Consider the following 115,343-nt stretch of genomic DNA (forward strand, 5'->3'; position numbering starts at 1 on the left):
GGTACCAGGCCAAGGAAAATCAGCGTCAGGCTGTAATCCAGCCAGATCAGGTAAGCCATCAGCAGAATAACGGTAACGCCTTCCTGCACCGTGGTGGTTAATGCGCGGGTTGAGGCGCCGGTCACCTGGTCGACATCAAAAATAACCCGCGAGATCAAACGGCCACTGGATTCACCATCGTAGTAATGACTCGGCAAGCGGGTCATTTTATTGAACAGCTCAGTACGCAGGCTGTGCACGACATTGCGGCCCACCACCGCAATAAAGAATTTACCCAGAAAGGTACCGATACCGCGGTAAAAAAAGATGCCCATCAGCATCAGCACCAGCAGCAGAATTTTATCCGGCTGCGGATCTGACAGGGTCTGCTCGACCACACCCATCAGATGCGCCATTGCCGGTGCTGCCGAGGCGAAAATAATGTAGCCAACAATGGCCACGGAAAAGGCCAGTTTGTGTGGCCAGACATACGAAAGCAGGCGTCCGTACAGACGCCTGATGGAGGTTTCGTTACTCATGGGGTTTATTCAGATTTCCCAGGTTGACGGGTGGTAATGCTCAGATTGACCAGACCGAGCTGGCCGGCGGCATCCATCGCCCGCACCACCGCTTCATGCGGTGTTTTGGCATCAGCAGTAATCACCACTGGTGCCGTCTGTCTGTTTGCCAACGCCTTCTGCAGACCACGCTTGAGTGTATCCAGCTGATGATTGATAAGCGTCTGATCATTAATACTGTATTCGCCGCTGGCCGAAATCAGAATTTCAATCGCCTGTGGCTGAGTTTCAGACGCTTCTGCCGTTGCCTCCGGCAGATCAATGCTGAGGTGATTTTCTTTGGTGAAGGTGGTCGACACCATAAAGAAAATCAGCAGCAGAAATACGATATCAATCAGTGGCGTCAGATTGACGTCCACCGCTTCACGATTCTGTCGTTTGAAGTTCACTTAGGCCGCCTCTGAGGAATCCGCCACTTCACGATCACCATGCAGAACATCCACCAGTTTGATGGCTTCCTGTTCCATAAAGACCACAATTTCATCCACACGGCGTTGCAGCATACGATGTGCGACCAGAGCAGGAATACCGATGATCAGACCGGCTGCGGTCGTAATCAGAGCTTCAGAAATACCACCGGCCAGCATATTCGCCTGTCCGGTACCCTGCGTCATGATTTCAGAAAACACCTGAATCATGCCGAATACGGTTCCCAGCAGACCCATCAGTGGAGCAACCGCAGCAACCGTACCCAGCGCATTAAGGTAACGCTCCATTTCATGAATTTCATGGGAGGCCACTTCTTCGATGCTTTCTTTCATGATCTGGCGACCATGACGGGAGTTAATCAGGCCAGCCGCCAACACGCGGCCCAGCGGGCTGGAAGCGCGCAATTCTTTGATACGGGCACTGTCGAGCTGATTGTTTTTCATCCAGCCCCAGACCCGCGCCAGCAGATCACGCGGTGCAATCTGCGCCGCCCGTAAGGTCCAGAACCGTTCAACGGTAATTCCCAACGCCAAAATAGAAGAAATGATGATAGGTACCATCATCCACCCACCGCTCTGGATGATTTCCAGCATTGTCAGCTACTCCTGCCAGTTATTTTGGCCCGTACTCTAGCACAAGCCCGGGCGGCAGCATAAGACCCGCAACGCCGCTGAAAGTGCCGGACCGTGAGCAGAATCATGAATAAAATCAAGGCTGTCGCCAGGGCGGCTGCCAACCGGATCGTGCCGTCGCCACCTGACCGTCCGGTGCCATCAACACCGCCCCATCGCGCGCCGTCAGATACCAGGGAATCTTCAGCGCCTCCAGCCGGGCCGTTACATCCGTATGGGGATGACCAAAACGGTTATTAAATCCCGCCGAAATCCATACCTGCGCGGGCTGCACAGCTTCGAGAAATACAGAGGACGAACTGCTGCGGCTGCCATGATGGGCCAGCACCAGCACATCCGAACGCAACTCCGTACCAAAATACTCAACCAATCGCTCTTCAATATCGCGTTCAATATCACCGGTTAATAAGAAGCGCCGCTCATGCCAGCGCACCTGTACCACACAGGACTGATTATTATCCGAAGGGTTGACCCGTGCCTGCTGCTCATCCGGCAGAAGCAGCAAGCGGTAATGCAGATGCGGTCCGACTTCCTGCCAACCGGCTGTTATAAGTTCACGACAGAGGTGAGCCTGCGGCTGTACAGGCAGATCCGGCAACAACTGTCCCAACAACAGTTGCTGCACCGGTAATCCATCCTGCAATACAGAGTTCAGGCCGCCGGCATGATCCAGATCGGAATGACTGACAAACAACGTATTAACCTGAGTCACACCAGCCTGTTTAAGCAATGGCAGTAATAATGCTGCACCGGCATCAAAATGTTCCGAGAAGCGCGCACCAGTGTCATAAACCAGCGTGTGTTGCCCACCGATAAAAGCCAGACTCTGCCCCTGCCCGACATCCAGCATCATTGCCTGCTCCCGGTACGGACCTGCAGATGACAGAGGCCAGAACAACGCCAGCAACAGCATCAGCATTGCTCCAAAGCTCAGCGCAGTGCTGACACCCAGACGCAGCATTACCAGCAGACAAGGCCAGAGCAGCAATAACGGCCAGGGCTGGTAAAAGTGTACCGCCCAGGACTGTTGCTGCAGGGCACTGAGCACTGACCAGAAGAACTCACCCACGGCCGACAGCAAGGCGTCAGGCACAGCGATAACCATCTGCGCCTGCGTATCACTGAGTACCGCGCCCGCCAGCCAACTCAGCCCGGCATCCAGCAACGCCAGTGGCAGAATCACCAGGCTCAGCAGCGGAATTACCAGCAGGTTCGCCCCCACCTGCACCAGACTGACCGGCAGCAGCCAGAACCATAACAACGGCAACATAGAGATAAATACCACCCACTGGGGCAGAAACAATGTCTGTAACCATCCCTGCCGGCGACCGCTGAAAAATGCCAGCAAAGCCAGCACCGCCACAAAAGAAAAACCAAATCCGGCCCGGGTCCAGATCAGGGGGTTAACCAGCAGCACCAGCAACAACGCCAGAGAGAGCACCGTCAGCCAGTTAAAACACCAGCCGCTGAAGAGCAACCACAGCAGTGCCATGATCATGATCCAGGCACGCTGCAGCGCAATCCCCATTCCCGCCAGCCAGACATAACCCGCCGTCAGTCCGCCAATCAGCAACAGACGCAACAAAGCCGGATGACGTAAACCGCGGCCACTGAGCAGCCCCCAAAGCTTTATACAGGCAAGCGCCAGCAACCAGCCAAGAGCGGCTACCATCCCCACATGCAGACCACTGACAACAAGAAGATGCAGCGTGCCGGTCTGCTGTGCCAGCCGCCACTGGCCAGTACTGAACGCCTGCTGTTCACCAAACACCAGCCCTGCCAGCCAGGGCCAGGCCTCCGGCGAATGACGTTGGCCTTGCGCAGCCAGCAATGCATCGCGTAACGAGGGCTCGCCGCTGGCGATTAGCCGGGCACTGCGTATATAGCCGCCGGCATCAATGCCTGAAGACAGCAAAAAAGCCTCATAATCAAAAGGCAAACCATTGGCGAAAGCACGTGGACTGCGCAACACAATCTCAGCGCTTAACTGCATACCACTGTGCAACGGCATCGCCGGCCGGTACCAGCTGAGCTGCAGGCGGCGCAATTCCGGCAAATTCCTGGCTTCAGATCCGGACCGGATGCCCGGTAAAAACTGCCCGTGAGCAACGCGGGCAATAAGGCGCAGACCCTGCCCTCGCTCTTCAACCTGCTCAACCGTGATATCCAGAGTCAGCCTGCTGCGGTCCAGTGCCGTTGGCAAACGGTGACTGAGGTTGTATTGCAGCCAGAAGCTGCCATAGAGAAGTCCGGCAATCAGCCAGAACAGAGGCTTAAGAGAAACCGGCAGGACATTAGGCCAACGGCTGTTTACTGCAGAGACAGCAGCCAGCGGGATAACCCCCGACAACACAAGGGCTAAAGCCTGTAACGGAGTCAGCAAAGTACCGCTGACGATTCCTGCAGCACAGAACAGATAAATCTGGTGCATTGCCACTCCATGGCATTATCGGCATAATCGGCGCGCATAAATCAGCTGGCGATGTTCATGCCTAAAAAGTTTTTACAGAAGTTTTTTCCATCGCCGGAACAGGTACAGAGTAATCCTTCTCTGCGTTTCCTTTCCCCGCTGTTCAGCAAACCCAATCTTTGGCACGTCAACCGCCGCTCGGTAGCGCGTGCATTCCTGGTCGGTTTATTTACTGCTTTTCTGCCGATGCCATTCCAGATGGGTATTGCTGCATTCTTTGCCTTTTACGCCAATGCCAATGTACCGATTTCGGTTGGTCTGGTCTGGGTCAGCAATCCGATCACGATTCCCCCATTGTTCTACGGTACTTATCTGTTCGGCACCTGGCTTCTGGGAACACCAAGCAACAGCTTCAGCATTGAACTTTCACTCGACTGGGTGCTGAATGAACTGGTTTCCATCTGGCAACCCTTGCTGGTGGGATCACTGACCGTTGGCATCTTTCTTGGTTTATGCGGATATTTTGCCATCCACCTTGCATGGCGACTGCATATTGCCAATAACTGGAAAAAACGCCGTATTAATCGCCTGAAGCGTGCCGCAGAAAACGAAGAAAGTAACTGACAGCCGGCGGTAATTAATACTGCCGGCCGATGTGAAAGAATCTCCCGGCGTTATCCCTGCCAGGGAGATAACGTGAGGTCGCGCAACTGCAGACAGCGGTTCATCCGGCCTGCCAGTTCGCTGTCATGAGTCACCATAATAAATGCCGTCTCAGCCTGCTCGGTCAGAGCTAACATAGCAGCCTCGACCTGTCGCGCGGTTTGCTGATCCAGATTACCGGTTGGTTCATCCAGCAACACCAGTCGTGGACGATTCACCAGAGCCCGGGCAATCGCCGTACGCTGACGCTCACCACCGGACAGCTCCGCCGGTTTATGATCAACACGATGTTCAAGCCCCAGCTGCGCCAGGCACTCACGCGCCCGGGCGGCCGCGGCCTTACGTGCAACACCGGCCAGCAACTGCGGCATCATCACATTTTCCAGCGCCGAAAATTCCGGCAATAAATGATGAAACTGATAAACGAATCCAATTTCCTGATTACGCAGGCGGGTACGCTGCGCATCACTCAATTTGGTCAATGGCTGGCCACCAATAATGACGGCACCGGCATCCACCGTGTCCAGTCCGCCAAGCGCATTCAGTAATGTGGTTTTACCGGAACCCGAGGCACCGACAATGGCGACCGACTCCCCTGCTTTGATCTTTAAATCCACATCCTGCCAGACTGTTACCGCCTGTGGTCCGGATGTGTAGGTTTTACGCAGGCCCGTGGCCTCAAGCACCCAGGACTCACTCATAGCGTAATGCCTCCGCAGGCTGAACACGCGATGCGCGATACGATGGATACAGCGTCGCCAGGAAACTCAGCAACAAGGAAGCACTGGTTACAATCACCACATCACTCCATAACAACTGTGACGGTAAATATGAAATAAAATACACGTCGGCACTTAAAATCTGGAAACCAAAAGTCTGCTCAACCCAGGCAACAATTTCGGAAATACTTAACGCTCCCAACACGCCCAGTATCGTGCCAAGGACAACGCCAACCAGACCAATAGACAAACCCTGCACCATAAAAATACCCATCACGGTCGATGGCCGTGCGCCCATGGTACGTAAAATCGCAATATCGGCTTGTTTATCGGTTACGACCATAACCAGCGTTGAAATAATGTTAAAGGCAGCCACCGCAACGATAATCAGCAACAGCAGGCCAATCATGGTTTTCTCAAGCTTAATCGCCTGAAATAAATTGCCGTGGGTACGGGTCCAGTCGCTGCCGGTGTAATAACCATCCAGCGTATTGACCATGCGCCAGATACCAGCCGGCGCATCGAATAAATTACTGAATTTAACCCGCAAAGCCTGAGCCTGAGCATTGATGCGCCCAAGCTTACGCGCATCTTCCAGATTCACGACGGCAAGATTGGCATCCAGCTCAGCCCCTACCGAAAAAATACCCACCACCGTTAAACGTTTAATGCGTGGCAATACCCCGGCCGGTGACAGAGTTGCTTCCGGCAGCATCAAAGTAATTTTATCGCCCACCACAACATTCAGATGTTGCGCCAGCAAACTGCCCAGCAGCACACCAAAACTGCCGGGCTGTAAATCGTCCAGCTGACCATCAATGACATGCTGCGGCAAAATCGAAACCCGCGCCTCTGCCGCAGGTTCAATCCCGGTAACCATCACCCCCTGAACACGACCGCCATAACCCAGCATGCCCTGCAGACGGGTTAAAGGTGCGGCAGCCACGACACCCGGCTGCTGTTCAACCTGTTCGGCCAGCACCTGCCAGTCGTTAATACCACCGCGTTCATACAACACGCCATGGGGCACCATTCCGAGAATCCGCTCGCGTAATTCGCGATCAAAGCCATTCATCACCGACAGCACCAGAATCAGGACCGCCACACCCAGTGTCATACCAACCATCGAAGATGCTGAAATAAAAGAAATAAAATGATTTCGTCGCTTAGCTGCCAGATAACGCAGGCCTATCCATAAAGGCAGAGAGGATTCTGAAATGTTCATTGTGACCTTAATCAAACAGAGAGAACAGGGTGGACAACAATCCGGACGCAATAGTGCCCGACAATGCCGGATTTAGCGACACCCGTGCACGGAAAAGCTGCGGATTGTATAGAGACGATGCCTCTTCAATCACAAAAATATGCGGCATTCCGGGCCATCAGTTCCACCACAGACGCCGCACAGAGAACCAGAGGCAAACTTGACGTAAAGAACCTTGTCCTTTTATCGCCCTGCTCTAGGATAAAGAAAAACTAACCGGACACACCGCCATGAACCGTTCCTTTCTTTCCGCGTTGCTGCCTCTGTCACTCATACTGCCGGCCAGCATACTTATCAGCGCGTCCGTTCAGGCCGAAATCACAGAAATTCCGCCCGAAGAAATGACCGAAGCCTACATTAAAGACACCACGGTCATTGTCCGCCGGCAGCCCGCCGCCCAGAAAGCGGAAAACGGTCAGGGGGACGCCTCCCTACGGGTGTCACCACTGGATAAGCCCTACAGCGAAAGTGATCCGTTAAATGGCGGAACAGAAGTCCCCTCCCAAATTGCTGATCAATATTTGTCAGAGCAGCGGGACAACGCTCTGCTGAGTCAAAGCACCTACGATTTCCACACTCCGGCACTGGACCCACAACAGGCTCTGCGAGAGGAATACCTGCGTGATGTCCTTGGCCTCGAACCCGGTACGCCGATTGACTACGGTAACCTGCAATTCCCGACCAACATAACTCCCGATGTCACGCCACCGGCCGGCCTGGGATACAACATTGCACCGGGACAGTTTGCTATCAGCATTCCGAACAGCGACAACATCAACGCCCAGACTCACCAAACTCCGGGCGGAGAATACCGGATAGATGTAACTCCTTCAGAAATCATTTTCACGATCAATCTTCCTCAGCAATAAGTCGGACATTGCGGGCCAATATCCCTGAAACGCCTCAGGAAACGGCCCGCAAAAATACAAAAACATCAATATAATCAAACACTTACAACAACATCAGCGTTCCGTAAAGAAAACATACAACTGTGGCCATTTGTCTATAAATGGGGTAGAGTCGGGAAACTATAAGAATAAAAGAGCCAATTGTGTTATGCAGTTCTCTACCTTCTCTGCCGCCGATCTACGCAACACTCCCCGCATCCAACTGCTGGATACTCCCCGCGGGCAGTACAAAGTCGAATTCCAGGCATACAGCCTTCCGGAAAACCTCCATAAAACGCCTGTCGTTTTTCTCGGTGGTGCATTCCAGAGTTTCACCTCATTCAAAAGTGAAGTGGAATTAGTCGTCAGCACACATCCGGTAATTCTGGCTGACTTCCCCTCACAGGGCAGTAACGATCAGCTTGCTCCGGAACTCAGCCTGAATGACTACGCTGACCTGATTGAGTTGTTCTGCCAGCAACAGCAGCTGGATAAAGTTCAGATGCTGGGCATCAGCTATGGCTCGGCCATGGCCACTCTGTTTGCGGCGGCCTACCCGCAACGGATTGAGCGCCTGCTGTTATCGGGCATCACCTGTTTCCGCCGCGAAAGCCTGATCACCCTGCTGGAAGACTCGCTGGAGTTGCTGGCCGCTGGTGATATGAACGCTTTCGCGACCACTGCAGTCTGCAACCTGATCAATCACAATCGTCTGCAGGCAACCGAAGTCAGCCCGACCTATCGCCGTCTTCTGTTCCGTCAGATTGCCCGACTGAACGACAATGAGCGTCAGCGCTACGCGCAGAACACCCAGCGCTTACTGGATTTTCCGGGCTTTGAACGCTTCCCTGACTGCCCGACCATGATTGCAACCGGTGAATTCGATAACTTCACCCTGCCATCAGAAAACGCTGCCGTTGCCCGTCAGTGTGCCAATGCTACTTTCGCCATCATCAAAAACGCTGATCATCTGGCCCAGTTTGAGCGCAAAGAAGCTTCAAGCACCCTGTTCCACAGCTTTATGTGTGGCGAGTCTCTGGAAGGTATCGAGGGTACCGAAATATACAATCCGGAAGCCTATGATCTTGCCGACCAGCGCCTGCAAAGCCGCCAGCGTCCGCTGGAGCAGCCTTATCGCCTGATCGATGAAGTGAATGGCAAAGAACACATTGTTCGCATCAACAATATTAACTTTGCTGGCTGCGAACTGGAGCAAACTCATGTGGATCTCAGCCTGTCTGAATCCAGCCGTGGTTTGTACCTGGAAATTCCGGAAACCGGCGCCCGCTTCCATGTGCGTATTATGGAGCGTGAGCGCAAACAGCTGCGCTGCCTGCTGATTCAGCGTGATCTGAAAGAGGCTGATCAGTTGCTCGCCTACCTTGAAGGCCATTTACTGATGATTCGCGATCAGAATGATAATGACCTCAGAGAGCAGCTGGCCTGAAAACCCCTCCTCTGGCACAAAAAAGCCCGGTAATTACCGGGCTTTTTTTTATTCGCGTATTTCTTTATTAAATCCGCTTAAAAGGCGGCAAAGAATCCAGTAACAACTTGCCATAGCGATGCGACAACAGCCGCTTATCGAGAATACTGATGCGTCCCCGATCCTCTTCGGTACGGATTAAACGCCCACAGGCCTGCACCAGACGAATAGAAGCCGCAGGCAGGGTTAATTCCATAAAAGGATTGCGTCCACGGCTTTCCATCCATTCGCTGATCGCAGCCTGAATCGGATCATCGGGCACCGCAAACGGAATTTTAACAATCACCACATGGGTGACATATTCGCCCGGTAAGTCGATCCCTTCAGCAAAACTGGCGAGACCAAAAATAATGCTGCCCTCACCGTTATCAATCCGCTCTTTATGACGGCGGACAATTTCTGCTTTCGGTAAAAAGCCCTGACACAGCAGCTGGTCATACCAGTCATGTAAAAACGTATCACGCGTGGCCTCAAGCTGGGCACGGGAACTGAATAACACCAAAGTTCCCCGGCTCAGGTCGGTATTATTTTTCAGCCAGTCTTCAATATCTGCCTGAAACTGATCGCTCTTGGGATCAGATGCCAGCGACACCGGTTGCAGCTCACCCAGCTTCTGGTAATCGAAAGGACTCATAACCCGCTGATAATTTGCCCAGTCGGGCAAACCGCTTTCCCAGCTTAATTTATTAAAGCTGTTCAGCGCCGTCAGGGTTGCCGAGGTAACCACCGCACCATAGCAGCGCCACCAGAGGTTTTTGCGTAACTGATCGGCCACCGCAATAGGCGAGGCACTCAGACGAATATCCCAGCCATCACCAAACGGGGTTTTCGACAACCAGCGCGCTACCGGCAGAGCACCCTCAGCCTCTTCGGCACAGAGCCAGGACAGGGCTTCGGATAATTGCTCCGCACGGGAAAACATAATACCCATTGGCGCCTGCCAGGCTTCTGCTACGTCGCGGGTAAAATCACCATCTTCTTTCGGATCGAGGGATTTCTGCAGCATGTCATTGAGTTTATCCAGACACAGCAACAGAGGTTGCAACGGTCCTTTTATATTAATCAGCAGCTGACGTAAGTTCTCCGGCATTTTTCCCGACTCAAAACGCAAGCGGTCCTGATCGCCGATCATATCCATCAATAATGGCCAGACCAGACTGATGCTTTGCAGAATATCGCGGATATTCTGCGGCGCCTCGGTTAACGAATGCATAATGCTGTGAGGAATGCCGCTGGCCGCAACAAACTGCTCTATGCCCTTTTCCAGCTGCTGCAACCACTGGCGCTGCGCACGCACGCCAACTTCAAGGCGGAAATGATTCAGCGCCTTATCGGCCAGATGATGACCTTCATCGAATACGTAAATAGTTTTTTCCGGCGCAGGTAAAACAGCACCACCACCCAGCGATAGATCAGCCAGCACCAGATCGTGATTGGCCACAATCACATCCGCATCTTCCATCGCATTACGGGCTTTATAAAAAGCACAATTCTGGAAATGCGGGCAGCGCCGGTTGGAGCACTCACGGTGCGTGGCGGTTAAATGCGACCACTGTTTATCTTCGATGGCATCAGTCAGACGGTCGCGATCACCGTCCCATTTACCGGAGCCATACGACTGCAGTAAAGATTCATAAAGCTCCCTGTCCTGCTCTTCCGGCGTTTGCTCAAATAAATCGACCGTGGACAGCAACCCGGACAAATGCTGCAGTGATTTATCCAGTTTTAACAAACACAGATAACGGCCACGGCCTTTGGCCAGTGCAAAATTAAATGGCAGGGAAATGGTCTTTTTTAAATTCGGCAGATCCTTATCCAGAATCTGCTCCTGCAAGGCGACGGTGGCCGTCGAGATCAGCAGTTTCTTTTCTTTTTCAATCGCCATCGGCAAAGCAGCCAGCAGATACGCCAGTGTTTTACCGGTACCTGTACCCGCTTCCACCACCGCAATGCCATTATCATTATCGCGCTGGCCTTTATCATCTTCATGGATAGCGCCCAGACTTTTGGCAATTTCAGCAATCATTACCCGCTGACCATAACGCGGTTTTAAATCCAGCGCTTTAATGCACTCACGATACAACGCCTGGATGCGTTCTTTGCTTTCACTGCTCAGCATGCTGTCTTTTCTCGCATCAGGGAATGGCCTGCCAGCCTTTGCTGCGGCCAACCTGCAATGGCCAGCCATCAACATCCAGCAGAATACCGCCCGGGGTAATTTCTTTCAGAATAATGCCGGGAGCAATAAGGTCTCCTTCATTCCACTCGCGATTATTCATACTGACCGTACGCTTCTCCGGCACCGGACTGTAAATATGACTGGTGATCATTAACTGCGGAATCCGGCGTAAAGACGCTAACGGAGGTAACGAGCGGGTTTCAACACCCGCGCGCGGCATAGTTTCCCGCTGCGCAGTCTCCCGCAGCTCAGAATCAATGGCTGTTTCCGGTGCCGGAGATGGCGTCGATACCGGCGTTTGCTGCAACGGAACCGGTGTCGCTCCGACGGCCGGCGTTACCGCAGCAACCGGCGGTGCCTGGCGTAAGGTTACGGTCTCAGGGGACCGGCTTACATCGTCAGCCGGTGCAGTTACCTGCGGTGAATTCTCCACCGGTACCGGTGCGGATTTACCACTTAACAGAGTCAGGCCATACAACAGTCCCGTGATTACCGTAACCAGTGCAACAGACAACAGGATCCGGTTAATACTTCTGAACGGTGTTTCTGCCGCCAGGGATATCGACGTACTGTCCTGCAACGACATTGCCTGGTTCATCTGCCGGGCACGCTCCTGCTCCGATTTTTTCAGGGCATCGAGGATATAAGACATATTAATTCTCCCCTCCAGCCAGACCAGGACGGGCCTCATCCTGGTCCGCCTGTTGCATAAACAGCAAGGTTTCCGGGCCAATAATTTTATCGGCACTCAACCCATGCTCCGCCTGAAACTGTGCAACCCGGTTGGCCAGCAAAGGATCATAAAACCGCGAGTCAACCTGATTATTCTGTCCTTCCGGACTGATCACCAGCCAGTCTGCCTGCCATTCCATATTCAGCTGACGGCGGATCCAGAGAATCAAATCCGATTTTTGTCCGGGACGAACCAGCTGCCCACTGTATCCGGCGGGGGGCTGCCACAGTAATAAGGCCTGTCCCGCATACGATGCCGGATTAAGATCAGCACTAAAGAGCTGCCAAACGAATCCTTCTGCCGATTTCATCTGTACCGCAACCGGCACGGATAGGCCTTGCAACCTGAGCCACGGCCAGTCCACCCACAAACACTGTTTACTGCCCTGCAGCTGCTCACAGGTAACAACCTCTGCCGCACTGTCAGACTCTCCGGCCAAACCGGCAGCCGTCAGCAGCGCCAGCGGAGATACCGGGTCTGCCGTCACAGGGGCTCGCCAGTCTGAAATCTGTTCTTTCAAAGCCGGACTGAAAACAAACAGCAGAACCAGCAGGCCAGCCATGGATGCGAAGCCTATCAATGCCGACAACCAAGTGAAGGCACTGCGCCGCGGAGTGCGACCAAGCCATCCGGCACCATGTCCAAGGATTTCTCTTTCAGCGCCTTTAACCAAAGCGACGTCGACCAGCCTGCCGCCACGGGCATAAGCGCCCAATAACGCCCGGTCGGCCAGATTATTAATCAGGCGAGGCACGCCACCACTTACCCGCCACAGCCGCCGTGCGGCGGACGGGCTGAACAACTGCCCATCCACACCAGCCAGCGCACAGCGATGGCGCAGATAAGCACGGGTTTCTGTCAGGCTGAGATTCTGCAGGTGATAGCGCGCGGTAATACGCTGACTGAGCTGACGCAGATCATGGCGGGCCAACAATTCCCGCAACTCTGGCTGACCAACAAGAATCAGCGTCAGCAGCTTTTCTTTATGGGTTTCCAGATTGGTCAACAGCCGGATTTGTTCCAGCAGCGGCGGCGGCATACTCTGCGCTTCATCAATCACGCAGATTACCCGCTGCCCGGCGGCATACCATTCCAACAGAGCCTTGTTGAGCAAAGCGTACAACTCACGTAATGATGCATCGTGGTTATAACTCAGCCCCAACTCATCACACAGACTTTGCAACAGCTCCGTCGCCGATAACTGTGGATTAAACAGATACGCCGTGCGTACTTCAGCGGGTGTCTGAGCAAGAAATACACGGCACAGCGTGGTTTTACCGGTACCTACCTCACCGGTCAGACAAATCAAGCCGCCATGCCCGGTCAGCGCATACTGCAGATGTGCCAGTGCCTCCTGATGCCCGCTCGACGGAAAGAGAAAATCCGGGTCCGGTGCAATGGTGAAAGGGAAACGCTGAAAACCGAAATGTTCAAGATACATCGGAGACTCTGCTGCTCAGGGCGGTGCTTACCGGCAACGTCACGCCGGCTAAAATCCAGCGCGCATCATAGCGGATTTTGCCGCATCCCGCAGTTGAAAGAAGACCGCAGAAATACGGACAGATAAGACAGGCAGCAGTCACAGAAAAACAGAGTCCGCCCCGCTACCAACCCAGCGTTAACCCCAAACGCAGCTGAATATCCCGCGCATAAGCGGGCCGCACATCATCGCTGACTATTTCCAGCTGGTGCCAGCCTGAACGCCAGTGCACTCCAACCTGATTCGTAGAATGAAGTGACATCCCCATATCACCTAAAGGTGTCGTCCAGTCTTTGGCAAGACTGAAACGCTGATAACGGTCATGCTGAAAGTAGCGTAACCCCAACAGCCAACTCGTGTCATAAACACCTGTATTCAATGACCAGGGAATATCGGTTACATAAGAAGATTGCCCCGAGCGGCCGGAAGCGGCCCCCGAGCTGTTGCAAACCGCCTGCCCCCCACCACTCAGATTGATGCATCCGGTAGTGAAAGCGGCATCATCGAACTGCCAGCGATTCCATAAATCACTGAAGGCAACATCCAGCTGCCAGCGTTCCTTTAGCAGGCTACTGAATGAAATATCCATACTGATGCCGGAACCATCACTGACATCCGCCGGATATTCCAGAATTTTGTCCTGATCAAAGTGATAATCGAGCACAGCTGATGCAGTCAACGGATCACCCGCAACAGAAGCCCCCCTGAGAGAACCAAACTGAAAATGACCTACATGGTAATACGCCAGCGCCGGTGTAATGCTCAGCGCCGGCAACTCAAAACGGTGAGAAAGACGTAAGCCACGCGCCTGCAGACCTTTCACTTCAAGGTCCAACTGACGATCTTTTGCTCCGGGCAGCCCCAGCTCCAACTCGCGGTAAAACTCTGAAGTATCACGATTAAAGGTCAGGTAATAATACCAGCGCGTTTCACGCTCTAACTGCCAGCTTTGATAACGCATGCCAAAACGAAACCGGGCATCGGCATAGGCATAAGTGCCTGGCTGAAAATCGCCATCCCAGCCAGTCGTCATATCGGTCAGAGAAACCGGCTGTGAACTGCCATGAATTTCCAGAAGCGAATACAGCTGCCGATCGGCCGCCTGAGATGAAAAGGAAAAACTGAATGCGGCGGTATATACCGCCGCAGAAAGGAAAGAGTGAACTTTGTTCTTCAACCGCCAAGCACCAGGAACTGACCATCACTGAAACGGACGACATAAATGCCATCACGCTCTTCACGGATAACACCTACGATGGAGTTGCGGTAGGTCAGATAACCAATGGCATTACACTGACCTGTAGCCGTCTGATCTTTTCGGTTAATAACACCGCAGGGCTGAGCATCATCGCCCAACTCATAATCCACCAGGGTCGCTATCGTCATACCAATGCTTTCGCCATCCGGATTATCCGTGAAAAGCTTCACCCCACCCCGATAAACAAGCAAGGAGCCCAATTCATATGAAAACGAATGAAATTTTTCAAGATTATCTTCATCACGCACGTTACCAGCAGTAATCAGATACGATAAATAAAGGCTTTGCGCGCGAGTACCTGTTGGCAACACATCAACCAGCCAGTCATAATCGTAACCTACCGCCATCGCAAATTCCCACAGATCCTTACTTGCCCGCGAGAGGTTCAGGTTCACAATAGCGCTGGGTAAACGCTCATCCCCCTCAACGAGCTTCAGTTCGGAACGAAGATTAAGCCCATCAATTCCCTGGGTGAACACAGCCTCCAAACGACCATCAAGAATTACTTTGGTGCCAGTGGTATCTAACTCATAGTGCCCGTCATCATCAGCATCAGGAAATAAAATCCGGTATGCTCCACGACCTGGTACAGAAAACAAACCTAAAAAATCACCATCAACTATCTTATGTATATCCAGTTCTTCGTCCGTTGTTTTAAGTTCCGTACAAAGATCAGTTTCCCGCTCATTCTGGTCATTAACAATAACTGAACACTTACGAATACCCGCCTCCCCGTCAGTGTCAGAAAATATTTCCAGACGGTTAATGCCAAAGCCGAAAATATTAACATCTATATAGTCAGCCAGCCGTTTAACGTCTCCGCTGTATCGCACACTTTCATTCAAACCAATGCGATACTCAAACATGCCAATTTCTTCACGGCCAATATCATAGCCATCACGGATACGGAAAAAATCATCAAACTCAGGCCAAAGCGAATCAGAGTAATAATTAGCAGGACTACTGGTAGTACCAGACAGAATCAGGTTCGCCAAATCTTTCAATTCAACCGTTTCACCTTCTTCGGTAATACTACCTTCTGCAACACCAAGAGCAGACAGCGCCAACGAAATCTGGGTCAGGTTATAGTGGTATGGTGAAACAGCATCAAGCGGATCCTTAACACCAATCAGCTTTGCCGCAAAGTAGAAATAAAAATCCTGTTTCAGAGAACCAACAACTGCCGGAATCTTTACTTCCGGCCAATTCACATCGAAGCCAAGTGGCTCTTTTTCCTCTGGAAGCGGAGGTAGCACACTGGCGTCCTCATAGACAACCCGAATCCGGGCCTTTTCTTTTGTTGCATTTCCTTCACTGTCGGTACCATCGATATCATTAAATGAAATAGTCAATGTTTCCGCTACATCAAATGGAACTTTCAAATCACCGATCAATGTAAAGTCAAACGCATTGAATTCCGTTGTCTGACCGTCGGTCACTGCGTAGGGCACCATTGCCAACGTCAATCCTGAACCCGTAAGAGTCTTGGTTTCTGCATTGTATCGATCGTTTCCGGCACAACCGGTATGAAGACAGCCAATTAATTCGAATGTCAGATCGCGGACCGCCTGCGTTGCCAGTTGCAAAGAAGGAGCAATGCCTTCATAAACATTCCTCAATATATTGTAATGATCAATGGCCTTAGCAGCATAAACAGGATCGATAAAACTGTTAACGCAATCACTACTGTTATTGGTAGGTGAGCAGGTATTCGGATCCTGACCTTTATAATTAATTAACCGCTCATTCAGGTCGGCAATGAATTCTTTTGCATTATTTATCCGATCCAGCCAGCCAGTCACCTGACTGACCGGAATACTGACATTTGTATACTGACTTTCCTGCAAAGCAGCCATGCGCACCTGAAGGTCAGAAATAGCCTGATTCAACTCCGCCGGAACACTGTAGTTCTGCTCAGAAAAATAAGTTCTGCTGTCAGCCAGAGTCTGCAGCGCTTCATTATACAAAGCATACAATGACGTAGTATTCCCACCTTTTTGATACAACTGACCTTGCTGAACTAAAAATCCATCAATAAAGTTCCCGACCCAGACAACAGAGCTTTGGCCTGCATCTTTTGCCAAACTTTGCCCTGCAGCCAATAAAGCCCCATATAAGATGCCTTCGTTACGCAGGGCGGAAGTCAGTCCCGGGTCTTTATAAATTTCCGATGGCGCCAGCGGACGCACAGAAATAATATCGCTGATACCGAACAGAGCACTGACCCATAAATTGGCACACTCAACCGTAAATGGCGTATAAACACCTGATTCGGAATCCGGGGTTTCCGCCCCACCTGTACTACCCGATATACAGCTTTGACTACCATCGCTTGCCACTGCATCCTGCTGGCCATCCGCATCAATATATGATGTATGGGCGAGAGAACTTGCAACATGAGTAATCCAGTTAATGTTGATACGCATATTATCCTGCGCATTACCAACAGAGGCACGCCATTCAAAGTCAGTCGGAACAGCTTTTGTTTCACGGTACGCCCAACCATCACCGCAGCCTTCAGGGAGCTCGCATCGATCCAGCGTTACACTCCCATCTTTGCCTGTAGCGAACATGGTCAGAACTCGGCCAACATCGTCATTTTTAATTTTGACCTGATAATAAGCATTATTTGTTGATGTTGCTTTCGCACCGATGTATTCCAGCTCACCATCGTCATTTTTATCTGACGTCGCCTGTCCCTGCACATTAGTAGACACTGCCTGTACCTGCGCCTGCTGCACATTGGAACTACCGACATAGCCATTCACATACTTATTGGGGGCTGAAGAACTCACGGTACTGGAACCATTACCGCTGCATGCCGCCAGCAGGCAGACACTCAGCAACAGAGATATGCGGGAAAGAGAGAACATAGTTATTTTTCTTTTGAATGCGAAAGTAAACAGATTGTAACCGCCTCATTGATCAGCAACCAGTCAGCAATACCCTTTTACCCCGCTTTTACATAAAAAAAGCCCGGAATAATCCGGGCTTTTCGTACTCACACAGCCTGAACGATCAGGCAAATGAGATTACTGAGCTGCTTTGAACTTCAGACGGTAAGCGTGCAGCAGTGGCTCAGTGTAACCACTTGGCTGCTCTTTACCTTTGAAGATCAGGTCAGACGCGGCCTGGAAGGCAATGCCATCAAAACCTGGTGCCATGTTGATGTACAGCGGGTCACCGGCGTTCTGGCCATCAACAATCGCAGCCATACGCTTCAGGCTGTCTTCAACCTGTTCGCGGGTACAAATGCCGTGCTCCAGCCAGTTGGCAACGTGCTGGGAAGAGATACGCAGAGTCGCGCGGTCTTCCATCAGGCCAACGTTGTTGATATCAGGTACTTTGGAACAACCAACGCCCTGATCGATCCAGCGCACAACGTAACCCAGGATACCCTGGCAGTTGTTATCCAGTTCTTTCTGAATCTGTTCCTGAGTCAGCGCAGCAGCTTCTTCGGCAGTCATCAGAGGGATAGTCAGGATGCCATCAACAGATGCATGCTCACGGCCTTTCAGTTCATTCTGAACAGCAAATACGTCTACTTTGTGGTAGTGCATAGCGTGCAGAGTCGCTGCAGTCGGAGACGGAACCCATGCAGTGTTGGCACCGGCTTTAGGGTGACCGATCTTCTGATCCATCATCATGCCCATCTCATCCGGGATAGGCCACATGCCTTTACCGATCTGAGCACGGCCCTGCAGACCAGTTTCCAGACCAGTGTCCACGTTCCAGTTTTCGTAGGTATTGATCCACAGCTGCTGCTTCATTACAGACTTAGGTACGAAAGCACCGGCCAGCATAGAGGTATGGATTTCGTCACCGGTACGGTCGAGGAAGCCAGTGTTGATGAATACAACACGGTCTTTCGCAGCACGGATACATTCTTTCAGGTTTACTGTAGTGCGACGCTCTTCGTCCATGATGCCCATTTTCATGGTGAAACGTGGCAGACCCAGTGCATCTTCAACGCGACCGAACAGTTCGTTAGCAAAAGCTACTTCTTCAGGACCGTGCATTTTTGGCTTAACGATATTCACGGAGTCAGCAGTAGAGTTGCGGAATGGCGCGTTGCCTTTCAGGTCGTGAATCGCGATCAGCGTAGTGATCATGCCATCCATAATACCTTCAGGGATTTCACTGCCATCAGCCAGCAGAATCGCCGGGTTAGTCATCAGGTGACCAACGTTACGGATGAACAGCATAGAACGACCTTTCAGCTTCACGGTTTCACCGTTCAGGCCAGTGTATTCGCGGTCAGCGTTCATGGTACGGGTAAAGGTCTTGCCACCTTTGGTCACTTCTTCTGCCAGGTCACCTTTCATCAGGCCCAGCCAGTTGCCGTAGGTTACGACTTTATCGGCCGCATCAACCGCAGCAACAGAGTCTTCACAGTCCATGATGGTGGTCAGTGCAGATTCCATCAGGATGTCTTTAACGCCAGCAGCGTCAGTAGAACCAACCGGAGTGGTTGCATCGATCTGAATTTCAAAGTGCAGGCCGTTATTCTTCAGCAGAATCGCAACCGGTGCAGCAGCATCACCGTTGTAACCAGCCAGCTGAGCAGCGTTTTTCAGCGTGGTGGTTGAACCGTCTTTCAGGGTAACAACCAGCTTGCCTTCTTCGATCGCGTACTTGGTGCTGTCAACGTGGTCGCCGCTCAGCAGAGGTGCCGCTTCGTTCAGGAAAGCACGGGCATAAGCAATAACCTTGTCGCCACGTACTTTGTTGTAGCCAGTGCCTTTTTCCGCACCGTTTTCTTCAGAAATAACGTTGGTGCCGTACAGCGCATCGTACAGAGAACCCCAACGGGCGTTGGCAGCGTTCAGAGCAAAACGCGCATTCATTACCGGTACAACCAGCTGAGGACCGGCCATCTGGCCAATTTCTGGCTCTACATTAGCAGTGCTTGCTTCGAAATCCGCGCCTTCAGGCAGCAGATAACCGATTTCCTGCAGGAATGCTTTGTACTCTGCAGCATTGTGAGGCTGACCTTTGCGTTCAGTATGGTAAGCATCGATTTTCGCCTGCAGATCATCACGCTTGGCCAGCAGCGCTTTGTTCTTCGGAGCCAGTTCGTTCGCCAGAACGTCGAACTCTGCCCAGAATTTCTCTGCATCGATACCAGTACCCGGAATCGCTTTTTCATTTACGAAGTCGTACAGCGCCTGAGCAACCTGCAAGCCACCCTTCTGAACGTATCCAGTCATTGTTAAGCCTCAAAAAAAATTCAATCACAACCGGCTGCTGCCGGTCATTCTGACCACTACTGAACGACTGCGGACAATCGCCAGCCACAAATTAAGACGCGGCAGTATACAGGAACGAACTGGCGACTGCTAACCCGCCTCTGTGATGACCACGCCAAAACCGCAGCAGGGATAAGTAAAATCACCATATGGATAACGGTATAAATACATCTGAACACCGGTCATCTCCGACCAAGTAACCAAAGCCGGACACCAGCAACTCTGTTATCGTCTGCGTTTTCAGCAAGAACCACGTTTATGGATCAGATAGCCACCACCATTCTCAGCTCCGGCCGCTCAGCAGTGGAGCTGGCCCTGTTTATTCTGCTGCCCATTATGATTGTGATGCTCAGCATTATGCGCTGGCTTGAAGCACGCGGCCTGCTGCAGCGGATTGTCCGCGTGGTCAGTCCGTTGTTACGCCCGTTCGGCCTGACGGGTCTTGGGGTGTTCGCCCTGATTCAGGTGTCCATGGTCAGCTTCGCCGCGCCAATCGCAACACTGGCCATCATGGCGCGCAACGGCTCTTCTCCACGCCACATCGCCGCGACTCTGGCCATGGTGCTGGCCCTCGCCCAGGCGAATGTCGTCTTTCCGATGGCCGCCGCCGGGCTGGATATCCCAACCACCCTGCTGCTGGCCATTCCTGCCGGTCTGATTGCTGCCGCCGCAACCTACTATGGTTTCGGCCGTAAGCTGAGTGTGGAAGAAAGCGCTCCGCCCTCTGCCGAACTGATGCCAGAGGCCGATCCCGAGCACGGCAAACTGTTGCAGGTTATCCGCCGCGCCGGCAGCGATGCCTGGGATATCGCCATGGGAGCACTACCCTTGCTGGTCGTTGCCCTGGTGGCAGTGAATCTGATCCGCCTGACCGGCGCCATCAGCGAACTCGAAAGCCTGCTGTCTCCTCTGCTCACGGCTATCGGTTTTCCACAGCAAACTCTGCTGCTGGCCATCACCAAATACATCGCCGGCGGCACCGCCATGATGGGTATCGCGATGGAACAGGTGCAGCTCGGATTACTCAGCGCGCAGGACATCAACCTGCTCGCCGGCCTGCTGCTATGTCCGCTCGATGTTGCCGGCGTTGCCATTCTGATTGCCGCAGGCAAGCCCGTCGCCGCGGTTGCCCGCCCGGCCATTTATGGCGCACTGATTGGTATCGCTTTACGCACCGCCGGGCATTTCTGGCTGTTTGCCTGAAGATCCGCAACCCTGCAAGCAGGCACAAAAAAAGCGACCCGGAGGTCGCTTTTTTTGTGCTTATTGAGCGCTGTGAAATTACAGCGTCTCCCAGCTGCCATCAATATAGCGGATCAGCCAGATACCATTCTCCTGACGGATACGGCCGTACACCACATCGCGGAAGTTAAGCGTGAATACCGCATCAGCAAGCACGGTGTTATCCGCCACTTCAGCTACGTTATTCAGCACGCACAAATCGTACTTACCATCACTGCCGGTGATGTACTTATATGGCAGCGGCGACAGATTGTAGTTCTGCTGCAGGTAGGCGGTCAGTTCACTGTCGATGGTGGTTTCTGTTCCATCATTTAATGTCAGGGCAACACCATCTCTGTACACCGCCAGACTGCCGGTGGTTTTAAACGATGAATCGGTATCAAAGCTCAGCACAACCCGATCCAGTGACGACCCCGTTCCCAGGTAAACGTCGCTGCTGGTGAGACCGGAGTAACTATGCGACAACGCCGCGGTCAGCTTATAGCGATCCATGGTTGGCGCATTCAGCAGTACATCCAGCAAGGTACGCGGCTGATCGTTCAGACGCACTTCACTGGTAACACGTACCGCATTCAGCCCTAACACCATAGGATCGTACAAAGTGCCGTCCATTGATGTTTCCGCCGTTGCCAGAGGTGCCAGCGTCAGACAGCCATTAGCGTCCGCTGTATTGGTTGGCCAGGTAACGAAGTAGAGGCCACGCCCCGGAATTTCAATCCGTGAAAACACGCCGGCTTCCCACAGATCGTTAATGGCCAGCTGCAGATCACGCTCTGCATACAGACGCTGCTTTGGCTTACAGGAACTGACCACCCAGCCACCACCGGAATTGCTCAGATCACAGATCTCCAGATCGTGGGTACTGACCAGCTCGGTTTTATCGTCATCTTTATCCACGTCATTAACATCTTCACGCTTCACCGTCGGGTAAAAACGGAAACGCTGCGACTCACCCAGCGGCACATAAAAATCCAGATACTGCACATTCTGACCGGCCACCGTCTGCTCACCGGTTACGTAGCTCACAAGACCATTTACCACATCGCCTGCCGCAAATGCAGGATTGGGTGTAAAGAAGCCGTTGAACGAAGCAAAACGCTGCGCCGGATAATGCTCAGAAGCGTTAGTACTGGTCGCCGCCACATACAGGGTTGAATAATCCACATCCTGCTCATTGTCGTCGCCAACTTTGTCAGATATACGACCATTCAGTACCACGGTATCAATATTAAAACGGCGCTCGCTGTTACTGTCCTGCGGGTCTTTCACTCCACGGAAGAAAATGCGATAGCTACCGGTTACTTCGGCTTCTTCAGCTCCACCGACACGACTGGTGTCGTACAGTGAAAAATCTGACCAGCGCATTTCATAACCCAGAATTTCATTCCCCGCCGGATCAGCCAGAGTACTCACTGGCGTGGTGAAATAAACGCGCACACCGGAGGCCGAAAGAATGTCGTTGGCAGCGTTATCGTCTTCATAAACGTTATCGACCACAAAGCGCAGCGTGCCCTGCTCATAGGTACCGCGAATCAGCACATCAATAGCATTCGATGACGTTGGCTTGTCATCGGCATCGGTGGTGTTCACATCCGCTACCGCCTGACTGACGATGATCGTACCGTTATTCAGTGTCATCGTCGGGTTGCTGTAAGAACAGGAAGTCACCCAGGCATAGGCCGAAGTATCCGCACAGGTATTAGCACCCGCCAGATAGGTCTGCTGATACAGCTCGGCCGTCTCACGATAAGCCGTCACGATTGTATTCAGGTTAGCGGCATGCTCATCACCGATTTTTTTCAGCAGATCAACATACTGATCCACCTTGGCTTTGTAGCTGTCTTCAAAAAAGGTATCGCTGTAATTGCGCATAACCCCGACAAAAGCCTTGGTGCGTTTAATGCCCAGCACAAAATCGTCATAGTCACTCTGACCAAACAGCGACAACAGCGTATCGGGAACTTTGGCAGTCAGGGTATCGGCGGTGAAGCCATCAATATCAGCCTGCAGTGCGGAAATAACCCCGGCAATGTAGCCCTGCAGAGTCGCATCCGTTACGTTCAGTGCCTGTAAATTGCTGATCGCATCGCTATACAGTGCCGCCAGCGTCAGCGTCTGCGTACCACCCAGCTGCATCATCTGGCCTTTATTGGCGCTGAAATCGGCAGCGACGGCATGGGTAAAATCAACACCATCGACCGCAATGTGGTTCTCAGCCAGATGCGCCCAGGCCGCCAACAAGGCACCGTAACGAATACTGTCTGCAGCTTTGGCGGCATCGGCGCCACGCCATTCATTAATTTGGGTAAGATCGGCAGGCTCTGTGGTCTGCACATTACTGATACCAAATACCCTGGAAACCTGAGAGATAGCCTGCTCGGTGGAATACGCGGAGTAATAGCCGGTTTCGACCCAGCCAACAGCCACATCCGCAACAGTGCCGGAACCGCTGACCAGACTCTCGTTATAGACATAATCGAATGCCAGTTGAGCGGCCAGATCCGTCAGGGGGGTCACACGGATGCGTTCATTTTTGCTCAGATCGTAAGCAACCGAACGCCAGCCCAGATTGGCCGTCTGTTCCATATCCGCAGCAAACGCACCAGCTGAACAACCAGCAACCCACTGACAACGCACAGTAGTTGCCGCCGTCGCCGTATCACTGTCAGCATCACGACCAACCAGCTCAAACAATTGCAGCTCACCGGTCGAAATCACAGCCTTAACCACACCGTGCTTATCGGTAACATACTCAGAACGGACCAGACGTCCTTCAGCATCCTCATTAGGCAAACCGGCTTCGGTAATCGCCACCGACCGTGCGATGGCATGATTGATATCTTCCTGCCCGGCCTGAACATAAACCGACACAGTTGAGGAAGAAGAAGAGCCGCTGTCACTGCAGCCGGACATCAGACCCGCCAGCGCAGGAAACATCAGAGAAGCGGTCAGAAGTTTATGCATAGCCATACAAAGGAATCACTCAGTTAATACAGGACACGCAGCGACTCACGCATCCTTCAGATATAAAAATGCCGCCTATCATAACAGGCTTTGTCAGCGGCGATAGCTCAGGAACGGCTTAATGCCACTCTTTATAAACACAGTGTGGTGCATAGACCCGGACAGCTGAGACAGGTTCAATCCCCTCCCGGCGTGGCGCATACCGGGTACACTGGCCGCACAGTGCTATGCCCTGATGGCCGCTTTCCGCTAGAATGCGCGGCTATTTCAGGCTTTGTCTCTCAGTCGGGCTTTGCCTCTCAGCGGAACACCAGAGGAACACCATGCAGTTATTCGTAGAGCAACTCACCAATGTCGATTTCAGCTATCTGGATGCCAAGCGCGGCCTGGTAGGTGAAACCTGGTGGGCATCCGCCGTGCTCGACGGCGCCCTCGACGAACAAGGCATGGTCTGCGACTTCGGCATCGTCAAAAAGACACTGCGTAACTGGCTGGACGACGAGCTCGATCACCGCCTGCTGGTGCCGGTTCAGTCGCCGGCCCTGACCCTGAAACACAGCGGTGACATCATCGAACTCAGCTGGCAGTACGACAACGGCGACCTGCTGGAAATGCGCGCACCACGCCAGGCCGTTGCCCTGGTCGATGCCGAACACATCGACGCCAACAGCGTTGCTCACTGGTGCCGTGAACAGCTGCGCAGCCATTTCCCGGTGAACGTCGAGCAGCTGACCCTGAGCTTCGTTGCAGAAGACATCGATGACGCGTTTTATCACTACAGTCACGGCCTGAAAAAACACAACGGCAACTGCCAGCGCATCGCCCACGGTCATCGCTCACGCATTCAGATCTGGCTTGACGATGAGCGCAGCAGTACGCTGGAACAACAATGGGCAGAGCGCTGGGCCGATATTTATCTGGGCAGCACAGAAGATCTGATCAGTAGCGACAACAACCAGCTTCTGTTCCGCTACAGCGCACAGCAAGGCGAATTCGAATTATCTCTGCCAGCCAGCCGCAACTATATGATGAACACTGATACCACCGTGGAATTTATCGCCCGCCATCTGGCCGACACCATCAAACAGCAACACCCTGACAGCCAGGTCAGAGTGCGTGCTTTTGAAGGTGTTAACAAAGGCGCCATTGCGGAGGCCTGAGTTTCCGCCAGCAACAGCCAACACAAAAAAAAAAGCGGCCGCTGCGCAATAACGCCAGAGCCGCTTTTTTTATGATACAAATTCTCCTGTCACATCCCGCTCAGGCGGCTTCCATCCGAGCCCGCAAACGCCGTTGACCGAGAATAAACACCAGCAGAGCCACCGGCAGCACAAACCACAGCCACTCGTGCAGGGTTTCGGCATATTGCTTACCCAACACGAAAGCCACGCCAAAAATCATCGCAGCCCAGATCACGATAGAAATCACATTGGCCAGGGTAAAGGTCCAGCCCGGCACCCGTGCCAATCCGCAGGCGATATAGCCGAAAGTACGCAGTCCCGGCATGCAGCGAATCAGCGCCAGCTGATGCCAGGGTGCCTGCTGCAAAGGCTTCACCTGACGCTGAATCAGATCATGGCGGAATTTGTTCGCCAGCCAGGGCCAGACATGCGCCAACCGGCCAAACAGATACAATGCCGTATCACCAATAAACATACCGGTACAGGTTGCCGCAAAGGCCACTTCCGGCGCCAGTTTACCGCTCGCGGCCAGCATCCCGGCGCCAATAATCGCCAGGTCTTCCAGCATAAAGGTCGACACAATCACCACCAGAACCAGCCACAAGGGGCTGTCGGAATAACTCAGCAATGAGTCCAGCATGAATACTTCTCAGCTAACGGCCTGTAAATTTGCGCAGCATTCTACCTGAAACTGCGTGACGGGTGAGTGACAATAACGCCCAATCCGGCGGCAAAATGCCCTTACCGGCACACCTTCACCGCCAGCAACGGGCACTCGCGACATGAAAGCGCAGTTAAATCACCGCCAGTGCTGAGATATACAAAAAAATCCGGTAGAATTGCGCGCCTTAAAATTCTTACATTCATTGTCCGTTGAGAGTCGCTATGTCCTCCCAGAACCCAATGGAGCTGTCTGCCCTGACCGCTATTTCTCCGATTGATGGTCGTTACGGCAACAAAACCGTGCAACTGCGTCCGATTTTCTCCGAATTCGGTTTGATCCGTGCCCGCGTCGAAGTAGAAATCCGCTGGTTACAGCGCCTTGCGGCCCATGAAGCCATCACCGAAGTTCCGGCCTTCTCGGCAGCTACCCAGCAACAGCTGGACGCCATCGTTGCCAACTTCAGTGAAGAAGATGCCCTGCGCATCAAAGCCATCGAAGCCACCACCAACCACGACGTGAAAGCGGTGGAATACTTCATCAAAGAAAAGTTTGCCGACAACAGCGAACTGATGGCGGTTAATGAATTCGTGCATTTCGCCTGTACTTCTGAAGACATCAACAACCTGTCCCATGCGCTGATGCTGAAAGCCGGTCGTGACGACGTTATGCTGCCGGTTATGCAGGAAGTCGCCGATGCGATCCGCGCTCTGGCCCACGAAAACGCTGCCCTGCCGATGCTGTCACGCACCCACGGCCAGACCGCCTCGCCAACCACGCTGGGTAAAGAGATGGCCAACGTTGTGGCCCGTCTTGAGCGTCAGATCAAGCAGATCAAAGCGGTTGAATTGCTGGGCAAAATCAACGGTGCCGTGGGTAACTACAACGCTCACCTGTCGGCCTACGCCGATATCGACTGGGCGGCCAACGCAGAGACCTTCGTGACTTCTCTGGGCCTGACCTTCAACCCGTACACCACCCAGATCGAGCCACACGATTACATCGCCGAACTGTTCGATGCCATCGCCCGCTTCAACACCATCCTGATCGACTTTGACCGCGACATCTGGGCTTACATCTCGAATGGTTACTTCAAACAGCGCACCATTGCTGGCGAAGTAGGCTCTTCGACCATGCCGCACAAGGTGAACCCGATCGACTTCGAAAACTCCGAAGGCAACCTCGGTATCGCCAACGCAGTGATGACTCATATGGCGCAGAAACTGCCGATCTCACGCTGGCAGCGCGACCTGACCGACTCCACCGTACTGCGTAACATGGGCGTTGGTCTGGGCTACAGCCTGCTGGCGTATCAGGCCAGCCTGAAAGGTATCAGCAAGCTGCAGGTCAATGCAGAGCGTATCGCTCAGGATCTCGACAACGCCTGGGAAGTTCTGGCTGAGCCGGTACAGACTGTGATGCGCCGCTACGGCATTGAACAGCCATACGAAAAACTGAAAGCCTTTACCCGTGGCAAAGCCATTACCCGTGACGCAATGGCTGAATTCATTGCCTCACTGGAACTGCCACAAGCTGCCAAAGACGAGCTGAATGCCATGACTCCGGCTACCTACATCGGTAATGCCGCAGATCAGGCGAAGAACGTTTAAGCCGCGTTAAAATCGGAAGCCTCCGCCAGCACCTTTCTGGCGGAGGCTTTTTTGTATCCGTATTCTGAGTAACACACTATGCATATTCTGGGTCATCTGACGGTTGAAGAATTCCTGCGCGATTACTGGCAGCAGAAACCGGTATTAATCCGCAACGCCTGGCCGGACTTCGAGCCCCTGCTCAGCTCCTCCGAGCTGGCCGGCCTGAGCCTGGAAGAAGAAATTGAATCACGCCTGGTCGAAGAAGAAGGCAAAGACGGCCCCTGGACCATCCGCACCGGCCCCTTCACAGAAGACGATTACCGCGCCCTGCCGGAAAGCAAATGGACCTTACTGATTCAGGCCGTCGATCACTGGATTCCGGAAGCCGCCGATATTCTTGAACACTTCCGCTTCCTGCCCAGCTGGCGCATCGATGATCTGATGATCAGCTATGCCGTCGACGGCGGTTCCGTTGGCCCGCATTACGACCAGTACGACGTATTCCTGCTGCAGGCCGAAGGCCAGCGCGAATGGCGCATCGGCCAGATGTGCAGCGACGACTCACCGATTCTTAAAGGGCCGAAAATCCGCGTCCTGCAACAGTTCGACGAAACCGAGCGCTGGACCCTGAACCCCGGCGACATGCTCTACCTGCCACCACAGCTGGCGCACTACGGTATCGCTCAGGGCGAGTGCATGACCTACTCCATCGGCTTCCGCGCCCCAAGCCAGGCGGAACTGGCACAGGCCGCAATGGACGATATTCTCGCCAGCGCCAGTGAAGATCAGCGCTACACCGATGCCGGCATCCGCCCAACCCAGACCCCGGGCCTGATTGATCAGGACGCGATCGGGCGCCTGCGTGCCCTGCTGACCGCTGCCCTCAACGATGACGAGCGTCTGCAGCAGGTACTGGGAAAACTGATGACCGAAGCCAAATACCCGGAACAACTGCCTGAACCACGGGATGAAGCCAGCTGGGATGAATTACACGACGAGCTGAATCATTACCAGCAATGGCGCCGCTCTGAATTTGCCCGCTTTGCTTACAGCCAACAGGATAATCAATGCTGCTTCTTCGCCCTTGGTCACAGCTGGAGCCTGCCAGCGGGTGACCTGGCGTTAGTTGCCTATCTGGCCGACAACAGCCAATATGAAACAGAGGTTCTGCAGACGCTGGCTGCCAGCACAACGGCCCAAAGCCTGCTGACCAGCCTCTGGCAACGTCATATGCTGTACAGTCCGGAGACCGAGTTTGGAGATTGAAACCGCTAACTGGAAAGAGCACCGGGATATTTTACGCGCCATCCGTGAGCGCGTATTCATTCAGGAGCAAAACGTCCCGGAAGCTATGGAATGGGATGCTGACGACGCCAACGCGGTGCACTTTATTGCCCGCGATGGCAAGCGTCCGGTCGGCTGCGCCCGGCTGCTGAGCAATGGTTATTTCGGACGTATGGCCGTACTGCCTGAATACCGTAACCAGAACTGGGGGACCCGACTGCTGCGCGCCGTAGAACATCATTACGAGAAAGAAATGCGCGGCCGCATTCTGCGCGCAACCGTTCAGACTCAGGCTTATGGCTTTTACCATCACAATGGTTTTTCACCGGAAACGGAGTTCTGCTGGGATGCCGGCATTCCCCATGTGCGCATGAGCAAAGTACTGGGACGCTCCAGCCAGGGCAGCGAACAGTTTATCCCTGGAAAAGACAACGAAGTGTATGTACTGGAACAACCTGCAGCGGCTGAAGGGATGCTGCAGATTGCCAGTCACTTTGGCCCGGCCGCCATCCATCTGAGCATTGCCGACCTCAGCCACCCATTGTGGTCGGATAAAACCACACTCTCCTGCTTTAACCGTTATTTGCGTGGAGCACGTCAGCGCAGCATCCGTATATTAATTGCCCACGAATATCCGGGCATTGCTGATCATCCGCTCTTACAGCTACAGCAACGAATGAGCAGCCGCATACAACTGCAGGTTCATTCGGCGGTGAATAACAACCAGGTTTTAATGACGCCTGCGGTTTTTATCAGCATTGAGCGCAATAAAGTAACCGCCTGCATGAACGACCGGGCAACGGTAGCCCGCCAGCTGGAAAAGTTTCAGGAATGGTGGCGCAACGGCCAGCCATGCAGGGAAGGACGCAGACTGGGGCTTTAAAACGCCCCGTCTGTTAATCACCGCTCAGTGAACGGCGATAAAAACGATAACATTCAGAATAGTTACCGCTGCCGTCAGAATATTACGCAAACGCTTATAAGACTCGGCATAAGCACGTTTAAAAATCGGATTGGTCTCAGTCCAGAGCAGCAACCAAAAACCAACCATAAACATCAGCACCGCGACATTCGTAGGCAGAAAATACGCCAGCAATCCCCAAAGGAAAGTGCCGATGGATAACTCCAGCGGGATTTCATCAATCTGCTCCGGATTCGCCTGCTCAACGCCCCAGCAGCCACCGGCCATAAATGCCAGAATCAACAACGAATATAATTTAAAAAATTCTTCGCCCCCGTCGAGACCCAACACAACCGCTGTCGCGCCGGCAATAAAAGGCAGCAGACCGGCATAACCGAGCTTCTCTGAAATAGACAATGCCATCGTGGTACTCCTTACTTCAACAACGTCTGTATTGCAGGACAATCTGAATAAATCCGGTTAGGAATCCCCAGCCACCTCATTCAGCGCCACATCTGAAAGGTGATAGCGCACAGGGCAAACACAAGGGAATTATTCAAAAGAGCCTTAAGCCTCTGTTTTCAAAGACTTACAGGCTAAAAATAGCCCAGACAGAAAGAAAAGTATCTAAAAAAATGGCTGCAGTGTCGGACACTGCAGCCATTTTTAAGCTGATAAAGCGCAAAAAAGAAAAATAACTCAGTTCAGGCCAAGTAAAAGTTCTTCAACCCGCGCCACATCATCCTGAGTATCAACGCCGTGTCCCGGTGCCTGATCGATCACCGACATATGGATTTTTACGCCGTACCAGAGTGCGCGCAGCTGCTCCAGAGATTCGGTAGCTTCCAGCGCACAGGGTTCCATACGGGTGTACTGCTGCAGAAAGGACACGCGGTAACCGTACATACCGATATGACGGTACACCGGCATTTTACCGGTCATCTGCTCTGTGCTGATTTTATAGGCATCACGATCCCAGGGAATCGAAGCACGGCTGAAGTACATGGCAAAATGCGCCCGATCCAGCACCACTTTCACTACGTTCGGATCAAATGCGTCTGCCGCATGCTTTAACGGTGTACAGACAGAACTCATCCCTGCCTGCGGATTTTCCAGCAGACTGGCAGCAGTCATCTCGATTAAAGACTGTGGGATCAGCGGCTCGTCGCCCTGCAGATTGACAATTACAGCCTCAGCATCCCAGCCTTTAATCTGCGCAACTTCAGCAATACGTTCAGTGCCGTTTTCATGATCCGGTGAGGTCATCACCACATCCGCGCCAAAAGCCAGAGCCGCATCGCGGATGCGCTCGTCATCGGTGGCAATCACAATATCCTGCACACCGGTTGCCAGCGCACGTTCATAAACATGCTGAATCATGGGCTTACCGGCCAGCATAATCAGCGGCTTACCCGGCAGACGACTGGAGCCATAGCGGGCCGGAATCACAATTTTATAATCAGCCATTTATTGCTTATACCTTATAAAAATCACGGTACCAGCGGGCAAAACGTTCAATGCCTTCTGCCAGCGGTGTGTTCGGAGCAAAATCAACATCTTCAACCAGATCATCAACATTGGCATAGGTCGCCAATACATCGCCCGGTTGCATTTCCATATAGTTTTTATTGGCTTTTTTACCCAGCACATTTTCGATGGTTTCGATAAAGGTGCCCAGCTCAACGCTGTTATGGTTGCCAATATTGTAAATTTTATAAGGCGCAGAACTGCGCGAGCAGTCACCACTTTCCGGCGTCCAGCCGCTCACACCCTGAGGAATTTTCTGGGTGATACGGGTTACACCTTCGACAATATCATCGACATAGGTAAAGTCGCGCTGCATCTTGCCATGATTAAAGACGTTAATGGTTTTGCCTTCGAGAATATCGCGGGTAAAACTGAAGTACGCCATATCCGGACGTCCCCAGGGGCCATACACGGTAAAGAAGCGCAGACCGGTTACCGGCAAACCATAAAGATGGGCATAGGTGTGCGCCATTAATTCATTGGATTTTTTCGTCGCGGCGTACAGCGATACCGGATGATCAACCCGGTCAGAGGTGCTGTACGGAATCTTAGTATTCAGACCATAGACCGAGCTGGACGAGGCATAAACCAGATGCCCTACTTCACTATGACGACAGGCTTCAAGAATATTCACAAAACCAATTAAATTACTGTCGACATAGGCATGCGGATTGGTAATGGAATAACGCACACCGGCCTGTGCCGCCAGATGCACAACACGGTCAAATTTATGCTCGGCAAACACCGCATCAACCGCAGCACGGTCAGAAAGTTCGACCTGCTTAAAGGTGAAACCGGACTGCTCAGCCAACCAACCCAGACGCCCGTGCTTTAAATTCACGTCGTAGTAGTCATTCAGGTTATCGATACCAATAACTTCGTGACCCTGCTCAACAAAGCGCTTACTGGTAAAAGCACCGATAAAACCGGCGGCACCGGTTACCAGAATTTTCATATTTTTTTATCCTCAAACTCAGGCAGCATGGCCTTGATATAAGCTTCATCCAGCGGCATACGACTGCCGAGTATAATATCGGCCACTTCGCGGGCAACGCCCCGGCCACCTTCGGCTTCAGTAATTAAATCGGAATGGTCTTTCACCATCCAGAAGGCATCTTTTGGCGCAATGCTTAAACCGACTTTTTTCATCACTTTCAGATCAATAACATCATCGCCGACATAACAGACTTCGCCAGGTTCAAACCACAGCTCATCCATTAAGGCTGATAACACAGCCCATTTATCTTTGGTACCCGGAAAGAAATGTTTGATTCCCAGATCTGCCGCACGACGTGCCAGTGGTGCAGACTCTTTGGCAGAAATAATAGCGGTCACGATGTCATAGCTATCCAGCAATTTAATACCGACGCCATCTTTAACATTAAAGTGTTTCACCTGTTCGCCATCCGCCGAATAGGTCAGCGTGCCGTCGGTCAGTACACCATCAACATCGAACACAACCATTTTAATAGCGCGGGCTTTTTCTTTAACCACATTAGGAATATGTACCATAACCGCATCCTGACAACGCCTGTACGGGAGCCTGACTGATGCATAGAGCAACAAACCAGAATTTTGCCGCTATTGTAACGCGTTTAACGAAGCAGTGTTATGGCAAAGCAGCAGAGAAGCCAGCCTGTAACAGCAAAAAAATATGAGTTATTAATACGAAGATAATGACCTGAAGCGGTCAGAAAGATGGCATCCCCAAGGGGATTCGAACCCCTGTTACCGCCGTGAAAGGGCGGTGTCCTAGGCCTCTAGACGATGGGGACACAAGGACAAACAAAAAATTGGTGGAGCCTAGCGGGATCGAACCGCTGACCTCAACACTGCCAGTGTTGCGCTCTCCCAGCTGAGCTAAGGCCCCGTATGCAGTACAACCTGAAAAGGCTGATGCAAGATGGCATCCCCAAGGGGATTCGAACCCCTGTTACCGCCGTGAAAGGGCGGTGTCCTAGGCCTCTAGACGATGGGGACACAAGGACTGCTTTGAGAATTTGGTGGAGCCTAGCGGGATCGAACCGCTGACCTCAACACTGCCAGTGTTGCGCTCTCCCAGCTGAGCTAAGGCCCCGTCTCAAAACGTGCGCGAATATTACTTACGCCCTTCTGTACTGTCAACCTATGACAGCAGAAATGAGCGAAAAAATTTTCTGAAACAATAACTTAGCCAATATTGCCGGCCGCCCTTCCCGCCCAGCAGACAGAATAAGCGGCCGTAACAAATCAGGACTCTGCCGCAGCACTCAACTCAGCGGCAATGGCCGCTGACAACTGCTGATAATCCTTCTCCATTTTCTTGGCTTTCTTCTTACCAACACCACCCAGCACATCAATAGCATGACGCAGACGTGCACGGCTCATATCCGGTCCCAGCAGCGCCATGCTGTCGAGCACAGAAATGGTGGCCGAGGTACCGGCAATAGCAATAAAGAACGGGAACAGGAAGTCGCGGACTTTAATGTCCAGCAGACGCGCCAGGGCACACAGACGCGCTTCGATGTCTTCTTTACTCCAGTGACGGATCTCTTCCAGCTGCCACAAGCCAAACTGCAGCACCGTCAGCAGACGCTCTTCGTCATAGGCCTTGTGTTCAAAGCTGGCTGGCGTCAGCGGCGTCAGACCAGACAGGAAATGCCCGGCCAGCGGCACAACGTCCGAGAAGGTTTCGATACGCGGCTGCACATGCGGAATCACCGGCAGAATATTCTGCGGACGCAACCCCCAGGCAGCAAAGCGCTGAGCGAAGGTCTCAGCATCCAGCTCACGCACCCACAGGCTATTCAGCCAGCGCAGCTTCTCCACATCAAACACCGGCCCACCAAGGGATACGCGCTTGATATCAAAGTTGGCAAACATCTGATCACGGGTGAACTTTTCACTCTCATCCGGCATCGACCAGCCCATACGACCCAGATAGTTAAGCAGCGCTTCCGGCATATAGCCCATGCGATCGTAGAACAGGATTGAGGTTGGGTTCTTACGCTTGCTCAGCTTGCTCTTGTCCGGGTTGCGCAACAGTGGCATATGGCACAGATGCGGCATATCCCAGCCAAAGTATTCGTACAGCAGCTTATGCTTAGGCGCAGAGCTGATCCACTCTTCACCACGGATAACGTGGGTGATCTTCATCAGATGATCATCCACCACGTTGGCCAGGTGGTAAGTCGGCATGCCATCGGATTTCAGCAGAATCTGCGCATCGACCTGAGCCCAGTCGAGTTCAATCGCACCGCGCAGCATATCGTCCACCACGCACACGCCCTCTTCCGGCACCTTCATACGCACCACATAAGGCTCACCTGCCGCTTCGCGACGGGCGACTTCATCGGCAGGCAGCAGCAAATCGGAAGGCTTGAGTGCAGTCAGTGAACCCTGCTCCTGACGGGCAAGACGCAGAGCATCCAGCTCTTCAGCGGTGCGGTAGCACTTAAAGGCATGACCACTGTCGAGCAGCTTCTGCACGTGCTCAAGATACACATCACGGCGCTCGCTCTGACGATAAGGGCCAAATTCACCACCAACATCCGGACCTTCATCCCATTCCAGACCCAGCCAGCGCATGCTGTCCATAATGGCCTGCTCAGATTCAGGCGTGCTGCGTGCCTGATCGGTATCTTCAATACGCAGAATAAACTGGCCGCCATGCTGGCGGGCAAAAGCCAGATTGAATAAAGCGATGTAGGCAGTACCTACGTGCGGATCGCCGGTAGGCGAAGGTGCAACACGGGTGCGGACCGTCATAAATGGTGTTCTCTGTGACATGCGGATTTAAGGCGGAGGATTATAGAGAATTCACGCACATAACGCACCGGTCTGCTGCATTGCCAAGCGCTGCACATAACAAACCTCGAACATAAAAACCGCAGAGCCTGACGACTATGCGGTTTTCAGAATGAGTGGCCGACGAGAGAAAGTGGAGGGATATCCCGACCACGCCACAGGGATGAACGCCGTCGCAGGCTCCGGCAGTTGTCGCAGTACTCGGTACGAACCCACGAGGGCTCGGCCCCCTCCTCTCACCGCTCTTTTACGCAAATACGGAGCATAAAAAAACCGCAGAGCCTGACGACTATGCGGTTTTTTAAAATTAGTGGCGGTGAGGGAGGGATTCGAACCCTCGATACCTTGCGGTATACACACTTTCCAGGCGTGCTCCTTCAGCCACTCGGACACCTCACCTAACTGAGCACTGCTCAGAGGCCGCGTACTATACGCAGCAGCGACCTGAGCGTCAACACCCATCCAGCGCTAATTGCTTGTTTTTATGACGATTTCGCCTTCCAGCGGGTAACAAAATCGTCCAGCGGCAATTCCGGAGGCTGCTTCAGGCTGCCGTTGATATGCCCGATATAGACAAAACCGACAATGACATCGCAAGCTTCCAGACCCAGAGCTTCGGTAACCTTTGGATTGGTTGCCATATCTCCGGTCCGCCAGATAGCCCCCAACCCCATTGCCCAGGCTGCATTGAGGATATTCTGCACCCCCGCACCGGTCGACAGCAGCTGCTCATCACGTGGCACCTTCGGATGTTCCTGAATACGGCTGACCGCAACAATCAGCAGCGGCGCCCGCAATGGCATATTCAGTAATTTCTGCTGTTTTTCTGCACTGAGACTCTGCCAGTCCGGCGTTGCCTGCAGGAAACACTCTCCGAGCAAGCGCCGGTCGTCGCCTTCTACCAACAGATAGCGGCTGGGACGCAACCAGGCATGATCTGGCGCCCGCAGCGCTGCACGCAGCAACACCTCCTGCTGCTGTCGCGTAATGTCCGGTCCTGTCAGTTGCGGAGAGGACACTCGTTCAGTCAACATTCGTAAAGCATCCATAGGCGCACCCAAATCAATATTTTCGTCATATGTCTATTGTAAAGTCGCGGCCCTTAATGAAAAGCCTGACTTAGCCGTCATGCACTTGCTGAGCTGTCTTATTCTGGGTATATAGATGTTCTCAATCATTGCCGCTGGTCGAACCGTGTCACCCATTATAAGAACAACAATTTTTTCGGGCCTTCACAATGTCTAACCGTCAGGACCCGTCCCATTTCGCTGAAACCACATTACCAAAGCAAGATTACATGGCCCGGATTCTGGGCTATGGGGTCGCTGCCGTCACGGTTTTAATGGGCATCCTGCAGGGTTATTTTGAAGATCAGGCCATTGTTGTGGCGGTAGTCAGTATTCTTTACCCCCACGCCGTCTATGTTCTGAGTCGCCCTTTCCGCCAAAAGCGTGCCTATTCCACCCGGCAGTTCCTGATTCATTTTGACGCGGTTCTGTGTGGGGTATTTCTCGGCTATATCCAGCTGCCAATTGAGCTGACTGTGCTGTTTCTGATCATGATCAACACCAGCTTTATTATTGTCGGCAGCATTACTGCCTGGGCCTTCTGCATTATTTCGCTGATCTCCGGTGCCGCAGCCGGCATTTTGCTGTTCGGCCACGAAGCTGCCCCACCGGTTCCGACCGAGCTGTTTTTAACGGCAGCCTTCGGTGTTGGCCTACACCTTGGCATTTCAGCCTTTAACAGCAACCGTCAGGCGCGCGATCTGATCCGCCTGAAACAAAAATTTCAGGGCCAGGTTGAACGCTTTCAGGCCCTGTCTCACCAGGTATCCAAATACGTTGCCCCTCAGGTGTGGGAATCCATTTTCTCCGGACGTCGTCAGGCCAAACTGGAAACCCAGCGTAAGAAGCTGGTTATCTTTTTCTCCGACATCGTTGGCTTCTCTTCACTTTCAGAACAGATGGAAGCAGAAGCCTTTACCGACCTGCTGAATCAATACCTCACCGATATGTCGCGCATTGCTCTCAAGTACGGCGGCACTATCGATAAATTCATCGGCGACGGCATGATGATTTTCTTTGGCGACCCGAAAAGCAAAGGCACCAAACGCGATGCCCTTGCCTGCGTGTCTATGGCCATTGAAATGCGCCGCCATATGCTCAAATTGCGCAAACAATGGGCTGAACATGGCATGACAGCTCCGCTGCAAATTCGTATGGGTATCAATACCGGCTACTGCACCGTGGGTAACTTTGGTACCGAAAGTCGTATGGATTACACCATTATCGGTAAAGAAGTGAACCTCGCCAGCCGTCTCGAAAGCGAAGCCGATGCCGGTGAGATTCTGGTGTCACACGAAACCTACGCTTTAATTAAAGATAAAATCATCTGCCGCCAGCGTGGCAGTGCCATGGTGAAAGGTTTCCGCGATCCGGTGCCGCTGTATCAGGTGATGGATTACCGCCGAGATCTGGGCTCCAACCCAAGCTTTATGAACCACGAATCAGAAGGCTTTTCGCTGTATCTGGAATCCGACAAAATCCGCGAAGAAGAACGGGAAAAAGTTGCCGATGCTCTCGAAAAAGCGGCCAATAAAATCCGCGGCAAGGTCAACACTTAAAACCGCAACGCACATAAAAAAACAGCGGCATCTGCCGCTGTTTTTTTAATTAGCCCTGCTGTTATCAATCCGTAACTACTGGCGTACCAGCCGGAAATTTTCCGCAGAGAAAACAGCCTCTGACGTACGGAAAGGATTAATATCCAGACCACCACGGCGCACATAGCGCGCATACACGGTTAACGATTCAGGCTTACACGCCAGTGAAATATCACGATAAGTACGCTCTGCACACTGCTCATGGAAATCCTGATGCTGACGCAGTGAAACGATATAAGCCAACAAGCCAGCCTCATCGATTTTCTGGCCACGATAATAAATATACAGCGTACCCCAGTCTGGCTGCCCCGTAACCGGACAGTTGGATTTCAGCAGATGACTGCACAACCAGCCCTCAAACTGACCATCCGTTGTTTTCAGCAACGAAGCATCCAGAGCATAGCTGTTCACTTCAATATCCAGATCGTCAATACAATGAGCAACTGGCGGTCGCGGGAAATCTGCATCCACCGCATGAAAGATCACCTGGACATCCCCTTGGGCTGCGGCCGATAAATCGGTCGCCATACGCAGGCGAGCCTGTTCCGCATCATCAAAGCGGGTCTGATTAAAAGAGTTCAGATAGAGTTTGAACGACTTGGATTCCACCAGAAAACGACTGGTCGCGGGGATACGGAATTCTGCCAGACAAACCACCGGCTTACCTTTGGAATTCAGCCAGGAAATTTCGTAACCATTCCAGATATCAACGCCGTAAAACGGCACCTCATGGCGATCAAGCCCCTGCGCCCGCCAGCTTTCCTCCCGCTCAATCGGAAACAGTAAGGACGCATCATATTCGTCTTTATACGCCGATACTTTGCCCAGCGGATTATGTTCACTTGTTACTGACGCCATTTTAAACTCCAATCACTGCCGCATACCGACACCACGACGCAACAGCCAGAGACTGTAGGCCGAAAGCACAACAATAAAAAACACCAGCATTCCTAATGAGAACCAGATATTCACATCTGACACCCCCAGAATGCCGTAACGGAATGTATTAACCATATAAAGAATCGGATTAAACAGGGATACGCCCTGCCAGAATTCCGGCAACAGGTTAATCGAATAAAACACCCCACCAAGATAGGTTAAAGGCGTAATTACAAAGGTCGGAATAATAGAAATATCGTCGAATTTGCTGGCGAAGATCGCGTTTATAAACCCACCCAGCGAAAACAGCATCGCCGACAATAAAATCACCAGAAACACCACTAACAGATTATGAATCTGCAGGTCGGTAAAATACAAAGACAGCAGCGTCACGATAATACCAACGCCAACACCACGGGCAATACCACCACAGACATAGCCAAGCAGAATGGTCCCGGGATGAACCGGCGCCACCATCAGCTCTTCAATACTGCGCTGAAATTTATTACTGAAAAATGAGCTTGATACATTAGCGTAAGCATTGGTGATAACGCTCATCATAATCAGCCCGGGGACGATAAAGGACATGTAATCGACGCCACCCATCTGGCCGATACGGGAACCGATCAGCTGACCGAAAATCACGAAATACAGCGTCATGGTAATGGCCGGCGGCAATAACGTCTGCTGCCAGATACGGGTAAAACGACGGATTTCTTTCGTCACTATGGTTGAAAAAGCAACCCACTGAATACGGGCAGGACTCATGCGTTTGCCCCCCGGACCAGATCGACAAACAATTCTTCCAGGCGGTTGGATTTAGTTCTCATACTACGGACTTCAATTCCCTGCTGCGTCAGCAGCGTAAAAATCTGGTTAATACTCTGACCTTTTTCCACGACGACCTCGATACAATCGTCTGCCATCCTTTTGCAATCGAATCCGGCCAGAGAAAAATCAGCCGCTACGGCGGAATTAAGATCGAAGATAAAGGTCTCGGTACCGAGTTGACTCAGCAATTTTCGCGTACTGGTTGCCTGTATAATTTCGCCATGATTAATGATGGCAATATTGCGGCACAGCTGCTCTGCCTCTTCAAGATAATGTGTCGTCAGGATGATGGTTGTACCGGCACGGTTAAGCTCCTGCATAAACGCCCACATAGAACGGCGCAGCTCGATATCAACCCCTGCCGTTGGCTCATCCAGAATCAGCACTTTAGGCTCATGCACCAGTGCACGGGCAATCATCAGCCTGCGTTTCATCCCACCAGACAACATCCGCGCCTGCTGATCACGCTTCTCCCATAAATCGAGTGCACGTAACAGCTTTTCGGCATTGGGCGCTGCCTGAGCAGCGGTCAGACCAAAATAGCCAGCCTGAGTGATGACAATGTCATACACCTTTTCAAACTGATTAAAATTAAATTCCTGCGGCACCACGCCTAGATAACGGCGCGCCGAAAACGCCTGGGTATTGACATCAAACCCCATGACTTCGGCATTGCCGGATGTTTTTTGCACCAGACCCGATAGAATACCCAGAGTGGTCGACTTGCCGGCGCCATTAGGGCCCAGCAAAGCAAAAAAATCGCCCTGTTCTACGGTCAGATCAATGCCTTTCAGCGCCTGAAAGCCGTTGTCATACACCTTGGACAAACTTCGTACCACGAGGGCAGGAACCATAATTTTTAACCTTAAGAGCGTATTAATGAGTGAACGACTGAATGATCATATCCACCTGCTGCAGCAGGTTCATGAGCGCCTGAGCAAGGCACAGAGCCAGTCAGGCGGTGTTATCAGTGACGAGATTCTACATCAGCTGACACAGGTTATTGATCAGCTCACGCAACATTCTGATTCAGGCTACACCCTGGGACAGGATTGGATCACCCATATCTTCAGCCATCACCCACAATTATCACCCGCCATAGACCGCGACCTGCTGTGGTTCTTCGGTGGCGACTGCCTGCACTTCCTGACGGATGAAGAGATCGACCTGTTCCAGCAGATCGATGAGATTGAAGCTCAGCACCATCAGGAACAAAAGCCATTTGACCGCCAGGCGACAAAAGCCCTGCTGCTGAAACCCACCCCCGGTTTCAACGCCTGAATAAGCCCGCACCCTGCCGCCTCGCGGCAGGAAGCTGAATAACGGGCATAAAAAAAGCCGCCATAAAGGCAGCTTTTTTAGAATTTGGAGCGGGAAACGAGACTCGAACTCGCGACCCCAACCTTGGCAAGGTTGTGCTCTACCAACTGAGCTATTCCCGCAATTTTTCTTGCTTATGCCATTTTAAATGGCATCCCCAAGGGGATTCGAACCCCTGTTACCGCCGTGAAAGGGCGGTGTCCTAGGCCTCTAGACGATGGGGACATCGCTAAACACGCTGCGCATTTTACTGCGCTTTTGTTGATTTGCAAGAACTTTTTTTCTTTTAAATCAACAACTTCCCGATTAAGCCGCTGAAACCTGAGTTTCATAAATTGGAGCGGGAAACGAGACTCGAACTCGCGACCCCAACCTTGGCAAGGTTGTGCTCTACCAACTGAGCTATTCCCGCACACTTTATTAAGCTGCCATATTAAATGGCATCCCCAAGGGGATTCGAACCCCTGTTACCGCCGTGAAAGGGCGGTGTCCTAGGCCTCTAGACGATGGGGACGTCTCAATCAAGGAGCGCGCATTCTATTGATGGACATTTAGGTCGTCAACCCCTGTAAATAAGATTTTTACAGCTACACTAACAAAAGGTGTGTTTAAAACCGGAAGCTCTCAAACTTCCCGGCGTTATGACAAATCCCGTTTAACATCGACTCCCGACGGAGCCAAGGAAAGGAAACAGGAAACACATGTCCACCACCAGTCTGGTTATTCTGGCGATATTCACAGCACTGGCCGCCGTCGGGGCGCTGGGCTTTATGCGCTGGCAGGAACAAAAGCGCCTTGAGCGGGCGCGTATGGCAGTTGTCCACTCTGATCAGATGGGTGAACTGAGTATGCTCGGAGAAAGCCTTCAGCCCTGGCTTTCAGCTCCGATGCTGCATTTTATGGCTCAGGAAATTCAGTATCACGGCGGCGAACTGGCCCTGCTGAAGGCCCCCAGCAACAAACGCTGCAATAAAGCAATGGAAGACGCCTTAACCTGGCTTAATGCCACTCCAAGACCACCGGCCAAGCTGCCCGGCCAGGTAAAACAGGCACAGGAAGTACGGCATTCAGTCCAGCGGCTGCAGGAACTGATCCGGGCCAGCCATCAACAGCACCACCTGGCAACGGATAAAGCCAAACAGTTATTACAGGAAGCCAAACTGCTTAACGTCAAAGTTGCCATCGCCGTGTTTGACTCCAAAGCGACCGCAGCAGCCAGCGTTAACAACCCCGCTCAGGCCATTCACTACCTGAAAAAAGCCGAAACGGCCCTGCAACAGCTCAGCAATCTGCCAGATGAGCTTAAGCCCGTTCTGGACAATATTCAGCAACGTATCACTCAGCATCAGGATGAACGACAACCCGCAGCCAGCGGCACCAGACTGGAGGAAGGCACTGACCTGCTGAATGCTGAGGATGATTCCTGGAAGAAAAAACACTTTTAAGGCCGGCCTGTGGCGTTATAACGGCCTGTGCCTGCTCCCTCATCTGAGGTAAAGTTCAGGCCGGCATACACCCGAAACAGTGCCTGCGCAAAGGACAGAATGCAGATGTTTTCTCAGGTCAAAAAGAAACTGGCTCTGCAACTGGCTCTGAACACAGCGGCCGTTACGCTGATTATTGCCGGCATAATCAGCACCATCAGTATTCACTCCAATATCAGCACACTGAAAACACGCCAGCAGCAGATTGTCTCCAGTATTATTGCCAGCACCCTCCCCTCATTTAATCTGGCCACTTTTAACTACAATATCCGCCTGAATCAGCAACTGGCTGAAGGGCTTGTCAGCCACCCTAATATTATTTCAGCCATTGTTATCGACAGCACCGGTATGCAACTGGCACAGGCAGTTGAAGCAACCGAGTGCCAGCCCTCTACCCTGGACATGATGATTTTCAGCGAACCCGGTATTCATATCGAAGCCCTGAGCTACAACAATACCCCGCTCGGAAAACTGATCATCGAACTGGATCGCTGCCAGAGCATTGCCGAGCTGAGCAGCCTGACCCGGAGCACATTATTTAATGCCCTGCTGTTCAGCCTGCTGCTGGCGACCTTTATCTATGCTGCCTTTTATCGCGCGGTTACCAGCCCACTGACCCGGCTGGTGCGCCAGATCACCGGACTGACTGCCGACAACCTCGACAAGGTGGATCTGACCCGCATGCAGTCAAGACGTCAGAATGAACTCGGCCAGCTGATGAACCAGTTTGCGGCCCTGCTCAGCCTGCTTAAAGATCACATACATCAGCAACGCAAAGCCGAAGCGACTATCAACGACTACTCAGCCAAGCTCGAAGAGCTGATCCATAAACGCACCCATGCACTGACCCATCTGAACCGGCGCCTGCAACAATCTTCTGATGATCATTCCGGCAGCACATCGTCTCTGCAGACCCGGCTGAGCACCCTGACACAACTGCTGAAAGAGCCTATGGATCAGTTGATCGGCAAACTCAGCAATACCGATCAGGCAGATGCGCGGGCCATGGCCGCTAATATCCGTGGCCTGCTGCATGACCTGCGCACCCTGCAAAACAGCAGCAGCCAACAAGAACTGAAGCTTGTCGATATCCACCGGATAGTCACGGATTGCCTGGCGGAAATTCCAGCGGATATGGCAGACATTCACTGCCACTGTGGTGAGGCTGATCTTCTGTTACTTAACCGAAGCAGCCTCAGACTGCTGATTCTGAGCCTGCTCAGCAACGCCATCATCCACTGCAGACAAGGCCCTCTGACACTCAGTGTCCGCTATGAAGCGCAGCGGCTGCTGATCAGCCTGGCCGGGCAGGATCTGTTTATTAACGACACCCTGCTGGAGCAGGATCTGATGCCTCTGTGCCCGGAAAACCTGCCCCTGCCTTCCGCTTTCGGTCTTGGCCTGAGTCGCGAGCTGGCACGCATATCTGGTGGCGACTTGCACTACGAAAGCCAACCGGATGGCGGCACGGTCCTGCTATGTCATATCCGCTGCCAGCCCCTGGCAAAACTGCTGCCGGAAATCCGCAAACATCTGCGCCAGCATCCCCTGAATATCGCCATTCAGGATAAACAATGCCGAACCCAGATATTGCACTGGGCAGAACAATGGCAACTCCCCCAGAGTGCCGAGGGTATGAACAGCAAACACACCCTGTTACTGACAGACCAACCCGAGCTGAGCAGCCGGCATGGCGAGCACAGCATCCTGTTGCAGCCACAAGGAACAGGAGAAATAACAGACGACGAATGTTACTCAGCATCCGGACTGTTAACTGCCTTACTCGAACAGACAGATCCCGACCACGCCGCGCCTCCGCGCACCCTGCGGGTCCTGCTGGTTGATGACAACACCATTAATCGCATGCTGTGTCAGCGTTATCTGAAAAATCTGAATATTGAACCGGATACTGCCGACAATGGTTTACAGGCAATAGAACACGCCCGCCACAACCGTTATGACCTGATATTGATGGATTGCCAGATGCCGGTGATGGATGGCTTTGAAGCGACACGGCAGATACGCCGCAACTCTCTCAACAGCCAGACACCCATCATTGCACTGACCGGACTGACCGGAGAAAACGAACGCCAGCAGTGCCTGACCGCCGGCATGAATGACTTTATCGGCAAGCCATTCACTCAGGATCAGATTCAGGCAACGCTGGTACAGTGGATTAACAATTATTACGGCAGCGCCAGCGACTGATCAGACTCTGCAGGCGCTCTTTCAGCGACAGAGCTTCTGCTGCATCGACGGCCGTCGCACAGAGAATGTCCTGCGGAACAGAAGCCGCCTGCTCGCGCAGCGCCCAGCCAGCAGTAGTCAGATTCACCAACACCACCCGCTCATCTTCACTGCTGCGACTGCGCAATAACAGGCCCGCGCTTTCCATGCGCTTCAATAATGGCGTCACCGTTCCGGTATCCAGCAACAGGCGTTCACACAGATATTTCACCGATACAGGTAGCTGCTCTTCTTCCTGTGCCTGCCACAACACCAGCATCACCAGATATTGCGGGTAAGTCAGCTCCAGCTTTTTCAGCAATGGCTGATAGGCCTGGGTAATCAGACGTGACAGGCTGTAGGCCGAAAAGCACAGCTGATTATCCAGATGTAACTGCGGATAAACTTTGCGTTTCACAGCCTACCCCAGCAGACGCTCAATATCGGCCTGCAGTTTTTCAGGCTTAGTGGTTGGCGCATAACGTTTGACCACCTCACCCTTACGGTTAATCAGGAACTTGGTGAAGTTCCATTTGATGCCTTTGGTGCCCAGCACGCCCGGCGCCGCGCTCTTCAGGTCCTGATACAGAGGCGCAGCATTGTCACCGTTCACCTCAATCTTGCTGAACATAGGAAAGGTTACGCCGTAGTTTTTCTGACAAAAGGCGCCGATTGTCGCACTGTCACCCTTCTCCTGCTGTCCGAACTGATTGCAAGGGAAACCCAGAATCACCAGCCCTTTGTCTTTGTATTGCTGATACAAAGACTCAAGCCCCTCGTACTGATAGGTAAAGCCACACTCACTGGCGGTATTAACCACCAGTACGACCTGCCCCTGATAAGCACTCAGATCCTGTTCCTGACCACTCAGCAGCGGCATGGTGTGAGAAAGAACGGACATAAACTTCTCCTTTTAATTTTTCGAAATAGTATTGTGCACAATATATTTATCGGTAAAAAAGGGCAAGTATCACCTGCCCTTAATAACCTTTCCGGCCAGCAACAGCCCGAGGTTTAATCGCTGTCTTTCTTCAGATCCAGCGACACCGAATTAATACAGTAACGCAATCCGGTGGGAGCCGGACCATCGGTAAACACATGGCCCAGATGCGCCCCACAGTTCTGACACAACACTTCGGTGCGCACCATAAAATGACTGGTATCCATACGCTCTTCGATAACATCATCAGAAAGCGGCTGAAAAAAACTCGGCCAGCCACAGCCCGAATCAAATTTCGTATCCGATAAAAACAGCGCTTCACCACAACACACGCAGTGATAGACACCCGGGTCTTTGCAGTCGTGATAGCGGCCGGTAAAAGGCGCTTCCGTTCCGGCTTCGCGCGTTACCCGGTAGGTTTCGGCATCCAGTTCTTTCCGCCACTGTTCGGCCGTTTTATTTACTTTGCTCATTGACGGATCTCCTGATAAGCCACTTTCGAAGCATCGATCTGAGGAGTATCATGCCAGCTTTCTTTTTCCTTTCAACAAAGGCAGTGCGACTTCCATGCAGGAAATTCTTAAATCCAACAAATTGGCTAATGTGTTTTACGATTTGCGTGGACCTGTATTGCAAGCCGCCAAACGCATGGAAGAAGAAGGCCACCGGATTCTGAAACTGAACATCGGCAACCCCAAGCCTTTCGGCCTCGACGCACCGGAAGAAATCATTCAGGACGTTATTTATAACCTGCCGGATTCCGAAGGTTACGCCGATTCCAAAGGCCTGTTTTCTGCACGTAAAGCCATCATGCAGTACGCGCAGCAGAAGAATATTCAGAACGTCGGCATTGAAGACATCATCGTCGGCAACGGTGTCAGCGAACTGATCGTTATGGCCATGCAGGGCCTGCTGAATAACGGCGACGAAGTGCTGGTACCGGCACCGGACTACCCGCTCTGGACCGGCGCCGTCAGTCTCGCTGGCGGCCGTGCCGTGCATTATATCTGTGACGAAGGTGCTGGCTGGCAGCCGGATCTTGATGATATGCGCGCCAAAATCACCGATAAAACCCGTGCGCTGGTACTGATCAACCCGAACAACCCGACCGGCGCTGTTTATCCGCAGGAAATGCTGCTGCAGATGCTGGAAATCGCCCGCCAGAATAACCTGATCGTGTTCTCCGACGAGATTTACGACAAGATTCTGTACGACGAAGTTGAACACGTATCCACCGCATCTCTGGCCGATGACCTGCTGATTGTGACCTTTAACGGTCTGTCGAAAAATTACCGCCTGGCCGGTTTCCGCTCCGGCTGGATGATTATCAGCGGCGCCAAACACAAAGCCCGCGATTACATCGAAGGTCTGGAATTACTGGCCTCTATGCGCATGTGCGCCAACGTGCCGGCGATGTACGCTATTCAGACCGCACTGGGGGGCTATCAGAGCATCGACGATCTGGTCGCACCGGGCGGACGCCTGTGCCAGCAGCGTGATATTGCCTGGGAAATGCTCAACGATATTCCCGGCATCAGCTGTGTTAAACCGCAGGGCGCGCTGTACTGCTTCCCGAAAGTCGATGCGAAAAAATTCAACGTGCGCAACGATGAACGTCTGGTGCTCGACTTACTGGAGCAGCAAAAAATCCTGATTGTGCACGGCACCGCGTTTAACTGGCCTTATCCGGATCATTTCCGCGTGGTGTTCCTACCGCGTCCGGAAGATCTGACACTGGCTCTTGGCAAAACCAAGCAGTTTTTTGAAAGCTACCGCCAGCTCTGATGCTTGACGTTCATATCGACGATTTTTACAAAGATTGCGCGACCACTCTGCTGATTGGTTTCCGCGCATTTCCGCGTCAGCAAACGCTGTTTATCGAAGATATTTCAGGCCCGGATACCGTTGACGAATTTGGCCTGCACAGCCCCCGCCACCTTGCCGCCCTTGGCGCCGTGCAGTGGCTTCGGGAAGAAGGTTTTATCCGTTTCGGTGCCATTAACCGTCAGGATTCGGTGGATGATTTTGTCCTCACCAGCAAAGCCTTCACCCGCCTTATAGCACCTGCCCTGCCGCAGTCACTGCGCGGCGACGCCGGGAGCATTGAACACTCTGGCGACAGCACGCCGGTATTTCAGGTGCTGGAATTTGCCCGACTGCAGGGAGATTCACTCTGGGTCGGAGAACTGGTGCGCGACTACCTGCTCAGCAATCAGGCCTGAGCAGACGGCAGACATAAAAAAACCGCGCAATGCGCGGTTTTTTTATGGGAGCTCTGCAGCAAATTTATTTAGTACGCACATCAAAACCCGCAGCACTTAATGCTTCATGCAGGTCATGGCACTTGGCCGGAACACCAACCCGTAAGGTCGGAATATCACGGCGCAGCGGATAATGTTTGCGCAAATGATCGAAGGTTGCCTTGAGGTTATCCGAGCGCTTCATCGCCGTACGCATTACACCGTCATCAACACGGATTTCATACGCCGCACGAATAGCGGTACGCAATGCCTGATGAACCGGCACCTGATCGGAGAAATTTACGCGTTTAACGCCCGGCTCAGGTAAAAACTGTGCCAGCTTACGCCGCACCGGCAAACCAAAGAATTCACACAACCCCTGATACACATATTCGGTGCCGCGCATTTTGCCGTCCAGCGAGTAGCCGGCAATGTGCGGTGTTGCCAGCAGACAACGGTGCATCAGGTTCAGATCCAGCTCAGGTTCGTTTTCCCAGACATCCAGAATCGCCTCAAAATCGCGGTTATTCTGCATATGTTCGAGTAATGCGGCGTTATCGACCACCGCACCACGACCAGCATTAATCAGGCTGGCATCCGGCTTCATCTGCGCCAGACGCTGTTTATCAATCAGGTGCCAGGTCGGATGTTCGCCATCACGGGTCAGCGGCGTATGCAGCGTTACCACATCGGCCTGCAGGGCTTCGTCCAGCGTAACCAGCTCACCCACTTCTTCCGGATCTTTGAACGGATCAACCGCCAGCACGGTAACGCCCATCTCTTCCAGGCGACGACGCAGCAGCAGACCCACATTTCCCACACCGACAATGCCGACACTGACATCGGTAAAGCCGATACCGCGTTCGTCCACCAACACACTGAGCGCGCTCAGCACATAATCGACCACCGCCTGCGCATTGCAGCCCGGTGCGCTTTTGAAACCGATTCCGGCTTCCTGCAAATAAACCTGATCAATATGATCGGTGCCGATGGTCGCCGTGCCGACAAATTTTACCTTGCTGCCGGCCAGCAACTGCGCATCCACCCGGGTAACAGAACGCACCAGCAGAATGTCGGCGTCTGCGACATCCGCCGCCGTCATACTGCGCCCTTCAACCAGAGTGATCTCGCCAAAATCCGCAAAGAATTCGTTTAACAGGGGAATGTTTTCGTCCGCAACTATGTGCACTGGGGTCCGCTCTTTTCAACAGGAAGGCGCCATTGTGGCAATTGCCATCAAGAATGACAATTGCCACAACTCATGGAGTACTGATCTCAGGCCACAGCCGTTAATGTAACCGCCACACCATTCAGTGCCGCGTTACCGGTCAGGCCATCCAGCAGCTGATCATCGGTCAGGTCGTTGGTGTTAACCCCGGCCACCTGCTGCGCCTGACGCAGGCGGATACCGGGCACGCCATGCCCCCAGCCATGTGGAATACTGACCACACCGGGCATCAGTTCATCACTGACCTCGGCCACCACCTCCAGCTCGGCTACCCGCGAGCTGACCCGCACACTGACACCATCGGCGATACCCAGTCGCTCCGCATCCGCCGGATTCAGCATCAGCGTACAGCGGCTTTTGCCCTTCACCAGACGCTGACTGTTATGCAGCCAGGAATTATTGGAGCGGATATGACGACGGCCAATCAGCAACAACTGATCCCCCGTCAGCAACGGCTGCTGCAGCTCAGAGGCAACCTCCGCCAGAGCCTTCAGGTACACATCAGGGGTCAGATTCAAGCGCTTATCGCGGGTAAACAGCCGCTTAGGCATCACCGGCTGCAGTGCACCAAGATCAATACCTGCGGGCTGTTTTTTCAGGGCATTCAGGTCGAGCCCGCTCTTGCCGCTTTTCAGCATCTTATTCAGCACGCCTTCAGGCTTAAGCCAGCCCATCACCGCCCAGGTCAGGCGGTTGATCAGGCGCTTTTTCAGGTCGCCGCGGTTCAGCCGTTTAGTGAGTTCGAGCAGAATCTGCCAGTCCTGCAGCCCGCCGGCTTTGGGTTTAAACAAGGCCGTCGAGTATTTGGCCACATTGCGCACTGCCAGCGCGTTGAAGATCACATCGTAATGATCACGCTCCAGCGGGCCGCACGGCGGCAGAATCAGATCGGCATGACGGCTGGTTTCATTGAGGAAATAATCCACCGACACCATAAAATCGAGAGATTCAAAGGCACGTTCAAGCTGGTGGGTGTTGGGCGTAGACAGCAACGGATTACCGGCCACCGTCAGCATCGCCCGGATCTGCCCTTTGCCCGGTGTCAGGATTTCTTCGGCCAGCACCGCCACCGGCAGCTCGCCACCAAATTCCGGCAGATTCCGTACCCGCGAGCGGTAGCGGTCAAAATGTCCGCGCCCGCCCTGCGCGGCGGTAATGCCAACAATATCCACCGCCGGTGAGGTAAACATCGCTCCGCCTTCGCGGTCAAAATTGCCACTGACAATGTTCAGCACATTGATCAGCCACTGACACAAACCACCGTACTGCTGTACCGACACCCCCATACGGCCATAACAGACCGCCGATTTTGCCTGCAGCCACTGCGCTGCCAGCGCCCGCACCTGAGCGGCGTCAATTCCGGTGCGTACAGCGGTATTTTCCGGCGCATACGCCGCACACAGTCCGGCCAGATCGGCACTGTCGATATACTCCGGCAGCGCTGGCAACTGTGCTTTCAGCTCATGGGTAAAGACATAGAGCAGCGACAGCAACAGCAGCACATCCTGCCCCGGGCGGATAAACCAGTGCTCATCAGCAACGCCAGCCGTCTCGCTGCGGCGCGGATCGATCACCAGAATTTTACCGCCGCGTTCATGGATGGCTTTCAGGCGGTTTTTAATATCCGGCGCCGTCATCAGGCTGCCGTTTGACGCCAGCGGATTACCGCCCATAACGATCAGAAAATCGGTACGGTCAATATCCGGTACCGGAATCTGCAGCTGATGGCCAAACATATGCAAACTGGCCATATGGTGCGGCAGCTGATCAACCGAGGTCGCGGAAAATTTGTTCTTCGAGCCCAGCTGCTTGAGCAGCAACGGGCCAAAAATCATATTGCCGTAATTGTGAACATTGGGATTGCCAAGATAACTGCCCACTGCATCACGTCCGTGCTCGGCCTGAATACGGCGGAAACCTTCTGCCGCTTCATTCAGCGCCTGTGACCAGGAAATTTCCTGCCAGCCGGAGGCGGTTTTTTTCAGCGGTTTACGCAAGCGGTCAGGATCGTTATGCAGATCCTGCAGTGCGGTGGCCTTCGGGCAGATATAGCCACGACTGAACGGATCAGACTTGTCTCCTTTGATGGACTCGATATCACCGGTTTTATCGTCGTAACGGATTTCGATACCGCAGGTAGCCTCACACAGGCTGCAGGTGCGTTTGTGCGTCTGAATAGTCATGCTGTTTTCCTGGCTGTTGTTCTGGCTGCTGAATAGCCGGCTGAGGCCGGGCTTATTGTTTTTCCTGACTATACCTGTTGCTCAATGGCCCGGAGCAGGCCTTTTGTGCCAAATTCCGGACAACAAAATTCAGGACAACCAGGGCTGCCACAAGGAGCGCAGCTAAGCTGTACATCCCTGCAGATACACGCCCAGAGACGGCAAAAAGAAACCACAGAAAGCCCCCGACGATCAGATCCGCCGCCGTCCGGATACACTGATAAACCGGGAAAATATCGGACCTGACACACATAACTTCTATGAATAATGCACATCAGGGGGACTAATGCGCCTGACGCCATAATTCCGGTATACTCCGCGCCATTATAGAAAGGGTAGCTCCCTGCATGGGCTGATCGTCTGTTCAGGAAACTGCCTTCTTACTTAATGGTACTTAGTCAGAACGACATACAATCCCTCGTTGCTGACTAAAGTGCCCATACGTTGCAACTGAGGCTTTGAGAGGGTCGCTAATGAGTCTGTATTCAGAATATCTGAAAGAAATTGAGGTTCGTAAGAACGAGCTGGGTTTACACCCAAAACCAATCGATAGCGCAGAACTGCTGTCTGAAATCATTGCCCAGATCAAAGATACCGGCAATGCAGAGCGTGAAGCCTCTCTGAACTTCTTCATCTACAACACTCTGCCAGGTACTACCCCTGCTGCAGGCGTTAAAGCTAAGTTCCTGAAAGACATCGTAACCGGTGCAGAAACCGTTGCTGAAATCACTCCGGAATTCGCGTTAGAACTGCTGTCACACATGAAAGGCGGCCCTTCTGTTGAAGCCCTGCTGGACATCGCTCTGTCTGACGACGCCAACAACGCCGCTGCCGGCGAAGTTCTGAAGTCTCAGGTATTCCTGTACGAAGCCGACACCAGCCGTCTGGCTGACGCTTTCAAAGCTGGCAACGCCATTGCTAAAGACATTCTGGAAAGCTACGCAAAAGCAGAATTCTTCACCAAGCTGGACGACATCCCAGAGAAAATTAAGGTTATCACCTACATCGCTGCTGAAGGCGATATCTCTACCGACCTGCTGTCTCCGGGCAACCAGTCTCACTCCCGTGCTGACCGTGAACTGCACGGCCTGTGCATGATTTCTCCTGAAGCTCAGCAAGAAATCAAAAAAATGGGCGAAGAAAACCCAGACGCTAAAATCATGCTGATCGCTGAGAAAGGCACCATGGGCGTGGGTTCTTCCCGTATGTCCGGTGTAAACAACGTGGCACTGTGGGCCGGTGAAAAAACCTCCCCTTACATCCCGTTCGTTAACAACCGTCCTGTAGTTGCCGGTACTAACGGTATCGCGCCTATCTTCCTGACTACTGTAGGCGTAACCGGCGGTATCGGTCTGGACCTGAAAAACTGGGTACAGAAGAAAGACGAAAACGGCAACATCGTACGTGACGCCAACGGCGACCCGGTACTGGAAGAAGCCTACTCTGTTAAGACCGGCACCGTTCTGACCATCGACACCAAAGCCAAGAAGCTGCTGGACAGCGAAGGCAACGTGCTGGTTGACGTATCATCCGCTTTCACCCCACAAAAAGTGGAATTCATGAAAGCCGGTGGTTCTTACGCGGTAACCTTCGGTAAGAAAATCCAGACCTTCGCCGCTGAAACTCTGGGCATCGAAGCACCGGTTGTTTACGCCTCTTCTAAAGAAATCTCTCACGAAGGTCAGGGCCTGACCGCTGTTGAAAAAATCTTCAACCGCAATGCCGTAGGCGTTAAGTCCAAGACCCCGCTGCATGCCGGTTCTGACGTTCGCGTTAAAGTGAACATCGTAGGTTCTCAGGACACTACTGGTCCTATGACCTGTCAGGAACTGGAATCCATGGCAGCTGCGACCATCTCTCCAAGCGTTGATGGTGCCTTCCAGTCTGGCTGTCACACTGCCTCTGTATGGGACAACAAAGCCAAGGCCAACACGCCTAAGCTGATGGCCTTCATGAACGCATTCGGTGTAATCACTGCACGTGACCCGAAAGGCGTTTACCACTCCATGACCGACGTAATCCACAAAGTACTGAACGACATTACTGTGGACGACCGCGCGATCATCATCGGTGGTGACTCTCACACCCGTATGTCTAAAGGTGTGGCTTTCGGTGCTGACTCCGGTACCGTTGCGATCGCACTGGCGACTGGCGAAGCTGCAATGCCAATCCCAGAGTCTGTGAAGGTAACCTTCAAAGGCCAGATGAAGCCGCACATGGACTTCCGCGACATCGTACACGCCACCCAGGCGCAGATGCTGAAGCAGTTCAACGGCGAAAACGTATTCCAGGGTCGTGTGATCGAAGTTCAGATCGGCACCCTGCTGGCTGACCAGGCCTTCACCTTCACCGACTGGACTGCAGAAATGAAAGCGAAAGCTTCTATCTGTATCTCTACCGATGAAACCCTGATCAAGTCTCTGGAACTGGCCAAGTCCCGTATCCAGATCATGATCAACAAAGGTATGGACAACGAAGCTGGCATGCTGCAGAAGCTGATCGGCCTGGCTGACAAGCGTATTGCTGAAGTTAAGTCTGGTGAAGCACCTGCTCTGGCTCCGGACGACAACGCCAAGTACTACGCCGAAGTTGTCGTAGACCTGGACGCCATCGACGAACCAATGATTGCTGACCCGGACGTTAACAACGAAGACGTATCCAAGCGTTACACCCACGACGTAATCCGTCCGGCTTCTTACTACGATGGCCGTAAAGTGGATCTGGGCTTCGTTGGTTCCTGTATGGTTCACAAAGGTGACATGCAGATCATCGCTGCCATGCTGCGTAACCTGGAAAAGAACGGCCCGATCACCTTCAAGGCACCGCTGGTTGTAGCGCCACCAACGTACAACATCGTTGACGAGCTGAAAGCCGAAGGCGACTGGGACATTCTGGCGAAATACGCTGGCTTCATTTTCGATGATGCACATCCGAAAGAAGCGGCCCGTACCAAGTACGAAAACCAACTGTACCTGGAGCGCCCTGGATGTAACCTGTGTATGGGTAACCAGGAAAAAGCAGAAGCCGGTGACACCGTTCTGGCGACCTCTACCCGTCTGTTCCAGGGCCGTGTTGTAGAAGACAGCGCTGAGAAGAAAGGTGAGTCTCTGCTGGGTTCTACCCCAATGGTTGTTCTGTCTACTATCCTGGGTCGTTTCCCGACTCTGGAAGAGTACAAAGCAGCGGTTGAAGGTATCAACCTGACTTCTTTCGCTCCACCATCAAAAGACCTGGCTCGTCCAGCCATCCCTCTGAAAGCTGTTTAATTAACAGTTTTTGAGGGAATTAGCCCACTGCCCTGACCTTCGGGTTCAGGCAGCGGGCTAAGCTCAGAACGAACGATTGGGTTTTGTTTCTCACTGAAATTTGTTCCAGACAATTCCAGTGTTTCCCACATCCATGTGGGGCAAGCACAAAAGATCAATGACGAAGAGTGGATTTAAGCGGGTTTAAAATCAGCTTATGCAGCTCACTGAACTGATCGGCTTCTGTTGAAAACAAAACGCGATCGAATAAAAAACCGGCACTCGCAAGAGGGGCCGGTTTTTTTTGTGTCGATCGTAAGAGATAATTGCATCAACACACAGCCTGATGTTTAACTATCGCCAATTCAATCAATATGGAAGTTACTAGCATGACCACTGCGCCTCCTGAACAATCAACACAAACCCAAATCAAGCCCGAGCTATCTAATTTAGTCGAAGGATTAATACAAATAGATGCTAGTGATACAGCCAGACTATTCTACGACGAATTCGAAGGAAAAGGGTTTTATTCCACCAACAAGTCAGGGGACTTAATAGCACTAATAATTAGATCAAACACCAAAAATATTCAACCACTGGAACATTGCACTAAACTGAAAGAACTATATTTAGAAAGCCCTGACTTAGAAGAAATCCCAGACTATATATTTAAACTAAAATCACTAACCCGACTGCACATTACAGGCAGTCGCATCAGCAACATACCTCAGGAAATAAAAAATCTAGCGAACCTTAAATATTTAAACTTCGAGTCCAATTCTATCAAGTGCATACCAGAGTCATTTAGTGAATTATTAAATATTGAAGTACTAACCTTATCAAACAACTCCCTATCTGAATTCCCAACCTCCATCCTTAAATCAAAAAACTCTAGAATCTTAAGACTAGACCTCGACCATAACAAAATAAAGAACATTCCCGAGGAGATAGAAAAACTAAGCCATCTTAAGTTTTTAACACTTTCACAAAACCAGATAAAAGAATTACCAGCATCACTATCTAATCTTAAAGAATTAATTGCTTTATCACTAGACCACAATGAAATATCTGAAGTTGGAAACTCCTTAAAAGGAATTCCTAGTCTTTTTCACCTAACATTAAGCAACAATAATCTAAAAAATCTTAAAGGAAAGCTACCTGACGTTAGAGCCATTCTTGAATTACATGGGAACGACCTAACAATCCCTGATCCATCCTTCCACGAACTAACACCAAGTGAAAAAATTGAGGTTCTAAATAACTTTGATGAATTCACTCTAAAACCACTAAAGCAAGCAAAAATTCTGGTTGTTGGTGATGAACGCGTTGGTAAAACATCAATAATTAATCGATTGCTAGGAAACCCTCACAATGAGAATCAAACTTCAACACAGGGTATCGACATATCGGAATTAACGTTTAATGACTACACTGCAAATATATGGGATTTTGCAGGCCAAGAACTCACCCATCAGACTCATCAGTTTTTTTTAACCGAAAGAAGTCTATATATTTACGTATTAGATGCTCAAAAAGAAGACAATCAAGCCAGAGACCTTCATTGGCTTAACACCATTAAAAGCTACAGCGCTGATTCACCCATTATAGTAGTTGCGAATCATAGCGATCAAAACTCGAACTACCAGTTCGATTTACAAAGATATCAAGGCGATTTCAATATTGTCCAAGTAATATCAACCAGCGCCTGCAATCTAAATACTTTACCTGAAGAAGTTAAAAATAAAATTGGAAATTCCATCGAAAGGCTAACATCCGAAATATCGAATCAATTACCAAAATTAAATGGCATAAATCGACTATTACCCGAAAGCTGGCACAAGGTTAAAGAATCTATCGAGCTCTACAAAAAGACGGAAAACATAATCGCAAAGGACATATACGACAGCGAATGCCAGAGACAAGGGATTGGGGCAAAACCATTACAAACTGCACTATTAAAGATACTTAATAGCATAGGCACAGTTGTTGCCTACCCCAACGACTTCAGATTAAAACTAACACAAATTCTTAAGCCAGAATGGGTAACTAATGCTGTATATAAAATCGTACGAAGTCCATCAAGCACCCCCGGAGTCTACTCTGAAGATTTAATCAGCAGCATTCTCGATGATGATTATACGCTAATTCAACAACAGTGGCTCATTGACCTACTAATCAAATTTGAGCTTGGATTTAGACTTCAACACAATAACGACTTGCTAATACCAATGAGACTTCCTTCTGTTACTCCTGAATACAACAGAAACTCTTACTCAAAGGGTCTAAACATTCGATTCAATTATCACAGAAAGGGGCTACTAAAATCCAATACACTCCCACAACTAATTGTCAGAATGCATAATTATGTTGATGAAAAAACCAGCAAATACTGGCGAAGTGGCATATTCGTATCTCACAAAGATTGCAAAGGCATCATAACCGCAGACGAGCACAATCAGAGCATTGAGGTAAACCTAACTACCAGAGATGAAAATGCCAGAAATCTCTTACAATGGATACGCTCAAATATTGAAGCCATAGAAAAAGCGCAAATCAATGCAAACAGAGATAAAGCGAAACCATACAACGAAGAAATCGCTCTCTTTGATGAAACTTATTCTCAGGTTGTCGGATATGTTAATTATGACAGAATAGAGCGGGCTTTCATAAAAGAGAAGGACTCTATTTCTCTCGAAGTAATAAATCCAGAATCAGGAGAATTCGAAGATATTGATTATAATGTTCCTACGCTTCTGGGGCAATACAAAAGAACCAACGACAGTAAACTAGGACCACATTATATATTAGTCTTTCTCACTAGAACCTTACTTCGATTTACAGAATTTCGGGCTAAAATCATCAATGAAATGGAAGACGACATTAATGATCGATTAAAGGAGTCCTTAAATTCCAACGGGATTCTTGTCTCTGACCAATCCAGAGGAGGCTTTAGTGGCTCAGGAAAAGGAAGCGGAGAGCGGGATTTAGTAATCCTCAATGAATATGGCCAACAAGAGGCCATAATCGAAGCAATGGTATTAACCAACGCGAATAAGAAAACTATTTCAAAACATTACGATAAGCTAATTAACAACTACAACACGCATGGAAATCCTGCCGACTACCTAATCACCTACGCAAAAGTCAAGAATCTGAACCATCTGTGGCGCCAATACAAAAAACACTTGGATTTAGATCGCGATATGACCAGTGATTTTGCGGATAAAACCAATATAAAAATTGGAAAATCAGTCATTAAAATTGACGACACAGAGCAGACCCGCCATATATTTCACATTATGGTTAATTTTGGAGTTCCACCTGAATCATAATAATATATGAGGGATGAGCCGATCAGTTGAGCTTAGCGGCCAATCAGCCTCAAAGGCTGCAAGCCACTGATCATCACAAACAACAAAAGCACTACCATTAGTCGATTTATCCACTTCAGGTAGCTGATCTGATATTTCAGACACCAAACTGAGGCGAGTCGAGTAAATACCTAATTCTCGGCTCAGCGCCACTGACAAGGCACAATACTGCACCCTGCCTCCCTGCCCCACGACTCTCCGCCCCCTCCTTTAAGCACATTAATCGGAGTCTGAGCCGCACAACATTGTATACAATCCGACTAAAGCGGCAGTCATAAACCTTGCTTTAGCCCTTCATGTCGCTAGAATTGCTGACAATTCAGGCTTCTGCCCCCCCTGCACTCAACAACCTGCCAGGAATCCAGCATGACATCACCTACCAATTTCGACCCTTCAAGCTCGATTAAGACTCTGCCAGGCATGTCTCATCGTTTTCACAGCCTGCCAGACACCGCAGAACGCTTCGGCATCAATCTGGATGATCTGCCGTTTTCTCTGCGCCCTATCCTTGAAGGCATTGCGCGTAATGTCGGCAAAAACGGCATCACGGTTGAGCAGCTGCAGGCGCTGGGCAACTGGCCAGCGCATCAGGGTAAAGAGCCGGTAGAAATTCCGTTCACCGCTGGCCGTGTGATCATGCACGATCTGAGTGGTACGCCCGCCATCGTCGATTTTGCCGCGATGCGTTCGGCGGTACAGCGCATGGGTCTGAACCCTGCGATCATTGAACCGCTGGTGCGTGCGGATCTGGTGATCGACCATACCGTCACCATGGACAACACTGGCAGCCCGGCGTCGCTGCGCATTAACAGCGAGCTGGAAGCGGCACGCAACAAAGAGCGTTATGCCTTCCTGAAATGGGGCGCGCAGGCGTTTAACACCATCCGCATTATTCCGCCGCAAACCGGCATCGTGCATCAGGTGAACCTCGAATATCTGGCGCAAGGTTACTTAGTACAGGGAAATGGGGAACAAGATGGCCTGATGATTCCGGACACCCTGATCGGTATGGACAGCCACACGCCCATGGCCAACGCGCTGGGTATTGTCGGCTGGGGTGTGGGCGGTATTGAAGCTGGCGCGTCTATGCTGGGCCAGCCGATGGAAATGCTGGCACCTGAGGTGATTGGTGTTGAGCTGACCGGCGCCCTACGCGAAGGCGTGACCGCAACCGATCTGGTATTAACCATCACCGAAATGCTGCGCAAATACCCGCGCGGTGTGGTGGGTAAATTCGTGGAATACGTGGGTGAAGGCAGCGCTAATCTGTCACTGCCAGACCGCGCGACCATCGCCAATATGTCGCCGGAATACGGCGCGACCATGGGCTTCTTCCCGTTTGATGAAATCGCCGCCGACTATATGAAAGCCACCGGCCGCGATGGCGACCTGCCACTGGCTTATTACCAGGCGCAGAATATGGCGTGGAAAGCGGGCCAGAAACTGCCACGCTACACCGACCTGCTGCATCTGGATCTGTCGACCGTCAAGCCTTCCGTCGCCGGACCAAAAAGACCGCAGGACCGACTGCCGCTGGGCGATATCGGCAAGGTATTCCAGCAAGCCGCGACTGCAGGCTCACGTACCCCTGAAGAAGTGACCGTTACGCCGGTTAAGGCCGACGAAGCCGGTATCTTCCAGTCACTGCCAGAACGCACCTTAAAAGACGGCGATATTGTGATCGCGGCAATTACCGCCTGTACCAACACCTCTAACCCGGGTCTGTTGATTGCCGCTGGCCTGCTGGCGAAAAAAGCCAACCAATTGGGCATGAAAGTGCCAGACGGCGTTAAGACTTCAATGGCACCTGGCTCACCGGTGGCGACCGACTTTTTAACCAAAGCCGGGTTACAGGAACACCTCGATGCCCTCGGTTTTAACACCGCAGGCTACGGCTGTACGACGTGTGTTGGTAACTCTGGCCCGCTGGCGCCAAGCATTGAAGCTGCACTGCGTGACCACGACATTATTGTGTCTTCCGTGCTGTCGGGTAACCGTAACTTTGAAGGCCGCGTACACCCGGACGTTGATACCAACTTCCTGATGTCGCCTCCTTTAGTTGTTGCCATGGCCATCGCCGGTAATGTGAATATCGACGTGATTAAAGAACCGCTGGGCAAAGACGCTCAGGGCAATGATGTATTCCTGAAAGACATCTGGCCAAGTAACGCGGAAATCACCAAAACCATGCACGAATGCATGGACCCTAAAGCCTTCCGCGAAACCTACGAAAACTCACTCGCTGGCCCGGAGAGCTGGCAGAAGCTGGAATCACCAACTGGCCCTGTGTATCAGTGGGACGAAAAGTCGAGCTACATTCAGGAAATCTCGTTCTTTGATGGCTTCGCGCTGGAAACCCCGCAGGATTCACTGAACAACATCAGCGACGCACGTATGCTGGTGATGTGTGATGACAACACCACCACCGACCATATCTCACCGGTGAGCCGTATCCGCCCGGATTCCGCACCGGGACAGTACCTGATGTCGATCGGCGTGGACGCCAACGACCTGACCTCTCTGGGCGCCCGTCGTGGTAACCACCACGTGATGCTGCGCAGTATCTTCGGCAATGTAAAAGCCCGAAACCTGATGCTGCCGGGCACCACCGGTGCGGTCACCAATTACTACAACGCCAACGGCGACGCGGAAAAGATGTCGATTTACGACGCGGCGTCACGCTATCAGCAGGAAGGCACGCCATCGGTGGTATTCGGCGGCAAGCTGTACGGCACCGGCTCATCACGTGACTGGGCGGCCAAAGGCCCGGCCCTGCTGGGTGTAAAAGCCATCATCGCTGAAAGCTTTGAGCGTATTCACAAATCCAACTTAGTCGGCATGGGCGTACTGCCACTGCAACTGCCAGAAGGCGTGACGCTGGGCTCCCTGAACCTGGATGGCTCGGAAACCTTTGATCTGGCGGGCATTGATCGCCTTGAGCCACGCGGTTCTGTGCAGCTGACTATTAAGCGTAAAGACGGATCAACTGAACAACACAAACTGCTGTCTCGTGTGGATACCTCGTCTGAGCTTGAGCAGATTCGCCACAAGGGCATTCTGCCGATGGTATTGCGCGATATTATTGCGGCTAACAGCTAACAACAGCTGAAACAGGTACCGCCGGCTTAATCAGATATTTGGGTTCGGCCAGAACTTCTGACTGAAAAGCTAAAAAACCGGCCCTCGCAAGAGGAGCCGGTTTTTTTATGCTTATGTTTTTGGTGAGCTGGCTGTATATTCTCGGCAAGATCATCACGCCTCGTCAGTTTGACTTTGGTGTCCGTTAAAACGGGGCAAGTTCATATTCTTTGTGGAACCACAGGCGTAACAAAAAATACATCGCGTTGATTGGCCTTATCATGTATTGACACGCACCGCGATTTTTTCTTCTTCATTGTACTCCCAAAATTCAACACCGGATGGAACCAAATGTGAATACGTACGAAGATAGTATTCTGCTAAGGTCTCTTTTCGTTTTTCAGAGTAATCTCGAAGAACGAACATTATTTTTCGATAGCTCAGAGGTGAAGCCAAAAAATAGTACATTGCCTCGTTCCAAACCGTCAATTTAGCACTGGGAACATTGCCACCCGCAGTCCACCGGTGAGACTTGCACTCTACAATTACTTTTTGTTTCTCACACCCCAAGTCGAATGCGTGCAGCTTTTCCTTGCCATCAACCCCCACTGATACCTTAAGATCTGGAGTTAAATCCAACCCCATATTTCTGAAGAACTCGCGGGCAGCAGCCTCGAAATACCTTCCGACATGCGCATTCGATTCCGAACCAACTCTTTGGAAAGGCTTATTCATAAGATCCTCAGAAACACATAACGCCCGCCTCAACTACCGGAGGCTAATGGCGCTTTTTTGGCCGGAATTTGACAAAAAAAGTTACAGTGGCCGGAGGTCAGGTTGCAGGCGCTTGTTATACGCTTATTCGTAAATTGCTATGATATGCTTTGGTTGAAAGACTACAGTGTCATTACATTTTATCGTAACTTCACCTACTGGATCATTATCCAGGAAACCAATATAAAAGCCTTCTTTTACATCAGTAATTTCTACCCACATACGCTCAACTGAAATATCATCTAACTTTGGCTGATCCATTCGGAATACTAACTTTACGCAATCGCCAACACTTAGATTATTTCTTACATTTATTTCAGGGATATAGAAGGTTTCTGGAGCTTCAGCATGTAGCATTTCTCCGTCATCCAATTCATACCCATTTTTCTCGAATTTCGCCAATTCCATCTATCATTCCTGCATATAACAGTTTATTAGTGTGCACGCACATTAACTCCGGCAAACTTTTCCGAAGCTTCTTTCTCAACCAGTTGATCTTACTCGTAAATACCACATGATCCTTAAAAACACTCCAGAAAAACACGCACGAGGTTAATTCGGTTTTTTTGCGTCTGTAAAGCTCTCGCCTGGTAAACCTGTCACTCCGGGACTGTGCGCAGACTGCTTGTCGCTATTAATAACAGAAAACTTATTTTTGCGGTCTAAGTATAAAGTACTGATTAGGGTTCGTATCAAGGTGTCACAGCATCGCGGGCATGGCCCGCTCCTACCAACGGCGGATGCCAATAACCTTATCGGGCATGGCCCGATCCTACGGCCAGGGAATGCTAACAACCGTGTTCGCAGGCACAGCCCGCCCCTACGAGCTGTGAATTCCAACAAGTTTGTCGCGGGCAAACCCGCTCCTAAGGCCGGTGATGAGCGGCCATTCTCAAGGCGCTGCAGACCGCTTTCTGCCTACCGTTACTCTGCGCATTATCGACGTTTGACTGTTCACATATCGACGTTTGTCTCTGGGCATTGAACCCGGCTGTACTGTTAGAATCAGAGCAAGGAGCTATCATTCACCCCGATGAATGAACGGACCGTGCAGAATCTAACTTGTTAACGATGAGGATACCGCTGTGTTAGAAGCTTATCGCGCACACGTCGCTGAACGTGCTGAATTGAATATTCCGCCCAAGCCACTGAACGCTGAGCAGACTGCTGCTCTGGTTGAGCTGCTGAAAAACCCACCGGTTGGCGAAGAAACCGTTCTGGTTGATCTGCTGGAAAACCGCATCCCACCCGGTGTTGACGAAGCCGCCTACGTAAAAGCCGCCTTCCTGACGGCCATCATCAAAGATGAAGCAACTTCTCCGCTGGTATCCAAAGAAAAGGCGATTCAGCTGCTGGGTATGATGCAGGGTGGCTACAACATCGCCACGCTGGTTGAGCTGCTGGACAACGCTCAACTGGCTCCGCTGGCCGCTAAAGAACTGAAGCACACCCTGCTGATGTTTGATGCGTTCAACGACGTTCAGGACAAAATGAACGCCGGCAATGCCGTTGCCAAAGAACTGATGGAATCCTGGGCCAACGCTGAATGGTTCACCAAGCGCAACAAGGTTGCTGAATCCATCAAAATGACGGTGTTTAAAGTCACCGGCGAAACCAACACCGACGATCTGTCTCCGGCTCCGGATGCCTGGTCCCGTCCTGATATCCCGCTGCACGCCCGCGCTGCTTATAAGATGACCCGTGACGGTCTGACACCGGAAGAGCACGGCGTAACCGGCCCGATGAAGCAGATTGCAGAAATCAGCGCCAAAGGTCTGCCGGTTGCCTTCGTGGGTGACGTTGTGGGTACCGGTTCTTCGCGTAAGTCGGCCACTAACTCGGTACTGTGGTTCTTCGGTGACGACATTCCGGGCGTGCCGAACAAGCGCGGTGGCGGTGTGTGTATCGGTTCTAAAGTGGCCCCAATCTTCTTCAACACCATGGAAGATGCCGGTGCTCTGGTATTCGAAGCCCCGGTCGACAACATGAACATGGGTGATGTGATCGATATCCGCCCATACGAAGGCAAAATCCTGAACGAAGCCGGCGACGTTATCTCCGAATTCGAATTCAAATCCGATGTCATCCTGGACGAAGTTCAGGCTGGCGGCCGTATCCCGCTGATCATCGGTCGTGGCCTGACCACTAAGGCCCGTGCTGCTCTGAACCTGGGCGCAACCGACACTTTCCGTCTGCCGGTTGACCCTGAAGCAGGCACCAAAGGCTTCACTCTGGCGCAGAAAATGGTGGGTAAGGCTTGTGGTCTGGAAGAAGGCCAGGGCGTACGTCCGGGCACTTACTGCGAACCTAAGATGACGACGGTAGGCTCTCAGGACACCACGGGGCCTATGACCCGTGACGAACTGAAAGACCTGGCGTGTCTGGGCTTTCAGGCGGATCTGGTGATGCAGTCGTTCTGTCACACGGCCGCTTATCCGAAGCCGATTGACGTCGAAATGCAGCACACCATGCCTGACTTTATCCAGACCCGCGGTGGTGTGGCTCTGCGTCCTGGCGACGGTATCATCCACTCCTGGCTGAACCGCATGCTGCTGCCTGACACGGTCGGTACCGGTGGTGACTCTCACACCCGTTTCCCTATGGGTATTTCCTTCCCGGCGGGTTCTGGTCTGGTTGCGTTCGCCGCAGCGACCGGTGTTATGCCACTGGATATGCCTGAGTCTGTTCTGGTGCGCTTCAAAGGCCAGATGCAGCCGGGTATCACCCTGCGCGATCTGGTTCACGCCATTCCGCTGTACGGTATCAAGCAAGGCATCCTGACCGTTGAGAAGAAAGGTAAGATCAACGAATTCTCCGGCCGTATTCTGGAGATCGAAGGTCTGGAAAACCTGACGGTTGAACAGGCGTTCGAACTGTCTGATGCCTCTGCTGAGCGTTCTGCCGCCGGTTGTACCATCAACCTGTCGGAAGAATCGGTGGCTGAATACCTGCGTTCCAACATCGTGATGCTGCGCTGGATGATCGCTGAAGGCTACGGCGACGCCCGTACTCTGGAACGTCGTGCGAAAGCCATGGAAGCCTGGCTGGCGAACCCAGCTCTGATGCGTGCTGACAAAGATGCGGAATACGCCCACGTGATCGAAATTGATCTGGCTGATATCAAAGAGCCTATCGTGTGCTGCCCGAACGACCCGGACGATGCCAGGTTCCTGTCCGAAGTGGCCGGCGACAAAGTGGATGAAGTCTTCATCGGTTCCTGTATGACCAACATTGGTCACTTCCGCGCCGCGGGTAAGCTGCTGTCCCAGCACAAAGGTGGTCTGAGCACCCGTATGTGGATGTCTCCGCCAACCAAGATGGACGAAGCTCAGCTGATGGAAGAAGGTTACTTCAACATCTATGGCACTTCCGGTGTACGTACCGAAATGCCAGGCTGTTCTCTGTGTATGGGTAACCAGGCACGTGTGGCTCCGAACACTACCGTACTGTCTACCTCTACCCGTAACTTCCCGAACCGTCTGGGGGATGGTGCCAACGTGTACCTGACCTCTGCGGAACTGGCTGCTGTAGGTGCGATTCTGGGTAAACTGCCAACCACCGCAGAATACATGGAATACGCCAACAAGCTGGACAGCATGTCGGCCGATATCTACAAGTACCTGAACTTCGACAAGATGGACGAGTACACCAGAAAAGCAGCGACCGCTGTTATCGTGTCAGACAAGTAATTAACCCGAGCGGTTAATCACTGAAAAACCCGGCAACCGCCGGGTTTTTTATGGCCGCCCCTCTGCGCGGCAAGCTCTGCTGGTCACTGAACCGGTGCTGAATCCCGGACACATTATTAAGCCAGAAAAGCGAACGATCATTTCTTTGCAATCCGGTGACATTTTCATTACATTCCGCGCTCCAATACCCGTTACGGACAACACTTCCAATCCAAAGGGGCACCATGTCAGCTTTATTTCCTTTAATTCCGGTAAAACTCCTTTTTGTTGGTCTGACGGTCTACATATGGACACAACTGATCAAACGCGGCACCGCTCTTAACCAGCCCCGCGTCAGCCGTCTGATGCTCGCATTCGCAATTGTCAGCGTCATTCTTGCGATTATCTCCGTTGGCAAAATCTACCCTTACGGTGCGGTTACCGACCTTTTGGTCTTCGCTATCGCAACCAGCCTGTTTATGGCTCTGCCCATGCGCACTCTTGCCGGCCGTTTTCTTGGCTTTCTGCTGATTGCCCTGCCATTGCTGGGCCCCCTTGCCTACCTGCTGCACTATCAGGTCGTGGGCGGTGCAATGAACAAAGACAGCTTTATTGCCGTATTCCAGACGACCAGTGCAGAAGCCAGTGAATATCTCGCCAGCTTCACATCCGTAATGTCAGTAATACCACTGCTGCTGGCCGTTGCCATCCTTGTCTGGATCGTTAAACACAATGTTGGCAATGATCGTAAAACCCTGCCGATAAAAACTGCCACAACCTATGTTCTGCTGGGCATACTGATGATTGCTCTGGCACCGCTGGAAAAGGGCTTATTTACCTACCCGGTGGATGTTTACGTCAGCTATCAGAAAGAAATGACCACAACCAAAGAGCGCATGGCGCAATTCAGCCAGCGCAATATCAAGAAAGACTACCGCATCAGCAAGGAAGGCCAGGGAGAGATCTATGTGGTTGTTGTCGGTGAATCCCTGAACAAACACCATATGGGTGTCTACGGCTATGAGCTGGACACCACCCCTAACCTGCAGCGCCTGAAAGATGAGGGCAACCTGTTTATTGCCGATAATTCTTTCTCTAATTATCCCGGTACGATGGCAGCCCTGTCCCACGCCCTGACCGCAGCCAATCAGAAAAATGATAAACACTACACCCAGTCACTGGGCATTGTTGAACTGATGAACGAAGCTGGCTTTGTGACTCACTGGCTGGGTAACCAGCCACTGTCCAACAGCTATGACATGATCCTCGGTCTGATTGCCAAAGAAGCGCAGGATGTACAGCTGACCTTCGATATTGAATTTCACAGTATGTCGCACAAAAATCATCAGCCGGACGGCGTTCTTTTGCCACTCTATAAAGATATTCTGGCGCAACGCGATGCGGGTAAAAATCAGGTGATATTTGTTCACCTGATGGGCAACCACACCGATTACTGTGAGCGTTACCCGGAAGAATACAAACGCTACGAAGTTGCTCCGTTGGATGCCCTGTACTCGCACATATTCAAAGGCGGACTCGGCCACTCCCGTGAGTGCTATGACAACAGCATTCTGTACAACGACCATGTTGTCAGCACCCTGATCGACGATCTGCAGAGTGCTCTGGGCAATGATGGCATTGGCGGCCTGCTGTACTTTGCCGATCATTCCGAAGACATTGAGCGCGGCGTCGGCCACTCCAGTGCCAACTTCTCCTTCGACATGGTCGAGTCTCCGACCCTGATCTGGTTATCAAAGGCTTATCAGCAGCAAAATTCTGATAAAACCGCAGCCCTGCGCCACAACCTCGGCCAGTACTACCCTAATGACTTTGTCTTCGACACGGTGATTGGCATGAGTGGCAGCCAGATGGAAGGCGAAACTTATTGCAGCAGCTGCGACCTGTTCAGTTTCGACTACAACCTGCCACTGGAAAATGCCCGCACCATGCATGGCAAGCTGGCCTACAAACCCCTGAAAAACCCTCAGCCTGCCGCAACGGTAACCAGCCAATAATACAAACCACACCGGGCCTTATGGCCCGGTTTGTCCTCGCCTTTGTCGCCCCTCCAACCCCGCCATACTTTCTGTCCCCGCCAAACTTTCTGTTAATATGCGCTCAATCATTCGCTGCTTATCAGGCCTGCCGGGCCAACGGACAATATTATGGGTGCATATCTGGTTCAGATTCATTGTCAGCAATGGGAAAAATCGCAGCGCGGTGAACCCTACGCATCACTCAGACACAGCCAGCCTGAACGCAGCGCGATCGCATCCATACAACAACTCCCGCATATTCCACTCGGTAATGGCCAGCAATTACGCCTCGACATTCATGGCGACGACCGCCAGTCTTCGCGCTATCCCGATGGTCGTTTCCGCCTGAAAAAAGTCGGTAGTCAGGGCTGGCAACTGGACCGGGTTCTGTTTTATCAGCAACAGGATGGTGCCATTTGTCTGCGCCACAGCAGCGGTGACTATGTTCAATGGCAATTACAGGATGGCTGGCTGCAATACCGCTATCAACAGCGTTACCGGGTCGAAGAGCCGGACGCTATTTACTGGCTTTATGAGCGCGTTATCATCAATCTTGCTTATTTTCCGCACAGTAACGGACAGAGCCAGATATTTACTGAGCAATCTCCAGCCCGGATTATTGATGACCAAAGCCCAGATTCCTTCTGACACAGCAACACAGGCAGCGCGCAACAGATTGTCCTGCATGCAACACAGCCTCAGCGCAACATAGGATTGCCGCGCTCCGCCACTTTATCTAACATTAGCCACCACCCTTAACCGCCCACCGGATACGGACTCTAACGTGAGCAAAGCTGAACTACATTCCGCCGGAAAACCCACTTTCCTGACTACCTGTGCAGGTATCATCAGCTCGCTTGCGCTGTTGATTCATACCGTTTTTCTTGGTGTATTTCTTTATGCCTTTATCCTGCTGCGCATCATCCTGCCAGCACGTCAGGCACAACAACTGGCAAATCCTGTTATTACTGCCATCGCCAGCCTCTGGCTGGCCGGCATTCTGTGGTGGCTCAATCATGTTCACCGCGTGCAATGGGATATCCGCGGCCTGTCACGCCAGGGTAAAAAAGACTGGTACCTGCTCAGCGCCAACCACCAGAGCTGGGTGGATATTTTTGTGCTGTATCAGATTTATCACGGCAAAGTCCCGCTGCTGAAATTCTTTATTAAAAAAGAACTGGCTTATGTACCTATTGTTGGTCAGGCCTGGTGGGCTCTCGATTTTCCTTTTATGCGCCGCTATTCCAAACAGTTTCTGGCCAAGCATCCGGAAAAAGCAGGGGATGATTTAAAAGAAACTCAAAAAGCCTGCGAAAAATTCTCGCTGACACCGACCAGTGTGATGAATTTCCTCGAAGGTACACGCTTTACCGTTGCCAAGCACCGTGACCAGCAATCTCCCTTTAAACACCTGCTGAGACCCAAGGCCGGCGGTCTGGCCTTTGCTATTCAGGCACTGGGGGATAAATTCAGCGCCCTGACTAATGTCACCATTTATTATCCGCAAGGTATTCCAAGCTTCTGGGACATGATGTGTGGGCGCTTTAAACATGCCGTGGTACAGATTGAAGAGCTGCCGATTCCTGCGCATTTCAGCAAAGGCGATTATCAGAATGACGATGCCTTACGCCTGGAAATCCAGCAATGGGTAACGGAAATATGGCTGAAAAAAGATGAACAGCTTTCCGTATTAGCCAGACAGAAGGCTGAACATTTGTAGCAGTTCAGCTCCTCAGCCCTGAACCACGATCAGGCGAGCCGGCAATTCCTGTAATTGCCGGCTTTTGTTTTAACAATGCTCCCACGGCATTATCGCCCTTCTTCCGTACCGCTCTGCGGGAGGCCTTACGATATTATCCATAAAATTTTTTCGGTATTTATATACAGCCCTTCACCCGGAAACAAATCCGGAATTAATATGGAGCAACAGGTTACGAATGATTTAAAATCCCGCTTTTTTACCCGTCAAAACAACCGCTACATGATTAAATCTGCTCTGATTCCTCTTACACCCGCCCTGCTGAAACCCAGATACTGGAGTGCCTGGATTATCGTTCTGCTGATGTGGTCACTGGCCTGGCTACCGGTTAAAACCAAACATGCAATGGGCGCCCGCCTCGGCCGCGTGCTGAGCAAAAGAATGAAAAGCCGTACGCGCATAAGCCGCCGTAATCTGAGTGTCTGCTTTCCGGATAAATCCCCTGCAGAAATAGAAACACTGATTGAAGAAAACATGGTGGAAATGACCAAAGGTGCACTGGAAGCCTCCCACCCCTGGTGGCGGGACATGTCCGGTTATTCGGCCAAAGCAAAGGTTATTGGTCTGGATAAATTGTTTAACGCCCACGCCAAAGGAAATGGCGTACTGATCATGGGTGGCCACTTCGCCGCCGTCGATTTTATTCTGGCTATTTTCGCCGACCGGGTCGCACGGGATTACCCCCTCGGCTATATGTACCGCCCCCATGACAATCCGGTTATTAACCGTATGATTGTCAACGGACGCCACCGCCATCATGTGCATGGTTTTACCAAATACGAACTGAAAGACATGGTTCAGTTTCTGAAAGACGGCGGCATGGCCTGGTACGGTTGCGATCAGAACTTCAGCAAGTCTGATTTATTTGCTCCCTTTTTCGGCGTTCAGGCCGCGAACCTGTCAACGCCTACCTGGATCGTGCAAGAAAGCGGCGCCGCCGTGGTATTTATGCGTATGCACCGTCTTGCCGATGGTAACTTCGAATACGAATTCAGTGATGAACTGGAAGGCTTTGGTAACGATGCGCAACAAGACTGCGAAGCCTGGAACAGGGAGCTGGAAAAAGCCATTCTCCACTATCCGGCTCAGTACTTCTGGGTACATAAACGCTTTAAAAAGCGCCCGGCCGGTGAAGCAGGAATGTACTGAACGACCGCCCTCTTACGCTTAATTGTACGACAGAGGGTGTGCTCAGAAATCTCATTTCATAAAGTATTCACTGATCCAGTGATACAACACATCTGCGTTAAAGTCGGTATTTTTTACCGCCTGATAGTCATCTCCCGGGTCCTGATCAATAAAGGTATATTGATATTGAATCAGCCCCGGGTGTTCATCATGCAACACAATAAGAATTCGTTTACGCGTCTGTAAGCAATCAATACTCATCACGTCGGCCGGAATCCCCATCCTGCGCATACCCTGCATGACCCCGATCACCGGATTAATATCAGCGAAATCCTGCTGAATCCGCAAATGTGCATCACTGGCAACTTCCGACAACGACAGCAACGCCGGGTTGGCACTTATTTTCTTATCCATATGAATATCCTTGCAGCATAAAAAACGGGAGCCTGCGCTCCCGTTTTTTTACCCATCAGTCTGCCGGAATTATTCCGCAGCTTTTGGCTTTTCACGCAGTTTAATGTGCAGCTCACGCAGCTGGGTGTTATTAACCGCACCCGGAGCCTGAGTCATCACACAAGCAGCTGACTGGGTTTTCGGGAAGGCAATCACTTCACGAATAGAGCTGGCGCCGGTCATCAGCATGATCAGACGATCCAGACCGAAAGCCAGACCACCGTGTGGTGGTGCACCAAACTTCAGGGCATCCAGCAGGAAGCCGAATTTTTCACGCTGCTCTTCTTCAGAAATGCCCAGCGCGCGGAAAACGCTCTGCTGCATGCTCTGGTCGTGAATGCGGATAGAACCACCGCCCAGCTCACAGCCGTTCAGAACCATATCGTAAGCACGGGACAGCGCGTTCAGCGGGTCTTTTTCCAGCTCTTCCGGAGAACAGCTTGGTGCGGTGAACGGATGGTGCAGTGCAGTTACAGAGCCATCGTCGTTCTCTTCGAACATCGGGAAATCAACAACCCACAATGCCGCCCACTCAGAGGTGTACATGTTCAGATCGGCAGCAACCTTGCAACGCAGGGCGCCCAGCGCTTCGTTCACGATCTTGGCTTTATCAGCACCGAAGAAAACGATATCGCCGTTCTTCGCGTCCAGCTTGGCCATGATCTTCATGGTGTTATCGTCGCCGATAAACTTGATGATCGGCGACTGCAGGCCTTCAACACCTTTTTCGATTTCGTTGACTTTAATCCAGGCCAGACCTTTGGCACCGTAAATACCAACGTACTTGGTGTAATCGTCAATCTGCTTACGGGAAAGCTCAGCGCCGCCCGGTACTTTCAGTGCAGCAACACGGCCTTTCGGATCTTTGGCCGGAGCAGCAAAGACTTTAAATTCGATATCCTGCAGGAATTCAGCAACGTCAACGATTTCCATCGGAATACGCATATCCGGCTTGTCAGAACCGTAACGGTTCATCGCTTCGGAATATGGCATACGCGGGAAGTCGCCCAGATCAACATTCAGTTCTTTCTGGAAGATTTCTTTGATCATGCCCTGGGCGATACCCATGATGTCGTCTTCGTTAATAAACGAAGCCTCAACGTCGATCTGGGTAAATTCCGGCTGGCGGTCAGCACGCAGATCTTCGTCACGGAAACACTTGGCAATCTGGTAGTAACGGTCAAAACCGGCAACCATCAGCAGCTGCTTAAACAGCTGTGGCGACTGTGGCAGTGCGAAGAAAGAACCTTCATGGGTACGGCTTGGCACCAGATAATCACGCGCACCTTCCGGCGTTGCGCGGGTCAGGATCGGGGTTTCAATATCGAGAAAACCCTGCTCTTCCAGATAACGGCGGGCATGCGAAGTCACCTTTGAACGGAAGCGCAGTTTGTCCTGCATTTCCGGACGACGCATATCCATAAAGCGATACTTCAGACGAATCTCTTCACCCACATCGCTGTAACCATCAAGCGGGAACGGTGGTGTTGCGGCCTTGTTCAGGATGGTGATTTCTTTACCCAGAACTTCGATCAGACCGGTTTTCATATTGGCATTGGTGGTGCCTTCCGGGCGGCCACGCACGCGACCACTGATCTGTACAACAAACTCAGAGCGTACGCTGTCAGCGGCATTGAAAGCATCCACAGTGTCAGGGTCAAACACCACCTGCACCAGACCTTCACGGTCACGGATGTCGAGGAAAATCACGCCCCCGTGGTCGCGGCGACGATGCACCCAGCCACAGAAGGTTACGGTTTGGTCGATCAAGGTTTCGTTGATATCACCACAATAATGTGTGCGCATCGCTTGGTCCTGCATCTGAATCGTCAATGAAGTTGCCGACAGGCCGTAAATAGAAGGCGGGCCGGAAATAAAAGGCGGGCAGTATAACGGATTTTAACGGCGATCCGATACCTCAGCAGCCGGATTCCTGCAACCTCAGGCCCAACCTGCAGCAAAGGCACTGCCGGTTATGGCAAAAAGCCCTGCGGATCGTCACAAATCCACCTTGAGCCCCCTCCTCACTCAGGTAGTCTGCACAGCCTAAAACAATAACAGCCGTGAGCATCCCTCACTTCAGCAGAACATCAGCGGAGCAAACCCATGCAGTCATTTTCCAATAAAGTTGTTGTCATCACCGGCGCAGCTTCCGGCATTGGCCGGGCACTGTCCCAGCAGCTGAGCCGCGAAGGTGCCCACCTGGCACTGTCCGACGTCAATATGAAAGGCCTGGAAGAAACCCGCTCATTACTGAGCGGCCACGGCAAAGTAACCCTCTGCCCCCTGAACGTTGCCGACCGCGATGCATTCGAAGCCTATGCCGCACAGGTGGTCGCCGACCATGGTCAGGTTGATGCTGTGATCAATAATGCCGGTGTCGCCTTATCAGAAACCGTCGCTAATATGAGTTACGACGACATGGAGTGGATTGTAAATATTAACTTCTGGGGCGTGGTCTACGGCACCAAAGCCTTCCTGCCGCACCTGCAGAGCCGACCAGAGGCCGCCATTATTAATATTTCCAGTATTTTTGGCATCATTGCCCTGCCAACCCAGGCCGCCTACAACGCGACCAAATTTGCCGTGCGCGGCTTTACCGAATCCCTGCGTCAGGAACTGGCCGATACCAACGTCTTTGTCACCACCGTACATCCCGGCGGCATTAAAACCAACATCGTCCGCAATGGCCGCATGAAAACTTCTCTGGCTGGCGAGAAAGACCACGCCACCCAGATTGCAGAGTTTGAAAAGATGGCACGCACAACCCCTGCACAAGCCGCTGATGTGATTCTCAGCGGGGTAAAACAACAAAAACGCCGTATTCTGATCGGTGCTGACGCCCGTCTGATGGACCGTATTCAACGCTGGTTCCCGGTGCGCTACAGTGGCATATTCGGTTGGGTACTGAAAAAGCTGGCATAAAAGACCGGTGAATTTCCGCAAAAAACCGTATCAGATAGTCGCAAATCACGTTTTGTGACGAAAAACCCCGAAAAAACAGGGCTCAGGTGCTTGCCTCGCCCTTTTTTTTACATAAGAATTCTCTGGCCTCTCCGATAATATGCAGCATCTCAACGTCAGCCTGCCACGGAGAAGCCCGAACCCGGAACAACAAAACCAAAAGGATCAGACCATGGCTGCAAGAAAATCTCCGGCGGCGAAAGCTCCTGCGAAAAAAGCGGTTGCCAAAGCCCCTGCCAAAGCACCAGCGGCTAAAAAAGCCGTAGCCAAAGCACCTGCAAAGAAAGCCGTCGCTAAAGCGCCTGCGGCTAAAAAAGCCGTAGCCAAAGCACCTGCTGCCAAGGCAGCCGCACCGGCAGCACGTAAGACCACTGCTATTGCTGAAAAATACAGCAAGACCCAACTGCTGAACGAAATCGCAGAAACGACTGGTCTGGCCCGTAAAGACGTTAACGCTGTACTGGAAGAACTGACCGTTCTGATCGAACGTCACGTGAAAAAGCGTGCCGTTGGTGAATTCATTCTGCCAGGCCTGCTGAAAATCAAGACCATCAAAAAACCTGCGCAAAAAGCCCGCAAAAATGTGCCGAACCCATTCCGTCCGGGTGAAACCATGGATGTTGCAGCTAAGCCTGCGAGCACCAAGGTTAAAGTTCTGCCACTGAAGAAACTGAAAGACATGGCGATGTAATCCATTGCCCATGCAGCAATGGCTGGTGCGCTTCCGGGCAGCCGGCACATCGTTAAGCGGCCGGTGTTTACACCGGCCGCTTTTTTTTGCCCGGAACTTCACCGGTCTGTTTTTTGATTTTGGCTCCGGAACACGCCACCATGCACAGATACCTGCCATTGGCCGCTGAACATGTCTGAGTTAATTCCACTGCTCAACGAGATTGAACATTGCACCCGCTGTGTTGCTGACCTGCCACTTGGGCCACGCCCGGTTGTCCGCGCGGCGGCAACATCGCGTCTGCTGATTATTGGCCAGGCACCCGGAACCAAAGTTCACGCCAGTGGAATACCCTGGGACGACGCCAGCGGCCAGCGACTGCGGCAGTGGCTGGGCATCAGCAATGATGTGTTTTATGACGACAGCAAAGTCGCCATTATGCCGATGGGATTCTGCTACCCGGGAAAAGGTAAAAACGGAGATTTACCACCGCGCCCGGAGTGTGCACCGCATTGGCATGCGCAGTTACTGGCAGCCATGCCCAATATCCGCCTGACGCTGTTAATCGGGCAATATGCACAGAACTACTATTTAAACGATGATTATCGCAACCTGAGCGAACGCGTTGCGCACTGGCGGGACTTTCCCCACGATTTTTTTGCCCTGCCGCATCCTTCACCACGTAATCAGCTGTGGCTGAAAAAACACCCCTGGTTTGAGCAGGAGGCAATTCCTGCCCTGCAACAACGTATTCGCCGCCTGCTGGAAAGCGCACCATGACATCACGACTGACGTTACTGCTCAGCTATCTGCTGTATCTGCCGTTGCTGCCGGTATTGCCCTGGATTATTTATCAGGGAAAAACCGTTAAACGCGATACCCTGCGCCTGCCTGAAGCCAGCGGGCTGCGCTCTGGCACTGAACCTAAATTACAACAGCCAGCGCACAGTCTGCTGCTGCGTCATATTGGCGAAAGCACCGTCGCCGGTGTGGGTATCAGCAGCATCAGCAATGGCCTCACCGCCTGTATTGCCCGGGCACTGGCCAGTGAACAATTAGCGGTGCAATGGCAGGCGATTGCACAAAGCGGCATCCGCGCAGCGCAGTTAAAAGACATCATTGCAGAAGAAGATAAAGCCCCGGAGCAAGCGCCATATCAGAAAGCACTGTTGCTGATTACCCTGGGCGTGAATGACACCACAGGTCTGACTGCTGCCCACCAATGGCGACGCCAGCTGCGCCGTATTATTCAGCATGAAACAGCCCACCTGCCGGCAGGAACTCAGGTTGTATTTACTCAGGTGCCGCCGATGCAGGATTTCCCTGCGCTGCCTGCCCCACTGAACCGCTTTCTTGGTTTGCGCGCCTGGCAACTGGATAAACAAATAAGACACTTATGCAGTAAGCAGGGCTGGCATCATGCGGCGATCAGCTTGCCGCTGCAGCCACAATGGATGGCAGAAGATGGTTATCACCCCAACGCTGAAGGCTACGCCCGCTGGGGTGAAGGAGTTGCGGACAGCATCCGCACATTGCTCTGACCAGAGCTGAGTGCGCTATTTACCACTGATCACGCAGGCTGCGCAGCGCCCGGAATACATCGCGATCACTGTCACCCAGCTGCGGAAAGTGCTCTTCTTTCAAACGCTCACGGATACGCGGCTCGTGCAGACGTAAAAACGGGTTATATTCACGTTCCTGCCCCAGCGTCATCACCGGCATATCGTCCGGAGAAAAGGCTGACACCTGATCAGCCCAGTAACCTGCCATCGCATTTCCCGGTTCCCGGTCGAGGGCAAAAGCCAGATTATTTTTCATATAATCGTGCCCCGGATAAAGCAAAGTTTCATCCGGCAATGGCAGCAGCTGCGACACAAAAGTATCGTACATAGTGTCGACATTACCGCCGTTATAACAATTACCGGCGCAGGCATTAAATAAGGTATCGCCGGAAAATAACACCGGCACAGGTTCGTGCTCCGACACCGGTGCCAGCAGGCATAAATGTACCGGTGTATGACCGGGCGTAAACAACACATTAAACCGTAACGTACCCAGTTCAATCACATCACCGGCATCCAGACCATGCGCCTGATTAGGGATTTTTCCCAGCGCATTTTTATGCGCCCAGATGGGCGCACCGGTTGCAGCCTGCACCGCCGGATTGCCGTCAATATGATCATGGTGCTCGTGGGTATTAATAATCAGCCGGATATCCAACCCCTGTTCAGCGGCTAATTGCACCATGCCTTCGCCATCCAGAGGATCAAGGGCAATGGCCTGACGGGTTTCTGCACAGGCGATCAGATAATTAAAATTTCTGAGCGGGTTATTCATAAAACGGCGTAACACAATCATATAGTTTCTCCGGCTCAGACATTACCAATAGACGTTGTTTTCTTCGTCATCCTCAGCGTGCAGGTCTTCAACAAAATGACTGGAAAATAAACTTTTCAGCTCATGCACACGCTCCTCCAGGGCTGCTGCACTGTACGGCACCGCCGGACTGTGTCCCCAGACAGGGCCCGGCCAGGCAGGGTCATCAGCGAAACGGGCTATATGGTGTACATGCAACTGAGCAACCACATTACCCAGCGCGGCGACGTTCATGGATTTGGCAGAAAAATGATCGGCCATTTTTTCCAGCACCCAGCTGGATTCTTTGGCCAGCTGCATCCGGTCTTCTTCAGACAGATGATAAATTTCAAACACATCGTTACGGGCCGGTACCAGAATCACCCATGGGTAACGGCTGTCGTTCATCAGCAGCACCTGGCTCAGTGGCAGGCGGCCGATCAGCGTGGTATCCGATTGCAGTCGTTCATCAAGACGGAACATAATTCCCTCCGCAGTAGTTATTCCAGTCATTATGATAGGCCTGAGACTGCGCAAGGTCACTGCTTTCACAGATAAGCTGACAAATATTCTGCCGCAGATACTGATATGCAACCCACAAAGACTACGGATCGCTCTGAATGAAGGATTTCCACCTGATCACCAGCATTAGCGCCATCCCTGAAACTCAGTGGCAAAAACTGCAGCGCAACAGCGCGGGGGATTATCCCTTTCTTGGTTACCGCTTTCTCGCTGCTCTCGAACACAGTGGCTGCATTGGCTCCGGCAGCAGCGGCAACAACAACGAAGACCATGAACACGACAGCGGCTGGCAGGTACAGTATCTGGTGCGCTTTGATACTCAGGGTGAGGCCGAAATAATCATTCCCTGCTACCGCAAAACGCACAGTTACGGCGAATATGTATTTGACTGGAGCTGGGCCGAAGCCTATCAGCGCTATGCGCTGGAATATTATCCCAAGCTGTTATGGGCCGCTCCTTTTACTCCGGCAAGTGGCCCCCGGCTGTTGCATAACGCTACGTCAGACATACAAGTACAGAAAGCCTGGCAGGATGCATTACAGGCGGTACAGGCATTTTGTTCAGCGCAGCAGTTATCCGGCTGGCACCTTAACTTTATCGCTCCCGGCGACAAAGTGCTGCTGGATACACTTTGTAAGTCCGCAACCACACAGGCAATGCCACCGGTACGCCGGCGCGGCTGCCAGTTTCACTGGTTTAATCAGGGCTATATAAGTTTTGATCATTACCTGCAGTCCTTTGCCAGCCGCAAACGCAAAAATGTGCGTAAAGAACGCCAGCGCCTGCAGGACATGAGCATCAATATTGTGCAAAAAACCGCCGATAATATCAGCGCCGCCGACATACACTTTTTTTATCAGTGCTATCAATTAACCTATTGGCGCCGGCGCTCTCAGGGCTATCTGAACGAAACGTTTTTTCAGTTATGCCGCCAGCATTTATCCCGACAAATGTTACTGGTACAGGCCGAAAAAGACGGCCAGCTTCTGGCCTCTGCCCTGTATTTTTTTGATGACACGACGCTCTACGGTCGCTACTGGGGTTGTCAGCAGGATATCGACGGTCTGCATTTTGAGGCCTGTTATTATCAGGGCATTGAATTCTGCATAAAAAATAATCTGCAGCGCTTTGATCCGGGCACCCAGGGAGAACATAAAATCAGCCGTGGATTTACGCCGGTCAGCACCTTCAGTTATCACCAGCTAATGCAGCCGGAATTCCAGCAGGCCGTTGCGCACTTTGCGCAGGAAGAAGAAGCTCAGGTTATTATTTATGAGCAACAGGCACGCAGCCTGCTGCCGTTTAAACGTTAACGCTAAACGACAACCATAAAAAAACGGAGCTGCTGTCCCACAGTTTTTAATCAGCACCGTAGCTAGCAAAAACAGCATTTTTTAACATCAAGGCCTGCTGCCTCCCAGGGGAACTTATCCCCTTGCCGGCGGGCCGACCCCAGCTTCGCGCTTTCTGGGCCGTATTCCTTGAAACCTTGATATCTACTGGCCGCGCGCCTCATCGGCCATCCATGGCCGGAGCCGCTTGTCCGCATCCCTGCGGACAGGCCAGACATATCAGCGGTTTCTGCGGCGGCCCCAGAGGCGCAGAAAACCGTCACCGCGATGTCGTTTTTCAAATCAAACGCATTCTTTTAAATATCATGTCTCAAACACGGTTTCCTATGAAATACGGCTGAGCGGGTTGCTGTCACCGGCGATCGTGCGGCGCCAGACAACCAGATGATTCTGCGGCCTTCAGAGCAAAACCCTGCCCCGGAACGATACAAATTGCTGTTGTTTTAAAATGTCGTTCCGGGGCGAATTGTTTTGCGTGCCGCATAATCATTGCCGTTGGCTGGAAGAAGCCGGACGCGCCGAAAAGAGAGGATTGTAAGGAGATACCTCTCCTTGCAGGGGGCCAGGGGCTTGCCCCGGAAAGGCGTTTCAGATTGAAAAACAGTCGTTGATGAATACTGTAGCTTGGAGTGACGATGTCACTCCAAGCTGTGGGACAGTAGTGGAGCTGCTGCTCCGTTTTTTATATCTGCTAAAGACTCCGCTTTATGGGCGAATCAGCACAAAGGTCTGATTAGCACCAATATCGGCGGAACCAGCACTGGCACCGGCACCACCGCCAAAATCAGCACGCAGATATTTGCCGTTATCCGCTTTCAGGGCCACGCGGTCATTACCGAGGTTTACCAGTTCAAACTGTGCTGCTGCACTGTCTTTACTGTGCCCGGTAGTCAGTGTGCCCAGCAGGTAAGAATCCAGACCAACATAACCGCCATTGCGCGCCTGCAGAGCCACCTTACCCTCAGCCAGGCTGGCCATAATAAAGCTTTCCCAGGTTCCAACCTGCGATGAACCCGCCGAGACAAAGCTGCCACCGCCGCTCATTGCACGCAGGAAGTGGCCATTCGCAGTCTGCAAATGCACAACGTCACCGGCATAAGGAAATGCGCTGCGGACGACATTGCTGTCGTCAAAGCGGAACAGGCCACGGGCGGCATAGTGATCCGATAAATCCCATTCGCCCCAGAGGTTATCCTGCAGCGAACGCGGCGCAATAATTTCCTGCGTGGCACTCACTGCCGGCTGGTTAACATTGCTGACCAGTGTGTAATCCAGATATTCCAGATACGGTGCTTCCGCCCAGTGGTTGGTGTTGGAATCAAAACTCAGCGTGTGGCCGGTATTCTGCGGCTCACGGGCATTCAGCACAGCTTCGAGATAATCACGATCCTGAGGCAGGCCGATTTTATTAACGTTAAAGTCACCGGCCATCAGCACCGGCTCATCGGCAGGCAGGTTCAGGCTGCGGATGTAATCCCCCATTTCCTGCAACTGGGCCAGACGGGCGTTGCGGTTGGCATCGTCATCGGACGACTGGGTATGGGTGGCGAACAGGTGATACGTTTTGCCCTGCTTGTTCAACTTCGCATAAATCACCCCACGCGTAGCCGCACACTGAATACCATCACAATCGCTGTAGGCGTGTGAATCTTCCAGCACGATTGGCCAGCGCGACAGAATACGGGTACCGGAACCCAGCACCTTACCGAGTTTAAAAATATCACCGGTCTGATACGGATACTCAGCACGCAACTCATCCAGCAGCGCATTGCTTTCTGCCAGATCAAACACTTCGGTCAGTACCAGCGCATCGTAGTCAGCCATCACCTGCGGCATTTGCGTCAGGCGGGTGGAAACTTTCTTCGAACCGAAAATTGTGGTCGCCCAGATGTTGTAGCTGAGCAGGCTGAAATCACCAGGGGCTCGTGCGGCAGGCTTATTATCCTGCTCCTGCAGCACATAACGGATAATGCCACCATCACTCAGACTTTCGCCTTTAACCGCCAGCGTGGCGGCGCGGCCTTCAATAGTCGCGGCCTGACGGTGAATACTGTCATCACTCTGGCCAGCCAGATTCCAGCCATTACCGCTGGCGGCAAAGCTGACGTTCAGACCGGTAGTATTTTGCTGCAATACAAACTGATCAGCATCGGAGCTCAGGTTCAGCACCAGACTGCTGTCAGTTGCGGCATCACGGATCAGACGGGCCAGGGTACGGGTTGCCAGCGGCGGTACTTCAGCACTGACCAGTTCAGCGTTGGCATCCCCCTGCAGACTGACCTGCAGGGTTTCCAGCGTGCTGTTGGTAAATACAATCTCGCTGTTCAGCGACTGCGGCGGTTGCGACATCGCCATCACAGCAGATGATGCCAGCAACAATGCAGCAGCACTGGCAGATGCAATGGGGCGGAAACGGACAAGGTTCAGCATATGGAATCTCTTTTTGTCGTCGTTAATTAACTTTTTGTCGTCGTTCGTTAAAACGTCGCTGTCAGCGGAGAGTATTCAGCGCAGTCCATCCGGGACTGCCGTACAGCATATAGCAGAACTCTTTGTTTTTGTTACGTTTTTTCGCGCCACTTGCGCTGTTTTCTGATGACCGGAGATCCTCCCGTACACAGTTCCGGCATAGGCTGAACGCCTCTCTTCTGGTATAAAGTGCCGCCCGGTCGCAGTATTCACGACCGGCACAGAGTCAGATAATCGCGGAGCAACAGGCATGGCATTACAGGCATACAAAGTGGAACAGGTTCTGGTATTTGCAACCCGTGGCACCGAAGCCAAGATGCTGGCGGCGCCGCTGATACGGCCAATGGAAGAATGGCGTGAAGATGTCGCCGGCTGGGTGGCGCTGCGCTCAGAGCGCGCGCCGGAATTTGACGAGCTGTACGACCCGCAACGTACCGAGCCTTACGTGCACGCAGCCTCCTGAACCGGCTGTGGCGATTCAGAGAGCAATACCGCCGCTCCATACTGTGCCGTGCCGTACTGAATCATGCGCGCCAGATTGTCGAGGCTGACCGGCACATAGAGGTTATCGGTCGCCACCTGATCCAGATCGGCATCCACATCCGGGTCATTGATATAGCCGTAATGGTCATCCACCGACACCAGCCACACCCAGTGCGGCGCTTTATTGCGGTTAAGACGCCAGGTGCTGATTAACAACAGAATGCGGTAACCAACCGCCAGCGCCTGACGCAGGTCATCCACACTTTTAGTGCCGACCTCGGTAATAATCCCGGCGCTGTCACAGCGCGCCTGAAAATCATCACCGACCAGCTGGATAACGTCACGCTTATGGGTACTGCGTACACCATCCAGAAACGCCACGCGAATATCCGACAGCCACAACTGCACCGCAAAACCACGACTGTGCGCCGCCAGAGCCAAACCTTGCGGTGAGGTTCCGCCGTGACCCGTGGTCAGATAAATAGTGGTCGCCTCGCGCCACAGGTTCAGCTCATGCAGGCGGTTAAGCACCACGTTTTTATCCAGACTGCGCATCGCCATCAGCAAGGCGGCCGGGCCGCAGGTAAAAGGTGTGGTCTGGGCATAAAACGGTATTTTATCCGGTACCGGAATTGCACCGCGCAGGTGTTTTTCCATACGCCAGCCATCGGCACCATCCTCGTAATACTGTTTGAGGGTACGCAACCGGCGGTAGCCATAACGCTCATATAAGGCCAATGCGCCAGCGTTGTCCTTGCGTACTTCAAGGCGCATAAATAATACGTGACGGGCCAGCGCCCGCTCTTCCACCCAGCGCAGCAATTGCAGCCCCAGCCCCTGTCCGCGGGCTTCAGGCGCAACCGCCAGAGAATACAGACGCGCCAGCGAGGTGCCGCGATGAAACAGCACCAGCGCATAGGCCTGGATGCCGCCCTGCGGATGATCCAGACACCAGAGCTCACTGTGCTCGCTGCGGATAAAATGGCGAAAGCGCCGCGCATTCAGACAGTCACCGCTGAATACCTGCGCTTCAAGTGCACTCAACGCCGCAACGTCGCTAATTTCCGCCAGTCGGGGATGCATAAAAATCCGTAATTTTCAGAGCCAGAAAAGATCAGCCGGACGCATAGCGCACGGTCTGATAATGCCGCTGAGCATAGTCTTCACCTCCGCCGAAAAAAAGTAGCGCCAGCGCTATTTTTTTACTGGCGAAAGTCGCGCCCCCTGCATACTATGATTTTTCAGCCAGCACTGTTCTGGTGCCGCTGCCTGCTGACGCTGACAACCGTCAGGCGATGGACTGCCCTTTTTCTTACGCCGCAATCCGGCACGAACCAGAGCGTTGATCCGGAGTCTGACCAGACGCCCTTTCGGGCTCAGCAACCACCTTATTTTATCGGTCTCATTCTGCGGAATATGTTATGAAACCTTTGCTCGTGCTTGTCGATCAGCTGACGGACTGGAGTCCGTTTTATCCGACCAATCAGGTGATTGCGATTGAGCAATACCTGCGCGACTTCGCCGAGACCCGCGGCTACGTCATCAACCTTTGCCGCGACTACAGCTACCTGAGCACAGGATACTATGGCTCTCTGCTAGCCGAGGCCCGCGGCGGTCAGGTATTTCCGTCGGTGCGCGCCATCCGCGAGCTGAACAGCTTTGAATCCGGCCAGCCGTTGCCACTGCGCTACGGACGTCAGCTCGACAGCCTCTACAAAAAACGCGATGCCGACAGCCAGCAGCTGCCGTTACGCATTTACTTCGGCCAGAGCGAACAGCCGGAGCTGGCAGCCGTTGCCCGCCGTATTTTTGATACCTTTGGTTTTCCTGTACTGGATATCATCCTGACCCGTCACCAGCCCGGTGTATGGACCATCAGCCGCGTGCACTGCTGTTCACTTGATGATCTGGACGATGCTGGCCAGACCCGCTTTGCCGAAGCACTGGATGCCTTCAGCCATAAAATCTGGCGTAACCGCCGTTCGGGTAAACGCTTTAAATACGACCTTGCCATTCTGCACAACCCGGAAGAAGCCTTGCCGCCATCCAACAAAGGCGCCTTAAAAGCCTTTGAAAAAGCCGGTAAAGACCTCGGCCTGAATGTCGATTTTATTACCTGGAAAGATGCGTCCCGCATTGGCGAATACGACGCGCTGTTTATCCGCGAAACCACCCGCGTGGATCATCACACCTACCAGATAGCCCAGAATGCAGAAAATCAGGGCCTGCTGGTGATCGACAGTCCCACCGACATTATGCGCTGCTCGAATAAAGTGTATCTGCACGAACGTCTGCAGCGCTTTGAAGTCGACACGCCGAAAACCCGTCTGATTATGGGTAACCAGCCCTATGATCTCGACGGTCTGATTGCCGAGCTGGGCTTGCCGGTGATTGTTAAAGTGCCGGACGGTTCGTTTTCTATCGGGGTGGAAAAAGCCAAAGACCGCGAACAACTGATTGAATGCATCGAGCGTCTGAGTCAGCGCTCAGCGATTTTACTGCTGCAGGAATTTATGCCCACCGATTACGACTGGCGCATCGGCATTATGGACAATCAGGTCATTTACGCCTGCCGCTATTTTATGGCCAAAAGCCATTGGCAGATTTACAACCACAGCGCGCGCTCGCATAAATCCGGCAATGCCGATGCAATGTCGGTCGATAAAGTTCCGAGAAAAGTCATCAAGACCGCACTGAAAGCAGCCAAGTGCATGGGTAATGGCTTTTATGGTGTGGACCTGAAAGAAAGCGGCGACCGCGCCGTTATTATTGAGGTTAATGATAACCCCAGCATAGACATGGGTGTCGAAGATCTGCACAGCGGCAGCCTGCTGTATCAACAGATCATGGGCATTATGCTGCGCAAACTGGACGAACTGAACGGACGCAAATAATAAAAAAATCAGTAGAAATCAGGACGCAGAAGTACTTCGGTTCTCTGCGTTTTATTTTGTAATTCCGGACACTCTGAACAAGAAGACCGCGCCACAGGTGTTACCATTAAGGGATCATTCATGCCAAGGCCTTCTTATGCCCAAGTACCTTATCCTTTTACTGCTGTCTTTCAGCAGTCTGTTTGCAGCCGCGGAAACCGCCGAAAAAAATTCAGTTTTCAATCGTGAAAATATCAAGTCGATCAGTGTGGTTGCCCCCGAATGGGAAGGTTTTACCAACGCTGATGGTACCGGGCTCTATTGGGAATTACTGAAGGCGATCTACGAGCCGGCACAGGTTAAGGTGAAAACAGCCAACGTCCCCTGGAACCGGGCGATGAAGATGGTTACCAAATACCGTGTTTACAACGCCATTGCCGGTGAATACAAAGAAACCGAAGAAGACCTGCTTTTTCCGGACTACGCCATCGATGTGGAATACATGTCTGTATTAACCCTGGCTAAACGCAATCTGCCCTGGAATGGCAAGGCCAGCCTGAGTAATAAAAATGTCGGCTGGATAAAAGACTACGATGTTATTGAAGCGGACCAACGTGACTTTGAATTGCTGGAATACCGCACCACTGCACTGGGACTGGAACTGCTCGAAGCCGGAAAAATTGATTACCTGATTGATGAGTGGGACGAAATTGCCGCGACCGTAGCCGCCAACAATCTGGATATGACGCACTACGTTATGAACGAAATGCCTGAAGGCACCGACATCTACATCGGCTTTGCCAACACACCACTGTCGCAGGTTCTGATTGATATTTACAACGAGCGCATGCCTGTCCTCGGGCGGGAAAATAAGCTGCTCCCGATCTATAAAAAGTGGGACGGCGAGCTTCCGGCATCGGTCAAAGAGGCCTTAAGCAAATAGCACCTCCAGTCCGGGTCTGTTAAACCCGCATTAACAGACCCGCAAATGCGCACAATCCGGAAAAACCGCAGTCGTCCCCCCCCCGCTGCCTTCTATCCCGCCATAACCTGCTGTAAAACCACGCAAATCCGCAGATGCCAGCCCCAACATTGCCCCCTCGTCTTCCGCGTCTAGACTGAGAGATAACGTCCACCCGTTAACTGCGGGCCAGAAAATAAGGCCTCCGGCCAGGGATCAGCCATACAGCCGTAGTAATGGAGAAAACGCATGACACCCCAACCACTGATTTATATCGTCGATGACGCTGCCGACAACCGCCTGCTGCTGCGTAGCCTGCTGGAAGACAAATACCGTATAAGCGAAGCTGAATCAGGGGAACAATGCCTGAGCATGCTGGAGCAGGAAGAGCCGGACCTGATCCTGCTGGATATCAACATGCCGGGAATCAGTGGCTACCATACCTGCCTGACAATCCGTAAAACGGCGCGCAGCGCGACCATTCCGGTGATATTTGTTTCTGCCAGAGACAGTGCCGAAGAGCGTCTTGCCGGTTTTGAAGCCGGCGCCGATGATTACCTGACCAAGCCCATTGACGGCACCCTGCTGCTGGAAAAGATTGAGTTTCATCTGCAGCGTTGCCTGTCACGCAAGCAGGCCATTGCGCAATCGCACGAAGCCATGAATGTGGCGATGGAAGCCATGACCAGCTCCAGTGAGCTGGGCCAGATTATCCATTTTGTAAAAGAAGTTCAGGCCATTCAGAAAGGCAGCGCCCTCGCCGTTGCCATTATGACCGTCGCAGCCCAGTTCGGCCTCAACTGCTGCGTGCTGATTGACGAAGCGGAACCGGTACTGCTGGGTTGCACCGCCGGTTCGATGGAGGCAAAAGTTCTGATGAAATTCCGCAATGTCGACCAGCGGATTACCCATTTGGGTGTCCGCACCGTTATTCACAGCGGCATGGTAATTATTCTGATCAAGAATATGCCCCTGGACGATGAAGCCCGCTATGGCCGCCTCAAAGACCATCTGGCGGTGCTCGCCGATATTGCCAATGGCCGCGCGCAGTCCATTGCTGCGGAGTCCAATCTCAGCCAGCAGCGTACACAATTTTTGCGTGACCTGATTGCCCTGGCTGAAGACAACATCCGCCTGACCAGTAATGATATTAATGCCTATACCGAAAGCGTCACCAACACCGTCAGCGACATGGTGATTCGCCTCGAAGGCATGTTATTCAGCCTTGGCCTTGAAGAGGATCAGGAGAAAAAATTAATGAAACTGGCGAATCAGACGACCGCCAGGCTGGATGATATGGCGGGAAAAGCCAAAGATATGGATGGTAACCTGAGCAAAATTCTCGAAGCGCTGTACGACCTGCTGGCTCAGCAATAACGTAACCATTGCCGCCAGGCATCGGCAGAACTGGTCACTGCTGCCGGTGGTAAACAACCGTCTTTGCCAGAGAATACCGCACGGATAACAGCAACCGCCGCATCAGTATCAGCGGGCGGGTAACGCAGTGCTTCAGGATATTGTTCGCGATAACACAAATCATCAGGCACCACAGGTACGGCTCCGGCACTGACCGCTTCATGCACCGACAACCCCTGAAATTCATGGATGGCCGTACTGATAACCACTTCAGCAGCCCCCAGCCAGTATTCATAATCAGCACGGCTGACCATAGCATCGACCAGAATCTGTGCAGAAAACTCATTGCGGATATGGGTTAATGCCGCCGGTATTTTTTGCGCCCGTGCACCCAGCAGCGCCAGTTTAAAATCAACGCCCTGAGCTTTCAGTAACTGCAGTAACTGTAAAAACGATTCAGGCTTTTTGTCGTATTCCCAGCGGTGATTCCAGACAATAAGACCGGGGATTTTTTTACCGGCAGCCACGGAATTAACCGGCACCGGCAGCACGGTTGATTTTTTCCTGAGACGATCAGATAACGACGACGGTTTACAATCCGGCAGTTTTTTTAACAGTACATCCACACCGGTTAAAAACGTCTGGCGATTAAAATCCGAATTAAATAAGCATTCATCGGCTGCCAGCGCGCCATACAGCTGTACCATCATCGGATCAACCGAGTTGTGCTGACCTTCCCCCTGCGGATAGGCAAACTGGTTTTCGTGAAAATAATAACTGACCGGTACCGCCGCCAGCTGCGGAAACAAACCCTTAATAGTGGCGATATCCACCATCGAGGTGGCCAAAATACGCTCAGGTTGCCAATCGTGCAGAAGCTCAGGCAATTCATCCAGCCAGCTCAGCGGATTACCACGGATGCGCCAGCGATAATAACGTCCGGGTAATTCCAGCACACGCCAGTCGGCGGCCAGATTCTGTGTCAGCCATTTCGCCCAGCTGGCATGACTGTCAGAGCGATAGGCAGACAGCAGAAGAATTTTTTTACTCATAAAGTCAGCCGCAGATTCGCCGTAATTTCATTCACCAGTGACAAAGGCACACCCTGTTCTTTTGCCAGCTGCGGCCAGCGGGAAACCTGCTCAATGACCTCATCAATAACCGTATTAAGTTTTCTACGACTGAACAACGGACTGAGCTTTTCCAGTGAATAGATATCCTCACGGGTAAAGGCATCACGCTTGCCATTTAAACTCATCCAGTGGCTGTTCACCCAGGGGCTACCGGGTTTATAGCTGTATGCAAGGTCATAGGCCGGCGCCAGCGACCATTTCCGGTTAAGGTACAAAAACGCGGTATTTTTGGCATGATCATCATGATTGCGGGCAACGATATTAAATATCATACGGCGCAGAATCTGTTCCGCTTCAGGCGCACTCAGTTTTAACCGGCGCGCTACGGCAAACAATTCGGCGTAGGAAAAACTGCCCGGTTTTTTGTAATCCACATGCGCCAGACCATTAAGCGTCTGCATATGTATTTTGTCGTTACCGGCGCGGTCAAATCGCTGGGTCAGAAAATGGCGGCGATCACCTTCTGCCAATAAATAACAGGGCATCATCTGAATACCACAGGCCTGGGCCATCTGCGCATAAACGTATTCCATGGCACCATAACCCATAGGATCACCAAAGGTTTCTGTATTCTGATTGTGCTCACTGACACCATCAAACTTCATCAGATAATGACTGAACCCTGCCGGTACATCGGTCTGCCCGGAGCGTGCCTGAGTAAAATTCTCGTTAAAGGCCAATACCGCTTTAGGCCGTGCGCCGCCAGCACTCATACCCACCGACAACAGCGCCAGCATGGCTTCTTTATCATCAGCACCGTACTGATCAAGTGTCACCTGAAAATCACTGCGCTTATCGAGAATATCCTGCGCGATTTCCACCAGCGCATGAATTTCCACCTGCTGCGAGGCATTCAGACTTTTCAGCCGTGTTGCCGGTGCAAATTCCAGAGCACCCATGCCGCGCTTACCTGTGTACTGCAGACGCTGCAATGGCGTGATGTCCTGCGGGCGCTTACCGCGACTGGCAACCCAGGCGTTTAATACCGCATTACCAAAGTCATCCGGCAGTGAGTCGGCAATTAAACCGGGTAAGCCCTTAAAGGTGGCGAAGCCGAGTTGCGGAAACCGATAGACACCCGCCGCCAGAGGCATTGTCAGAGGTGCCAGCTCGATGCCGCTGCGGATAAATTCCGGACTGTATTCGAATGCCCCCTGCCCGGTAGTGGTATCAAAGCTGACCGCTCCTACAGAATGGGTGACAGCACCTTCGGCATATTGCACCCGGATCGCCTCCATCACCATGAGCCGTCCTCCTCTGCCGGCCCCGTATCAGCAGCCTGTTGCCCCAGCCCCAAACCTGAAGCCCGCTGGCGACGCTTACCCTGCAGCTTTGCCAGCTGCAGAGGCGATAAGGTCTGCGGCGGCAGAAACTGATCCAGCTGCGACACCTGATTCAGCGCCTGCAGGAGAGCAACAAAGACTTCCAGCGATGCCTTGCCCTTTTCGGCATTGATCACGACTTTACGGCTGACACCCGCCTGCTCAGCAACCTGAGCCTGAGTCAGGTCCTGATTCAGCCGTGCCAGTTTCAGCCGCTCACCCAGCAGTTCACTGAGGGCAGCAGGAGACAGATCGGAATAAGACGATACAGACGACATAAAGTTACCAAAAAGGGACTTAAATACCAGTAATGAACATTAAGATCCCATCAGGGAACATTAAAGTCAATACATTATAAAGACCCAAAAACAGGACTTTAATAGTTAAAAGACAAAATAAAGTCCCTAAAAAGGGACTTTATAAGATCATCATGTTTTCAAATAGGTATCAGGCCACCGGTGATGCCCACAGGTCGTATTCGTCGGCGTGTTCGATTTCAACCTCGACAAAATCGCCCGGCTGGCAATCGAAGAAATCGTTCAGATACACCATGCCGTCAATGTTCGGCGCATCGGCGGCAGAACGGGCAACCGCGCCCTCTTCATCCACTTCGTCGATAATCACCGTCATACGGCTGCCGATTTTACGCTGCAGCTTACGCGCACTGATCGCCTGCTGCGCCTGCATAAAGCGGTCAAAACGCTCCTGCTGGATCTCTTCCGGCACATGATCCGGCAGATCGTTGGCTTTCGCACCTTCCACCGGGCTGTATTTAAAGCAGCCAACGCGATCCAGTTCCGCTTCTTCCAGCCAATCGAGCAGCATCTGGAAGTCTTCTTCGGTTTCACCGGGGAAACCGACCACAAAGGTGGAACGGATCACCAGATCCGGTACCTGGGCACGCCATTTATGAATACGCTCCAGCGTGTTTTCGGCATGAGCCGGACGCTTCATCAGCTTCAGAATGCGCGGACTGGCGTGCTGGAACGGGATATCCAGATACGGCAGGATTTTACCTTCGGCCATCAAAGGCATGATGTCGTCCACGCTCGGGTACGGGTACACATAGTGCAGACGCACCCAGGCACCCAGTTCACCCAGCTCTTTGCACAGGTCGTAGAGCTTGGTTTTAACAGGCTTACCATCCCAGAAACCGGTACGGTATTTCAGATCCACACCATAAGCCGAGGTGTCCTGCGAAATCACCAACAGTTCACGGGTGCCTGCCGCCACCAGACGCTTGGCTTCGTCCAGCACATCACCAATCGGACGGCTAACATGCTTGCCGCGCATATCCGGAATAATGCAAAAGGTACAGCTGTGGTTGCAGCCTTCGGAAATCTTCAGGTAAGAGTAATGACGCGGTGTCAGCTTCACACCCTGTGGCGGCACCAGATCGATATACGGATTATGTTCCTGCGCCACCGGCGGCACCCACTCGTGCACGGCGGTCATCACTTCTTCATAGGCTTGCGGGCCGGTAACGGCCAGAATGCCGGGGTTCAGCTCTCTGATGGTCTCGGCATCTTTGCCTTTGCCCATACAGCCGGTCACGATCACCTTACCGTTTTCGGTCATGGCCTCGCGAATGGCATCCAGTGACTCCTGCTTGGCGGCATCGATAAAACCACAGGTATTCACCACCACCACGTCGGCGTTGTCGTAGCTGTTCACCACGTCATAGCCGTCCATTTTCAGCTGGGTCAGGATCTTTTCAGAATCCACCAGCGCTTTGGGACAGCCAAGGGAGACAAAACCAACCTTGCCGGAAGACAATTTGCCATCGGACATAACACAAACCTCACGGAATAAGGCCGCTGCCCTCGTTGATCACTCCACTGTTTTTATTGCGGCGCGGGGCAGCGTACCGGAAACAGAATTGGCGCGGATTGTACAGAAGTCGGCAGACAGAGTCATTGCAGAGACTGTGCTCAAACCTGCCTATTTCACTGCCTGTACCGCCCTGAACCACCGGAGTTCAGCCCAAGCGTTCATTTACCACCACCGAAGCAACTAGGTCGCCTTCGACATTCACAGCTGTACGCACAGTGTCGAGGATTCGGTCAATCGGCAGCAGAATGGCGATGGCTTCGGCCGGTAATCCCACCGATTGCAATACCATCACCATGGTCACCATGCCGGCACTGGGAATACCCGGCGCTCCCATAGAGGCAACCATTGCTGTCAGCATGACAATAATCTGCTGCCCGACCGATAAATCCACCCCCGCCAGATAAGCAATAAACAGCGCCGCCGAGGCTTCATACAGCGCTGTACCATCCATATTCATGGTTGCACCGACCGGCAGTACGAAACCGGCAACATCATTACGTACGTGCAGCTGCTCTTCGGCACACTTCAGGCTGACCGGCAGCGTCGCGGCACTGGAACTGGTGGCAAATGCTGTAACCAGCGCCTGGCGGGTTCCGCGCCACAGCCACAGCGGCGATTTGCGCGTAAACACATACAGCAGGCCAGGCAGTACCACGACACCATGAATCAGTGTGATGGCAAAAATCAGCAGGATAAACTCCCCCATGGTACGCAACAGCGCCATATCCTGGGTGGCCATCAGTTTGGTCAGCAAAGCAAACACACCCAGCGGGGCGAGGTACATAACCCACTGAATAATGAGCATCAGCAGCTCCAGTAACTCCTGCAGCACACCCAGCACCTGCTGTTTGCGTTCACCCGCTTTAACCATCGCCGCACCGAGAAACAGGGCAAACACCACCACGGGTAAAATTTTGCCATTGGCCATCGCCTGCAGCGGATTCAAAAACAAACTGTGCAGAAACTGGGCAAGAAATTCAGGGCCACTGAGCTGAGTGACTTTGACGCTGGCCATACTCTCAGCAAACATATCCAGCTGCAGTCCATCCCCGGGTCTGACCCAGCCGGTGGCGATCAGTGCCAGAATCATTGCCAGCATCATCGACAGCACAAAGAAACCAAAGGTATAGCGCCATACCCGGCTGGCCTGACGATGAGCCTGCAGATGCGCCACACCGGTTACGATGGAAGTAAAGATCAGCGGAATTAGCACCATTTTCAGCAGATCGATAAACACGCCACCGGCCAGACCGGCAACGTACAGAATCTGTTCGCGGGTCTGTGGCGCAGCATTCTGGCCATTCAGCCAGTAACCGAGCAGCAACCCGGCCATGGCGGCGATCAGAATCTGAGTATTGATACCCGGCCAATAGCTGCGTTTTTTCCACTTATCTTGCTCTGTCACACCCTGCCCCCTTTGCTGTTCGCGGCTTTCTGTTCTGCGCGTATCGTTTTTAATTATTGTTTAATTTTCGTGCGGTTCTTTTTTGAATCTATCCAATGGCCTGCCGGCTGGCGCTATTAAAGCATGCTTATCTCTGTTGCAAAGCGCTGCCGGCGAACTCTCGGCCGGAATACTTTGTCTCACTGATGCCGTCCGTTAGCTCTGCAGTAAAACCCGGAACAAACCGGCAGGACAGACGCATTCTCTGCGGCGTGATAAAATGCGGCCACATTCTTTTTCTGCAGTCCATCATGCGTCTCGATAAATTCCTTGCCGACACCACCGACCTGACCCGCTCGCTTGCCACCAAAGCCGTTAAATCCGGTCGTGTACTGGTCAATGGCGTTAAGCCCAAAAGCGCATCCGCCAAAGTGACTGACAGCGATGAAATTACCCTCGATGGTGAACGCTTAATTCTGCAAACTGGCCACCGCTATATTCTGCTGCACAAGCCAGCCGGCTATGTCTGTGCCAACCGCGGCAGCGCCCATCCGCTGGTGTTTGATTTACTCAAAGGCATCACCAACCGGCTGGATATGCACACCGTTGGCCGTCTCGATCTGGATACCACCGGCCTGCTGCTGATCACCGACGATGGCCAGTGGTCGCACCATTTAACCTCACCGCGTCACCACCAGCCGAAAGTGTACCGTGCCTGGCTGGCCGAAGACCTGTGTGCCGACGCCGAGCAACGCTGTGAGCGCGGCATTTTGCTCGACGACGACCCGGTGCCGACCAAACCGGCCCAACTGCAACGCATCAGCGACCGTGAAGTACTGCTGACCATCCATGAAGGCCGTTACCATCAGGTTCGGCGCATGTTTGCCGCCATGGGTAACCATGTCGAGCATCTGCACCGTGAACAGGTGGGTGAGTTTGTCCTTGATCCTGACCTGCCGGTGGGTGAGTTCCGCGACCTGACCGAAGCTGAAATTGCCCTGCTCGCTGGTGGCTGAACAGCAACATTCAGACCTCCTGCCGCCATCTTTTTTTGTAACCATCCGAAGCCCGCGCCGGGCGCTGCCTGCAGCCTGATTGACTCTGGCTCTGGCGGCCCGGCCAGCACTGAACGATGCTCCAAAACGACAACCAAAACTACAAAATGTAACTCAGCTCCTGCTACCAGCTTCTAGACTGGAAGTATAAGGAGCACGCCATGCCCAAACTGAACCGCGCCAAAATAAACATAATGCTGCTGGTGATTGTTCTGTTGCTGACCGGCAGCGCCGGCATTGCTTATCACTATTACCTGCAACTGCGTCACGAAGCCGGACTGGACTCCGATTTTCCACAAGTCGTTGGCTTACCACCCGGCAGCCGGCTGGCAAATATGCCGCCTTATAACGGTCCGCATCCGGCCCTGAGCGAGCGACCAGCCGAAACCTTTGCGTTTCCGATCGAGTTCGGTGCCACCGGCCCCGATGAGCCATTATTTGCCGGGCCGAATCAGTACCCCTTTTTATGTCAGACCGAAGAGTCCCATCTGGGTCAGCCGTTAATCGACAATACCCGTGGCTGGGGCATTCCGGTGTACGCCGAAACACTGGCAGGCCAGCGCTCGCAGTATGTAATCGGCTACAGCAAAGACTGCTCGCTGCCCACCCGGGTGCATTACCTGTATTACCGCAACCAGCAGGAAAGCTTCCCAAGGCGCGTCGATGACAACATTGACCCGGTTCCCGACGATCATCAGCTGCTGGTCCGTGCCGAAAGCGGCACCATCAACCGTTTTATGTACGTTCTGCTGCTGCCCACCAGCCGCGCCGACCAGCTCACCAAACCCGACCTGTCACGCTGGAACGGCAAGCTGATTTATTACTTCCGCGGCGGTATCAGCATTGGTTTCCAGCAGGGCAAGCTCAGCCTGCAGCGACTGACCCGCGATATGCGCAAAGCACTGGAACAGGGCTATGCCGTGGCCTTTTCTACCGCCAACGAAACCGACAACACCTACAACATCCGCCTGCAGGAAGACACAGCGCTGCGGGTGAAACGCCAGTTTGTCGCACGTTATGGTGAACCGGCTTTTACCATCGGTATCGGTGGCTCAGGTGGCGGCCTGCAGCAGAACCTGTTTGCCCAAAATCAGCCCGGTATTATCGACGGCGGTGTTGCCCTGATTGCCTACCCGGATATGGTCACCCAGATTCACTACACCCTCGACTGCGAATTGCTGGAATACTATTTCGATCATCTGGCCAGCGACCGGGATTTCTGGCGCAACCCGGCACATCGCCAGGCCATACTGGGGTTAAGCGTCAGTAACGGGCGCCAGCCGCGCCTCAGCTGGCTCACCGATATTGCCCAGTTGCTGCGGCTGGAATGGCCTGACCCAACGCCACCGGCGTCGGAATGTAACAGCGGCTGGCGCGGTTCGGTGCCTCTGGTGAACAACCCGCATTTTCACAGCGATTACCACCGTTTTGCCCGTGCGGTGCGGGAACGAACCTACTGGACCCACTGGCAGGACAACCGTGATATTTACGGCACCGATAAAGACGGCCGTGCACCTTCGCCCTGGAGTAACGACGGCGTGCAATATGGTCTGCAGGCGCTGAAAAACGACACCATCAGCATGGCGCAATTTCTGGAACTGAACCGCCGCGTCGGCTCGTGGCAGCCAGCAGAAGACATGACAGAAGAGCGCTACTGGCACGTCAGCGGTGATTCGCGGCTGTATCGCTTCACCCCCTACGGTGAGCACAATATGACCCATCACGGTGTTAACAGCGCCTCCCCGGAACAGCCTGCACCACGCTTTAACGGCAGTACCGCCGCCGCAACAGCGGCTTATCAGTCGGGTAATGTGTTTATGGGTAAGCTGAACATTCCGGTAATGGATGTGCGCATGTACCTCGACCATGAACTGAATATCCACCATACCTGGGCGGCCTTATCGACCCGTCAGCGGTTACTGAATGCCGGCACGGATATCCGCCTGCAGCCGATCTGGATTTCGCACAAACCCTATAACCCGATGTGGGATGCCATTGCCGTGATGGATCAGTGGCTGACCCGCGCGGCCCTCAACAACGGCGACCTGATTAATGCAAGGCCACCGGCAGCCACCGACCGCTGCCTGAGCAGTGAAGGCGATGTAATCTACGAAGGAGAACAGGTCTGGGATGGTCGCTGGAACCAGCAGCCTGACGGCAACTGCACCCGGCTAATGCCTTTCAACCAGAGCAGCCGGCAGATTGCCGGAGAATCCATTGCCGGCAATACCTTTCAGTGTGCGTTGATTCCGGTTGAGCAGGCGATCGTTGAAGGCTTTTACGGCGATATCGATGCCTCCCCGTACCGCCAGCAACTGCAGACCATTTTCCCCAACGGCGTTTGTGATTACCGTCAGCCGGACCAGGCACTGCCTGTAGAGCTGGCACGGGAGCTGAAAACAGTGCCAGGCCAGCCAATAGCGGATCAATAAAAAAGGTGTACCGGCTGAAAAATTTGCATTCGCGCGACAGCCCCTTATTCTCCATTCAGTACTTTCTTCCGAAGCGCACTGGCGAAAGCTGCTCTCTGCGAGCAGCTATCCACAAACAACCCAGGCGCGCTGTCAGGATAACGTTTTATAAGGATATAACGATGCGCACGCCGCTTATTGCCCGCCCGATTCAAACTGTTTCCCTGACGCCAAAACGGCGCCAGCAACAGGCTTTCGCCCTGCCACGCTTTCTGAAAATCCTGCTGATTCTGGGGGTTCTGATCACACTGCTGGTAACCGCCGGCTGGTACTGGGCGGTCGGTTATGTCAGCGACAAGCTGGATCTGAATCCGGCCGAACCACCGGTGCTGAGCACACCTCCGGGAACCAAAGTGGCCAACTGGCCGGCCTATCACGGTGCTCATCCGAAAGATCTGATCCGCCCGGCAGAAAGCTTTCCTTTTCCCATCGACTGGGGGCAAACCGGTCCGGCCGAAGCCTTGTTTGCCGGCCCTAAACAATACCCTTTTATGTGCCAGACACTGGATTCTGAGCTGGGCCAGCCACTGGTTGATAATCAGCTCGGTTATGGCACCGCTGTCAGCGATGACAGCGGCAATGTTGTGGGTTACAGCCAGGACTGCGGACTGCCGACCAGACTGCACTATCTTGGTTACCGTGACGGCCAGTTTTTCCGCAGCGACGAACAACTCCCCCCGGCCGCCGATAACGAAGAGCTATTAATCAGGGCCGAAAGCGGCACCATCAACCGCTTTATTTATGTGCTGCTGATGCCCACCAGCCATAACGACCAGCGCGACCAGCCGGATTTATCACGCTGGAACGGCAAGGCCATTTATCATTTCAAAGGCGCTATTGGCATTGGTTTTCAACAGGGTCAGGCGCGCTTTAAACGTCTGCTAAAAGATATGCGCCCGGCACTGGAGCAAGGCTATGCGGTGCTCTATTCCACCGGCACAGAAACCGACAACCACTACAATATCTGGCTGCAGGAAGACACCGCTGCGCGGGTTAAACAGCAATTTATTGCCCGCTTTGGCGAGCCTCAATACACCATTGGCATGGGCGACTCCGGTGGTGGCCTGCAGCAATATTTAATCAGCCAGAATCACCCGCAGATGGATAACGAACAGGGCAAACAGCAACGCATTATCGACGGCGGCGTGGCGATTATTCCCTACCCGGATATGGTGACGCAGATTACCTACGGCCTCGATTGCGAGCTGCTGGAATATTATTTTGACCATTTATCTGCCGACCGTACTTTCTGGCAAAAAGCCGAACGCCGCAGCTGGATTGAAGGTCTGGCCTACAACACCGAATTCAAACCGCGGCTGGATATTCTTGCCGATATTGCCAGCTGGTTACGGCTGGAAAAACCACCGGTTCATCAGGGTGCTACCGAATGCAGCTACAGCTGGCGCGGTTCTGCCCAGCTGGTGAACAACCCGAGGTTTAACAGCCATTACCCGCGTTACAGTGAACAGGTAAACCGTGAAAACTTCTGGACCCACTGGCAGGATAACCGCGATTTCTATGGCACAGACCGCTCTGGCCGCGCCGAAGTACCGGCCAGCAATGTCGGTGTGCAATACGGTTTAAATGCCTGGAAAAAAGGCGATATCAGCGTCGCACAATTTCTTGATCTGAATGCCAAAGTCGGCAGCTGGAAGGCGCAAAAAGATATGCAGCCGGAACATTACTGGCTGATCAGTGGCGATGATTCCCTGCGCAAATACAGCCCGTATGTTGAACAGAATATGAGCCATAACGGTCAGGCAGAAAAACCGGCAACCCGCATTCCCGGCAGCCTGGCCGCCGCCAAGGGTGCGTATCAGTCGGGCAATGTGTTTCTCGGCAAGCTGGATATTCCGCTGATTGATGTGCGCCCGTATAAAGATCCGGTTCTGGATATTCATCACAGCTGGGCTGCCCTTTCCAGCCGTGCAAGAATTCTGGATTTTAATCAGGGCCAAAACCCCAACCAGAGTATCTGGATCAGCGGTGCACAATACGATGCACGCTGGGATGCCTTTGAAGCCATGGTGCGCTGGCTGGATAGCCGTGCTGCAGGAGAAGTGCAGGAAAATGAGATGCCTGGGTTTGCCAGCGACCGCTGTCTGGATGATAACGGCAACCTCATAGCCAGCGGAGACGGCGTCTGGGACGGAACCTGGAACGGCCAAAACGAAGGTGTATGTACACAGCAGTATCCGTTCTTTCAGAGCAGCCGTCAGGTCGCCGGTGATAACAGCACAGCCAGCGTGCTGTTCTGCCACCGGGTCAGCGTGGAGGAAGCCATCGAATCCGGAATTTATGCGCCGCTGGATGCCCGCCCCTACAGGGCGCAACTGGAAGCCATATTCCCTGAAGGTGTGTGTGATTACCGCAAAGGCGACATGGCCAAAAACTGGTAACAGCGCTTAAGTGCTCATAAAAAAACGCCGCGTCTGATAGTCAGACGCGGCGTTTTTTATGCGCCGTTTTTATCTGCCGTTTTTAAAACCGATCAGAAAAATTAAGCTTTAACTTTCGGCAGACGCGCCAGCGCAGCATCGATTTCTGACTGCGGGTATTCGTAGTCTTCCAGCTGCTGCGTGAAGTACTTGTCGTACGACACCATATCGAAGTGGCCATGACCTGACAGGTTAAAGAACAGGGTTTTGGCTTCACCGGATTCTTTGCAGCGCAGCGCTTCATCGATACAGGCACGGATGGCATGGTTGGATTCCGGTGCAGGAATAATGCCTTCAGCGCGGGCAAACTGCACACCGGCTTCGAAGGTCGCGATCTGCGGAACAGATACGGCTTCAATCAGCTTCTCATGGTACATCTGGGATACCAGCGCCGAGGCACCGTGGTAACGCAGACCACCGGCATGGATGCCCGGCGGCATAAAGTCATGGCCCAGGGTGTACTGCAATGTCATTGGGGTATGACCGGCGGTATCGCCGAAATCGTAGGCGTAATGCCCCTTGGTCAGACTCGGGCAAGAGCTTGGCTCAACCGCCACCAGACGCACTTTCTTACCGCCAGCCGCTTCGTCGGCGTAGAACGGGAAGGCCACACCACCGAAGTTAGAACCACCGCCACAAGGCGCGAAGATCATATCCGGGTAATCGCCAACCATTTCAAACTGCTTCTTCGCTTCCAGACCAATTACGGTCTGATGCAGCAACACGTGGTTCAGTACCGAACCCAGTGAGTATTTGGTGTCGGCGCGGCTTGCCGCTTCTTCTACTGCTTCGGAAATCGCGATACCCAGTGAGCCCTGGTTATCCGGATCAGCGGCCAGAATACGACGACCGGTTTCGGTCAGGTTGGTCGGGCTGGCCAGCACTTCACCACCCCAGGTCTGCATCATCGAACGGCGGAACGGCTTCTGGTTGTAGCTCACCTTCACCATATAAATGCGCACATCAATGCCGAACATCTGGCCAGCCAGTGACAGCGACGAGCCCCACTGACCCGCACCGGTTTCGGTGGTCAGACGGTTAATACCGGCAACCTTGTTGTAGTACGCCTGCGGAATCGCTGAGTTCAGCTTGTGCGAACCGGCGGCACTCACACCTTCGTACTTGTAGTAGATCTTGCACGGTGTGCCCAGCGCTTCTTCCAGACGATGGGCGCGGAACATCGGCGTCGGACGCCACTGCTGGTAGATCTCACGCACAGGTTCCGGAATTTCGATCCAGCGCTGGGCGGATACTTCCTGCTCGATGATGTTGTCGGCAAAGATAGCTGACATAGCTGATGGGTCCATCGGCATACCGTCCGGGCCCATCGGTGGTGCCGGAGGATTTTTCAGGTCCGCGACCACGTTGTACCAGTGCTTCGGAATCTCGGTTTCCGGCAACAGAATTTTGGTTTGTTTCATTATTCTTGTCTCTGGATGTATATCTCTGGGCCTGCGCTCATTGCATGAGTGCGGCCGGTTAGCGATGAACAAGGTTTTTGTCAGAAGCGCGCAGGCGCGGGAAAAACCACAACCTAACAAAAAACTCAGGAAAACGCGGACTCTAGCGGATTACCGCTCCGGCCTCAATGACGCAGCTCAGGCCAGAACGAAAAGAGTATTCAGCCAGCCGCCACCAAGCAATAACAGCAACCAGAGTAAGAAGCCCAATAATAATGGCCGGATTCCCGCAGCAACCATGCCCTGCCAGCGGGTATTCAGCCCAAGCGCCACCATCGCCAGCATCAGACACCAGGCCGAGGTGCTTGCCGCCAGCTCCGTCAGCCAGAGCGGTAGCGGCAGTATGCTGTGGGCAATAATCACTGCAATAAAGCCCAGCACGAACCCTGGCACCGGCAAACGTTTGGGGGCGTCCGTGGCCTGCGGCTGAAGGTTCTTATCCATATCCGTGTCCTCCACAGGCCGGCGCAACAACCACTGTCCGAGCAGCAATAACGTCGGCGCCAGCAGCGCCACCCGCAACAGCTTAACAATCAGGGCGTTCTGCTGGGTTGCGCTATCGAGAGCATCGGTCGCCGCCACCGCCTGAGCGACTTCATGCACGGTGCTGCCGATGTACAAACCGGCAGTATTGCTGTCGAAACCGAACCACTGACACAACAACGGATACAACAACACACTTAACGTGCCGAATAACGCGACCAGAGCGACCGCAATCGCCAGATGCTGTTCTGGGTCATGCTCACCGGCATCCGCTTGTGTTCGCCTTCCCAGCAGCGGAGCTGTAGCCATAATGGCCGCCGCACCACAGACCGCACTGCCTACCGCAATTAAGATGCTCAGTTGCAATGGCAGCTTCAGCCAGCGCTGCCCCAGCCAGATCCCCGTAATAAGAACGCTGGCAATGGTCAGCACATCCACCAGCAATGCCTGCCAGCCAACACCCCACAACTGTTCCAGCGTCAGCTGAAAACCGAACAGCACAATGCCAGCCTTCAGCAGTGTTTGCTGGCAAAAGCGACGCAGAACCTGACCTCCGGTATCTGCAGCGTCAGCATTTCCCATAGGGTTATGGCCATAAATCCAGCGTGGTGCCAACACACTGGCCAACACCATCCCCAACAGAATACTCAGCGGTAGGCTGCCAATCCCCATTGCCTGTAACCGGGGTAAACCAGCCAGCCATTGGCAAGCAGCCGCCAACAGCACCATCACTGCCAATGTGCGCAAGGCGCTGCGCCAGACCGTCGCCCGCTTCTCTGGTCTGCTGCCTTGCTGCTCAGCAAAATAGCCCGGCATCATCTTATTCTCCCGCATGCTTATCTCGTATTCGCATAAGCTTATGCATTTACTTATTTTCTGAGAAACTGATAAAACCGCAATAACTATCCTGATTTACCGAACAAAACACAGAGGTGCACATTCGTTGTATCACCCAGCCTTGAAAAGCTGCAGCTGCCCCCCACATTTGCACCATAAGCCGAACAGTTAAGGGTCGATATGAGCGACGAAAATCACGAATTTATCAGCAGAGAAGAAGGCGCAGGCGCTCTGGCACTGGCCGATGACGTATTACCGGAGACGCTGTACATCCTGCCGGTGAATGGCCGTCCGTTTTTCCCGTCTCAGGTGCAACCGGTTATTGTCGATGAAAAAGTCTGGGGCGAAACGCTGAAACGGGTCGCTAATTCACAGCACAAATTACTGGGCCTGTCGTTTGTCGACGATAAGGCCGCTGACGAAGTGCCGGCACCGGAGCGTATTCCGGATATCGGCTGTGTGGTGCGCATTCACCGTATTCAGGCTGAAGATGGCCGCATTCAGTTTATCGCCCAGGGTATCCGCCGCTTCCGTATCCGTGAATGGTTAAGCACTGACCTGCCAATGCAGGCACGGGTGCAATATCCGCAGCGCAGCACGGATTTCACCGATGAGATCAAGGCCTATGCCATGGCCATCATTAATGCCATCAAAGAACTGGTGGCGATTAATCCCTTGTACTCCGAAGAACTGAAAAACTATCTCAACCATTTCAGTCCTAATGACCCATCCCCGCTGACCGATTTTGCTGCGGCCATTACCACCGCCGAAGGCAAAGCCTTACAGGATGTGCTGGCCACTCTGCCCCTGCAAAAGCGTATGGAAAAGACCCTCGTGCTGCTGAAAAAAGAAGTGGAAGTAGCACGCCTGCAGGCTGAAATTAATAAAACCGTTAACGAAGATATCAGCAAACACCAGCGTGATTTTTTCCTGAAACAGCAGTTAAAAACCATTCAGAAAGAACTGGGGCTGGCCAAGGACGATAAAACCGCTGAAATCGATGAATTTGTACAACGACTGGAAGGCAAAGACATTCCGGCCGCAGCGCGCAAGCGCATTGATGAAGAACTGCACAAACTGAAAATGCTGGAAACCGGCTCGCCGGAATACAGCGTGACCCGTAATTATCTCGACTGGGCAACATCGGTGCCCTGGGGTGTATATTCCACCGATGCGTTCGATCTGAGCCACGCCCGTGAAGTACTGGATGCGCACCACGCCGGACTGGATGACGTTAAACAGCGCATTATGGAATTTCTTGCCGTTGGTACTTTTAAGCAGGAAATATCCGGTTCCATTATGCTGCTGGCAGGCCCTCCTGGGGTGGGTAAAACCTCGATTGGCCGTTCGGTGGCCGACGCGCTGGGGCGGAAATTTTATCGTTTCAGTGTTGGTGGCATGCGCGATGAGGCTGAAATCAAAGGCCACCGCCGCACCTACATTGGCGCCTTGCCGGGTAAATTAATTCAGGCATTAAAAGATGTCGAAGTATCTAATCCGGTGATTATGCTGGATGAAATCGACAAACTCGGTGCCTCTTATCAGGGCGACCCGGCCTCTGCCCTGCTGGAAGTTCTGGACCCGGAGCAAAATAAAGAATTCCTCGACCATTACCTCGATCTGCGTGTGGATTTATCCAAAGTGCTGTTTATCTGTACGGCCAACCAGCTGGATACCATTCCGGCACCGTTACTCGACCGTATGGATACCATCCGGTTATCGGGTTATATCGCCGAAGAAAAACTCGCCATTGCCAAGAGCCATTTATGGCCCCGGGTACTGGAACGCCATGGTCTGAAAAAATCCCAGGTAAAAATCAGTGACAGCACGCTGAAAAGCATTATCGAAGGTTATGCCCGTGAGTCCGGCGTGCGTAATCTGGAAAAACTGCTGCAACAGATTGCACGTAAAGCCGTGGTTAAATTACTGGAAAACCCCAAAGCGAAAATTTCGGTGACCAACAAAGACCTGAGTGATTACCTCGGTGCTCCGGCCTTCCGTGCCGAACGTATTTTAAGCGGTGTTGGGGTTGTCACCGGCCTGGCCTGGACTTCGATGGGAGGCGCAACACTACCGATTGAAGCCGCCGTTGTGCACCAGCAGAACCGTGGTTTTAAACTCACCGGTAAGCTTGGCGATGTGATGAAAGAGTCCGCCGAAATTGCCTACAGCTATACCGCAGGCCATGCGGCTGACTTTGGTGGCGATCCGGAATTTTTTAATTCCCGCTTCCTCCATCTGCACGTACCGGAAGGTGCAACACCCAAAGACGGCCCCAGCGCCGGAGTTAGCATGACCACGGCATTAATGTCGTTAATGCTGAATAAACGCATCAAACGCCATCTGGCCATGACCGGTGAGCTTACCCTCACTGGTCAGGTATTACCGGTTGGGGGAATACGCGAAAAAGTCATTGCCGCACGGCGCTCTAAAATCATGGAAGTGATTTTACCGGAAGCTAACCGCCGCGATTATGAAGAGTTACCGGAACATATTCGTAAAGGTATGACCGCGCACTTTGCTGAAAAATACGCCGATGTATTTGAAGTTGTGTTTGGTTAAAAAAGAGAAACGTTAAATCAGCAAGTGTTACAACAGGGTATTTTGGTTCGCGGGCATGGCCCGCTCCTACGATGTTGCAGATATATCTCAAAAGCAGATCACATTTGTGCTCCTGTAAATATCCCGTAGGAGCGGGCCATGCCCGCGACTTCGGCAGAATCCGGAATAAAATTCCATCTGTGATTCAAATCCATATTGCATCCCAGAACGGGTATTCCCCGACTCTGCGCGCTAACCTTGCACGCAGAGGATTTGCCACAACGTATCGTGCCAGTGGCAGAATATCTTCCTCACTGCGCACAGCATGGTCATGAAATGCAGACGCCCATACACGCCCCTGATAACCTGTTTGCCTTACCGCTCGTGCCGAGGATGATTTCATCGCGCCAACTAGCCGCGACAGGTCTGTTCCATCACCAGTCTGCAGTAACCAATGAACATGATCAGGCATCAGAACCCAGGCTATTACCTGAGAATTTTTCACCAATGATGGTTGCAGAAATGCTTGAACAGCTGCTTTCGCATAACACCATTCCGAAAAAATGCGTGCCCGACCAAAGGTACTGCTAGTAACAAGATATACGCGGCCCACTTCAGAAAAACGTCCAACGCGCAGTTGTTTATGGCCAATTAACGGGCGGAATCCTGTCATACCACACTCCTTGTGGCTGATCATCGGCTGCTGACAAAGCATAGCGCCTGATGCCATTCGCGGGCATGGCCCGCTCCTACGATGTTGCAGATATATCAAAGGCAGATCACGACCGTAATCGTATAAATATCGCGCGCGGGACGAATCATGCCCGAAATTCTGTAAATATCCGCAAAGCAGGTCATACCCGTGACCGTGTAATAACCCGTAGGAGCGGGCCATGCCCGCGATACTTTTTTGCTGTTTATTCGTTATTTAATCAGCTGAATCAGTTGTTTAAAAACCGGTCCTTCAGCCTGTTTCTGCAATTCAAACAACGCCATTTCTACAGAGGTTAATTGTGCGCCCATGCTGTGCATTTTGCGGACCGCCAGTTCTTTATTGGCCTGTGTGCGCGAGCTGACGCCATCGGTTACCAGGTGTACGCCGTATTTCTGCGCCAATAAATCTCCAACAGTCTGGTAAACACAGACATGGGCTTCCAGCCCGGCCACCAGCCACTGGCTGATTTTCTGATTTTTTACGGCTTTGGCAATGGTGGGTTCCTGCATGCCACTGAAAGTCGATTTTACCAGAGCTTCTCCCGGCAGAACCTCGCGCAGTTCCGGACGTGTTGTGCCCAGTTTATCCGGCAGCTGTTCCATCCAGATAATGGGTAATTCCAGCAGGTTAGCTCCCCGAATCAGCAGCCGCAGTTGGGTGAATAATGCACTGCTTTCATGCATCTGTTCCGCCAGTTTGCCCTGTACATCGACGATCATTAAACCGGTTGTTTCTTTATTCAGCATGGGATACCTCCTGTTAAGGCTTGTTCAGCCCTGGGCGAGTACTGCATCAAGATCAGACTGTGATGGCATAAACCAGTAAGCACCGGTTAAGGCCGTCGAGTATTTCATCAGATGATCACTGTAACCATCGCCACTGTTCCCCAGCATACGTTCAAGCTGCACGCTGATACGGCGCAGGTTGCAGGCAAAGGCGAGAAAATACAGGCCGTGTTCTTCCGCACCACCGTATGGAGTACTGCGGCGATAGATTTTCTGCCCTACACCGTCAATTTTGACATCGGTCCGGCTAACGTGAGAGGTCGGTGGCATCGCATCGCCTTCCAGCTCCACATTATCCTGCTTAGTGCGGCCTATTACCTGTTCCTGTTCGTGCACGCTGAGCTGATTAAATGCCTGCAGATGATGCCGCCATTTCTGCGACAGCACATAGGAGCCACCGGCACCGGTTTCACCCTCAGGAATCACTGCCGCATCCAGACGCTTGTCGCCTTTCGGATTGGCTGTACCATCGACAAAACCGGTCAGATCGCGGGCTTCACGGTTTTTAAAACCATTTAAATCCAACAAAGTTACGGCAACATCGCGCATGGCATCATGCACCTGTAAAACCGCATTCATGACTTCACCCTGATCTTCGCCATGAATCCAGAAAAACACATCGCGCTGAGTCGCTGGCATGGTGTAGCCATTCTCACCACGCAATTCTTTAAACGGCTGTAATTGCGCCGGCTGCCACGCGGGCTGCCACGCGGGCTGCAGACGCTGCCAGAACGTAGCGCCAAAGGCCAGCGCAATATAAACGTCCGCTAACGTCTGGCGGGCACGGTCCAGCGCGGCGCATATTTGAGCAGTTCCGGCATCCGGTTTCAGGTTCATTTCCAGATAATGTGCACTGCGGCCGGGTTCGGCCAACAATCCGGACTGTGGAATCAATGATGAGGTATAGGCTGACGATGACACTGAGATAATCCATGACAAAGTGAATTGTCACTATAACAAAGCGTCAGTCTGATAAGAAATGCTGCATAGGTCATGCCTGGCTTCTTATGTAACCGGCGCTGGCCGGGTTTATCCGAGAATGGCCCTGATATCTGCCCCCTGCAACCAGTCGGCAACGCATTCAGGCCGCATCGGGCGGCTGAATAAATACCCCTGAATGCAACAGCAACCCAGCTCGCGCAACATGTTCAGCTGGTTGCGGTTCTCCACCCCTTCAGCCGTCACCCGCAGATTAAGTACCTGACAAAGCGCCATAATAGCGCGGCAAATTTCAATATCATTGCTGTCATGGGGAAGATCCCGGACAAAAGAGCGGTCAATTTTCACCCGGTCAAATGGCAGCTCTTTCAGGCGACTGAGCGAAGAATATCCGGTACCAAAGTCATCGATGGCCAAACCGACACCCGACTTGCGGATATTTTCCAACTGACGCAGAACCTGCTCATTTGCCTGCAAAGCCGTTTCGGTAATTTCCAGCTCCAGCTGTGCCGCAGGAATGTTGAATTCTTCCAGCGTTGCGATCAGTAATTCGCTGAAGCTGCTGTCGGTCAGCTGGCGCGCGGATACATTCACCGATACCACCAGTGGCGGCATTCCGGCATCCATCCAGTTGCGTAACTCACGGCAGCTTTCGCGCAGCATCCAGGCGCCGATATCAACAATCACATCACTCTGCTCAGCAATCGGAATAAAGCGATCCGGAGGTATCATTCCCAGCTCGTCGTGATACCAGCGGCACAGTGCTTCCATCCCGTAAACCTGCGCCGTCTGCAGATCAATTAATGGCTGAAATTCGATTGCCAGTTCGTCGTTACGGATGGCCTGCTTCAGATTACGTTCAATCCGCAGGCGTTCGTTAAACTCCATTGCAAGAGCAAAATCGTAAATACAGTAGCGGTTTTTTCCCTGCCGCTTGGCTTCAAATAATGCGGTGTCTGCTGCTTTTAATAACTCTTCATATTCATGCACCGATGGTCGTGACATCACGATGCCAATACTGGCTGACAGCTCAACTCTTTCACGACTGAGGGTCACAGGTTCCTGTACCGCAGCCAATAATTTAGTGGCGACAATTTTCAGATTGTCTTCCTGCTCTACGCCGGTTAATACAATCACAAATTCGTCACCGCCAATCCGCACAACGGTATCTTCGTCACGCACCGATTGTTTAAAACGATCGGCCATAATACGCAGTAATAAATCCCCTTCTGAATGCCCAAGGGTGTCATTGATCAGTTTAAAACCGTCCAGATCCAGATACAGAATACCGACGGAACCCGGCGTATCGTCCCCTTCCAGTGCTTCGCGCACCACCTGTTCCAGACGGACACGGTTACCGACTCCCGTAAGGGCATCCATATAAGCGAGCGTGGCCAGATTTTTTTCAACGCGGCGCAATTCACTGATATCAGAAAACGTAATTACAAAATTCTGTAGCTGCCCGTCATCACTTAATACCGTGCAGACATGCTCCCAGGCCGGAAAGAATTCTCCGTTCTTGCGCTGGCAGGCAATTTCCCCACTCCAGTAACCCTGTGCATCGCTGGCCAGTCGCGGATAAAACTGATCACTGTGGCGCCGGGCATGCAGAAACTCATCCGGATTCTGACCACGCACATCTTCTGTCGAGTAACCGGTAATCTGACTGAAAGCCGGATTCACATTTAACACCCGGCGCAGGTTATCGGTAATCAGAATGCCTTCGGAGGTGGAATTAAATACCGCATTGGCCTGACGCAGCTGTTCATCAGCCAGATAACGCTCATGCACATCGTGCAGTACACCGATTACCCGGCGATCACCGTTTGCCCAGCTGAATAAACTGGCAAACAGTTCAACCCGGCGATAGTCGTTACCTTCATGTTTGCGGTAACGTACCGGCTGCTGAAAGCGGTTATGGCTGGTAATTTGCTGATGAATTTTATCGCGATCATCCGGATGAACATTCACCAGCAGAGCATCAAGACTTTCAGAAATTAATTGCGGCGGTGAATGTTTTACCGCCATCTGAATTTCAACATCCGGTGCTGGTGTCCACTCCCAGATGCTCATTCTTGCAGCCTCAAGCGCCAGGCGCAGACGCTCTTCAGACTGGCGTAATTCCATATCGGCATGATGGCGTGTCAGTGCAATACGGATAGCCGCATCCACTTCGCGTTTTTCAAAGGGTTTTACCATATAACCGTAAGGCAGGCTGTCGCTGGCATCATCCAGCGTCTGCTCATCGGTATAGGCCGATAAAAACAGTACAGGCACACCAAAGCGCTGCATAATAATTTTGGCCGCTTCGGTGCCCAGCATGGCGGTATCGAGATGAATATCCATCAGAATAAGATCGATATCCTGCACCTCTGCTGCGGCGATGGCTGCTTCGCCACTGCCAACACAGGCAACCACGGTATAACCCAGATCTTCCAGCGTCAGCTTAAGATCCAGCGCGGTTACCTTTTCATCTTCAACAATCAATATGCGGTAAGAACGCAAAGTGCTATGGCTGTTCATCAGAAGCTCCTGTATCACTGAGCGTTAATTGAAAAACAGCACCTTCTGTATCCAGAACCTGTAATGTGGCGTGCATCTGCTCAACCAGTCCGGGAATTAACTGAAAACCGAGAGAATGGGAAACTCCGGGACGGACGCCCTCCGGCAGACCCACACCATTGTCAGCAATAACCAGCTGTTTTTCCGACCCATTTTCACTCAGAGACAGACGGATTTCTCCGCTGTCACGACCCAGAAATGCGTGTTTTATGGAATTAGTGACCAGCTCATTAATCAGCAAACCAAAAGGCAGTGCGACATCCAGTCCGAGATAACTTTCTTCCTGTTCCGATTCGACGATCATCTTGACGTTGCGCATAGCGGAAAAATAACTGCGGCTGAGCAAATCCCCGAGCCGGCGCATATAAGAAACCGCTTCGATGCGGTCAAAATTTTTCTGCTCGTACAACAGCTGGTGAATTAAGGCCATGGCTTTTATCCGCCCCTGGCTTTCATCAAAATAGCCGCGTACTTCTTCCGGCACGCTGCGCGCCTGCAGGCTGAGCAGGCTCGATACCACCTGCAGATTATTTTTTACCCGGTGATGCACTTCGTTCAGTAAGGCGGTTTTTTCATTCAGGCTGCGAATAAGGTTCTGCTGAATATTTTTCTGCACCGAGATATCAACGATGGTGGCCAGAATGCGGATACCTTCGGGGAAGTTCAGTGGTGTTAAGCCAATTTCTACCGGAAACAGACTGCCATCACGACGGCGGGCATACAGCTCCCGCATAGCGGCCATCGCTCTGGCCTGCGGAGCCTGTAAATATCCACGCCGCAGATCTCCGTGCGCAGCTTTTATGCTGTCCGGCACCAGATCCTCAACCGTCAGCTGGTACATCTGCTCGCTGTCATAGCCGAACATTTCCGTACTGCGGCGGTTAACCAGCTGAATATGGCCCTCTTCATCCACCAGTATCAGACCATCCTGAGTACTTTCGACAACCCGGCGAAAGCGTTCTTCGCTGTACTTGAGCATGTTTTCGCCGGCTACCCGGGCGGTAATATCAATGGCCGACGGAATCAGGTAAACAATCTCATCCTCGGCATTTCTCAGCGGCGCCAGCATAAAGTCGATGGTCATACGCTGATCATTGGCAGTACGGATAACCACGTCATAGCGCACGGTTTCGCCCTGTGCGGCCGCCTTTACGGCTTCACGCAGCTGTTGCTGTATGTCGCTGTCGTATGACCACCAGAAGCAATCCCAGAATTTTCGTCCCTGAACGTCAGCCAGCTCAATTCCGGCCGCATCCAGCGGTGCCTTATTAGCATCGATCAGGGTGCCGTCGGGTTCCATAATGCCGACAAAGGACACCAGGCTGTCGATAACCCGCCGCACAAGAGACGCCGATTCTTCTTTCGCCTGCTGTAACTCCAGCTCGACCGTATGATTAACCGCAATCACCAGTACGCCGAGAATGCGTCCGTCATCGGCGCGGATCGGGCGATAGGAGGCCAGCCACTGGGCCTTACGACCGGGAGTACTGGGGGCTTCCGCCAGAATTTCTTTGTTGGTGATTTCCTCCCCCTGAACAATCACGGAACGCAGCATCGGTTCGATAACCGGCGCCAGCTGAGGGAGAACATCGTGGACAGAGCGTCCGAGATGGGATTCAACGCTGAGGCCGTTAAAACGCGCCAGAGTGTTGTTAATGGCCTGGTAGCGCAGGTCGCAATCAATAATGGCCAGCCCAAGATCGGAATGGCCAAGTAAGGCATCCAGAGCACTGGATTTCAGCTCCAGTAGTGCCAGTTTATCAGCTGCTGCCGCCGGGCTTGTATCCATACACACCGCCACTGTGAATATCATCCGTTCGAGCTTAACCAAACCCGAGGATTTTAATAAGGTATATTTACAGAATTACCTATAAACACCTCATCAGCAAGCTCCTTCCTGCGCCAGTCAGGAGCTGCTCTTATTCAGCTAAGCCGGTCCAGCAGGTAAAACAGCGAGTGGTAAGGGATTTCCCCATGGCGGCTGAGGCCAATCTCACAGGTGCGGCTGGTCGAAATACCCTCCACGCAATGCTCCACCTGAGCTTTCAGCGGCGCCAGCGCCGAAGCGTTCAGCTCTGGCAGCATAAAGCCCTTATCACCGGCAAAGCCGCAACAGGTAATGTCCGCCGGAACCACCACCTGAGTGGAGCATTGCCGCGCCAGTGAGAGCAATTCTTCGCCCAGTCCCTGCTTGGTAGTTGAGCAGGTGATGTGTACCGCCACCGGCTCATGGGTCGGACGGATATCCAGATTCGGCACCAGAAAGCGGTTGGCAAAGCGGATCGGATCAAGTAACTGAATACGCTCATCCAGCTGTTGCTGCAGACGGAACACGCAGGGACTGGTATCAATCAGTACCGGCAGGCGGCCATTATCGGAGGTTTTCAGCAGCGCCGCATTAAGCGCCGCGCGCATGGCATCGGCCTGCTCAAAATGACCTTTGCTCTCCAGCGGCATGCCGCAGCAGTGCTGATCCTGATCGGGCAACATGGCCAGATGCACACCGGCTTTCTGCGCCAGATCGAGGGTTACCTGCATCAGGCTGCGCTGGTCATCCTCTTTGGCTCCCGGCCCCATGGTGCGGCTGGCACAGCTGGGGAAATACACCACCTGAGTCAGCTCATTCACGCCGTATTCACAGGGGTTGAGCTTATCGGCGGCGGTCGGCATGGCATCGTGCCACAACGGCGTGGCCCCCAGCGTCAGGGTATTCACCCCTTTCGCCACGGTGCTGATCACGCCGTCACCAACCAGATCGCGGGTAATATCCATTAACTGCAGCGCGCCACGGCTGGTTTTGCTCACGCCGGCAAAATGCTCCGCCACCCACTGCGCCTTACCGGCGTGTTTTTTATTGCGTTCATGGCGCAGTTTGCGGCTTAAATCACCGGTATTAATGCCGACCGGACAGGCCATGCTGCACAAGCCATCGGCGGCGCAGGTATCCACGCCCTGATACTGATAGTCATCCAGCAGGGTTTTATACGCCGGATTTTTACCATCACGTTCCTGGCGTTTAAGTTCGCGCATAATCACAATGCGCTGGCGTGGCGTCAGGGTTAAGTTACGTGACGGGCAAACCGGCTCGCAGAAGCCGCATTCGATGCAGCGATCAATCAGATCATCCGCTTCGGGAATGGGTTTTAAGTTCTCAATATGAGTGCGCAGGTTGCGGGTTAAAATCACATCCGGATTTAACAGGCCGGCCGGGTCAAAGGCCTGTTTGATCGCCCACATCAGCTCATAAGCCTGACCGCCCCATTCCATCTCAACAAAGGGCGCCATATTGCGTCCGGTGCCGTGTTCGGCTTTGAGCGAGCCATCGTAACGACCAACCACCAGCACACAGACTTCGTCCATAAAATCGGCATAACGCTGAATTTCTGCCGGATCGGTAAAATTCTGGGTAAAGACAAAGTGCAGGTTACCGGCCAGCGCATGGCCAAAAATAATGGCTTCGTTGTACTGGTATTTTTTAAACAGCGCCTGTAACTCCAGCACCGCAGGCGCCAGATTCTCAACCGGAAAGGCAATATCTTCGATAATGACGGTAGTGCCTTTGGCACGCACTGCACCGACCGCCGGAAATAACCCTTTGCGGATATTCCAGTACAGCTGACAGGTGTTTTTATCGGTGGTAAAGGTTTTCGGCTGCAGGGTATCAAAAGCCTGTAAAGCGGCGGTGGTTTCGCTCAGGCGCTGCTGTAATTCGGCATCGCTGCCGGCGCGTACTTCCACCAGCAAGGCGGCAGCCTGTTCATCGAGGGTGCGTAAATAGTCCGGCATGCCGGGTTTATCTTCAACGCAGCGCAGCCCTGCGCGGTCTATTAATTCAACCGCCGCGACCGGTGCCGAGGAAAGAGCGGTCACTGCCTTACTGGTCTGTTCGATGTTGGCAAACAGCAGTAAGGCAGACGCTTTATAAGCGTGCTCTTCGACCGTGTGATAAATCACCTGCGATACAAACCCCAGGGTGCCTTCTGAGCCCACCAGGAGGTGCTGCATAATATCGATCGGATCAGAAAAATCCACCAAAGCGTTAAGACTGTAGCCGGTGGTATTCTTAATTCTGAATTTCTTCACAATCCGGTCGTGTAAAACCGGATTGTTCAGCACCTGCGAGCGCATGTCCGCCAGTTGCTGCAACAGGCTGGCATGGCTTTGGCGGAATGCATTTTTTGAGGCTTCATCGGCGGTATCCAGCACCGTACCATCGGCCAGAATCAGGCGCATCGAGGCCAGTGTCTGATAAGAATTCTGCGCCGTACCGCAACACATACCGGAAGCGTTATTGGCGATAATTCCACCAATTTTGCAGGTATTGATCGACGCCGGGTCCGGGCCGATTTTACGCGCAAAAGGCGCCAGCAGCTGATTGGCACGGGCACCAATAACCCCCGGCTCTACCTGTAACTGCGCACCGTTATTTAATACCGCGGCTTTATTCCAGCCATTACCCAAACGCACCAGCACACCATCGGTCACGGCCTGACCGGACAGACTGGTGCCCGCCGCCCGGAAGGTTAAATGCACTTTATGCTGGTGTGCCAGCTCCAGTACCTTCTGTACTTCCTGCTCATTAATAACCGTGACGACCAGTTTGGGAATCAGGCGATAAAAGCTGGCGTCGGTTCCAAAGGCCAGAGTGCGTAACGGATCGGAAATAATGCGTTCGTCAGCAATAAAAGGCGCCAGATCCTGCGCAAAACGATGAAAAGCGTCAGTCATATCAGGCATCCGTTAACAGCAGCACAATCAGTTCTTTTGGCCCGTGGGCGCCATAGGCCAGGGTCTGCTGAATATCGGCGGTCTTGCTCGGCCCGGAAATCAGCAACACATTAGTCGGCATATGCGCCGGTAATTTCTGTGCCTGCACCAGGGTTAAAAAGCTGGCGGTAATGGCCGAGGCATTGAGCAGAATAATATTCAGCGGCGGCACCAGCGACAGCGCCCGTGGTTCCTGTGGGCCGGTTTCGACCAGCAGCGAACCGGTTTCCGCCAGACCCGCCGAGGCCACACTGAAGCCTGCGTCCACAGCGGTAAACAATTCCTCTTTGCTTAAAGCCGTTGTCACTAATTGCGCATCGATGGCTGCCGATGGCTGCTCAGCCGCCTGATATTCAGTAACATAGCCTGCCAGCGCATTAAGCAATACCCTGCCCTGCTCATGCTCACCGCTGAGCAGGCGTTTAACACCGCGCGCTGTCAGTTGTTGTGCCAGCTCTCCTGCCCAGTTGGCCGTTGTGGTTTCAATGACTTCGGCATGGTTATCCAGCAAATTTTGTTTAAAGCTGGCCAGCCATTCGCTTTGCGCCAGTTGTGTCCAGCCAGCGGCATGCTCTGCCTGAATGCCGGTGGTTTGGCTTGTCTGCTCAGGGTTTTGGGCAGACGCCTGGCTGGCATACAGCCGCTGTAAAATACGCTCACGACTGTTCATGCATTATCTCCGCGTTTATCGGCAGTGTTGTTCTGATACTGGCCAGCCACCCCCCGGGCTTTGGCTAATTCATGCAGACTGCGGCGCGCCGGTTGTGGCGTGCTGCGCGAGTCGGTCCAGGGTGATAACAGTGCAGCAGCGGCTTTACTGCGGAACAGGCCGCGACCGCGGGTCATCGCTGTGGTCATGATGCGGTACAGCGGGGCAAAACGATGGGTCAGCGCCCAGCCGCGCCAGATTAAACTTTCACCCAGCGTGCGTTTGGCACCCCGTCCCATGACTTCCTGTACTGCAGTGGCATTGGAAACCGCGGCGGCATCGGTAAATTGCGGACTGACGGCTTCGGCGCGTAATTCGCGGATTAACTCCGGCAAAGGAATACGTACCGGACAGGCCTCACCACAAGCGCCGTTTAATGAGCAGGCGCTGAGCATATCGCCGTGTTTTTCTAACCCGGCAATCTGCGGTGTCACCACCTGACCAATCGGCCCCGGATACGTCGAACCGTAAGCATGGCCGCCAACCCGCGCATAGACCGGACAATGATTCATACAGGCACCACAGCGGATACACTGCAGTGTCGGTTTTAACGTCGGATGGCTGAAAATACGCGAACGGCCATTATCCACCAGCACCAGATGCACCTGTTCCGGGCCATCCAGCTCACCGGCTTTTTTCGGCCCGGAAATCATATTGAAATAGGTACTGATTTTTTGCCCGGTCGCCGAACGGGTTAACAGTGTCAGTAATTCCGGCACATGGGAAAAATCTTCCACCACTTTTTCAATACCGGTGACGGCAATGTGCAGCTTCGGCATGGTGGTGGTCATACGGCCATTGCCTTCGTTTTCCACCAGGCACAACGTGCCGCTGTTGGCCACGGCCATATTCACGCCGGAAATACCGGCATCGGCGCGCATAAATTTATCGCGCAGAATAGCACGGGCATTGCCGATTAATTCGTCAACGTCTTCGGTATAAGGCACCTGCGAACCATCGCTGGTCTGCGCACGGGCGTGCATCAGTTTGGCAATCTGTGCCTTATTTTTATGGATGGCCGGCATAATAATATGCGATGGCGTTTCACCGGCCAGCTGCACCAGATATTCGCCCATATCACTTTCCAGACACTCAATACCCCGTGCCTCAAGAAAATGATTGAGTTCAATTTCTTCCGTCACCATGGATTTACCCTTCACCACGGTGCGGGCGTTATTCGCCGTTAAAATATCGTGAATAATAGTGCAGGCTTCATCAGCGGTTTCGGCCCAGTGCACCTGAATACCGTTGGCGGTCAGATTTTTTTCCAGCC

At 52.6% G+C, this 115,343-nt stretch carries 86 protein-coding genes and 9 tRNA genes (2 of these 95 cut by a window edge); 35 read left to right on the forward strand and 60 right to left on the reverse strand.

Features of this window, described 5'->3' with window-relative positions; all coding sequences use genetic code 11:
• The 4 genes from msbA to MT343_RS10210 all read right to left on the reverse strand — a co-directional run.
• A protein-coding gene (gene msbA / locus MT343_RS10195; protein ID WP_145468497.1) for a lipid A export permease/ATP-binding protein MsbA crosses the window boundary here: on the reverse strand, positions 1-518 show its 5' portion. Its footprint begins 1,222 nt before the window's first position; 518 of the gene's 1,740 nt are visible here — the first part of the coding sequence; its start codon is at positions 516-518; its stop codon lies off the left edge, out of view.
• Between the two features lie 5 nt (positions 519-523).
• Positions 524-946 (reverse strand): ExbD/TolR family protein, encoded by a 423-nt coding sequence (locus MT343_RS10200; protein ID WP_145468495.1) that lies wholly within the window; start codon positions 944-946, stop codon positions 524-526.
• Positions 947-1,579, reverse strand: a complete 633-nt coding sequence (locus tag MT343_RS10205) for a MotA/TolQ/ExbB proton channel family protein (protein ID WP_145468493.1) — start codon at positions 1,577-1,579, stop codon at positions 947-949.
• Between the two features lie 115 nt (positions 1,580-1,694).
• Entirely contained in the window at positions 1,695-4,049 is a 2,355-nt protein-coding gene (locus MT343_RS10210; RefSeq protein ID WP_145468491.1) for a DNA internalization-related competence protein ComEC/Rec2, read from the reverse strand.
• A 57-nt stretch (positions 4,050-4,106) separates the two neighbouring features.
• Between MT343_RS10210 and MT343_RS10215 the strand changes: the two genes are divergently transcribed.
• Positions 4,107-4,652: a DUF2062 domain-containing protein gene (locus MT343_RS10215; protein ID WP_145468489.1), complete on the forward strand. Its 546-nt coding sequence runs from the start codon at positions 4,107-4,109 to the stop codon at positions 4,650-4,652.
• A 50-nt stretch (positions 4,653-4,702) separates the two neighbouring features.
• Here the strand turns inward: MT343_RS10215 and MT343_RS10220 are convergent, their stop codons facing one another.
• Both MT343_RS10220 and MT343_RS10225 read right to left on the reverse strand, forming a co-directional pair.
• Positions 4,703-5,392 carry an ABC transporter ATP-binding protein gene (locus MT343_RS10220; RefSeq protein ID WP_145468487.1) on the reverse strand — a complete coding sequence of 230 codons (690 nt, stop codon included), beginning with the start codon at positions 5,390-5,392 and terminating at the stop codon, positions 4,703-4,705.
• Complete coding sequence (locus MT343_RS10225) at positions 5,385-6,635, reverse strand: lipoprotein-releasing ABC transporter permease subunit (protein WP_145468485.1); 1,251 nt, start codon at positions 6,633-6,635, stop codon at positions 5,385-5,387. The genes MT343_RS10220 and MT343_RS10225 overlap by 8 nt, the downstream gene beginning before the upstream one ends.
• A 269-nt stretch (positions 6,636-6,904) precedes the next feature.
• On the opposite strand from MT343_RS10225, the gene MT343_RS10230 reads away from it, so the two are divergent.
• Together MT343_RS10230 and MT343_RS10235 are read left to right on the forward strand one after the other, a co-directional pair.
• Positions 6,905-7,543 (forward strand): hypothetical protein, encoded by a 639-nt coding sequence (locus MT343_RS10230; protein ID WP_145468483.1) that lies wholly within the window; start codon positions 6,905-6,907, stop codon positions 7,541-7,543.
• Between the two features lie 187 nt (positions 7,544-7,730).
• The gene (locus MT343_RS10235) at positions 7,731-9,008 is read left to right on the forward strand and encodes an alpha/beta fold hydrolase (RefSeq protein WP_145468482.1); all 1,278 of its coding nucleotides are present in this window, start codon (positions 7,731-7,733) and stop codon (positions 9,006-9,008) included.
• A 67-nt stretch (positions 9,009-9,075) separates the two neighbouring features.
• Here MT343_RS10235 and dinG read toward each other — a convergent pair whose 3' ends face one another.
• The 6 genes from dinG to MT343_RS10265 all read right to left on the reverse strand — a co-directional run bounded on the left by dinG (position 9,076) and on the right by MT343_RS10265 (position 19,907).
• Positions 9,076-11,166: an ATP-dependent DNA helicase DinG gene (gene dinG, locus MT343_RS10240; protein WP_186435862.1), complete on the reverse strand. Its 2,091-nt coding sequence runs from the start codon at positions 11,164-11,166 to the stop codon at positions 9,076-9,078.
• A 16-nt stretch (positions 11,167-11,182) separates the two neighbouring features.
• Positions 11,183-11,878 (reverse strand): general secretion pathway protein GspB, encoded by a 696-nt coding sequence (locus tag MT343_RS10245; RefSeq protein ID WP_186435861.1) that lies wholly within the window; start codon positions 11,876-11,878, stop codon positions 11,183-11,185.
• Position 11,879: 1 nt separating this feature from the next.
• Positions 11,880-13,400 (reverse strand): ExeA family protein, encoded by a 1,521-nt coding sequence (locus MT343_RS10250; RefSeq protein ID WP_145468475.1) that lies wholly within the window; start codon positions 13,398-13,400, stop codon positions 11,880-11,882.
• A gap of 163 nt (positions 13,401-13,563) precedes the next feature.
• Complete coding sequence (locus tag MT343_RS10255) at positions 13,564-14,472, reverse strand: hypothetical protein (RefSeq protein ID WP_145468473.1); 909 nt, start codon at positions 14,470-14,472, stop codon at positions 13,564-13,566.
• A gap of 140 nt (positions 14,473-14,612) precedes the next feature.
• Positions 14,613-17,570 (reverse strand): hypothetical protein, encoded by a 2,958-nt coding sequence (locus MT343_RS10260; protein ID WP_145468471.1) that lies wholly within the window; start codon positions 17,568-17,570, stop codon positions 14,613-14,615.
• Between the two features lie 159 nt (positions 17,571-17,729).
• Positions 17,730-19,907 (reverse strand): malate synthase G, encoded by a 2,178-nt coding sequence (locus MT343_RS10265; protein ID WP_145468469.1) that lies wholly within the window; start codon positions 19,905-19,907, stop codon positions 17,730-17,732.
• A gap of 297 nt (positions 19,908-20,204) precedes the next feature.
• Between MT343_RS10265 and MT343_RS10270 the strand changes: the two genes are divergently transcribed.
• Positions 20,205-21,149, forward strand: a complete 945-nt coding sequence (locus tag MT343_RS10270) for a nucleoside recognition family protein (protein ID WP_145468467.1) — start codon at positions 20,205-20,207, stop codon at positions 21,147-21,149.
• A gap of 78 nt (positions 21,150-21,227) precedes the next feature.
• Here MT343_RS10270 and MT343_RS10275 read toward each other — a convergent pair whose 3' ends face one another.
• Positions 21,228-24,158: a hypothetical protein gene (locus MT343_RS10275; RefSeq protein WP_145468465.1), complete on the reverse strand. Its 2,931-nt coding sequence runs from the start codon at positions 24,156-24,158 to the stop codon at positions 21,228-21,230.
• A gap of 317 nt (positions 24,159-24,475) precedes the next feature.
• On the opposite strand from MT343_RS10275, the gene MT343_RS10280 reads away from it, so the two are divergent.
• Entirely contained in the window at positions 24,476-25,312 is an 837-nt protein-coding gene (locus MT343_RS10280; protein ID WP_145468462.1) for a 6-carboxytetrahydropterin synthase, read from the forward strand.
• A 100-nt stretch (positions 25,313-25,412) separates the two neighbouring features.
• Here MT343_RS10280 and MT343_RS10285 read toward each other — a convergent pair whose 3' ends face one another.
• A complete protein-coding gene (locus MT343_RS10285; RefSeq protein ID WP_145468460.1) occupies positions 25,413-25,973 on the reverse strand; it encodes a DedA family protein in 561 nt (186 codons plus the stop codon).
• 263 nt (positions 25,974-26,236) lie between these two features.
• Between MT343_RS10285 and purB the strand changes: the two genes are divergently transcribed.
• The 3 genes from purB to MT343_RS10300 all read left to right on the forward strand — a co-directional run bounded on the left by purB (position 26,237) and on the right by MT343_RS10300 (position 29,753).
• On the forward strand, positions 26,237-27,604 hold the full coding sequence (gene purB, locus MT343_RS10290) for an adenylosuccinate lyase (RefSeq protein WP_145469057.1): 1,368 nt from the start codon (positions 26,237-26,239) through the stop codon (positions 27,602-27,604).
• A 78-nt stretch (positions 27,605-27,682) separates the two neighbouring features.
• Entirely contained in the window at positions 27,683-28,852 is a 1,170-nt protein-coding gene (locus MT343_RS10295) for a cupin domain-containing protein (RefSeq protein ID WP_145468458.1), read from the forward strand.
• Positions 28,842-29,753: a GNAT family N-acetyltransferase gene (locus MT343_RS10300; protein WP_145468456.1), complete on the forward strand. Its 912-nt coding sequence runs from the start codon at positions 28,842-28,844 to the stop codon at positions 29,751-29,753. The genes MT343_RS10295 and MT343_RS10300 overlap by 11 nt, the downstream gene beginning before the upstream one ends.
• Positions 29,754-29,777: 24 nt before the next feature.
• Here MT343_RS10300 and MT343_RS10305 read toward each other — a convergent pair whose 3' ends face one another.
• The 11 genes from MT343_RS10305 to MT343_RS10355 all read right to left on the reverse strand — a co-directional run bounded on the left by MT343_RS10305 (position 29,778) and on the right by MT343_RS10355 (position 36,118).
• Positions 29,778-30,194: a DUF3429 domain-containing protein gene (locus MT343_RS10305; RefSeq protein WP_145468454.1), complete on the reverse strand. Its 417-nt coding sequence runs from the start codon at positions 30,192-30,194 to the stop codon at positions 29,778-29,780.
• A 276-nt stretch (positions 30,195-30,470) separates the two neighbouring features.
• On the reverse strand, positions 30,471-31,238 hold the full coding sequence (gene kdsB / locus MT343_RS10310) for a 3-deoxy-manno-octulosonate cytidylyltransferase (protein WP_145468452.1): 768 nt from the start codon (positions 31,236-31,238) through the stop codon (positions 30,471-30,473).
• 7 nt (positions 31,239-31,245) lie between these two features.
• Positions 31,246-32,253, reverse strand: a complete 1,008-nt coding sequence (locus tag MT343_RS10315) for an NAD-dependent epimerase (RefSeq protein ID WP_145468450.1) — start codon at positions 32,251-32,253, stop codon at positions 31,246-31,248.
• Entirely contained in the window at positions 32,250-32,810 is a 561-nt protein-coding gene (locus MT343_RS10320; protein ID WP_145468448.1) for a KdsC family phosphatase, read from the reverse strand. The genes MT343_RS10315 and MT343_RS10320 overlap by 4 nt, the downstream gene beginning before the upstream one ends.
• A gap of 187 nt (positions 32,811-32,997) precedes the next feature.
• Positions 32,998-33,073: transfer RNA gene (locus MT343_RS10325), tRNA-Glu, on the reverse strand.
• A 19-nt stretch (positions 33,074-33,092) separates the two neighbouring features.
• Positions 33,093-33,168, reverse strand: a tRNA-Ala gene (locus MT343_RS10330).
• A gap of 34 nt (positions 33,169-33,202) precedes the next feature.
• Positions 33,203-33,278: transfer RNA gene (locus MT343_RS10335), tRNA-Glu, on the reverse strand.
• 21 nt (positions 33,279-33,299) lie between these two features.
• A tRNA-Ala gene (locus MT343_RS10340) sits at positions 33,300-33,375 on the reverse strand.
• Between the two features lie 152 nt (positions 33,376-33,527).
• The gene (gltX, locus tag MT343_RS10345; RefSeq protein ID WP_145468446.1) at positions 33,528-35,045 is read right to left on the reverse strand and encodes a glutamate--tRNA ligase; all 1,518 of its coding nucleotides are present in this window, start codon (positions 35,043-35,045) and stop codon (positions 33,528-33,530) included.
• Between the two features lie 350 nt (positions 35,046-35,395).
• Positions 35,396-35,483, reverse strand: a tRNA-Ser gene (locus MT343_RS10350).
• 83 nt (positions 35,484-35,566) lie between these two features.
• Positions 35,567-36,118, reverse strand: a complete 552-nt coding sequence (locus MT343_RS10355; protein WP_243989382.1) for a nitroreductase family protein — start codon at positions 36,116-36,118, stop codon at positions 35,567-35,569.
• A 263-nt stretch (positions 36,119-36,381) separates the two neighbouring features.
• On the opposite strand from MT343_RS10355, the gene MT343_RS10360 reads away from it, so the two are divergent.
• Entirely contained in the window at positions 36,382-37,710 is a 1,329-nt protein-coding gene (locus MT343_RS10360; protein WP_230332324.1) for an adenylate/guanylate cyclase domain-containing protein, read from the forward strand.
• Between the two features lie 75 nt (positions 37,711-37,785).
• Here MT343_RS10360 and queF read toward each other — a convergent pair whose 3' ends face one another.
• The 3 genes from queF to MT343_RS10375 are packed head-to-tail and all read right to left on the reverse strand — an operon-like array spanning position 37,786 to position 40,313.
• Complete coding sequence (gene queF / locus MT343_RS10365) at positions 37,786-38,607, reverse strand: NADPH-dependent 7-cyano-7-deazaguanine reductase QueF (protein WP_145468440.1); 822 nt, start codon at positions 38,605-38,607, stop codon at positions 37,786-37,788.
• Between the two features lie 12 nt (positions 38,608-38,619).
• Positions 38,620-39,396 (reverse strand): ABC transporter permease, encoded by a 777-nt coding sequence (locus MT343_RS10370; RefSeq protein ID WP_145468438.1) that lies wholly within the window; start codon positions 39,394-39,396, stop codon positions 38,620-38,622.
• Complete coding sequence (locus MT343_RS10375) at positions 39,393-40,313, reverse strand: ABC transporter ATP-binding protein (RefSeq protein ID WP_145468436.1); 921 nt, start codon at positions 40,311-40,313, stop codon at positions 39,393-39,395. The genes MT343_RS10370 and MT343_RS10375 overlap by 4 nt, the downstream gene beginning before the upstream one ends.
• Before the next feature lie 25 nt (positions 40,314-40,338).
• Between MT343_RS10375 and MT343_RS10380 the strand changes: the two genes are divergently transcribed.
• A complete protein-coding gene (locus MT343_RS10380; RefSeq protein WP_145468434.1) occupies positions 40,339-40,740 on the forward strand; it encodes a PA2817 family protein in 402 nt (133 codons plus the stop codon).
• Positions 40,741-40,825: 85 nt separating this feature from the next.
• On the opposite strand, the gene MT343_RS10385 is transcribed toward MT343_RS10380, so the two are convergent.
• From MT343_RS10385 to MT343_RS10400, 4 genes are all read right to left on the reverse strand, one after another.
• Positions 40,826-40,901, reverse strand: a tRNA-Gly gene (locus tag MT343_RS10385).
• Positions 40,902-40,928: 27 nt separating this feature from the next.
• A tRNA-Glu gene (locus MT343_RS10390) sits at positions 40,929-41,004 on the reverse strand.
• A 111-nt stretch (positions 41,005-41,115) separates the two neighbouring features.
• A tRNA-Gly gene (locus MT343_RS10395) sits at positions 41,116-41,191 on the reverse strand.
• Positions 41,192-41,217: 26 nt separating this feature from the next.
• Positions 41,218-41,293 (reverse strand) — tRNA-Glu (locus MT343_RS10400).
• Between the two features lie 187 nt (positions 41,294-41,480).
• Between MT343_RS10400 and MT343_RS10405 the strand changes: the two genes are divergently transcribed.
• Positions 41,481-42,224 (forward strand): hypothetical protein, encoded by a 744-nt coding sequence (locus MT343_RS10405; protein WP_145468432.1) that lies wholly within the window; start codon positions 41,481-41,483, stop codon positions 42,222-42,224.
• Between the two features lie 105 nt (positions 42,225-42,329).
• The gene (locus MT343_RS10410) at positions 42,330-44,471 is read left to right on the forward strand and encodes a response regulator (protein WP_243989383.1); all 2,142 of its coding nucleotides are present in this window, start codon (positions 42,330-42,332) and stop codon (positions 44,469-44,471) included.
• Here MT343_RS10410 and MT343_RS10415 read toward each other — a convergent pair.
• The 3 genes from MT343_RS10415 to msrB all read right to left on the reverse strand — a co-directional run bounded on the left by MT343_RS10415 (position 44,440) and on the right by msrB (position 45,902).
• The gene (locus MT343_RS10415; RefSeq protein ID WP_145468428.1) at positions 44,440-44,907 is read right to left on the reverse strand and encodes a MarR family winged helix-turn-helix transcriptional regulator; all 468 of its coding nucleotides are present in this window, start codon (positions 44,905-44,907) and stop codon (positions 44,440-44,442) included. The genes MT343_RS10410 and MT343_RS10415 overlap by 32 nt on opposite strands.
• A gap of 3 nt (positions 44,908-44,910) precedes the next feature.
• Positions 44,911-45,390: a glutathione peroxidase gene (locus tag MT343_RS10420; protein WP_145468426.1), complete on the reverse strand. Its 480-nt coding sequence runs from the start codon at positions 45,388-45,390 to the stop codon at positions 44,911-44,913.
• 113 nt (positions 45,391-45,503) lie between these two features.
• Entirely contained in the window at positions 45,504-45,902 is a 399-nt protein-coding gene (gene msrB / locus MT343_RS10425; RefSeq protein WP_145468424.1) for a peptide-methionine (R)-S-oxide reductase MsrB, read from the reverse strand.
• Positions 45,903-45,996: 94 nt separating this feature from the next.
• On the opposite strand from msrB, the gene MT343_RS10430 reads away from it, so the two are divergent.
• Positions 45,997-47,214 carry a pyridoxal phosphate-dependent aminotransferase gene (locus MT343_RS10430; protein WP_145468422.1) on the forward strand — a complete coding sequence of 406 codons (1,218 nt, stop codon included), beginning with the start codon at positions 45,997-45,999 and terminating at the stop codon, positions 47,212-47,214.
• Positions 47,214-47,651 (forward strand): hypothetical protein, encoded by a 438-nt coding sequence (locus MT343_RS10435; protein ID WP_186435860.1) that lies wholly within the window; start codon positions 47,214-47,216, stop codon positions 47,649-47,651. The genes MT343_RS10430 and MT343_RS10435 overlap by 1 nt, the downstream gene beginning before the upstream one ends.
• A gap of 64 nt (positions 47,652-47,715) precedes the next feature.
• Here the strand turns inward: MT343_RS10435 and pdxB are convergent, their stop codons facing one another.
• Together pdxB and MT343_RS10445 are read right to left on the reverse strand one after the other, a co-directional pair.
• Positions 47,716-48,858 (reverse strand): 4-phosphoerythronate dehydrogenase PdxB, encoded by a 1,143-nt coding sequence (pdxB, locus tag MT343_RS10440; RefSeq protein ID WP_145468420.1) that lies wholly within the window; start codon positions 48,856-48,858, stop codon positions 47,716-47,718.
• Positions 48,859-48,944: 86 nt separating this feature from the next.
• Entirely contained in the window at positions 48,945-51,080 is a 2,136-nt protein-coding gene (locus MT343_RS10445) for a molybdopterin oxidoreductase family protein (protein ID WP_145468418.1), read from the reverse strand.
• A gap of 512 nt (positions 51,081-51,592) precedes the next feature.
• Here MT343_RS10445 and MT343_RS10450 point away from each other — a divergent pair.
• From MT343_RS10450 to acnA, 3 genes are all read left to right on the forward strand, one after another.
• Positions 51,593-54,385, forward strand: coding sequence for a bifunctional aconitate hydratase 2/2-methylisocitrate dehydratase (locus MT343_RS10450; protein ID WP_145468416.1), 2,793 nt, complete (start codon positions 51,593-51,595; stop codon positions 54,383-54,385).
• A gap of 368 nt (positions 54,386-54,753) precedes the next feature.
• Positions 54,754-57,696: a COR domain-containing protein gene (locus tag MT343_RS10455; RefSeq protein WP_186435859.1), complete on the forward strand. Its 2,943-nt coding sequence runs from the start codon at positions 54,754-54,756 to the stop codon at positions 57,694-57,696.
• 405 nt (positions 57,697-58,101) lie between these two features.
• On the forward strand, positions 58,102-60,834 hold the full coding sequence (acnA, locus tag MT343_RS10460; protein WP_145468412.1) for an aconitate hydratase AcnA: 2,733 nt from the start codon (positions 58,102-58,104) through the stop codon (positions 60,832-60,834).
• A 258-nt stretch (positions 60,835-61,092) separates the two neighbouring features.
• Here acnA and MT343_RS10465 read toward each other — a convergent pair whose 3' ends face one another.
• Both MT343_RS10465 and MT343_RS10470 read right to left on the reverse strand, forming a co-directional pair.
• The gene (locus tag MT343_RS10465; RefSeq protein ID WP_145468410.1) at positions 61,093-61,548 is read right to left on the reverse strand and encodes a hypothetical protein; all 456 of its coding nucleotides are present in this window, start codon (positions 61,546-61,548) and stop codon (positions 61,093-61,095) included.
• Positions 61,549-61,671: 123 nt separating this feature from the next.
• Positions 61,672-61,995, reverse strand: a complete 324-nt coding sequence (locus MT343_RS10470) for a DUF2314 domain-containing protein (RefSeq protein WP_145468408.1) — start codon at positions 61,993-61,995, stop codon at positions 61,672-61,674.
• A gap of 677 nt (positions 61,996-62,672) precedes the next feature.
• On the opposite strand from MT343_RS10470, the gene acnB reads away from it, so the two are divergent.
• The 5 genes from acnB to MT343_RS10495 all read left to right on the forward strand — a co-directional run bounded on the left by acnB (position 62,673) and on the right by MT343_RS10495 (position 70,199).
• On the forward strand, positions 62,673-65,276 hold the full coding sequence (gene acnB / locus MT343_RS10475) for a bifunctional aconitate hydratase 2/2-methylisocitrate dehydratase (protein ID WP_145468406.1): 2,604 nt from the start codon (positions 62,673-62,675) through the stop codon (positions 65,274-65,276).
• A gap of 224 nt (positions 65,277-65,500) precedes the next feature.
• A complete protein-coding gene (locus MT343_RS10480) occupies positions 65,501-67,270 on the forward strand; it encodes a phosphoethanolamine transferase (protein WP_145468404.1) in 1,770 nt (589 codons plus the stop codon).
• 150 nt (positions 67,271-67,420) lie between these two features.
• Positions 67,421-67,939, forward strand: a complete 519-nt coding sequence (locus tag MT343_RS10485; RefSeq protein ID WP_145468402.1) for a hypothetical protein — start codon at positions 67,421-67,423, stop codon at positions 67,937-67,939.
• Between the two features lie 136 nt (positions 67,940-68,075).
• The gene (locus MT343_RS10490; protein ID WP_145468400.1) at positions 68,076-69,011 is read left to right on the forward strand and encodes an acyltransferase; all 936 of its coding nucleotides are present in this window, start codon (positions 68,076-68,078) and stop codon (positions 69,009-69,011) included.
• A gap of 198 nt (positions 69,012-69,209) precedes the next feature.
• Positions 69,210-70,199, forward strand: coding sequence for a lysophospholipid acyltransferase family protein (locus MT343_RS10495; protein ID WP_186435858.1), 990 nt, complete (start codon positions 69,210-69,212; stop codon positions 70,197-70,199).
• A gap of 51 nt (positions 70,200-70,250) precedes the next feature.
• Here the strand turns inward: MT343_RS10495 and MT343_RS10500 are convergent, their stop codons facing one another.
• Both MT343_RS10500 and aspS read right to left on the reverse strand, forming a co-directional pair.
• Positions 70,251-70,592, reverse strand: a complete 342-nt coding sequence (locus MT343_RS10500) for a hypothetical protein (protein WP_145468396.1) — start codon at positions 70,590-70,592, stop codon at positions 70,251-70,253.
• A gap of 69 nt (positions 70,593-70,661) precedes the next feature.
• On the reverse strand, positions 70,662-72,437 hold the full coding sequence (aspS, locus tag MT343_RS10505; RefSeq protein WP_145468394.1) for an aspartate--tRNA ligase: 1,776 nt from the start codon (positions 72,435-72,437) through the stop codon (positions 70,662-70,664).
• Between the two features lie 300 nt (positions 72,438-72,737).
• Between aspS and MT343_RS10510 the strand changes: the two genes are divergently transcribed.
• From MT343_RS10510 to MT343_RS10525, 4 genes are all read left to right on the forward strand, one after another.
• Positions 72,738-73,556: an SDR family NAD(P)-dependent oxidoreductase gene (locus MT343_RS10510; RefSeq protein WP_145468392.1), complete on the forward strand. Its 819-nt coding sequence runs from the start codon at positions 72,738-72,740 to the stop codon at positions 73,554-73,556.
• A 211-nt stretch (positions 73,557-73,767) separates the two neighbouring features.
• Positions 73,768-74,286, forward strand: a complete 519-nt coding sequence (locus tag MT343_RS10515) for an HU family DNA-binding protein (RefSeq protein ID WP_145468390.1) — start codon at positions 73,768-73,770, stop codon at positions 74,284-74,286.
• A 171-nt stretch (positions 74,287-74,457) separates the two neighbouring features.
• Positions 74,458-75,045 (forward strand): uracil-DNA glycosylase family protein, encoded by a 588-nt coding sequence (locus MT343_RS10520; protein ID WP_145468388.1) that lies wholly within the window; start codon positions 74,458-74,460, stop codon positions 75,043-75,045.
• Positions 75,042-75,806 carry an SGNH/GDSL hydrolase family protein gene (locus tag MT343_RS10525; RefSeq protein WP_145468386.1) on the forward strand — a complete coding sequence of 255 codons (765 nt, stop codon included), beginning with the start codon at positions 75,042-75,044 and terminating at the stop codon, positions 75,804-75,806. The genes MT343_RS10520 and MT343_RS10525 overlap by 4 nt, the downstream gene beginning before the upstream one ends.
• A gap of 19 nt (positions 75,807-75,825) precedes the next feature.
• Here the strand turns inward: MT343_RS10525 and MT343_RS10530 are convergent, their stop codons facing one another.
• Together MT343_RS10530 and MT343_RS10535 are read right to left on the reverse strand one after the other, a co-directional pair.
• Positions 75,826-76,623 (reverse strand): hydroxyacylglutathione hydrolase, encoded by a 798-nt coding sequence (locus MT343_RS10530; RefSeq protein ID WP_145468383.1) that lies wholly within the window; start codon positions 76,621-76,623, stop codon positions 75,826-75,828.
• A 21-nt stretch (positions 76,624-76,644) separates the two neighbouring features.
• Positions 76,645-77,103: an HIT domain-containing protein gene (locus MT343_RS10535; RefSeq protein ID WP_145468381.1), complete on the reverse strand. Its 459-nt coding sequence runs from the start codon at positions 77,101-77,103 to the stop codon at positions 76,645-76,647.
• Between the two features lie 137 nt (positions 77,104-77,240).
• On the opposite strand from MT343_RS10535, the gene MT343_RS10540 reads away from it, so the two are divergent.
• Positions 77,241-78,455, forward strand: a complete 1,215-nt coding sequence (locus MT343_RS10540; protein ID WP_145468379.1) for a GNAT family N-acetyltransferase — start codon at positions 77,241-77,243, stop codon at positions 78,453-78,455.
• 744 nt (positions 78,456-79,199) lie between these two features.
• Here the strand turns inward: MT343_RS10540 and MT343_RS10545 are convergent.
• Entirely contained in the window at positions 79,200-80,924 is a 1,725-nt protein-coding gene (locus MT343_RS10545) for an endonuclease/exonuclease/phosphatase family protein (protein ID WP_145468377.1), read from the reverse strand.
• A 289-nt stretch (positions 80,925-81,213) separates the two neighbouring features.
• On the opposite strand from MT343_RS10545, the gene MT343_RS10550 reads away from it, so the two are divergent.
• Positions 81,214-81,426: a hypothetical protein gene (locus tag MT343_RS10550; RefSeq protein WP_145468375.1), complete on the forward strand. Its 213-nt coding sequence runs from the start codon at positions 81,214-81,216 to the stop codon at positions 81,424-81,426.
• Here MT343_RS10550 and MT343_RS10555 read toward each other — a convergent pair.
• On the reverse strand, positions 81,405-82,529 hold the full coding sequence (locus tag MT343_RS10555; protein ID WP_145468373.1) for a GNAT family N-acetyltransferase/peptidase C39 family protein: 1,125 nt from the start codon (positions 82,527-82,529) through the stop codon (positions 81,405-81,407). The genes MT343_RS10550 and MT343_RS10555 overlap by 22 nt on opposite strands.
• Positions 82,530-82,867: 338 nt before the next feature.
• Here MT343_RS10555 and MT343_RS10560 point away from each other — a divergent pair, with 338 nt between their 5' ends.
• The 3 genes from MT343_RS10560 (at position 82,868) to MT343_RS10570 (ending at position 86,657) form a co-directional block, all read left to right on the forward strand.
• Positions 82,868-84,340 (forward strand): RimK family protein, encoded by a 1,473-nt coding sequence (locus MT343_RS10560; RefSeq protein ID WP_145468371.1) that lies wholly within the window; start codon positions 82,868-82,870, stop codon positions 84,338-84,340.
• Positions 84,341-84,476: 136 nt separating this feature from the next.
• Entirely contained in the window at positions 84,477-85,262 is a 786-nt protein-coding gene (locus MT343_RS10565) for a substrate-binding periplasmic protein (RefSeq protein ID WP_145468369.1), read from the forward strand.
• Between the two features lie 267 nt (positions 85,263-85,529).
• Positions 85,530-86,657 carry a response regulator gene (locus tag MT343_RS10570; protein ID WP_145468367.1) on the forward strand — a complete coding sequence of 376 codons (1,128 nt, stop codon included), beginning with the start codon at positions 85,530-85,532 and terminating at the stop codon, positions 86,655-86,657.
• On the opposite strand, the gene MT343_RS10575 is transcribed toward MT343_RS10570, so the two are convergent.
• The 5 genes from MT343_RS10575 to MT343_RS10595 form a co-directional block, all read right to left on the reverse strand.
• Positions 86,648-87,688, reverse strand: a complete 1,041-nt coding sequence (locus MT343_RS10575) for a tRNA-queuosine alpha-mannosyltransferase domain-containing protein (protein ID WP_145468365.1) — start codon at positions 87,686-87,688, stop codon at positions 86,648-86,650. The two genes, MT343_RS10570 and MT343_RS10575, sit on opposite strands and share 10 nt — an antisense overlap.
• The gene (locus MT343_RS10580) at positions 87,685-89,013 is read right to left on the reverse strand and encodes a type II toxin-antitoxin system HipA family toxin (protein WP_145468363.1); all 1,329 of its coding nucleotides are present in this window, start codon (positions 89,011-89,013) and stop codon (positions 87,685-87,687) included. Before MT343_RS10580 ends, MT343_RS10575 begins: the two co-directional genes overlap by 4 nt.
• Complete coding sequence (locus MT343_RS10585) at positions 89,007-89,369, reverse strand: helix-turn-helix transcriptional regulator (RefSeq protein WP_145468361.1); 363 nt, start codon at positions 89,367-89,369, stop codon at positions 89,007-89,009. The genes MT343_RS10580 and MT343_RS10585 overlap by 7 nt, the downstream gene beginning before the upstream one ends.
• 169 nt (positions 89,370-89,538) lie before the next feature.
• Positions 89,539-90,882, reverse strand: coding sequence for a 30S ribosomal protein S12 methylthiotransferase RimO (gene rimO, locus MT343_RS10590; protein WP_145468359.1), 1,344 nt, complete (start codon positions 90,880-90,882; stop codon positions 89,539-89,541).
• Positions 90,883-91,069: 187 nt separating this feature from the next.
• On the reverse strand, positions 91,070-92,329 hold the full coding sequence (locus tag MT343_RS10595; RefSeq protein ID WP_243989384.1) for a dicarboxylate/amino acid:cation symporter: 1,260 nt from the start codon (positions 92,327-92,329) through the stop codon (positions 91,070-91,072).
• 290 nt (positions 92,330-92,619) lie between these two features.
• Here MT343_RS10595 and MT343_RS10600 point away from each other — a divergent pair, with 290 nt between their 5' ends.
• The 3 genes from MT343_RS10600 to MT343_RS10610 all read left to right on the forward strand — a co-directional run bounded on the left by MT343_RS10600 (position 92,620) and on the right by MT343_RS10610 (position 98,233).
• Complete coding sequence (locus MT343_RS10600) at positions 92,620-93,324, forward strand: pseudouridine synthase (protein ID WP_145468357.1); 705 nt, start codon at positions 92,620-92,622, stop codon at positions 93,322-93,324.
• A 200-nt stretch (positions 93,325-93,524) separates the two neighbouring features.
• Positions 93,525-95,795: a DUF6351 family protein gene (locus tag MT343_RS10605; RefSeq protein WP_145468355.1), complete on the forward strand. Its 2,271-nt coding sequence runs from the start codon at positions 93,525-93,527 to the stop codon at positions 95,793-95,795.
• A 161-nt stretch (positions 95,796-95,956) separates the two neighbouring features.
• Positions 95,957-98,233 (forward strand): DUF6351 family protein, encoded by a 2,277-nt coding sequence (locus MT343_RS10610; protein ID WP_145468353.1) that lies wholly within the window; start codon positions 95,957-95,959, stop codon positions 98,231-98,233.
• A gap of 101 nt (positions 98,234-98,334) precedes the next feature.
• Here the strand turns inward: MT343_RS10610 and MT343_RS10615 are convergent, their stop codons facing one another.
• Both MT343_RS10615 and MT343_RS10620 read right to left on the reverse strand, forming a co-directional pair.
• Complete coding sequence (locus tag MT343_RS10615) at positions 98,335-99,693, reverse strand: TrpB-like pyridoxal phosphate-dependent enzyme (RefSeq protein ID WP_145468351.1); 1,359 nt, start codon at positions 99,691-99,693, stop codon at positions 98,335-98,337.
• 177 nt (positions 99,694-99,870) lie between these two features.
• On the reverse strand, positions 99,871-101,049 hold the full coding sequence (locus tag MT343_RS10620) for a YeiH family protein (RefSeq protein WP_145468350.1): 1,179 nt from the start codon (positions 101,047-101,049) through the stop codon (positions 99,871-99,873).
• A 183-nt stretch (positions 101,050-101,232) separates the two neighbouring features.
• Between MT343_RS10620 and lon the strand changes: the two genes are divergently transcribed.
• On the forward strand, positions 101,233-103,614 hold the full coding sequence (lon, locus tag MT343_RS10625) for an endopeptidase La (RefSeq protein WP_145468348.1): 2,382 nt from the start codon (positions 101,233-101,235) through the stop codon (positions 103,612-103,614).
• A gap of 184 nt (positions 103,615-103,798) precedes the next feature.
• On the opposite strand, the gene MT343_RS10630 is transcribed toward lon, so the two are convergent.
• The 8 genes from MT343_RS10630 to MT343_RS10665 form a co-directional block, all read right to left on the reverse strand.
• Entirely contained in the window at positions 103,799-104,266 is a 468-nt protein-coding gene (locus tag MT343_RS10630) for an REP-associated tyrosine transposase (protein ID WP_145468346.1), read from the reverse strand.
• A 251-nt stretch (positions 104,267-104,517) separates the two neighbouring features.
• Complete coding sequence (locus MT343_RS10635) at positions 104,518-105,054, reverse strand: isochorismatase family protein (protein WP_145468344.1); 537 nt, start codon at positions 105,052-105,054, stop codon at positions 104,518-104,520.
• A 24-nt stretch (positions 105,055-105,078) separates the two neighbouring features.
• Complete coding sequence (locus MT343_RS10640) at positions 105,079-106,014, reverse strand: Dyp-type peroxidase (RefSeq protein ID WP_222428536.1); 936 nt, start codon at positions 106,012-106,014, stop codon at positions 105,079-105,081.
• A 108-nt stretch (positions 106,015-106,122) separates the two neighbouring features.
• A complete protein-coding gene (locus tag MT343_RS10645; protein ID WP_145468342.1) occupies positions 106,123-108,555 on the reverse strand; it encodes a two-component system response regulator in 2,433 nt (810 codons plus the stop codon).
• On the reverse strand, positions 108,542-110,383 hold the full coding sequence (locus MT343_RS10650) for a PAS domain-containing protein (RefSeq protein ID WP_186435857.1): 1,842 nt from the start codon (positions 110,381-110,383) through the stop codon (positions 108,542-108,544). The genes MT343_RS10645 and MT343_RS10650 overlap by 14 nt, the downstream gene beginning before the upstream one ends.
• Positions 110,384-110,517: 134 nt before the next feature.
• Positions 110,518-113,322, reverse strand: coding sequence for an FAD-binding and (Fe-S)-binding domain-containing protein (locus MT343_RS10655; protein WP_145468337.1), 2,805 nt, complete (start codon positions 113,320-113,322; stop codon positions 110,518-110,520).
• A 1-nt stretch (position 113,323) separates the two neighbouring features.
• Positions 113,324-114,031, reverse strand: coding sequence for a LutC/YkgG family protein (locus MT343_RS10660; protein ID WP_145468335.1), 708 nt, complete (start codon positions 114,029-114,031; stop codon positions 113,324-113,326).
• Positions 114,028-115,343: the 3' portion of a LutB/LldF family L-lactate oxidation iron-sulfur protein gene (locus MT343_RS10665; RefSeq protein ID WP_243989385.1), read on the reverse strand. Its footprint extends 292 nt past the window's final position; the window shows 1,316 of its 1,608 coding nt (coding positions 293-1,608); its start codon lies off the right edge, out of view — the gene reads right to left on this strand; the stop codon is at positions 114,028-114,030. The genes MT343_RS10660 and MT343_RS10665 overlap by 4 nt, the downstream gene beginning before the upstream one ends.

Origin of the sequence: Venatorbacter sp. C2-1, assembly GCF_022832715.1 — a bacterium.
Lineage (GTDB): Bacteria > Pseudomonadota > Gammaproteobacteria > Pseudomonadales > Oceanobacteraceae > Venatoribacter > Venatoribacter alkanivorans.

Excerpts from the sequence above, each read along its gene's own strand:
- MT343_RS10255 (WP_145468473.1), bottom strand. The coding sequence starts at position 14,472 with ATGACGACTGGCTGGGATGGCGATTTTCAGCCAGGCACTTATGCCTAT.
- MT343_RS10510 (WP_145468392.1), top strand. The coding sequence starts at position 72,738 with ATGCAGTCATTTTCCAATAAAGTTGTTGTCATCACCGGCGCAGCTTCC.
- MT343_RS10455 (WP_186435859.1), top strand. The coding sequence starts at position 54,754 with ATGACCACTGCGCCTCCTGAACAATCAACACAAACCCAAATCAAGCCC.
- MT343_RS10635 (WP_145468344.1), bottom strand. The coding sequence starts at position 105,054 with ATGCTGAATAAAGAAACAACCGGTTTAATGATCGTCGATGTACAGGGC.
- queF (WP_145468440.1), bottom strand. The coding sequence starts at position 38,607 with ATGGCGTCAGTAACAAGTGAACATAATCCGCTGGGCAAAGTATCGGCG.
- MT343_RS10405 (WP_145468432.1), top strand. The coding sequence starts at position 41,481 with ATGTCCACCACCAGTCTGGTTATTCTGGCGATATTCACAGCACTGGCC.
- MT343_RS10540 (WP_145468379.1), top strand. The coding sequence starts at position 77,241 with ATGAAGGATTTCCACCTGATCACCAGCATTAGCGCCATCCCTGAAACT.
- MT343_RS10580 (WP_145468363.1), bottom strand. The coding sequence starts at position 89,013 with ATGGTGATGGAGGCGATCCGGGTGCAATATGCCGAAGGTGCTGTCACC.
- MT343_RS10320 (WP_145468448.1), bottom strand. The coding sequence starts at position 32,810 with ATGGTACATATTCCTAATGTGGTTAAAGAAAAAGCCCGCGCTATTAAA.
- MT343_RS10315 (WP_145468450.1), bottom strand. The coding sequence starts at position 32,253 with ATGAAAATTCTGGTAACCGGTGCCGCCGGTTTTATCGGTGCTTTTACC.
- MT343_RS10445 (WP_145468418.1), bottom strand. The coding sequence starts at position 51,080 with ATGACTATTCAGACGCACAAACGCACCTGCAGCCTGTGTGAGGCTACC.
- MT343_RS10555 (WP_145468373.1), bottom strand. The coding sequence starts at position 82,529 with ATGCATCCCCGACTGGCGGAAATTAGCGACGTTGCGGCGTTGAGTGCA.
- purB (WP_145469057.1), top strand. The coding sequence starts at position 26,237 with ATGGAGCTGTCTGCCCTGACCGCTATTTCTCCGATTGATGGTCGTTAC.
- MT343_RS10285 (WP_145468460.1), bottom strand. The coding sequence starts at position 25,973 with ATGCTGGACTCATTGCTGAGTTATTCCGACAGCCCCTTGTGGCTGGTT.
- MT343_RS10545 (WP_145468377.1), bottom strand. The coding sequence starts at position 80,924 with ATGCTGAACCTTGTCCGTTTCCGCCCCATTGCATCTGCCAGTGCTGCT.
- MT343_RS10565 (WP_145468369.1), top strand. The coding sequence starts at position 84,477 with ATGCCCAAGTACCTTATCCTTTTACTGCTGTCTTTCAGCAGTCTGTTT.
- MT343_RS10360 (WP_230332324.1), top strand. The coding sequence starts at position 36,382 with ATGGCCCGGATTCTGGGCTATGGGGTCGCTGCCGTCACGGTTTTAATG.
- lon (WP_145468348.1), top strand. The coding sequence starts at position 101,233 with ATGAGCGACGAAAATCACGAATTTATCAGCAGAGAAGAAGGCGCAGGC.
- MT343_RS10620 (WP_145468350.1), bottom strand. The coding sequence starts at position 101,049 with ATGCGGGAGAATAAGATGATGCCGGGCTATTTTGCTGAGCAGCAAGGC.
- MT343_RS10645 (WP_145468342.1), bottom strand. The coding sequence starts at position 108,555 with ATGAACAGCCATAGCACTTTGCGTTCTTACCGCATATTGATTGTTGAA.
- MT343_RS10235 (WP_145468482.1), top strand. The coding sequence starts at position 7,731 with ATGCAGTTCTCTACCTTCTCTGCCGCCGATCTACGCAACACTCCCCGC.
- MT343_RS10520 (WP_145468388.1), top strand. The coding sequence starts at position 74,458 with ATGTCTGAGTTAATTCCACTGCTCAACGAGATTGAACATTGCACCCGC.
- rimO (WP_145468359.1), bottom strand. The coding sequence starts at position 90,882 with ATGTCCGATGGCAAATTGTCTTCCGGCAAGGTTGGTTTTGTCTCCCTT.
- acnA (WP_145468412.1), top strand. The coding sequence starts at position 58,102 with ATGACATCACCTACCAATTTCGACCCTTCAAGCTCGATTAAGACTCTG.
- MT343_RS10570 (WP_145468367.1), top strand. The coding sequence starts at position 85,530 with ATGACACCCCAACCACTGATTTATATCGTCGATGACGCTGCCGACAAC.
- MT343_RS10525 (WP_145468386.1), top strand. The coding sequence starts at position 75,042 with ATGACATCACGACTGACGTTACTGCTCAGCTATCTGCTGTATCTGCCG.
- MT343_RS10560 (WP_145468371.1), top strand. The coding sequence starts at position 82,868 with ATGAAACCTTTGCTCGTGCTTGTCGATCAGCTGACGGACTGGAGTCCG.
- MT343_RS10660 (WP_145468335.1), bottom strand. The coding sequence starts at position 114,031 with ATGAACAGTCGTGAGCGTATTTTACAGCGGCTGTATGCCAGCCAGGCG.
- MT343_RS10585 (WP_145468361.1), bottom strand. The coding sequence starts at position 89,369 with ATGTCGTCTGTATCGTCTTATTCCGATCTGTCTCCTGCTGCCCTCAGT.
- MT343_RS10610 (WP_145468353.1), top strand. The coding sequence starts at position 95,957 with ATGCGCACGCCGCTTATTGCCCGCCCGATTCAAACTGTTTCCCTGACG.
- MT343_RS10265 (WP_145468469.1), bottom strand. The coding sequence starts at position 19,907 with ATGACTGGATACGTTCAGAAGGGTGGCTTGCAGGTTGCTCAGGCGCTG.
- MT343_RS10225 (WP_145468485.1), bottom strand. The coding sequence starts at position 6,635 with ATGAACATTTCAGAATCCTCTCTGCCTTTATGGATAGGCCTGCGTTAT.
- dinG (WP_186435862.1), bottom strand. The coding sequence starts at position 11,166 with ATGCTGAGCAGTGAAAGCAAAGAACGCATCCAGGCGTTGTATCGTGAG.
- MT343_RS10305 (WP_145468454.1), bottom strand. The coding sequence starts at position 30,194 with ATGGCATTGTCTATTTCAGAGAAGCTCGGTTATGCCGGTCTGCTGCCT.
- MT343_RS10215 (WP_145468489.1), top strand. The coding sequence starts at position 4,107 with ATGCCTAAAAAGTTTTTACAGAAGTTTTTTCCATCGCCGGAACAGGTA.
- MT343_RS10245 (WP_186435861.1), bottom strand. The coding sequence starts at position 11,878 with ATGTCTTATATCCTCGATGCCCTGAAAAAATCGGAGCAGGAGCGTGCC.
- MT343_RS10410 (WP_243989383.1), top strand. The coding sequence starts at position 42,330 with ATGTTTTCTCAGGTCAAAAAGAAACTGGCTCTGCAACTGGCTCTGAAC.
- kdsB (WP_145468452.1), bottom strand. The coding sequence starts at position 31,238 with ATGGCTGATTATAAAATTGTGATTCCGGCCCGCTATGGCTCCAGTCGT.
- MT343_RS10450 (WP_145468416.1), top strand. The coding sequence starts at position 51,593 with ATGAGTCTGTATTCAGAATATCTGAAAGAAATTGAGGTTCGTAAGAAC.
- MT343_RS10600 (WP_145468357.1), top strand. The coding sequence starts at position 92,620 with ATGCGTCTCGATAAATTCCTTGCCGACACCACCGACCTGACCCGCTCG.
- MT343_RS10205 (WP_145468493.1), bottom strand. The coding sequence starts at position 1,579 with ATGCTGGAAATCATCCAGAGCGGTGGGTGGATGATGGTACCTATCATC.
- MT343_RS10615 (WP_145468351.1), bottom strand. The coding sequence starts at position 99,693 with ATGAAACAAACCAAAATTCTGTTGCCGGAAACCGAGATTCCGAAGCAC.
- MT343_RS10355 (WP_243989382.1), bottom strand. The coding sequence starts at position 36,118 with ATGTTGACTGAACGAGTGTCCTCTCCGCAACTGACAGGACCGGACATT.
- MT343_RS10275 (WP_145468465.1), bottom strand. The coding sequence starts at position 24,158 with ATGGCTATGCATAAACTTCTGACCGCTTCTCTGATGTTTCCTGCGCTG.
- msrB (WP_145468424.1), bottom strand. The coding sequence starts at position 45,902 with ATGAGCAAAGTAAATAAAACGGCCGAACAGTGGCGGAAAGAACTGGAT.
- MT343_RS10575 (WP_145468365.1), bottom strand. The coding sequence starts at position 87,688 with ATGAGTAAAAAAATTCTTCTGCTGTCTGCCTATCGCTCTGACAGTCAT.
- MT343_RS10250 (WP_145468475.1), bottom strand. The coding sequence starts at position 13,400 with ATGTATCTTGAACATTTCGGTTTTCAGCGTTTCCCTTTCACCATTGCA.
- MT343_RS10430 (WP_145468422.1), top strand. The coding sequence starts at position 45,997 with ATGCAGGAAATTCTTAAATCCAACAAATTGGCTAATGTGTTTTACGAT.
- MT343_RS10280 (WP_145468462.1), top strand. The coding sequence starts at position 24,476 with ATGCAGTTATTCGTAGAGCAACTCACCAATGTCGATTTCAGCTATCTG.
- MT343_RS10295 (WP_145468458.1), top strand. The coding sequence starts at position 27,683 with ATGCATATTCTGGGTCATCTGACGGTTGAAGAATTCCTGCGCGATTAC.
- MT343_RS10480 (WP_145468404.1), top strand. The coding sequence starts at position 65,501 with ATGTCAGCTTTATTTCCTTTAATTCCGGTAAAACTCCTTTTTGTTGGT.
- MT343_RS10500 (WP_145468396.1), bottom strand. The coding sequence starts at position 70,592 with ATGGATAAGAAAATAAGTGCCAACCCGGCGTTGCTGTCGTTGTCGGAA.
- gltX (WP_145468446.1), bottom strand. The coding sequence starts at position 35,045 with ATGACGGTCCGCACCCGTGTTGCACCTTCGCCTACCGGCGATCCGCAC.
- MT343_RS10550 (WP_145468375.1), top strand. The coding sequence starts at position 81,214 with ATGGCATTACAGGCATACAAAGTGGAACAGGTTCTGGTATTTGCAACC.
- MT343_RS10260 (WP_145468471.1), bottom strand. The coding sequence starts at position 17,570 with ATGTTCTCTCTTTCCCGCATATCTCTGTTGCTGAGTGTCTGCCTGCTG.
- MT343_RS10370 (WP_145468438.1), bottom strand. The coding sequence starts at position 39,396 with ATGAGTCCTGCCCGTATTCAGTGGGTTGCTTTTTCAACCATAGTGACG.
- MT343_RS10375 (WP_145468436.1), bottom strand. The coding sequence starts at position 40,313 with ATGGTTCCTGCCCTCGTGGTACGAAGTTTGTCCAAGGTGTATGACAAC.
- MT343_RS10420 (WP_145468426.1), bottom strand. The coding sequence starts at position 45,390 with ATGTCCGTTCTTTCTCACACCATGCCGCTGCTGAGTGGTCAGGAACAG.
- MT343_RS10270 (WP_145468467.1), top strand. The coding sequence starts at position 20,205 with ATGGATCAGATAGCCACCACCATTCTCAGCTCCGGCCGCTCAGCAGTG.
- MT343_RS10495 (WP_186435858.1), top strand. The coding sequence starts at position 69,210 with ATGGAGCAACAGGTTACGAATGATTTAAAATCCCGCTTTTTTACCCGT.
- MT343_RS10470 (WP_145468408.1), bottom strand. The coding sequence starts at position 61,995 with ATGGAATTGGCGAAATTCGAGAAAAATGGGTATGAATTGGATGACGGA.
- MT343_RS10435 (WP_186435860.1), top strand. The coding sequence starts at position 47,214 with ATGCTTGACGTTCATATCGACGATTTTTACAAAGATTGCGCGACCACT.
- MT343_RS10535 (WP_145468381.1), bottom strand. The coding sequence starts at position 77,103 with ATGTTCCGTCTTGATGAACGACTGCAATCGGATACCACGCTGATCGGC.
- MT343_RS10380 (WP_145468434.1), top strand. The coding sequence starts at position 40,339 with ATGAGTGAACGACTGAATGATCATATCCACCTGCTGCAGCAGGTTCAT.
- MT343_RS10655 (WP_145468337.1), bottom strand. The coding sequence starts at position 113,322 with ATGACTGACGCTTTTCATCGTTTTGCGCAGGATCTGGCGCCTTTTATT.
- MT343_RS10210 (WP_145468491.1), bottom strand. The coding sequence starts at position 4,049 with ATGCACCAGATTTATCTGTTCTGTGCTGCAGGAATCGTCAGCGGTACT.
- MT343_RS10605 (WP_145468355.1), top strand. The coding sequence starts at position 93,525 with ATGCCCAAACTGAACCGCGCCAAAATAAACATAATGCTGCTGGTGATT.
- MT343_RS10530 (WP_145468383.1), bottom strand. The coding sequence starts at position 76,623 with ATGATTGTGTTACGCCGTTTTATGAATAACCCGCTCAGAAATTTTAAT.
- MT343_RS10465 (WP_145468410.1), bottom strand. The coding sequence starts at position 61,548 with ATGAATAAGCCTTTCCAAAGAGTTGGTTCGGAATCGAATGCGCATGTC.
- MT343_RS10630 (WP_145468346.1), bottom strand. The coding sequence starts at position 104,266 with ATGACAGGATTCCGCCCGTTAATTGGCCATAAACAACTGCGCGTTGGA.
- MT343_RS10515 (WP_145468390.1), top strand. The coding sequence starts at position 73,768 with ATGGCTGCAAGAAAATCTCCGGCGGCGAAAGCTCCTGCGAAAAAAGCG.
- MT343_RS10220 (WP_145468487.1), bottom strand. The coding sequence starts at position 5,392 with ATGAGTGAGTCCTGGGTGCTTGAGGCCACGGGCCTGCGTAAAACCTAC.
- MT343_RS10485 (WP_145468402.1), top strand. The coding sequence starts at position 67,421 with ATGGGTGCATATCTGGTTCAGATTCATTGTCAGCAATGGGAAAAATCG.
- aspS (WP_145468394.1), bottom strand. The coding sequence starts at position 72,437 with ATGCGCACACATTATTGTGGTGATATCAACGAAACCTTGATCGACCAA.
- MT343_RS10230 (WP_145468483.1), top strand. The coding sequence starts at position 6,905 with ATGAACCGTTCCTTTCTTTCCGCGTTGCTGCCTCTGTCACTCATACTG.
- MT343_RS10650 (WP_186435857.1), bottom strand. The coding sequence starts at position 110,383 with ATGGATACAAGCCCGGCGGCAGCAGCTGATAAACTGGCACTACTGGAG.